Source organism: Parvularcula maris (genome assembly GCF_024505085.1).
Classification (GTDB): domain Bacteria; phylum Pseudomonadota; class Alphaproteobacteria; order Caulobacterales; family Parvularculaceae; genus Parvularcula; species Parvularcula maris.
Genome location: NZ_JANIBC010000003.1, coordinates 54,669 through 146,381 on the forward strand (window position 1 = coordinate 54,669; position 91,713 = coordinate 146,381).

A 91,713-nucleotide genomic window follows, 5' to 3' on the forward strand; every position below is an offset into this window, starting at 1 on the left:
GATCGTCAAGGAGACCTTGATAGGGGACGGTCAGCGCCCGCCGCCTGGCGATCAGCACATAGTCGTGACCGGGGCGCCCTAATGTAGGCAATAGCTCGCCTGCAGCGGCCCTGAGGCGCCGCTTGATGCGGTTTCTGACCACCGCATTTCCCGTCTTCTTGGTAACCGTCAGGCCGATCCTAGCGAAGGATAGGTCGTTGGAGAGGACCTGCATCGTGAAGCAAGAACGCCTGATCTGCTGCCCCTGGCGCGCGCGAAGGAAATCCGCGCGCCGCTTCAGGGTCTTCAGTTCTAGGCCGACAGCTTCTTGCGCCCTTTGGCACGCCGGTTCGCCAGCACACGACGACCACCGACGGTGGCTTTGCGGGCGAAGTAGCCGTGACGGCGCTTACGCTTCAGGTTGGACGGCTGGAATGTGCGTTTCATCGGTGACCACCGGTCTGAGTTCTGACAAGCCGGAGCCACTAACCGCAAAGCCTAGCCCTCGTCAACGCGCCAACGCCTCGTTTTTTTGAAGGGATGAACCACCATGTCTGACGCCACCACGAGCTTCCGCGAGACCCATAGCGAGGGAGACATCGTCTCCAAGGCTCCCAGCAATGCGAACACCACCAACAGCTCCAAGAAGAGGATCAAGGTCGATGCCTGCGTCATCGGCGCGGGCTCCGGCGGGCTGACCGCGGCAGGAGGCCTCGGTGCGCTCGGCCGCAAGGTCGTCCTCGTCGAGGGCGGCAAGATGGGGGGCGACTGCCTCAACTATGGCTGCGTACCCTCCAAGACGCTGATCGCCTCGGCCAAGACCGCGCATACCATGCGCGATGCGGCCCGCTTCGGCATCACGCCGGTCGAACCCGAAGTGCAGTTCCTCGACGTCATCGGCCGCGTGCAGCAGGTTATTGCCGACCTCGCCCACCATGACAGCGAGGAGCGCATGAAGGAGGAGTTCAACGTCGACACCATCCGCGCCTATGCCCGCTTCACAGGGCCGCGTGAGGTGACGGCAGGCGACACGGTGATCGAGGCCAAGCACTTCGTCATCGCGACGGGCTCCTCCGCCTTCGTGCCGCCCATCGAAGGGCTCAAGGAAGCGGGCTACCTCACCAATGAGAGCGTCTTCGAGCAGACCTTCCAGCCGAGGCACCTCATCGTCTTGGGCGGCGGGCCGATCGGCATGGAGATGGCCCAGGCGCACCGGCTCCTCGGCTCGAAGGTCACGGTCATCGAGAAGGGTAAGATCTTCGGCAAGGACGACCCCGAGCTCGTCGCCGTGGTCCGCAAGCGCCTCGACGCGGACGGCATCGACATCCTGGAGGACTTCGAAGCCAAGAAAGTCGCGAAGGACGGCGACACCTTCACCGTCACCATCGTCCATGAGGACGGCACCGAGCGCACCGTCGAGGGCGACCAGCTCCTCGTCGCGGTGGGCCGGCGTCCCAATGTGGAGGGGCTGGACCTCGAGAAAGCGGGCATCGAGTACAGCCCGCGGGGCATCAAGGTCGACGACAGCCTGAAGACCACCAACTCCCGCGTCTTCGCTATCGGCGACGTCACCGGCGGGCTGCAGTTCACCCATGTGGCGGGCTACCAGGGCCGTCTGGCGGTCAAGAACATCCTTCTCAAAGCGCTCGGCGGTAAGAACAAGACGGACCACGTTCCCTGGGTGACCTATACCGAGCCCGAGCTCGCCCATGTCGGCCTGACCGAGAATCAGGTGAAGGAGCGCGGCATCAAGTACTCTGTCGTGCGCGCGCCTTTTCACGACAATGACAGGGCCAATGCCGAGGGCGAGACCGATGGCCTCGTCAAGGTGTTGGTTGGTTCAGACGGTAAAATCTTAGGGGCCGACGTGGTCGGCGCCCATGCAGGAGAGGTGGTGCAGCAGTTCGCCCTGGCCGTGGCCAACGGCCTGAAGATGAGTGCCTTCGACAAGATGATCGCCCCCTATCCGACCCTGGGTGAGATCAGCAAGGCGGCGGCGGATACGTGGAGCTTCGAAAAGCTCTTCACCCCGCTGAACAAGGCAGCCATCAAGGCGCTCGCGCTATTGGATTGATGGATGACAGCGACAGTTTGACCAAGGACGGCTCCTACAAGGAAGCCGTCCGTACGCTCCGCCACGATGCCAGGAACCTTCTCAACGGTATCGCCATCATGGCGGAGCACTTCGAAGGCACCGAGGACAAGAAGGCCGCGCGCTTCGTCTCCTATCTGGAGGACAAGGTGCAGACCATGGTCCGCCTCGGTGAGCGGGCCGAGACCTTCGCCTCGATGAGTGCCGGTGAGCGGCAGAGCGAGAGCCTGCCCTCCATGATCAGCAGCATCCTCGACAATCTCGGCGAGGGAGTGAAGCCGCCTTCGCTCCAGCTCTCCCAGACCCAGATGCTGTGCGAACCGCAGCTCACGGCGCTGGCCCTGCGCGAGGTGATCGACAACGCCGTGAAGACCGGCGCGCCGGTCGCCATATCCTCCAGCGAGGACGGCGGACGGGTCGTGATCGCTGTCAGCGACGAGGGGCCGGGTATTCCCGAGCCTGCACTGCCCCATCTCTTCACCCCTTTCCGGGGGGCCAAACGGGCGGGCGGCACGAGCCTCGGCCTGCCGATCGCACGGCGTGCGATGGAGCTCCAGGGCGGCGGTCTCGACCTCAGGGCAGGTGATGAGGGCGGGACGGAAGTGGTCTGCTCGTTCCCCGCTTGAACCAGACTAGACCGGCGTCACTTCCTTCGGCCAGCGGCGGTGGAGCCAGAGCCACTGCTCGGGCCGAGCCAAGATGAAGTCGCCCAGCACCTCGTTGATCCTTGCGGTCAGCTCCTCCGTGGAGCCTTCGTCCGGCATGATCGGGTTGTGCACGGTCAGAACGAAACGCACGCCAGGGCGGCGGATGAGCTGCAAGGGGACGATCGGCAGACCGAACTTCTTGGCCAGCCGTGCCGCCGCGGGCGGGGTCATCGCGGGGTAGCCGAGGAGGGGCACCTCGATGCCGTCATTGAGCTTCTGATCGACCAGCATCGAGATCGAGTGGCCGTCCTTCAGCGCTCCCATCAGCTCGCGCCCGCCGCGCTTGCCCTTGGGGATCTGAAGGCGGGAGACGCCGACCGCGCGAAGGTCGATGATGTGCTTGTCCACCAGCGCGTTGTTCGGTGCACGGTAGACCACGGCGAACTTTACTCCCTCCCGCTTGATGGTGCAGCCCATGGCCTCCCAGTTGGCGAAGTGACCCGAGACGAAGATCGCCTGCTGACCCTCTTCGGCGAAGCGCTGCATGCCCTCGGCGTTTTCCAGGGTGACCCTGCCTGCGAGCTTCTCGTAGTGGGCGTACTCGGCAGCCGTCCGGCCCGCATTCTCCCAGACGTCGCGCAGGATCGCCGAGCGCTCGGCGGGGGTCATGTCGGGGTAGATCAGTTTCAGGTTCCTCTCACCGCGTTGATGCACCGTGTGCAGAAGAGGGCCGAGATAGCGCATGGTCCTGCCCAGAAAGGCCGAACCCGACTCGATGGAGAAGAGGCGCAGGATCTTCAGGAGACCAATGAAGAAGAAAGCCTCGATCCGCCGCTGAAGGGTGACGGGCTTGTTCTTCCGCGGCTCCGGAAGCTCGATCTCCGCATCCCAGGTCTTCGGGCTCGATACCGTCTCGCTCATAGCTTCTCCTCGATCAGCCTCAGCAGCTCGGCCGGTTCAGCCACGCTGATTGTTCCGCCCACCGGCGTGATGCCTTCGTGGTCCTCCGTGCGAAGCCTCGCAAAATCCTTCTGCGTGGTGACGAGCATGGCGTTCGCTGCCTCGGCTGTCCTTCTCAGGCTGCGCAGGTCGCGCTCAGACAGGAAATGGTGGTCGGGGAAGGCGACGAACTCGGAAAGGTTCACCCCTGCATCGCACAGGCTGCGCTCGAAACGCTCGGGCCGCCCGATCCCGCAGAAGGCTACGACCGGGCCGGAGGGGAGGTCCGCCTCGTCCATCTCGAAGCGGGCGCGGAAAACCGGCTTGCCCTGGGCGAGAGGCTTCACCCTCTCCTCCGTTCGGTCTGAGGTCTCGCCGATCAGGACGATGGCGTCGCAGCGCGCTGCCGCCGCCTCGGGCTTCTCTCTCAAGGGACCGGCGGGGAAGACCTCCTCATTGCCGAACCATGCTTCGCCATCGATCAGGAGCAGCGAGCAGTCCTTGCGCAGGGAAGGGTTCTGAAGCCCGTCATCCATGAGGATGGGATCAGCGCCCGCCTCCGCCGCGAACCTTGCACCGGCAGCGCGGTCCTTGGCTACGACGACCATTGCGTTCCGGGCGAGGAGGAGGGGTTCGTCACCGACATCTTCCGCACGGGCGGTGTCGGCGACCACAAGCGGTCCTTCCTCACGTCCCCCGTAGCCGCGTGTGAGGATGATAGGGGACCGTCCGGTCTTGATGAGTTCCTCGTTCAGCCAGGCCACGAAGGGTGTCTTGCCGACCCCGCCCATGGTGGCGTTGCCGACACAGACGACCGGACAGTCGATCTCGGCAGGCTGGCGCGTCTCGAGCCGCCGCTGGACCTCCCGGTGGTAGGCACTTCCTAAGGGCGAGAGCAGCTTGGCGCGCAGGGACGTGCCGGGCTTCTTCGACCAGAACGAGGGGGCGCTGAGCGGCACTATCCGGCGATCCCGGCCCTTAGGAGGAGAGGTTCCAGGGCCTCGATCAGGGCTTCCAGAACGGTCTTCGCGCTCTTCTCCGACCAGCTCGCCGCCTGTCCGGCCATGGCCTTACGGGTCTTCTCGTCGCCGAGAAGTCGGATCAGGCTGGCGGCGAGGTCGCGCTCGTTGCGCACGAGGCCCGAGCTGCCCGAACGGCGCATGGCCGCGTAGGTGTCGGCGAAGTTGAAGACCTCCGGCCCGTGCAGGATCGCGCAGCCGAGCCTAGCGGGCTCCAGCGGGTTGTGTCCTCCGACGGGGAGCAGGCTGCCGCCGACAAAAGCGATGTCGCTGACGGAGTAGAGTACGCCGAGCTCCCCCAAAGTGTCCGCGATATAGATCTCGGTCTTCTCGGTGAGGGCCTCACCTTTCGAACGGCGCGCGGTTTGAAAGCCCTGCTCCCGGCAGAGAAGCTCGACCTCGTCGCCGCGGACGGGGTGGCGGGGTGCCACGAGAAGAACCGCATCGTCCAGCTCACCCATGATCTGCCGGTGCGCCTGAAGAACCGGAAGCTCCTCCCCCTCGTGCGTGGAAGCGGCCAGCCAGCGCAGCCGCGAGCCCAGCCAGCCCTTCATCTCGCCGATCTCTTCCGAAGGGGCGGGCAGGGGCTCGGCTGCGTGTTTGAGATTGCCCAACGTCCCCACCGGGCGCTGGGCGAGGGTCTCGAACCGCTCGGCGTTCTCCTGGTTCTGGCCGATGATGATCTCGAAGGCGGAGAGCAGCTCCTTGGCGGCGCGCCTCTTCCCTTTCCAGCTCTCGAAGGAGCGCGGCGACATGCGGCCGTTGATCAGGGCCAGCGGGATGTCGCGCCTGCCCGCCTCGTCCAGCATGATCGGCCAGAGCTCGGACTCGATGAACACCCCCGCATCCGGCTTCCAGTGGTCGAGAAAGCTGCGCACGAAGTGGGGCTGGTCGATGGGGATGTACTGATGAATGGCTATGGCAGGCAGACGCTTGCCCATCAGCTCGGCGGAAGTGACCGTACCCGAGGTGACCAGAAAGGTTAGCTCCGGATGGGCCTCGGCCAGGGCATCGACGAGGGGAAGCACGGACAGGCTCTCGCCGACGGATGCACCGTGCAGCCACAGCACCTTGCCCTCGGGACGAGGCCGTGAGGCCACCCCGCGCCGTTCGGAGAGACGCTGGGGGTCTTCCTTACCTGCGCGCAGGCGCCGCTCGAGCACGTAGTTGGCTGCCGGTTTCAGCAGCCGCGTTGCAGCGCGATAGGTCTTCAGCGACCAGGCCTTCGGCTCAGCCATGGGGTCTCCCCTCCAGTGAGCGTCGGCTATGCCCCAAGACGAAAAGAAAAGCACGTGAAGCAGATAGTTTTTTGGTAATGTCACGCGGCGCTGGACCCGAACCTTCCCCCGCGGCAAGGGGCGGCGGATGAAGAAGCCCCCTTCCTACCTCAAGCGGCTCTGGCGCGAGAACCTGGCCCACTACAAGGGCACGCTGGGACTGTCGTTTCTTCTCATGGTCGGCCTGGCGGCAGCCGAGGCCAGCTTCGTTCTGATCACTGAATGGATCTTCGCAGGGCTGGAGCCGGGGCGGGGGAGCCGGTTCGGCGAGGTGGACGCGCGGCGAGTCATGGTGCTCGGGCCGGTTTTGATCATCGCCATCGCCCTTCTTCAGGCGGGTTTCTTTTACGCCCAGGCGCTCACCGCTCAGTCCATCGGCATCAGGGTCATGCGTGACCTGCAGAAGCGGATGTTCTCCTCCATTCTTCGCTTCGACATCGCCCAAGTGCGCGGGCGTCCGGGGGAGGGCGGTGAGCCCCGTATCGGGGGGCTGGTCAGCCGTTTCACCAATGACATGACAGTCCTGCGCGAGGCGCTGCGTCGCGGCCCGAACGGGATCCGGGATATCGTGCGCCTGGTCGGCTACATTGCCGTCCTGGCCTTCCTAGACCCGGTGCTCTTCCTTTGCGTGCTGGCGATCTACCCCCTCATCGGGCTCCCTATCTCTTTCATCGGTCAGGCCATCAGGCGTCTCTCGCGCAGGGTCCAGTCCCAGATCGGCGACCTGACGGGGCTGCTCGGCGAGAGCATCGCAGGCCAGGAAGTCGTCAAGGCCTACGGCCTCGAAGCCGAGGAGGAGAAGCGACTCGGCCAGGCGTTCGAGGAGCGAAAGGCGCTGCTTCTGAAAACCGTTCGCTACGGCTCGGCCAGCGAGCCGGCGGTGACGGTCATCGCGTCCTTCTCCATCGCGGCGATCATCGCCATCGCCGCCTTCCGGATCGACGCGGGACTTCTCACCGGGCCTGAGCTGGTGGCGTTCCTTATCGCCATGGCCCTTCTCTCCCAACCCGCGCGGGGCCTCGGTACGCTGAACGCCATCCTGCAGGAGGGCCTGGCGGCCCTCGAACGGGTGTTCGGCGTGATCGACGACGAGCCTTCGATCAGGTCACCTGAATCTCCAGAGCCCCTGGCAACCGAGAAAGGGAAGGCGCCGTCCATCCGTCTGAAGAACATCACGTTCGCCTACGACCAGGAGGCGCTGCTTCTAAAGGACTTCTCCCTAGAGGTTCCAGCCGGAAGCACCGCGGCGTTGGTCGGACCGTCGGGGGCGGGCAAGTCCACCGTGTTCGGACTGCTGCCCCGCTTCTTCGATCCGGCGGAAGGTCAGGTCCTGATCGGTGACCAGCCGCACGATCGAGTAAGCCTCGAGGACCTACGCGGTGCGATCGGGCTGGTCGGGCAGAACCCGTTCCTCTTCGCCGCCACCATTGCCGACAATATCCGCATGGGACGGCTCGGCGCCAGCGACGAAGAGGTGCGCGCCGCTGCCCGCTCTGCGGCGGCAGCAGGCTTCATCGAGGCGCTGCCCAATGGCTACGACACCCGGCTGGGCGAGGGCGGCGGCGGGCTTTCGGGCGGAGAGCGGCAGCGTATCGCGTTGGCTCGTGCGTTCTTGAAAGACGCACCGATCCTTCTTCTGGACGAAGCCACCTCCGCCCTAGACGCAGAGAGCGAGCGCCTTATCGAGGAGGCGATGGAACGTCTACGGAAGAACAGGACGACCCTGGTCATCGCGCATCGCCTCTCGACCATCAGGGAGGCGGACAAGATCGTGGTGATGGAGCGCGGGCAGATCGTCGAGGAGGGCACCCATACGGAGCTTCTCGCCGCAGGAGGGCTCTACGCCCGGCTGTCCGCCCTTCAAACCCGGTCGGAGCCCGCGATATGAAGCCGCTTCAGGCCGCCCTGCTGCTCGCCATCTGCATCGCCTGGGGCATGCACATGGTCATCATCAAGGCGGTGACCGAGCTCGTCTCGCCCCTGACCTATGTAGCGCTCCGCATGCCGATCCTGGCCCTGCTGCTCGCGCCCTTGCTGCGCTGGTATCCGGGACAGATGCTGCGGATCGCGATCGCCGGAGCGTGCTTTGGCGGGCTCAACTACGCCTTCATGTTCACCGGCATCTCGCTGACCTCCGCCTCGATCGGCTCGGTGGTGGCAGAGAGCTATGTGGTCATCGCGACGATCTTCTCCGTCGTGTTCCTTCGCGAGACGGTGGGTTGGAAAAGGATCACCGGCATCGTCATGGCGCTGATCGGGGTCTTGATCATTGCGACCGCTGAGGGCGACGCCGTAGGCAGTCGCAACCTACCCCTCGGCGCGTTCTTGATCGTCTGCGGCACCACGGCAGAGGCGACGGGGGCGCTCTTCGTCAAGAAGATCGAGGGGGTGAAGCCGCTCTCCCTTCTAGCCTGGATGGCCGTGGTCGGCAGCGCGGTCAGCTTCGTACCCGCCGCCTTGCTGGCCGAGGACCACTTCGCCTTTGTCGGCGGTGGCGCCTTCTGGCCGGTGATGCTCAGCCTCGGCTACTCGGTCCTGGTGGCCAGTGTCTTCGGGCATACGAGCTACTACTGGCTTCTCCAGCGCGTGCCCCTCAGCATCATCGCGCCCGCGGGGCTGCTGATCACCTTCTTCGCTGTTCTCTTCGGCACGCTCCTCCTCGGCGAGGCGTTCACGATGCGGATGGTGCTGGGCGCGGCCCTTGTGGTCCTGGGCGTGATCGTCATCCTCGTCCGCAAGACCGTCGCCGACCGGACGCAAGCTGCCGCCGCAGGCCTGACCGAACAGGAAGGAGCCCTCCCATGACCGAGAAGAAGGTCTGGACTTCGCCCAATCACGGGGACCGGAAAGGGCACGACATCTCGATGATCGTGCTGCACTATACGGGCATGAAGACTGGCGACGAGGCGCTGGAGCGCCTTTGCGACCCGGAAAGCTCCGTCTCAGCCCACTACCTGATCGAGGAGGACGGCCGGACTCACCGCCTGGTCCCTGAGGAGCGCCGCGCCTGGCATGCCGGCGTGGGCTCATGGGGGAAGAGCGAAGACATCAACTCCGTCAGTATCGGGATCGAGCTCGTCAACCCTGGGCACGAATGGGGCTACAAGCCTTTTGCCGAGGCGCAGATCGACGCGCTGGTGACGCTACTCGACAGGCTGAAGCAGGCCTATCAGGTGCCCCGTTCACGGATCGTCGGGCACTCCGATGTGGCCCCCGACCGCAAGGAGGATCCCGGTGAGAAGTTCCCCTGGGCCGTGCTGGCGGCGGAGGGCCTGGCCCTCGCCCCCTGGTCGGGGGTGGTCCCGGACAACGTACCGGAGGCGGAGGAGGCCGAAGCGCTCCTTACGAAGATCGGCTACGGGGTGGAGCAGTTCGGCGTCGTGCCCTGCATCACGGCGTTCCAGCGGCACTTCTGCCCGATGGCGCTCGGGCGGGGCCTCAACCTCGAGACCCGCGCGGCCATCGCCGAGGTGGCGGGCAAGCTCGGCAGCAGTGTCAGCCGATAATCCCCACATGGAAGAGCGCCCAGATGACGATGGCGGCGAAGAGGACGGCGCCGATGCCGAAGACGGGTCGCTTCTGCTTCATGGATGGGCTCTTTCCTTGTTGGCGAAGGGCAGCGGTTCGGCGAGCGCAGAGCGCAGCTTCACCTGCCTGAAGACGAGATAGATCAGCAGGCCGAAGGGGCCTGCCATCAGGGTGAAGAAGAGTGCTGGGACGAGGATGAGCCTGGGCAGACCGAGCGTGCTGCCATCCCTGGCGATCCACGCTCCGACGAAGAGGTCGAAGGCGAGGTAGTGGGTCCAGGCAGCAACGAAGCCGTAGCGGTCCGAGAACAGTGCCTGCACCCCGTCGATGCTGCCGAAGTCCGGGTTCTCCGCCATGCCGCCGGACGCCATGAGGCTGATCAGGACGGCCGCATAGGTCAGCGCGAGGAGGGGAACGGCGACGCCGAACGCCGCGATCTGGCTCCACCGCCAGCCGGGCCGGACGGCCAGCAGCAGCCACACCGGCAAGACGCCAGTGTTGGTGATCTGGAACAGAAGGTCAGCGCTCATGTTACTCTCCAAACGGCAGCACTAGAGGAGGAGAGGCGTCTTGGCGAGCGGCGAGACACGCCTACTGGTCGTGATGGGGCCGTCCGGCGCAGGCAAGAGCACGGTGGGCGTGCTGGCAGCAAGGCGGCTGGGCGTACCCTTCTACGAAGGCGACGCCTACCACTCGGCAGAGAACGTGGAGCTGATCGGCGCAGGCATACCCCTCACCATGAAGGAGCGGCGGCCCTGGATTGCGGCTATCGGTGAGGCCGTGGGGGAGGACGCGCCCGAGCTCGGCGTCCTGGCCTGCTCGGCACTCAACCATGAGATCAGGTCGGTGATGGAAGAGCTGATCCCCGCCGCCCTCACCTTCGCGGTCTTGGACGTTCCCGAGGCGGAGCTTCTCGAGCGGCTGAAGGAGCGCCAAGGCCATTTTGCCGGGCCTGACCTTCTGCGAAGCCAGCTCGACGCCATGGACGACATGGACGGCATCGAGCGCCTAGACGGCATGCTGCCTCCGGAGGAGCTTGGCAGAAAGGCCGCTGAGTTGATGCGTTCGTAGGTCGGAGCGCGAAGCTTTCTGCCGTCGGAGGCTTTGAAAAGGCGGATGGCTGCGCAATCCGCTCTACGGCCGCGCTGCCTTCGACACCGCCAGATCGAGCGCCTGGAGGAACCGTGAGCGGTCCTCTTTCAAGAAGGGCGGCGCCCCCTTGGTGGTCTGATCGCCCGAGCCGCGCAGATCGTTCATGATGGCGCGGGTGGCGATGGCGGTGCCGATCATGTCGTCCGTGAATGGTTTGCCGTTACTGCCTAGTACGGCGGCTCCGGCTTTGAGGCAGCGGTCCGCAAGAAGAATGTCAGAGGTCACGACGACCTTACCGGGTTCGGCCAGCTCGGCGACCTTGTCGTCCGCCTCGTCGAACCCCCCGCCCACGATCATCTGCTGGATATGCGGCTCGCGGGGCAGGCGAAAGCCCTGGTTGGCGACGAAGAGAACCGCCACGCCGTAGCGCTCGGCCACGCGGATGCACTCGTCCTTCACAGGGCATGCATCGGCATCGACGAGGAGGGTGGGGGTCATGGTGTGGAGGTCCACCACCGTCATCCCGGCCGTAGCGAAGCGAAGAGCCGGGACCCATGGACCAATGGGATTGGTCAGTGACGAAGGTTTGGTCCATGGGTCCCGGATAGCCTTCGGCTTCCGGGATAACGACGATCTAGTTATCCAAAAAGCTGCGCAGCTTGCGGCTGCGGCTCGGATGTTTCAGCTTACGGAGGGCCTTGGCCTCGATCTGGCGGATACGCTCGCGGGTGACCGAGAACTGCTGGCCGACTTCCTCCAGCGTATGGTCCGTGTTCATGCCGATGCCGAAGCGCATCCTCAGCACACGCTCCTCGCGCGGCGTCAGCGAAGCGAGGACCCGCGTCGTGGTCTCGCGCAGGTTGGACTGGATCGCCGCGTCGATCGGCAGGATCGCGTTCTTGTCCTCGATGAAGTCGCCGAGATGGCTGTCTTCCTCGTCGCCGATGGGCGTCTCGAGGCTGATCGGCTCCTTGGCGATCTTCATCACCTTGCGGACTTTCTCCAAGGGCATGGAGAGTTTCGCGGCCAGCTCCTCCGGCGTCGGCTCACGGCCGATCTCGTTGAGGATCTGACGGGAGGTACGGACGATCTTGTTGATCGTCTCGATCATATGCACCGGGATGCGGATGGTCCGCGCCTGGTCGGCGATCGAGCGGGTGATCGCCTGGCGGATCCACCAGGTCGCGTAGGTCGAGAACTTGTAGCCCCGGCGGTACTCGAACTTATCGACCGCCTTCATCAGGCCGATATTGCCCTCCTGGATGAGGTCCAGGAACTGCAATCCGCGGTTCGTGTACTTCTTCGCGATGGAGATGACGAGGCGCAGGTTCGCCTCCACCATCTCCTTCTTGGCGATGCGCGCCTCGCGCTCGCCTTTCTGGACGGTCTGCACGATGCGGCGGAAGTCGGAGACGGTGAGGCCGGTCTCTTGGGAGAGCTGGCCGATCTCATCGCGGATATCGGTGATCTTGTCTTCGGCCTTGGTGGTGAAGTTCTGCCACCCGCGACCCTCTAGCGCCGAGACGCGGGGCAGCCATTCGGGGTCAAGCTCGTTGCCGAGGTACTCGCCCAGGAACTCCTGGCGGTTGACGCCGTAGCTGTCGGCCAGGCGCACCAGCTTGCCCTCAAGCGCCATGAGCGCCCGATTGATGGCATAGAGCTGCTCGACCAGGGCCTCGATCCGGTGGTTGTGAAGGCGCACGGAGCGGACGCGCTCGACGATGTCCTTCTGCAGCTTGCGCAGGCGCTTGACCTGGCTCTCGGAGAGGTCCTCCCCCTGAAGCTGCTGCTCGATCTGAATGTCCTGCAGGCGGCGCAGCTTCTTGAAGTCGTCGGCGATGTCCTGGAAGGTCTGCATGACGCCTTCGCGCAGCTCGGCCTCCTTGGCCGACAGCGAGAGGTCGCCCTCGTCGAACTCGTCCTCGTCCTCGCCGGTCTCGGCGGCTCTAGCCTCCTGCTCCTTCTGGACCTGCTCGGCCACTTCTGGCCTGGTCATGTCCGGGCGGCTCTCAGGGCCGCCGGAGAAGGTGGCATCGAGGTCGATGATGTCGCGCAGAAGCACGCGGCCTTCTTCCAGCTCCTCGCGCCAGACCGTGATGGCCTCGAAGGTCAGGGAGCTCTCGCAGAGCGCGCGGATCATCGATTCGCGACCGGCCTCGATCCTTTTGGCGATGGCGATCTCGCCCTCGCGGGAGAGAAGCTCCACTGCGCCCATCTCGCGGAGGTACATGCGCACCGGGTCGTCGGTGCGGTCGGAGCCTTCCTTGGTGTTGGTGGTGACCGTCTGGGCGGTCTTCTTATCGACGACGGCCGAGCCCTTGGCCTTATCGCCGTCCTTGCTCTCTTCTTCCTCGGCTTCCTCGTTCTCGGTGACATTGATGCCCATGTCCGAGAGCTTGGCCATGATGTCTTCGATCTGCTCGGAGGTGTAGTCCTCTTCCGGCAGAACGGCGTTGAGCTGGTCGTAGGTGACGTAGCCCTTCTTCTTGGCCTCCTCGATCAGTTTCTTGACCGCGGCGAGGTTCATGTCGAGGACGGGCTCTTCGCCGGTCTCTTCGCGCTGTTGAGGAGAAGTCTTGCTCATTCGGCCCCTAGATGTTCACGCTTTACGAAGTCGGCGCTTCAGGGAACCATCTAGTCCGCTCAGCCGCCGGAACCACGATCGCGTTTCATTCTGTGCGTCCTGGCATAGGCGCACCAAGTTTAACTAATGTGCTTACGCGTCTTTCATTGGGAGATGAGGTCTCCGCAGCCTGAATGGCTTGCTCGGCGAGATGTTTCTGACGCTGGTTAATCGTGTACGCGTCGTACCATTCATCTTCCACAACCTCTCTCGCAACATCGTGCCTCACGAACTCCGAAGTCTTTACAGTGCGGTCGCGAGACCACCGCTCGTAAATCGTTTGGAGTTCGGAACAACCGCTCAACTGAGAACGAAGACCCTCACTGTCAAGGTCCGGCGACTCGACGAGATGATGAATCACCTGTGACCATAGCCTAGCGAGGGAACCATCCTGGAACTCACAGGACATAGCTTCATCCTCAAACCGGCTGAAAAGGTGTGGGTGATGAATGAGGCTGATAACTAACCTAGCCTCGCGAATGGAACCGGCAGGACCACCACTCCCGCCCTGGCCGAGGCGGGAGCGTAGCTCAGGGGAGAGGCGGGCATGGACGTGGCGGCCACGCAGACGCTCGGTCTTCTGGCGCTGGCGGCGGGCGGCGAACTGCTCGCCGCGGAGGTTGTAGATGCGATCCTTGAAGGCGCGGAAGAGGGCCTGGCGGAAGGTCTCGTCCTTGACCGCGTTGGTCCTGGCCTTGAGCTCGGTCTCGACCGAGGCGAGCTGCTCCGCCGTGCCGGTGCCGTGCCGGGCGAGGGCGAGCTGCCAGATGGTCTCCTCGGCATCGGCCTTCGCCTGCAAAATCTCCTGCATCGACCGTTTTCCGCCCTTGCGCAGTAGGTCGTCGGGGTCCTGGCCTTCGGGGAGGAAGGCGAAGCGCAAGGACTGGCTCGCGGAGAGCTCGGGCAGGGCACGCTCCAGGGCGCGCTCGGCGGCGGCGCGGCCCGCTCTATCGCCATCGAAGCAAAGCACCGGGGCGGGGGTGAGGCGCCAGAGGAGGCGGAGCTGCTCCTCGGTCAGCGCCGTGCCGAGGGGCGCGACGGCGGCAAAACCGGCGCTGTCGAGGGCGAGGGCGTCCATATAGCCCTCGCAGACCAGGATCTGCCCGTCCGCCCCGCGCATCCGCTCACGGGCACGGGTCAAATTGTAGAGCACCCGGCCCTTGTGGAAAACTTCCGTTTCGGGGGAGTTGAGGTACTTGGCCTTGGCCTCACTGGAAAGCGCCCGCCCGCCAAAGGCGATGACCCGCCCCCGGTGGTCGTGGATCGGGAACATCAGCCGGTGGCGGAAACCGTCATAGGTGCTGGCGTCCTGCTCGCGCACCTTCAGGAGGCCTGCGCGGAGCAGCACCTTCTCCTCCACGCCGCGGCCGAGAAAGAAGCGCTTCAGCGCTTCCCAGTCATTGGGCGCGTAGCCGAGGCCGAAGCGCTCAGCGGCCTGCTGGCCCACGCCCCGGCGCCTGAGATAGTCGCGAGCGTCCTGGCCTTCGGGCGCCAAGAGCGCCTTGCGGAAGAAATCCTGTGCGTCCGCGAGGACCTTGCGCAGCACGTCCTGCTCGGAGGCGCGCTTCACCTCCTGCGGGGTCGAGCGGGGCACCTCCATCCCGGCAAGGGAGGCGAGCTCCTCCACGGCTTCCGGGAATGTCTTGTTCTGGAACGCCATCAGGAATTTGATGACATCGCCCGACTGCCCCGAGCTGAAATCGAAGAAGGCCTGCTTGTCGTCGTTCACGTAGAAGCTGGGCGTGCGCTCCTTGTTGAAGGGGCTGAGCCCGCGCCACTCGCGGCCGGCCTTCTTGATCGGCACGTGCCGCCCGATCACGTCCGAAGCGCGGAGACGGGACTTGAGCTCGTCCAGAAAATCAGGCGGATAGCTGGCCATAGGCAGAACATAGGCTCTTCGGCAGGGGGCCGCCATCGTCACTTTCCCACCGGACCTCGCTTCGGAGCAAGGAATACAGAACCGCTCAGCACTTAGCGGCGTTAGGAGATTCTTTACCACCTAAACGGGAGCTCTGGCACGGAACTTGTAGGAAAAGGTGCATCGAGGTGGAGGCAGACCTTGGCGCAGACCCATAGGAAGATACGCAACGTCTACGCGCTGACCCCAGCGAAGGCCAAGGGTATGCGCAACGCCGTCATCGGGGTGACCGTGGCGCTGGCGGGCATCACCAGCGTGCTCGCCACCCAGGGCAGCGGCGGGGCGTCTTTTGCTGCAGCGGAGGCCGGGCTGGTTATGCCGGGCGAGGCGCTCATGCGCGAGCGCCTGCGGCCTGAGGCCGAGAAGCCGGGCTTGCGCGAACGGGCGCAGCGTTTCCGCGAGACCTCCGAAGCCCGCCTACGGGCGCTTTTTTCCGAACGCGAGGAGGGCCTCTTCGACAAGCCCCAGGACGGCAAGGGCGAGGACTACGCCGAGGCGCACGGCGCCAACGGGGGCGAGACCGAGGAAGCGGTGGACACCGAAGCGCTGAAGCAGGCTTTGGCCGACCTCCAGCCCCTCCTCGAGCAGCTCGGGCAGGGCCAGGGCTTTGCCGGCTCGCCCGAGGAAGCTGGCTACAAGGTTGGTGTACCGATGGGGCCCCTGGGCGGCACCGTCGTCGCGGCCGTTCTTCCGACGAGACCAGCAGGCGGAGGCGGAAGCTTCCTGCCCCCTGGCGGCGGCTCTGGGGGAGGGGGCGGCGGTGGCGGCGGATCGCTACCCGGCCCCGGCCCCAACGGCTTCAAATCGCCTCTCCCAGACGTTCCTGCAGACCCCGTCCCCGTCCCAGGCGCAGCGGTGCTGCTGGTATCAGGGCTCGCGGCCTTCGGTTGGAAGAAGCGTCGCGCCGGGTAGGGCGGTTTGCGAAGCCAACCGCCGTGAAGCGTAGCACTTGAACAGGCGGAAAGCGTCGCGTTCCGCCCTAAGGGCAAGCCTTCAGCCCAAACGCTCTTTCACGACCTTGTTGGCCGCTGAGAAGTTCATGCGGCCCTGATAGTTCGCCTTCAGGGCGCCCATGCACTTGCCCATGTCCTTGAGGCCCTCGGCACCGATCTCGGCGATCACCCCGTCCACGGCCGTGGCGATCTCGGCATCGTCCATCTGCTTGGGCAGGTAGCCGAAGATCACCTCGTTCTCGGCGCGCTCCTGCTCGGCCATCTCGATGCGGCCTGCATCTTCGTAGGTCTTGGCGCTGTCCTCGCGCTGCTTGACCATCTTGGTCAGTACCTCGCGCACCTCATCGTCGGACAGGCCGCAGCAGCGGTCCTGGCTGCGCGCCTGGATGTCCTTATCCTGAATGGCGGCCTGCATGAGGCGTAGGGTCGAGAGGCGGATCTTATCCTCCCGGTTCTTCATGGCCGCTTTCAAATCGGCGGCGATCTGTTTGGCCAGTGTGGCTTGGCTCATGGGTTTGTTCCTCGGGGGGAAGGGCCTTGCCGCTTCCTCACTCTAGTAGCCTCTTGCGCTGCACGGCGGCGGGTGTATCACCCGGTCCGTTTGCGCCGACCTTAACGAAGGCCAGCTGACAATCGTGCAGCATAAGGCCGCGGGAGATGATGTGCCGCTGAAGCTTAGTCAAGATGCAACCGACATCCGGGTCACGGGACTCCTCGCGCTCGAGGACGGCACGATCCTGGAGGGCGAGGGTTTCGGCGCCGCTGGCGAGGCGGTGGGGGAAGTCTGCTTCAACACCGCCATGACCGGCTATCAGGAGATTCTCACCGATCCCTCCTACGCCATGCAGATCGTCACCTTCACCTTCCCCCATATCGGCAATGTCGGAGTGAACGACGAGGATGTGGAGAACGCCGCCGATACGGCAGCGATCGCAGCACGCGGCGCTATCGTCCGCTCCAAGGTGACGAGCCCCTCCAACCACCGCTCGCGTCTCGACCTTGAAGCCTGGATGAAGCGGCGGGGCATCATCGGCCTCTCCGGCATCGACACCCGCGCCCTGACCATCCGTATCCGCGAGCACGGCATGCTCCGCGGCGTCATCGCCCACCATGCGGGCGGCCGCTTCGACCGGGACGCACTAGTCGAACAAGCGAAAGCCTGGTCGGGCCTCGAAGGCGCGGACCTTGCCAAGGAGGTCACCACCGACAAGCCCATCCGCATCCCCGGCGAAGGGCCGCACACGGTGCTCATGGATTTCGGCGTCAAGCGCAACATTCTGAGCCGTCTGCAGACGGAAGGCTGCCGCGTCACGGTGGTGCCTGCGACGACCAGCTTCGACGACATCATGGCGCTGTCCCCCGACGGCGTTTTGCTCGGCAACGGCCCAGGCGATCCTGCCGCCACCGCCGAGTACGCCGTGCCGGTGATCAGGGAGCTTCTGGATGCAAAAGTGCCGCTCTTCGGCATCTGCCTCGGCCACCAGCTCATGGCCCTGGCCCTCGGCGCCAAGACCAAGAAGATGGAGCAGGGGCACCACGGCGCCAACCATCCGGTCAAGGATCACGCCACCGGCCGCGTCGAGATCGTCTCCATGAACCACGGCTTCACCGTGGACGAAGCGACCTTGCCAGACCGCGTGGAAGCAACGCACACGTCCCTCTTCGACGGCACCAATGCAGGCCTCAAGGTGACCGACGCGCCTGCCATGGCCGTCCAGCACCACCCAGAGGCTTCGCCTGGCCCCGAAGACAGCTTCCCCATGTTCGAGAAGTTCGTGCGCCTGATGAAGGAAAACGCGCGGGCCGGCTGACCCCCTGCGCGGGGCGGTTGCCTGCCCCTCGCCCCTACGGCACCAATTGGCGGCAACCCCAAGGAGCCGTCCATGCCCCACGTCACCCATCTCGAATGCTCGCTCACCGGCAAGACCTATGAAGCGGGTGTCCCGCATGGTTTGTCGGAGGCCGGGCGGCCGCTGCTGGTGCGTTACGACCTCGATAAAGTCGCCGCCGAGATCAGCAAGGAGAAGCTGGCGGGGCGGACGGAAGGTTTCTGGCGCTACCGCGAGATGCTACCTGTGGAGCTCGAAGAGAACCGGGTCTCGCTTGGCGAGGTGGTGACACCGATCATCCGCTTTCCCCGCAGCGAGACGAAACTTGGTTCGACTGGTCAGCTTCTGGTGAAGGACGAGGGGCGGCTGCCCACCGGCAGCTTCAAGGCGAGGGGGCTGGCGCTGGCGGTCTCCATGGCCAAGGAGTTCGGCATACGGCATATGGCCATGCCAACCAACGGCAATGCGGGCGCGGCGCTCGCCGCCTATGCAGGCGCGGCGGGGATCAGGACCACGGTCTTCTGCCCCGACGACACGCCCCAGGTGAATATGGACGAGATCGCTTTTCAGGGCGGCGAGGTCTACAAGGTGAACGGCCTGATCAACGACTGCGGCAAGATCGTCGGTGAGGGGAAGGACAAGGTCGGCTGGTTCGATGTCAGTACGCTGAAGGAGCCCTACCGCATCGAAGGCAAAAAGACGATGGGGCTGGAGCTTGCCGAGCAGCTCGGCTGGGAGCTGCCGGACGTCATCTTCTACCCTACCGGCGGCGGCACGGGCCTGATCGGCATGTGGAAGGCCTTCGACGAGCTGGAAGAGATGGGATTTATCGGCAGCCGCCGCCCACGGATGATCGCGGTCCAGGCCGAGGGCTGCGCGCCCATCGTCAAGGCCTATGAGGAGGGCGAGGAGCACGCGCCGGTCTGGGAGAACGCCCATACAGCGGCTGCTGGCATCCGCGTGCCCGTGGCGGTAGGCGACTTCCTCATCCTGCGCGCCGTGCGCGCATCGGGCGGCTTCGCCATCGCCGTGCCCGAAGCGGACATCTTCTCCTCCTGGGCTGAGTTCGCGAAGGAGGAGGGCTTTCTTCTGTGCCCTGAGGGGGCGGCGACCTATGCGGCCTATAAACAAGCGCTGTCGGACGGTAGGGTCGGTAAGGGCGACCGGGTGGTGCTCTTCAACTGCGCCACGGGACTGAAATATCCCATGCCGGAGGGAGGGGAGTTCCTGGACCGGACGCAGCCGATTAATTATGGACGGTTTGCTGGGTGATGCTGGCAAAGCGCATACGGTGCGTGTACCGCCTCCCTCTCCCGTTTACGGGAGAGGGACCGAGGGTGAGGGTATTCTAAGCGTAGGTCTCCGTTCCGAGCAGACCCTACGGCTTCGCCGAAGCCCTCACCCGAAATCAGATAGATTTCGACCTCTCCCGTAAACGGGAGAGGTGGCCGCCGCTTCGCCCTACAACCCCACCAGATCCCGCACGTAAGCAGGCACCACTTCGCTGGCCCGGCCGTAGCGTTTGTCCGTGAACAGATAGGCATTGTCCGAAGGTTCCAGGTTCAGCTCGACCCGCGGGATGCCGCGCTCCCTCGCAAAGCCGACCAGCCCCGCCGCCGGGTAGACCGAGCCTGACGTGCCGACGGAGATGAAGAGGTCCGCCTCCATCATCGCCTCCTCCACCTTGTCGAAATGCCGTGGGATCTCCCCGAACCAGACGATGTAGGGGCGCATAGCCCGAGCACCGCAGGAGGGGCAGGGGGTCTTCACCGAAAGGTTCTTCTCCCAATCGAACACCTCCTGGCAGGCCTGGCAGCTCACCTTCGTCAGTGAACCGTGGATCGGCAGGATGTTCTTCGAGCCTGCACGGGCATGGAGGTTGTCGACGTTCTGCGTGACCAAGGTGAAGCTGCCGCCTGCCTTCACCGCTTCACGTTCCAGCTCGGCCAAGGCAACATGCGCCGGGTTTGGATCGACGCCGGGAAGCTGCGCCCGCCGGGCGTTGTAGAAGGCGTGCACCCGTTCAGGGTCCTCAGCGAAGCCTTCCGGGGTGGCGACCTTCATCGGGTTGTTCTTGACCCAGGCGCCGTTTTGATCCCGGAAGGTGTCCACCCCGCTATCGGCAGAGATGCCCGCGCCGGTGAGGACAACGATCCGTAGGGGTCTCATCCCTCGCTCAGCTCTTCTTCGATTACCTCGGGCCGCCAGCGGCGTCCGCGCCAGTCAGGGTCACCGATCTTGTGCGGCACGCGCCAGTCGAGATCGCCGCCGCGCCACATCTCCAGGAACACCTCGCCGTCGCGCTCGCCGAGGTCCCAGGCGTCTTGAATCTCCTGGCTCTCGGTCAGGTCGATCTTGCCGGTGGGGATGGTCTCCGAAGGCATGACGAAGATGCGGCCCTTCTTATGGGGGAGGTGGCTGAAATAGGAGGCGAGGAGGCAAAGCGTGTTGCCGCTCTCCTCGCTCGGCATGGGCGCATCGCTCATCGAGCCGCCGTCGATGACGGGAAAGTCGTCCCAGCAGTCGAACTGGAAGACCGGCGGTATGCGCGCGGCGGAGGTGATGAGTTCGGAGAGCCTGCCCTCGCGAGCCGCCTGAGCCATGTCCACCCGCAGCTCGCGCATGCCCCATTTGCGCGTCCAGGTCTTGTCGGTCGAGTCCTTGATGGCCCGCTCGATCAGATAGGTGAGCATCGACACCGTGGCGGCAAAGGCCTCGGGATAGCGGGCGGGCAGCTCGGTCAGCACCACTTCGGTCGGCGGACCTTCGGCCACCAGTCGCTCGGCCTCGTCGTGGAAGACCTTCTCGACCACGCTGCGATAGGCGGTCTCGTGCGGCATCCACCCTAAATGACTGGTGGGCCAATGAAAATTGCGGCTGTGGCGGAACTGGATCTTGGTGAGGCGGAGTATTTCGGGGCCTAGGCGCGCCGTGAACCCAGCCGCCACCATCGCCCCGCCCGAGACGCAGGCGATGCGCCGGGGCTTAAGGCCGATCTCGTCGCGCACACGGTTGAGAAAGCCCGCCTGCCAGAAGCAGCGCGTGCCGCCGCCCGAGAGAACGAGCTGGTCGAACCGCATGCCCAGGGGCGGCGCTATGGGCATGTGTACCTCGCCGGTCAGCTCGTCTTTCTGCACATCACTTCCATACGCCATGGATGGGTAACAACAAAGATACGGAACCGTCTCACTTCGTCGTTCATCGTCATCCCGGAAAGCCGTAGGCTTATCCGGGATCCAGGGACTGAAAACTGAAGTCAGCACGACCGTTGTGCCTGAGCCGACCTAAGGGCCATGGTCCGTCAATACGCTTCGCGGCTCGACCCCTGCTGCGCTACGGCCGGGATGACGGAGGGAAGAGTCGGCGCCCCGCCGCTACGCAGCCTCCCTCAGCGGCACCACCTTCAGCTTGGTCACTTGATTCCGGCGCTTGCCCAGGATCTCGAAGCGGTAGCCGTGAAAGCTGAACTTCTGGCGGACGTCGGGGATGCAGCGGCCCTCGTGGATGACGAGGCCCGCGATGGTGACCGCCTCCTCGTCGGGCAGGCGCCAGTCCATCATGCGATTGAGGTCGCGGATGGTGACGTCGCCCTGGACGACGACGCCGCCGTCCTCCTGCACCTCGACGCCGGTGACGGCGACGTCGTGCTCGTCCTCGATCTCGCCGACGATCTCCTCGAGAATGTCCTCAAGGGTGACCAGTCCGCGCAGCGATCCGTACTCGTCCACCACCAGGGCGAAGTGCATCTGGGCGGTCTTGAAGGCGTCGAGCTGTTCCTGAAGGGTCGTCGTCTCCGGCACGAAATAGGGCTTCATGGCGATGGCGCGCATGTCGATTTTGCTGGCGTCGTTGCCCTCTTTCCACAGGGAACGGAGCATGTCTTTGGCGTGGAGGATGCCGACCACATTGTCCGGGTCCTCATCGAAGAGGGGGATGCGAGTGTGGTTGCTGGCCAGGACCGCCTCGACGATCTCGAGGCTGGAGAGGTTCGCGTCCAGCATCTCGATGGACTTCCGGTGCAGCATGATGTCTTCGACGGTGATGTCGTCGAGCTCCAGGGCGCCGCGGATGATGTCGCGGGCCTCCTTCTCCATTTGGCCTTCCTCGTGGTGGAGCTCGATGGCGCCCTTGAGCTCTTCCTGCGGGGTGAAGGCATCGTCCATGGCGGTGACGTCGAGGCCGAAGACCCGATGGAGGGTCACACGGACGATTGCCTGCACCACCGAGACGATAGGCGCGAGGACGGCGACCACGTGCTTCATGATCGGGGCGACCAGCATGGCGATCGAGTCGGCGCGGGCGATGGCGGCGGTCTTGGGCATGACCTCGGCGAAGACCAGCACCAGGACGGTCATGACGATGGTGGAGGCTGCCACCGCGATGCCCCCCTCGCCGAACAGCGAGACAAAGAGACCGCTGGCGAGCACCGAGGCGAGGATGTTCACGGCGTTGTTGCCGAGGAGGATGCCGCCGATCAGCCGCTCCCGGTCCTCTGTGAGCCTGGCCACGGAGGCCGCCTTCTTGTCGCCTTTGAGCTCCAGCGAACGCATCCGCGCGCGGGAGGTGGCGGTGAGCGCCGTCTCCGAGCCGGAGAAGAAGGCCGAGAAGGCGAGAAGCAGCAGGATGATGAGGGCCGTGGTGATCATGGGAGGGCTATAGGAGATGGGGCGGGGGTTGTCATGGAGCTGTGTGCTTCAGCGCAACACCTGCCGTCATCCCGGAAGCCGAAGGCTATCCGGGACCCATGGCCTGAAGTTGGTTCCGAATGCAGCGGTTTTAAGGGAAGCGAAGCTCAGTCCATGGGTCCCGGATCTCCGCTTCGCTCCGTCCGGGATGACGGTCGAGCGCACCATTCTTCGAGCTCCGAACTAGGAAGGAGCTAGAGCCCGCTCTTTCTCCAAAAACTCCAGCACCACTCGCTGGTCCTGATCCTTCGCCACAAAAGCCTCCCCCAGCCGTCGCATCAGGATCAGGGTCAGCGTGCCGCCCTCGACCTTCTTGTCCTGCATCATATGGCCAAGCAGCGTCTCGGCGCTGGCGTCGAAGCCGTTCAAGGCCGCTAGCCGCGTCGGCAGGCCCACCGAGGCCAAATGCCGCTCCAGCCGGTCGGCATCCGCCTGCGCCGCCAGCCCCCGCGCTACCGAGAACCGCGCCGCCATCGCCATGCCGAGCGCCACCGCCTCGCCGTGCAGCACGCCGCCGCCATAGCCTGCTTCCGCCTCGACGGCGTGGCCGAAGGTGTGGCCGAGATTGAGAAGCGCCCGACGCCCCGCCTCGCGCTCGTCCTCTGCCACCACTTCGGCCTTCATGCGGCAGGAGGTCTCGATGACGTGCCGCAAAGCTTCTTCTTCGCAGGCGAGGACCGTGCCGCTGTGCCGTTCGAGCCAGGCAAAGAAGCTCTCGTCACCGAGGGCGCCGTACTTCACCACCTCGGCATAGCCCGCCAGAAGCTCCCTGGGCGGAAGGCTAGCAAGAAAGTCCGTGTCGATCACAACGAGCGAGGGCTGGTGGAAGGCGCCGACCAGGTTCTTACCGGCCCTGGTGTTCACGGCGGTCTTTCCGCCGACGGAGCTGTCGACCTGCGAAAGAAGCGTGGTCGGCACCATGACGAGCTTGCAGCCGCGGCGCAGGGTGGCGGCGCAAAAACCCGCTAGATCACCGGTGACCCCGCCGCCCAAGGCTACCACGCTGCCCCCGCGCTCGACCCCTGCGGCCAGAAGCTCCTCGCTGACACGCGCGTACTCGGCAAAGCTCTTCGCGCTTTCGCCGGAGGGGAGGGTGATGATGGGCATCTCGCCGAACACCGCTTCCAGCACGCCGTCATAGAGCCCAAGCACGGTCTCGTCGGCGACGATGGCGCTGGGCTTCTCGGTCAGGGTACGGAGTGCGCCTGCGGCCGCCTGGAACGCGCCCGAGCCGATCAGGATGTCGTAGGCCCTATCGCCGAGACCCACGCGAACCTTGGACATGGCTTCACCCATCAAACGGTCCCCCCCGATTTGCGGAAGTCGATCAGTGCCTTGATGATAGCCTGCACCGTATCCCGGTGGGGGCCGTCATCGCTGTCCACGGTGATGTCTGCTTGGGCGTAGATGGGATCTCGCTCCTTCATCAGCTTGCGTAGGATCTCCTCCGGGTTGCCCTTGCGCAGGATCGGCCTCGTGTCGCGCCGGGAGGTCCGCCGCACATGGGTGGCGAGGTCCGCCTTGAGCCAGATCGAGGTGCTGACCTCCTTCACCAGCTTCCGCGTCTCCTCGTTCATGAAGGCGCCGCCCCCGGTCGCCAGCACCATGGGGCGCTCGTTGAGGAGCCGCTGCATCACCTTGCGCTCTCCGTCGCGAAACTCCTCCTCGCCGTAGATCTCGAAGAGGTCCGCGACCCGCATCTGGGCCGCCTCCTCGATCTCCTCGTCGCCGTCCTTGAACGGCACGCCTAGGCGTTTGGCGAGCCTTCTTCCCGTGGTCGTCTTGCCCGCTCCCATCAGGCCTACCAGCACCAGGGGCCTCGTCAGCTTGAGGTCGGGCCGGGGGAAGGGGAAACGCACGCTGTTCATGGCTTCAGCGTAGAACGATCCCGCCCCGCGCGCCAAGGGCGGCGCACCGCACCGGCCCGGCTTTGTTTCCCGGCGCGCTTCCGCTAGGCGGCGCGGGTGACTTTCTCTTTCGCGCATCTCCTCGGGGTGGCGGCAGGCGGCGCGCTCGGTGCCAGCCTTCGCTACCTGTTCCTCGTCTTCCTGCAGGGCGGGGCGCTGGGCATCTTCGTGCTGAACGTCGCCGGGTCGCTTCTTCTGGGGCTGCTGCTGTCGGCAGTTGGTGAGAAGTCACCTGCGCTTACCGCCTTTGCCGGGACCGGCCTCCTCGGTGCGCTGACGACCTACTCGACCTTTAGCGGCGATCTGGTGCGGCTTTTCGGACAGAGCATGCAGAGCGCCGTGCTTTACGGCGCGGCCAGTCTGGCCCTCGGCGTTGTGGCGTTCCTGCTCGGCACGTGGCTCGGGAGGCTTCTATGAGCGGCCCCCGCTTTGTCGTCGTACGCGCGGATGATGACGGGATGCGCCTCGACCGCTGGTTCAAGACCCACTACCCCCAGCTCACCCACGGCCAGCTCCAGAAGATGCTGCGCAAGGGGCAGGTGCGGGTGGAGGGCGGCAGGGCGCAGGCGAGCCGGCGCCTGGAAAAGGGCGAGAGCGTCCGTGTGCCGCCCATGCCGAGCGCCGATATCGCGCCCAAGCCCGCTGCCTCCAGCGAGAGCCGCGCCGACGCTCGCGAGAAGCTGGCGCACATGACGATCTACGAGGACAAGGAGGTTCTCGTTCTCAACAAGCCCTTCGGCCTGGCCGTACAGGGGGGAGCCAAGACCACGGACCATGTGGATGCGCTTCTAGAGGCCGTCAGCCCCGACGGCGAGCGCATCCGGCTGGTGCACCGCATCGACAAGGACACAGGCGGGCTTCTGGTCACCGCCAAGACCCGCCAGGCGGCGGGCTGGCTCACCGAGGCCTTCCGTCAGCGGACGGTGGAGAAGGAGTACTGGGCGCTGGTCACGGGTGTGCCGGAGCCGCTCTTCGGACGCATCGATGTCAAGCTCGCCAAGTCAGGCCCCGCCGGGCGCGAGAAGATGCGCGCTGAAGAGGGCGGGCAGAAAGCCATCTCCGACTATCAGGTTATCGACGTGGCCGCCCAGAAGGCGAGCTTCGTCGCCCTGCGCCCCGTCACCGGGCGCACCCACCAGCTTCGCGCGCATATGGCGCTGATCGGTACGCCGATCGTCGGCGACGGCAAGTATGGTGGGGCCGAGGCCAAGGTGGAGGGGTTGCCCGGCAAGATGCACCTATTCTGCCGCAAGCTGATCGTGCCGCGTCCGGGGAGGAAGCCTCTCATGCTCGAGGCGCCGCTGCATGGACACATGAAAGACACCTGGCGCCTCTTCGCTTTCGAGGAGCGCGCCGAACCGGAATGGCCGGAGCTATGAGCGACAAGGGACCGAAACGTTTCTACAAGGACGTGACGCTTCTGGAGCGGGAGGGCGGCTTCGCCGTGGCTCTCGACGGCCGTGTTGCCAAGACCGCTGGGCGTGCGGAACTGGTGGCGCCGAAGGCTTTGGCCGAAGCCCTGCGTGAGGAGTGGGACGCCCAGGGCGAGCATCTCGACATGCAGACCATGCCGCTGACCAGGCTCCAGGGCTTCGTGCTGGACGCCGAGGAAGAGGGCAGGGCGGAGTTCGCGGACACCATCGTTCAGTATGCGGGCAGCGACCTTCTCTGCTACCGCGCTGAGGACCGGGACCTGGCGGCGAGGCAGGAGGCGCTGTTCGCGCCTTTCCTGGCACTGGCAGAGGGGGACGGCACGAAGCTGCTGGTTACGAGCGGCATCGTGCCGATCGCCCAGGACGAGACGGCGCTGACGGCCCTGCGGGCGCGGCTTGAGGGGATGGGAACCGCGGAACTCTACCCGAGAAAACTGCTGACCGAGATCACGGGATCAGCCGTGCTCGGGCTCTACGCTGAGCGAGACCCGGAGAACGCCTTCGCCGCCGCCCGTCTCGACGAGGCGTTCCAGGCGGAGAAATGGGGACTGGATAGTGAGGCGGAAGCTCGTGAGAACGCGCTGCGCCGCGACTATGATAGTGTGCTGAGGTTCCTGGAGTTGGGGCGCTGACTAGTCGTCATCCCGGAAAGCGGTAGGCTTATCCGGGACCCATGGCCCGACTGGTCCGATCCCCATTGTGAGCTTACTCTACCAATCCATGGGTCCCGGCTCTTCGCTGCGCTACGGCCGGGATGACGCTCTAACCTTCGTCCACGTAAACCCGCTGGGTCCGTCCGCGTACCGCCGTCAGGAGCTCGTAGCCGATGGTCCCGGCCATCTCGGCGAGCTCGTCCACCGGCAGGTTCGGCCCGAAGATCTCCGCCCAGTCGCCGCGGGCGATCTCCCCCGCATCTGTCACGTCCACGGTGAGAAGATCCATGCTCACGGCCCCCGCATAGGGGCATCGCACGCCGTTCAGCAACGCCTTGCCGCGATGAAGGAGCGAGCGGGGAGGGCCGTCCGCGTAGCCGATGCCCAGCGTGGCCAGCCTCGTGGGCCGCTGGGCCGTGAAGCGATGGCTGTAGCCGACCTTCTCGCCGGGCTTTACTTCAAACACGGACAGAACCGCCGCCTCTAAAGTCGCAGCGCAGTCCATCGGGCCTAGCTGACCGGCTTTAGCGCCGTAGAGGCCGATGCCGGGGCGGATGAAGTCCTCTTCGGGATGGCCGCCCTGCAGGGCACCGCCCGTGGCGGAGTGGCCGAAAGCTGCGTTCGGAAAGACCTCGCGAAGAGCCACCTTCGCATCGGAGAAAGCCGTGCGCTGATCGTCATTGGCTTCGGCCGCAGGCTCGCCCGCATGGCTCATATGGAGGATGACAAGATCGACCTGAGTTTGCGGCGGAAGGCGCGAGACATCGTCAAGCTGTGCACCGATCCGGTTCATGCCGCCCTCCACCTGCATCCCGCAGGGGCCTTTGAAGGCGAGAAGCTCTTCCACGCTGTGATGGACGGGCCGTATCTGATCCGTATACCCATCCGCGCCGGGCAGGGTGTTGAGTACGTAGAAAGGCAGGCCGTCTGCGTATTCCGCGATCCGCTCTGCCTCCTCTTTGTAGGAGATGAAGAAGCCCGAAGCGCCAGCCTCGGCCAGCACCGGCACGATCCTCGCCGAGCCCAAACCGTAGCAGTTCGCCTTGACCACCGGCATGACGGGCACGGAGGGTCTCAAGGCCCGGAGCGCCGCCATGTTGCGGCGGACGGCGCCGAGGTCCACCGTCAGGCGGGGGCGGGGATCAGTACCGGGCAGGGTAGCGCTCCGGGTCCGCATAGTCGCCGAAGCGGGTGAGTTCGGGCTGGAAGCTCAGCTTCACCGTGCCGATGGGGCCGTGGCGCTGCTTGCCGATGATGACCTCGGCGAGGCCCATGACCATGTCCATCTTCTCCTGCCACTCCAGGTGCTCCGCCGTGCCCTCGCGCGGCTCGGTCCGGCCGAGATAGTACTCCTCCCGGTAGACGAACATCACGACATCGGCGTCCTGCTCGATCGAGCCCGATTCCCGAAGGTCCGAGAGCTGGGGCCGCTTGTCCTCGCGCGCCTCGACCTGACGCGACAGCTGCGACAGCGCAACGATCGGCACGCTGAGCTCCTTCGCCAAGGCCTTGAGGCCGGTGGTGATCTCGGTCAGCTCCTGCACCCGGTTCTCGCTGGCCTTCTTCGAGCCTGCAAGGAGTTGCAGGTAGTCGATTACTAGAAGGTCGAGCCCGTGCATCCGCTTGAGGCGCCGGGCGCGGGCGGCCACCTGAGCGATGGTCAGACCGCCCGTATCGTCAATATAAAGAGGAAGCTGCTCTAGCTTCCCGGCAGCGTCGTAGATCTCGACAAAGTCCTGCTCGTTGATGTCGCCTCTACGGATCTTATCGGATGCTACCGAGGAGAACTCGGCGAGGATACGCGAGGCGAGCTGGTCGGAGCTCATCTCCAGGCTGAAGAAGCCGACACGCGCGCCCTCCTTCGCCTTGTAGGTGCCGTCGGGACCCTTCTCCGGGACGAAGGCCTTGGCCGCGTTGACCGCGATGTTCGTGGCGAGCGCCGTCTTCCCCATGGAGGGGCGCCCGGCGAGGATCAGAAGGTCCGAATCGTGAAGCCCGCCGAGCTTGCGGTCGAGGTCCTTCAGGCCCGTGGTGACGCCTGACAGCCCGCCGCCTCGCTGATAGGCGGCCTGGGCGATGTTGATCGCCTCGGTCAGGGCGCTCTCGAAAGTGGTGAAGCCGCCGCCGTAATGGCCGGTCTCGGCAAGGGCGTAGAGCTCCTTCTCCGCCGCCTCGACCTGGGTGCGCGGGTCGTCCTCGATATCGGCGCTGCCCGCGCGCTCGATCATTTGGGAGCCGATGGAGATGAGGCCACGCGAGGTGTGCAGATCGAAGATCAGCCGTCCGTAATCAGCCGCCCCCACCGTGGTCGGCACGGACTGCGCAAGCTGGATGAGGTAGCGCTCACCACCTGCCTCACGGAACGCCTCTTCCTCTTGAAGGTAGGTGTTCAGCATCACCGGCGAGGCCAGCCGCCCGGAGCTGATGAGCTTGTCGCAGGCGCCGTAGATCTGGCCGTGCAGAGGATCGTAGAAGTGCTCGGGCTTGAGGTAGGCGTTGACCTTGTAGAACACCTCGTTGTCGTAGAGCACGGCGCCCAAAAGCGCCTGCTCGGCATCGAGGGAGTAGGGGGCCTTGCGCTCCTGGGAGCCGGGCGCAGCGGGGGTGAGGGGAGAACCGTCGGGCATGGGCTAGGATTCCACTCCTCCTTGGGTTTGGCGAGTCGAATGAATCCCCAATCGAGGTTTCGCTGACATTTGCCGCCGGTGGGTGGGGTATGGAACATAGCAGGAACATGATGCGGAAGCCAGCGGTGAGTGGGTAGCTTACGCAGAAGAATGGGCGTTTGGGTCTCCAGGGACGAACGGAAGGCACAGCATTCGTGGCCCGCTCCCCCTCAGCCTACCGGCAGCTCCCCCTCAGGGAGGGGGAGCGAAATAGGGAGCGAGGTTTGTTTCTGCTTCCCTCCCCCACGAGTGGGGGAGGTGCCCGAAGGGCGGAGGGGGCCAGGGGCATTAGCAAACCACCGAAACCCCAAAAGAAAACCCCGCCGTGGACGGGCGGGGTTTTCTCATTCGGTAGTGGGGCTAGGCCTCAGGGAACGTCGGTGACGTTCTCCGTGGTGCCTTCTTCGGCAGGGGTCTCGCCCTCGGCCGGCTCGCCGCCTTCTTCGGCGGGAGCGCTGTCGTAGCTCGGCTGGCGAGGCGCGTTGCCGTCCTCGTCGAGGCCGGTCACCCGTTCGACGTTCTCTTCCTCGCGGGCGAAGATGTCCTCACCGGCGGCCTGACGCTCGGCCTCTTCCTGGGTCCGAGCAATGTTGACCTCGATCTGCACGGTGACTTCCGGGTGCAGACGGATGCGTACGGGGAAGATGCCGAGGGTCTTGATCGGGCCGTCGAGGAGCACGTTCTGCTTCTGCAGCTTGAGCTTCTTGGTGGAGGCCGTCTCGGCGATGTCGCGCGAGGAGACCGAGCCGAACAGCATGCCCGCATCGGAAGCCGAGCGGATGATGGTGAACTGCTTGTCGGCCACCGAGCGGGAGAGCTGCTCGGCGCGCTCGCGCTCTTCAGCATTGCGCGATTCGATGGCTGCACGCTCGGCCTCGAACTTCTTGCGGTTGTGCTCGTTGGCACGCAGGGCCTTGCCCTTCGGCAGGAGGTGGTTACGGGCGAAGCCGGGCTTCACGGTGACCTCGTCACCAATGCCGCCGAGCTTCTCGATGCGTTCGAGAAGGATAACTTGCGTCATGGATCAGTCCTGCGAAACGTAAGGGAGAAGGGCGAGGAAGCGGGCGCGCTTGATGGCGCGGGCCAGCTCGCGCTGCTTCTTCTGGCTGACGGCGGAGATGCGCGACGGGATGATCTTGCCCTTCTCGGAGACGTAGCGTCCGAGAAGCTTGGGATCCTTGTAGTCGATCTTCGGTGCTTTCTCGCCCGAGAACGGGCAGGTCTTGCGGCGGCGGAAAAACGTCTTGGCCATTAGCGGCGGTCTCCTCTGTCACCACGATCTCCGCGGTCGCCTCTATCGCCCCTGTCGCCGCGGCGGTCGTCACGGTCGCGCGGGCGGTCGTCGCGGTCGCGGCGGCTCATCACCGGCGAGGGCTCGGGATCGAACTCATCGACGCGCAAGGTCATGAAGCGGAGAATGTCCTCCTTGAGCTTCATCTGACGCTCCATCTCGACGATCGCCTCGGACGGCGCCTCGATGTGCATCAGGGAGTAGTGCCCCTTGCGGTTCTTCTTGATCTTGTACTGAAGGTTTCTGAGGCCCCAATATTCGGCCTTCTCGACGCTGCCGCCGTTCTCCTTCACGATGTCCTGGAGTTCCTCCGTCAGGAGGTCCACCTGCGCCGGGCTCACATCCTGGCGCGCGATGTAGATATGCTCGTAAAGAGCCATAGGTGATCTACCCTTGCTGGCAGCGGAGACGGGGCGCGGGAACGCTGAGCCGCCTTCGGCTCGCTCGGCTGCGGGACCATCCCAAATGCCGAGCGACCACTGCTCGAAGCGGCGCCGCTAGCTCAAAAGAGAGCGGGGGGCAAGGTCGGGCGTAGGGCGTACAGCGAAGCTGGCCGCGTTCGGCGCGCCATCGCTAGCATCCGCGGCCAGCTTCGCTGTCCGCCCTGCGGGGTTGGTCCTGGTTTCAACGGCCTGGGCGTAGGGTGGACGCACTGGCAGCCGCTCTACGGACTGCCGAACGCGGTAACCCTGCCACGCTGAGGAGCGAAGGTATAGGGGGTACGCCCTCACCATCGGAGCCGCTATGCGCCTGTCTCTTGTTGCCGTTCTCGCCGGGCTCTCAGCCAGCGCCTCCGCTTTCGAACGCTCCCCGGTCCTGGCCGAGCTCTTCACCTCGCAGAGCTGCTCCTCCTGCCCACCGGCCGAGGCGCTGTTCTCGGAACTGGCTGAGCGGGACGACCTCGTGGTGCTGGAGTGGCATGTGGACTACTGGAACCGGCTGGTTCACGGCGGCGACGGGCGCTGGCAAGACCCGTTCTCGGACCCTGCCTTCACCGAGCGGCAGCGGCGCTACAACCAGAACATTCGCAAGACCCGCAGGGTCTATACGCCTCAAGCCGTGGTGGCTGGTGAGCTTGAGGCCGTCGGCTCTCGCCCCCGCGATGTCGGCGCCCTGATCCGCCGGGCGCCGCGCCCCGAAGGATCGTTGACGGTCGAAGCTACCGGTGAGGGCTTCTCGGTCAGGGCGGAGAGCGAGGAGCCTGCGGAACTGTGGCTCGTCCGCTTCGACCGCCGCCAGTCCACCGACGTCCTGGGCGGTGAGAACAAAGGCCGCACCCTCGCCAGCCGCCATGTCGTCAGGTCCTTCGAGCTTCTGTCCGAGGCCTCGAGCGAGCGCACCGCGACAGCCGAAAAGCCGGGGCGCGGCGAGGGCTGCGCCGTGCTGCTGCAGAAGCCGGGACAGGGCGAGGTGCTCGGCGCGCGCTACTGCCAGAGCCGGTAGAGAACCTCTATCGAGCCTGCCGATAGGCGCTATCTGCTAATTCCGTTGGGCAGAACGCGCCGGTCTGGCTTACGCCTTCCTCCGACGGGCAGCACGAAGGCTCTTCGCCGCTGCCGTATATGGCTCGCCGTCTCGTGGCGGCCCCGCGAAGAGGAAACGAACCCATGAACAGCAGTCTCAAACTGAAGCTTCTCTCCGCCACCTTTCTGACCCTGGGCCTTGCGGCCTGCGGCGGCAGCGACAGCGCTACGAGCGAGCGGGGCGCCGCATCGCAGCCTCGCGGGGCCGAGTACCGCGCCGACAACGAACAGCCCACCGAAGGGGAGGCCTGGGAAGGCACCACCGATGCCGAGCGCCCCGAGGTGAGCCAGGCCGTTCAGGCGGCCAAGGGCAACGATTTCTGGTGGCCCCAGACCCTGGACCTTGCGCCGCTTCGCCAGAACGCCTCGGACTACTCGCCCCTCGGCCCCGACTTCAACTACCGCGAGGCGTTTCTCGAGCTCGACCTTGAAGAGGTGAAGTCCGACATCGAGGCCCTGATGACCGAGAGCCAGGACTGGTGGCCCGCCGATTATGGCCACTACGGACCGTTCTTCATCCGCATGGCGTGGCACTCGGCGGGCACCTACCGCCTGGCCGATGGCCGGGGCGGGGCCGCGGGCGGCCAGCAGCGCTTCGAGCCGCTCAACTCGTGGCCGGACAACACCAATCTCGACAAGGCGCGTCAGCTCCTCTGGCCGATCAAGAAGAAGTACGGCGACGCGCTCTCCTGGGCCGACCTCATGGTGCTGACGGGCAACGTCGCCATGGAATCGATGGGCTTCAAGACCATCGGCTTCGCAGGCGGGCGCGAGGACGACTGGGAGCCCGACCTCGTCTATTGGGGTCCCGAGGGTGAGTTCCTGGGCAGCAAGGAGCGCTTCGCCGGGGGCGAGCTGGAGAAGCCCCTCGGCGCGTCCGTCATGGGTCTGATCTATGTCAACCCCGAAGGGCCGAACGGCAGCGGCGACCCGCTGGAGGCCGCCGAGCGCATCCGCCTCACCTTCGGCCGCATGGCCATGAACGATGAGGAGACCGTGGCGCTGATCGCGGGCGGCCACACCTTCGGCAAGGCCCACGGCGCCCACAAGCCCGATGACTGCCTGTCGCGTGAGCCCGCTGCTCTCGGTACGGAGAACCAGGGCATCGGCTGGAACAACTCCTGCGGTAAGGGGCACTCGGAGGATACGGTGACCTCGGGTCTCGAGGGCGCCTGGACGGCCGACCCCGCCCGCTGGACCCACCAGTACCTCACCTTCCTCTTCGAGTACGATTGGGAGCGCGGCGAGAGCCCTGCTGGCGCCATCCAGTACCACCCCGCAGGCGGCGAAGCCGACAGCCTGGTCCCCGATGCGCATAGGGACGATGTACGTCACGCGCCGATGATGCTGACCACCGACCTCGCCCTCAAGGAGGATCCTGCCTACCGCGAGATCTCCATGCGGTTCCTGGAAGACCCGGCCGAGTTCGAGGACGCCTTCGCCCGCGCGTGGTTCAAGCTGACCCACCGCGACATGGGTCCGCGTTCGAACTATCTCGGCTCCATGGTGCCCGAGGGCGAGTTCATCTGGCAGGACCCGGTGCCCGAGGTCTCGAACCCGATCAGCACCAGCGACGCCTCCCGCCTCAAGCAGGAGATCATGGCGTCGGACCTCACCGTGCCCCAGCTCGTGCGTGCGGCCTGGGCTTCGGCCTCGTCCTTCCGCGAGAGCGACCAGCGCGGCGGCACCAACGGCGCAAGGCTTCGCTTCGCGCCGCAGAACCAGTGGGCCGCCAACAGCCCGCAGGAGATTACCGAGGTGATGGCCGTGCTCTCGGACATCCAGCAGCGCTTCAACGAGGCGGGCGGCAGGCAGGTCTCCATGGCCGACCTCCTCGTGCTTGGCGGTGCGGCGGCCATCGAGAAGGCCGCTCAGGACGCAGGCCAGGACGTCAGCGTCACCTTCCGTCCCGGTAGGGGCGATGCCACCGAGGACATGACCGACGGCGAGAGCTTCGTGCACCTCGAACCCAAGGCCGACGCCTTCCGCAACTACTACAGTAGTGAGGCCCGCCTGACCCCGGCCCAGGCCATGGTCGACAAGGCGGATATGCTGGGCCTGACCATCCCCGAGATGACGGCGCTGATCGGCGGCATGAGGGCGCTGGGTGCGACCCATGGCGGAGGCGAGATGGGTGTGCTGACGGATAACCCCGGCCAGCTCACCAACGACTTCTTCGTCAACCTGATGGATATCGGCACCGTCTGGGAGAAGATCGGCGACTACACCTATGTCGGCCGCGACCGGGCGAGCGGCGAGGAGAAGTGGCAGGCCTCGGAAGTGGACCTCGTCTTCGGCTCCAACGCCGAGCTGCGCGCCGCTGCCGAGCGCTACGCCTATGACGGCGGCGACGAGCGGCTGGCCCACGACTTCGTCCGTGCCTGGACCAAGGTGATGAACCTCGGCCGCCCGCAAGAGCCCTCGCGGGGCTAGGGGGCTCAGCCCCCCAGCCTGCCGGCAGCTCCCCCGCCACTGCCGTGGCCTTCTCCGCCTAGAAAAGGTCCCCCGGACCTTTTCTTTCGCCTATGGCGAACCGGCTACGAAGTGGGGGAGCGAGATGGGGAGCCTACGCTGGTTCTGTTTTCCTCCCCTACGCAGTGGGGGAGGTGCCCGTAGGGCGGGGGGGCCAGCGGCATCGCGCTCTAGCCACCTCAAACCGGGTCCTGATGAACGATCACATCCGCATCGGGGAAGGCGTCCTCGATGCGGCGCTCGACCCGGTCGGCGATGGTGTGGGCCTCGGCCAATGTCATGTCGCCGAGGAGGTCGAGGTGGAGCTGTACGAACCGTCTGCCTCCTGAACGTCTGGTGCGCAGATGGTGCCAGCCCGCCGCCTCCTCCTCGCTGTCGAGGATGGCCGTGATGGCGGCGACGTCGTCGTCGGGCAGCTCCTGGTCCATGACCTGGGGCAGGGCGGCGCCGAGGATGCTCTTCACCGACCAGGCGAGGAAACCGGCGGCAACGAGGCCCGCCAGGGCATCGGCCCACGAGATACCGAAGCGCGACGCCAGGAACACCGCGACCAGCGCCCCGCCATGGGCGATGAGGTCGCCGGTATAGTGCGCCCTGTCCCCCTCGACTACGAGGTTGCCCGAGCGCTTGAGCGCGTAGCTTTGAAAGGCGACAAGGCCCGCTGTTACCACGAGGCCTAGGACGAGCACGGCCATGGCGGCGCCTGCCGCCTGCACCGGTTCGGGGTCCAGGAGGCGCTTCACGCTTTCCACTGCCAGGAACAGGGCGGAGGCGCCGATCAGGACGCTCTGCCCGAGGGCGGAGAGCGCCTCGGCCTTCTGGTGGCCGAAGCGATGGTCGTCATCGGCGGGCATGGCGGCGTAGCGCACCGCCAGAAAGGCGCCGAGGCTGCCCGCCAGATCCAACGCGCTGTCGGTGAGAGAGCCCAGAACCGCCACCGAACCGGAGACTGCGAAGGCGTAGGCCTTCGCCGCCACGAGGAACAGCGCCGCGCCGATGGCCGCGCCGGTGGCGGCCTTCGCCCAGAAGCTGCCTTTCTGTGTGCTGTCGAAAGTCCCGTGCATTCCGCAGCTTATGCCCCGGATCGTGAGAAAACGTCAAAAGGCATGCAAAAAACTTCCCCTGCCTTCTTGTAACTCATCGAAAAGCGATAATATCGAAGATCGATACGGCGTTCAGTCGCATCCAGCCCACGCGGAGCTGATCGTCCGCGGATTTTGAGGAACCGCAGGTCTTCGGGACTGCCCCCGGAGCTTCAAACCGGCCTTGTGCCGGAACGAGGATCCGTACCCGGAAGTCTGCGGAAGAAGGAAGGAAAAGACCATGTTTACGCTCACTGCCATCGCCGCTGCTGCCGCCGCCATGGTTGCGCCCGCTTTCGCTTCGGATGTCACCGTCGAGTTCGACCGAAGCCTTCTTACCACCGCCGCCGGTCAGGCCAAGGTGGTGGAGATGATCGAGGACAAGGCGCTGGAGTTCTGCCGCGACGATGCGCGCGGCACGCGCCGCTTCGCCCACATCGCCTCCTGCGCCAGCGAGCTGAGCGCAGAGATGAAACAGTCCCTCGAAGAGCAGATGGCCGGTGCGCCTAATTTCGGCATCTTCGCGAGCAACGATCAGTAAGCGTACCCGTCCGGAAGAGACGTTTCGGCCAAGCCTCTGTCCCAGCAGGCCGAAGCGAGCCGGACGGGGAAGGGGGCCGGGTGAGATGCCAGAAACTCCCCGGTCCCCGACCCTGAAACCAAACGGCTCAACCCCGCGAACAGGGGAGCCCATGAAAGAGAACCGAAAGGAACAACACCATGTCGAACCAACCGAAAAACGCCTTCGCCGCCCTGTCCATCGTCATCGCCGGACTGATCGGTGTGGGAACTTTCGCAGCCCTTGGCCAACTGATGGTTCTCGTCTGAGGCCGACGCGTGATCGTTCACGCGATACGGAGCGACCGGTTCTACCCCTTCCGCGTCGCTCCGTACACTTCTTCCTACTAGAGGATCGACTGCCCCGTCCCCTGCCAGTCCTTGACGAAGTCGCTGAGACCTTTGTCGGTCAGCGGATGGTTCAGGAGAGCCTTGAAGACCTTGGGGGGAATGGTCGCTACGTCTGCGCCTAGAAGCGCGGCTTCCTTAACATGCAGCGGCCCCCGGATCGAGGCGGCGAGAATCTGGGTCTGGTAGTCCTGGGTGTCGTAGAGCGCCCTGATCTCTCCGATCAGCTCCATGCCCTGCTGACCGAGATCGTCCAGCCTGCCGATGAAGGGGGAGATGTAGGTCGCGCCTGCCTTGGCAGCGAGCCAGGCCTGGGCGGCGGTGAAGCAGAGGGTGACATTGGTGTCGATGCCCTCCTCGGACATGGCCCGGCAGGCCTTCAGACCGTCCCAGGTCAGCGGCAGCTTGACCACCACGTTCGAGGCGATCTCGGACAGGCGCTTACCCTCCTTGATCATCATGTCCGCCTCGGTCGAGGCTACCTCCGCGGAGACAGGACCATCGGTCATCTCGCAGATCTCGGCGATGACCTCCTTGAAGTCCCGCCCCGCCTTGGCGATCAGCGAGGGGTTGGTCGTGCAGCCGTCCACAAGACCCGTTGTAAAGGCCTCGCGCAGCTCGTTGGTATCAGCAGTGTCGATGAAAATGCGCATGGCGCGGCTATAGGACCAAACGCAGGGTCTGTCACTTCGCAGATCGGCCGGTTCTGCTATGCAAACGTCACCAACCGCTACTCCCCCTCCCAATGGCGGAAGAAGTAGACCCGAGAAGTCAGTCCTGGATGAACTCCTCGCGGAAGTCCTCGCTGATGGGGTCCTCCCCGAACCAGATGTCGAGGAAGCCTTTCATCAGGCCGTAGCCCTCGTCGCTGAGGACGTCCTGCTCGCCCTGGACCATCTCCGTGCCGGTTTCGGGATCGTAGGTGACGACGATCTTGTCGCCTTTCTCCAGGGTCCTGTAGCCGTCGGCGAGGAGCTTCCACTGCTCTTCCGAGAGCTCGGGCTTGAGCTCGTGGGACCAGCTTTCGGGTATGTCCGGCAGGGCGCCGTCATAGATGACCTCGACCGCCAGCCGCTTGGGGCGGCTGTCGTCGTAGAGATCGTCCTCGGTCAGCTCCCCGTCCTCCGACCAGACGGCGACGGCGTAGAGGTCCTTCCACATGACCTCGCGTACCTCCCGGTTGACGAGGGTGAGATGGTCTTCTTGGGCAGCCGGCACGGCGGCGGCGAGAAGGGCTGCTGTGGTGAGAAGATGGGTGAACATGGTAGGGCCAATGGCGCGGCGATCGCTTCCGTTCCCCCAAGGAGGGACAAGTAAGGCCGATTTCATCTAGCGGCGCCGGGGCGGTTCTGCTACATATCGTTTATCGAAAAGGCCGGGGCGGGCATGGACACGGAATGGCGGGACCAGGAGGCAGCTTCACGGCTTCTCTACGATGACGAGCGGCCGAGGCTGCGTCGTCCGGTCAACCCGACGGTCCTCAAGCTGCGCCGACCTGCCTTTCTCGTGATGCCGCTCGTCTTTGCGCTGGCCTGTATTGGGCCGAGCTTCGGCGTGGCCTATCTGGCCGCTGATCTGCTGCCGGTTTCCGAGACGGTTCTCGCCTCCGGTCTGTCGGGTTTCATGGCGCTGACCCTACTCCTTACGCTGGCGCTGGCGAGGCGGCAGGAGAAGAGCTTCGCCCTTCTGATCCCCAACGCGCTCAGCGTCAGCCACGCCTTGCTGATCGTTACCGCGGGTGCGCTGTTCGCCGTTCCCTCCCTTCTCGCGGCTGAGCCAGTGGCGGCGGTGCTCTCCTCCCTGCCGGGGCCTGCGCTGGAGGAGCCGCCCCTGCAGCTCGCCAAGGCCTATATCGGCGCGTTTCTGCTCGTCACCGGGGTGAGCATCGGTGCGGTGGTCGTCTTCCGCATCCTCGGCCTCAGGCGCGTTGTTGCAGAAGGCGCGTGAGGCGCTAGACACGGCAAAACTTTGCGTTCGCCGGAGCCTCCCTTGACCGAGAACAAGCCGCTGACCTTTCAAGGTCTGATCCTCACCTTGCAGCAGTACTGGGCGGACCACGGCTGCGTGCTGCTCCAGCCCTACGATCTCGAGATGGGGGCGGGGACCTTCCACCCAGCAACGACCCTGCGCAGCCTGGGCGACAAGCCGTGGAACGCCGCCTATGTGCAGCCCTGCCGCCGCCCGACCGATGGCCGCTACGGCCAGAACCCCAACCGCTTCCAGCACTATTACCAGTTCCAGGTGGTGCTGAAGCCGAGCCCCGAGAACATCCAGGAGCTGTACCTCGGCAGCCTCGACGCCATCGGCATCGACCGGAAGAAGCACGATGTGCGCTTCGTGGAGGACGACTGGGAGAGCCCCACCTTGGGCGCATGGGGCCTCGGCTGGGAGGTCTGGTGCGACGGCATGGAGGTGACGCAGTTCACCTATTTCCAGCAGGTCGGCGGCTTCGACTGCAAGCCCGTGACCGGCGAGATCACCTACGGCCTCGAACGCCTGGCCATGTATGTGCAGGGCGTGGACAACGGTTTCGACCTCGTCTTCGGCGGCGAGAAGCCCGACGGCACGCCCTTCACCTATGCCGATGTCTTCCACCAGCAGGAGGTGGAGTTCTCCGCCTACAACTTCGAACGGGCGAACACGGAGGTTCTCTTCCGCCAGTTCCAGGAAGCCGAGGAGGCATGCAAGGCGCTTTTGTCCGAGGACGCACCAAAGCTCTGCCTGCCCGCCTATGAGCAGTGCATCAAGGCGAGTCATCTCTTCAACCTCCTCGATGCGAGAGGCGTGATCTCGGTGGCGGAGCGGCAGAGCTATATCCTCCGGGTGCGGACGCTGGCCAAGGCCTGCTGCGAGGCTTGGCTCGACAGTCCGCAAGGGGCCTCCGGCACGCCCGGCGTCGCGCCGGAGGCGGCTGCGTGAGCTGGACTTCAGCGCTGGGGCTCGCCTGGACCTTCACATGGCGGTTCGCCGCGGGGCTTGCGGCGGTGTGCCTCCTCTTTCTCGTGGTCTACCGCTTCCTACCGGTGAAGGGCACGACACTGATGGGTGTGCGGAGCTTGCAGGGGCAGGAGGTGAGCGCCGAGTGGGTGCCGCTGTCCGACATCTCGCCACACCTCGTCCGCGCCGTGATCGCTTCGGAGGACAACAAGTTCTGCCGTCATAAAGGCTTCGACCTCGGCGAGTTGAAGGCTGCCTATAAGGAGGCGAGAGCGGGCGGCAGGGTCCGCGGCGCCTCGACCATCAGTCAGCAGACGGCCAAGAACGCCTTCCTCTGGCCAGGTCGCGGCCCGGTGCGCAAGGTGGCCGAGGCGGGCTTCACCCTGCCCATGGAGGTGCTCTACTCCAAGCGGCGGATCATGGAGCTCTACCTCAACGTGGCCGAGTGGGGCGACGGCATCTTCGGCGCCGAGTCCGCTGCGCAGAAGCGCTTTGGCAAGCCTGCGAAGGACCTGACTAGGCGCGAGGCGGCGCTCCTGGCCACCGTGCTCCCCAGCCCCAACAAATGGCGCGTGGACCCGCCGGGGCCGTATGTGCGCAGGCGTTCGGGTACGGTGATGGCGCGCATGCGGACGGTCGAGGCCGAAGGCTTTGATGCTTGCGTGTTCAGGTAGAAATCTAGGGCTTCCGCTCCCCTTTCAGGGAAGCTGTCAGCGTAGCTGACTAAGGGGACGTGCTGCGGAGTAGGTTGTTTCACTTGCAACCCCGCTCCGCCCGCCTTGCAGGCACCTCCCCTAGAGGGGAGGATGTTCGCCCCGCTTGATACCGCGGATAAGAAACCGCCCCGGATGCACCAGCTCGGCTTGCTCCTCGGTCAGCGGCGACACCCCGCCCGTCATCTGCGCTGTGAGATGAGCCGCTAGGATGGGCGCAGTCACAAGCCCCCTCGAACCAAGCCCGCCCAGCACGTATACGCCCTGCCGATAGGGCGCGGGCGGGTAGGTCGTGCGAAGCCCTTTGGCCAATCCGGCATAGGCCTCCAGAGCTCGGCTCCCGTCGTAGAGCGCTCCGGCCATCGGATGACGATCGGGCGTCGTCGCACGGAGGGAAGCTCGCGAAGCGATATGCTTCCCTACCGTCGTGCCGAGAAGCTGCTCGGCTGCCGCTTTGTTCTCTGCACGGTTCAGCTCGCTCGCCTGGACCCTTCCGCCCTGGTGGGCAGCGTAGGTGGCACCGGTAAGAAGGTGGCCCTTCAACGGCGCTACATACTGACCATCTGTATACACGCGCTCCGGTAGAGGCCCTTCGAAAACCTCGATCTGCCCCAAGGAGGGGGCAATGGGCGTCTCCTCCCAAAGCTCGTCCTCGGCGCCGCAGGCGACGACGACCCCGGCTGCCTCGACGACTTGGCCTCTCGTAAGATGCAGCAGCACGCCGTCGCTCGTCTCGCTGATCCGCTCGACCTCGCCGCGCAGAGCTTCCTGGGCAAGCTGCCGGGTCGCCACCGCCGGGCGCAAGACACCTGCCACGGCCACTCCAATACCGTGATCGTCCGGGGCTAGAGCGCCCGGAGGCCAGAGCCCGTTGCCCATCACCGCCTCGGCCCGCTGCCTGTCCATGGCCATCTGGCCGCCGCAGGGGTCGAAAGCTTCGGAAGTATGCTCGCTGTAGAAGCTGGAGGCATAGAGAAACGCGTCGCGGTAGAACCTCGCCGCCGCACTATCCCCCTTGTCGAGGCGCGGCATGACGAGACCGCCTGGGTTGCCGGAGGCACCGCTGGCTATGCCCTCACGGTCGATGAGAACGACCTTCCTCCCCGCCAGGCGAAGCTGGTGGGCGAGGCAGGCTCCGGCGATCCCCGCCCCGATGATGGCGACCGGACCGGGCTGTAGCGCCTCGGGCGGGGTGAACCATGGCTTCTCGACCGAACGGGTCGGTGGCGCTTCCAGCTTGGCACGGAGCATATGTTTCTTACGGCCGAAACCAAGCGCCTTCGCCCAGGTAAAACCGGCGCCTTCCAGCGACTGCCTGACCGCTCCGGCCACGGAGAAGGTGGCTGCCGTGCCTCTTGATTTCGTCAGGCGGGCAACCTCGAGCATCACTTCCGGCGACCACATATCGGGGTTCTTGGAAGGGGCGAAGCCGTCGAGGAACCAGGCCTCGGCTTCGAACCAGGCACTGCGCAGCGACGGCAGGACCCTGCCAAAAGCGATGGTCAGCGTGACCCTCTCACCTAGGCGCAACTGCACCTGGCCTGGATAGGGCTCGGGGTAGAGGTCAGCAAGCCGCTCCGCATAGGGAGCGAGTTCAGGCCAGCGCTCACCGGCGGCCCGCTGCACCTCACGGAACCTGTCACGGGCGAGGGGGAAGCCCTCGCATGTCCAGATATGCAGGCGGCAGCCGGGGTGCTTCTCCGCCTCGGCCATCAGGGCCAGGACGTTCAGTCCGGTGCCGAAACCCAGCTCGCCGACGACGAAGGGCGCCGTTCGCAGCTGCGCCAGACGTTTGGCCAGGTCGTTGCCCACGAGGAAGTGGTGCCTAGTCTCAGCCAGTCCGTCATCGGGAGAGAAGTAGACGTCGCCGAAGCGTTCCGACCGGAGCGTGCCGCCCTCGTCCTGCGTGAGGTCGGCGCGGGGGAGCTCCGTCACGCCTCGCCGGTCAGCTTCTCCAGCACGGCGCTTGACGGATAGCCGTCCGGCGCCATGCCGTTGTCGCGTTGCCATGACCTCAGGGCACGGCGGGTATTCGGACCGACCACGCCGTCCACACCGCCGGTGTCGTACCCCTTGTTAGTCAGCGCCTGCTGCAGCTCCTGGTTCTGGGTCCGGGTAAGGGGCACATCGCCGCGCGGCCACTCATTGACGAGGTTCCGCTCGGAACCGGCGATCCGCTCACTGAGGAGCGCCACGCCCAAAGCATAGGAGGTGGCGTTGTTGTAGCGCTTGATGACGTCGAAGTTCTTGAAGGTCAGGAAGGCCGGACCGTTCGCCCCCGCAGGGATCAGAAGCTTGGCCCCCGTATCAAGGCCGATGGCGTCGGGCAGGGCGACGGACGATCCGCGTACCCCTAACCTGATCCAGTCGGTCACCTTGTAGCGGCGGCCATCGGCGAGGGCGTAGTCGAAGCCCTCGGGCAGGTTCACCTCGACGCCCCAGCGCTCGCCCGTCTTCCAACCCGCACGGTCGAGATAGTTGGCGGTGGAGGCGAAGACATCGCCCGTGTCCTTCCAGAGGTCGCGGCGCCCATCGCCGTCGAAGTCGATGGCGTAGGCGAGATAGGTGGTGGGGATGAACTGGGTCTGGCCCATGGCGCCCGCCCAGGAGCCTTGCAGCTCTCCCCTGGTGGCGTAGCCGTTCTGGATGATCTTCAGGGCACCGATGAGCTCGGTCCGGCCGAAGCGCTGGCGCCGCCCTTCCATGCCCAAGGTGGTCAGAGCCGAGATGATGTCGTTCCGGCCCAAAATGCTGCCGTAGTTGGACTCGAGGCCCCAGATCGCCGCGATGATATAGGGGGACACGCCGTAGGAGGAGGCGATCATCCGAAGCTCGGTCTCTTGCGCGGCGAAGCTCTCGCGCCCCTCGGCGACTCGGCGGTCGGAGGTGGCGCTGTCGAGATAGTCCCAGATGGGGCGCACGAACTCGGGCTGGTTGGCGTCGCGCTCCAGCACTTTGGGTTTGCGCTGCGCGGTCGCCATCTCGCGGTCATAGACGGAAGCGCTCACCCCGGAGGCGATGGCCTCGGCGCGGAAAGCGTTGCGGAAGCGCTCCACCTCTGCGTCCAGGGCAGCGGCGGAGGACAGGCTGTAAACAGCAGCGAGCGGCGCGAGTAACAAAGCTAGAGAACCCTTCCCATTGGCCTCAAGACCAGCAGTATAGTCCGCCGGAGAGGTTGCAATCCAATGACGATTGGGCCGGAATTAACTCAAAGCTTGGTAAACGGCGCGTAACAAAGCCGTGGCGCGGGGGTCGGCCACCAGGTGGTGCGACTGCTGGTTGGGCACATAGGCGAAGCTGAGCCCCCTGGCCGGGTCCGCCAGAACGCAGGAGCCGCCGAAGCCGTAATGGCCGATCGCCGTCGGCGGTGCGCCGAAAATGCGACCATCATAGGTCTCGCGCATGACGCCAGCCGCCCAGGAGAGATGGAAGGGCAGCACCTTGTCAGGCCCGCTGATGCGCTCCTGCCAGGCTTCCTCCCGCACGCTGTCCGACACGGCGAGCTTGTCGCCCATGCGCCCGGCGGCGAAGAGCTGCATGATCTCGGCGAGACCGTGGGCGCAGGCATGCATGTTGGAGGCGGGAATCTCCGCCGCCGCCCATGTCTGGCGGGAGATACCGGAGGGGGCGGACCATGGCAGGAGGAAGGCCGCCTTCGTGATCTCGTCGATCTCGCCGAGGTCGGGCGCGCGCTTCGGTTTGACGAGGGGCGCGGCGCGGGTGGCTTCGCTCAGCCCCATGCCGCAGATGACGTCGCGGGTCAGGCCCTTGAGCTGCTGTCCCACCGTCTGCCCGTTCACCCGGCGAAGGAGCTCGCCCGCGATGAAGCCGTAGGTCTGCGGGCCGTAGCCGCTGGCCGTGCCCGGCTCCCAAAGGGGCGCCATCTCGGCAAGGGCGGCGCAGGTCGCCTCCCAGTCCACCCAGATGGCCGGGTCCTTCTCCTCGGTGAAGGCGGCGAGCCCCGCCTGATGGGAGAGGGCCTGGGCGACGGTGATCTTCTCTTTGCCCTTCGCGGCGAAGTCAGGCCAATAGGTGGCTACCGGCTCGTCATAGGCGAGCTTTCCCTCCGAGACCGCCGCCGCGATCAGCGCCGCGCAGACCGCCTTACCCGAGGAGAAAACGCAAGTAAGGGTCCGGGGCTCGTAGGGGAGGGTCTTCGCCTTGTCCTGATAGCCCCCGGCGATGTCGATGACGGTCTCGCCTTCGATGATGACCGCCACGCTGGCGCCGAGGTCCTCGCCCCTGTCGATGCTGGCCGCCAGGGTCTCCTCCACCCTCGCAAAGCGGTCCTCGGCCTCGCCCCTCAGATCAGCCATGGGTCAGATCGCGCAGGAGAAGAAGGACGCCGTCACCGCGCGGGCGATCTTGGGGTCCTCCACCTGACGCAGGGAGCGCCTGGCCTCCAGCACCGTGTCGGCCTGCTCCAGCCGGGAGACGAAGCGGGCGAACTGGCTGAGCTGTTTGTCGTCGAGGCGGTCGTCGAGCTCACCGGCCATGCAGACGGCGCGGTCGCGGGACAGGCCGAACTTCTCCAGCCGGTCGGCGATGGTCGCCTTGTCGATGGTGGCGCAGGCCGAAAGCGCGAGGGCGGCAAGGCCGAGGGCGAAGGGAAGCGAGTGGGCTTTCACCGAGGGGACTCCATGAAGAAAAGGGCTGCGGCGCCATCAGGCCACATCCCCGGTTCAGGGGCAAGCGCCCCCGGCCTGCAGTGTTACGCGGGGGAGGCGTCCTTGAGGCGGAAGGTCACGGCGAACAGAACCTCGCCGTCGAAGAGGTCCTTGGGCTGCTCCTGGCCCTCGATCATCTGCATCTTCCGCGGCGTGATCGAGCCCTCCATGACATAGCCCTTCTGCGCCATCTTCCCGCGGTGGAACTCGAGGGCGGCGGCGCTGAACTCGCGGGCGAGGATGGTGATGCGCTCGGGTTGGTCGGCCATGGGGGCTCCTTCATTGGGCAGCGGCGTTTGCTTCGCCATCGCAGGTTCCGCCAAGGGGTTCAATCCTTTTGCCACACGGCGCGCAGCGCCTCCGGCGGGGCGAGCCTTCTTGGTTGCGCTACCGCTTCGCTACTTGAGCGCTAGTGGGCGCGGGCACCCGGTGGGGTGCCTTCGTGTGGCACTCTAAGTCGGCTGGGAAAATAGCGGATAGTACGTCCATTTCCTTCACCACGCCGTCATCTTGGCCGACTGGAAGGAGATCCGGGACCCATGGACCAACCGGATCATCAGTTTCAACGGTCCGGTCCATGGGTCCCGGATAAGCCTTTCGGCTTTCCGGGATGACGGAGAGGGTTGAGACTTTCATGCATCATAGGCTCTCCTTCAGGAACAGGGGAGGCACCAGAGGCATCCTTTGCGTTACACTGACACTATGCAGAAGCTTCTCATCATCCTCGGCATCGTGCTGCTCCTTACCGGCCTTCTCTGGCCGTGGCTGTCGCAGCTTCCCTTCGGCCGCCTGCCCGGAGACATCCGCTTCGAGCGAGGCGGCACTAAGGTGTTTCTCCCGATTGCGACATGCGTGGTGCTGAGCGTCGTAGCGAGCATCGTCCTCCGCCTCCTCAGCCGTTGAGAAAGTGCTCCTCCCTCAACCAACCGAGCAGCGCCTGAGCCGACCCATCCGGCGCCTCCCAGCTCACCCAGTGGCCGCTGTCGAGGCTGGCGCGGCTGAGCTTGGGGATACGCTCTTCCATGCCTTCGCTGGCCTCGGGCGGCAGCATCATGTCGCGCTCGGCGGTGACCATGAGGGCGGGGAGGTCGATGATGGGGTCGAAGGCCTGCCGCTCGTGCCAGTGAAGGTCGATGGCTCTGTAGACCATGGTTGGCCCCTCATGGCCTGTTCGTCCGTAGACCTCGGCGTAGTGCGCGATAGCCTCGGGGGGCGCCACCTGGTCGGTCTTCTCGTCCTGCCACTCGGCGAAGCGCTCGGGCAGGGCGAGGGCGGCCGGTAGGAGCTTCGGCCACACCTCGCGCGGCGGGCCTGGGCGGAGGACGAAGCGGAAGAACGCCTCCTCCTTTCCTCCGAACACGGCATTGGGGAGCTTCGGGTCCTGGAACTGCGTGATGTAGAAGTCCTCCCCCATCTTGCGCTGATAGATCGCCAGCGGAGGAACCGGCGCGGGAGCGGGCCAGGGGGTGCAGTAGACGGCCACACCCAAAAGGCGCTCAGGGATGCGCTGGGCCAGTGGCCAGGAGATGGCCCCGCCCCAGTCGTGACCGACGAGAACCGCCTTTTCGATACCGAGCGCATCGAGGAGGTTCGCATAGTCGCGAGTCAGCACCTCCATACGGTAGGCTTCCGGGTCGAGGGGTGCGGAAGTACCGCCGAACCCCTTGATGTCCGGCATGACGAGGCGGCAGCCTGCCTTCGTCAGCGCGGGAACGATCGGAGCCCAGGAGAAGGCGAGCTCCGGCCAGCCGTGCAGCAGGAGGAGGGGCAGCCCGTCCTCGGGTCCTGCTTCGTGCACGGAGAAGGTGACGCCCCCCGCGCGGACCCGTCGCGGCTCGGGAAAGCCCAGCGGCAGGCTCAACGGAAGCAGCTCTTCAGGAAGGCCCTGGCAGCGCCGTGGTGCTCCTCGGCGATGGTCAGCCCTGGAATCTGGTCGAAGGCGTGGATGCCACCTGGATAGATCTCGAGCTCCGCCTCGTTGCCTGCGGCCACCCAGCGCTGGGCCATGAACAGCGTGTCGTCGATGATCGGGTCCGCCGTCCCCACGGAGAAGAGGGCAGGGCAGAGGCCTTCGAGGCGGGCGTAGAGAGGCGAGTACTGAGGATCGGTCTTATCGGCCTTCTCGAACTGCGCCTTGGGCAGGAGCTGCTCAGCGAACCAGTAGACGATCGGTGTGTTGAGGACGAGGTTGCGCTCGCCCCAGTTCTTGAGCGCCGGGGTGCCCGAGAGGTCGAAGACGCCGTAGACGAGGTTGGCGCCGACGAAGCTCTTCTGATGGTTGTCCCTCATCCTCAGTACGGTGACGGCTGCGAGGTGGCCGCCCGCGCTCTCGCCGCCCACAGCGATCTTCTCGGTGCCGAACATCTCACCCGCAGTCTCGAACAGCCAGACCGCCGCCGCCTCACAGTCGTCGGCCGGGGCGGGCCAGGGGTTTTCAGGGGCGAGCCGGTACTCGACGCTGACCACGGCGCAGGAGAGGCGGCGGGCATAGTCTTCGAGGATCTGGTCCTGGAAGTCCGCCCCGCCGATCGTGTGGCCGCCGCCGTGGATGTGAAGGTAGACGCCGACAAGGTCGCCCTCGGGCCTGAAGACCCGCACCGGCACCTCGAGGCCGAGCGCCTTCGCGGTCTCCCAACGGGCGAGCTCGCTGGCGGGCTGCTTGCCGAGGAGGCCCTCGCCCTTCGCTCTAAGCTCGCGCACGAGCACGGGGCCGAGCTCCATGATCGTCGGCTTGTCCTTCAGGAACGCCTCGATCTTGTCGTTCATCGCTTGGGTTTCGGGAGAGATCGCGTCGGGGCGGAAGAGGTCGGGGTCGATGGTGAGCATGGCCCCGCGATAGCTGCTCCGCCGGAGTTCGTCACGGCGGCGCACTGCAGTTCCATTGCCAGATGGTGAGGCGCCCGCGGGGTCTTTTCCGCTTAGACTGAGCGGAAAAAAGGCTGGTGAGGATGCTCGAAGGGTTGGTTCTAGGAGTGATGACGATGGGCTGCACGGTGCTCGAGGACTTTGCGGCCGGCGGCAGCATGGCCCACTGGTATGGCGTCAATGACGGGGTCATGGGCGGCCGGTCCAAAGGCGAGGCCTCGCGGCAGTCCGGCGCGATGGTGTTCGAGGGCACGATCAACACCAATGGCGGCGGGTTCTCTTCGGTGAGGCGGCGGCTGCCCGAAGGAGTGCTCGAGGGCGCCACCCGGATCGAGGCGGACCTGGTCGGCGACGGGCGCTCCTACGAGCTGATCTTCCAGACCAAGGAGGCTTTTAAGGGCAGGCCCGTGACCTACAGAACCGGGCTCACCGTTGGTGAGCATAGCGGACCGGTCACGGCCTCCGCGCCGCTGACGGCCATGAAGAGCACGGTCTTCGGCAGGCAGGTCCCCGCCGCGCCCTTCGACGGCGCGGGCGCGGTGGAGATGGGCATCATGCTGGCCGACGGGCAGGACGGTCCTTTCCGCCTGGAAGTGCGGAAGATCGAGGTCTGCCGGTAGGAAGAGCCGACACCTCTCCTGCCTCAACATGATCGTCTTATTGCCTCTCCTGGCGTCATCCCGGCCGTAGCGAAGCGGGGGTCGAGCCGCAGAGCGGATCGACGGACCCATGGACAGAACGCAGAAAGTTGTTGCAACGGTTCGGTCCATGGGTCCCGGATAAGCCTGGCGGCTTTCCAGGATGACGGCAGAAGTAATCTCAGTCTACGCGATCTTCTGATCGGTGATGAGAAGCGATTTGGCCCCATCCTCCGTGACAAAGCGATTCGGATCGCATTTACCGCGCGCTGGACTCTTGCGCCTACAGCCCCAACCACCCCACTAAGGGGTGATGTCAGCGCAGCCCGCCCCTCTCCCTCAGGACGACCCTCTTGAAACGCTCAAAGCCACTTTCGGCTTCGAGGGTTTCCGCCCAGGCCAGCAGGAGATCGTCGAGGCGCTTCTCGCCGGTGAGGACGTGATGGCGGTCATGCCGACCGGGGCGGGCAAGTCGCTCTGCTTCCAGGTGCCGGCGCTGATGCGGCCGGGCTTCGCCGTGGTGGTCAGCCCGCTGATCGCCCTCATGCAGAACCAGGTGGCGCTCCTCCAAAGCTTCGGCGCGCCCGCGGGCATGATCCATTCAGGCCGCGAGCGTTCGGAGAATGTCGCCGACTGGAAGGCCGCTACGGAGGGGCGGATCAAGCTCCTCTACATGTCGCCTGAGCGCCTCGCCACGCCGCGCATGCAGGCGGCGCTGAAAAAGCTGGACGTTAGCTACTTCGTCATCGACGAGGCGCACTGCATCTCCCAATGGGGGCACGATTTCCGGCCTGAGTATCTGGCCCTGGGCCAGTTGAAAGAGCTCCGCCCCGGCACCCCCGTCGCCGCCTTCACCGCTACCGCCGATGAGGACACGCGCGCCGATATGAAGGAGCGCCTGTTCGGCGGGCAGGTACGCGTCTTCATCTCCGGTTTCGACCGGCCCAACCTGTCCCTGGCCATCGAGGAGAAGTCCAAGCCCGACGACCGCATCGCGGAACTGCTCGAGGACCGAAGGGGCAGCCAAGGCATCATCTACTGCGGCAGCCGCAAGAACACGGAGAACCTGGCCGAGAAGCTGCGCGACAAGGGCCACAACGCCGTCGCCTATCACGCGGGGCTCCCCGACGAAGAGCGGGCGGCTAGGCTCGACCGCTTCCTGTCCGAGCCAGACCTCGTGGTCACAGCGACCATCGCTTTCGGCATGGGCATCGACAAGCCGGACATCCGCTACGTTATCCACCGGGACATGCCGTCCTCGCCCGAGGCCTACTACCAGGAGATCGGCCGGGCAGGGCGCGACGGGAAGCCTGCCGAGGCGATCCTCCTCTACGGCCCCTCCGACCTCATGTTCCGCCGCCGCATGATCGACGACGGCGGCGCCCCTGAGGAGGTGAAGCGCCACGAGAAGCGCAAGCTCGACATCCTGTCCGCCTATTGCGAGGCGCTCACCTGCCGCCGGAACCTGCTGCTCAGCTATTTCGGTGAGGTCCGCACTGAGCCCTGCGGCGCCTGCGACGTCTGCCTCGACCCGCCTAGGACCGAGGACGCGACCGCCGATGCGCGGCTTTTCCTGGAGGCTGCCATCGAGACCGGCGAGGTCTACGGCCAAGCGCACCTCATCGACGTGCTGCGCGGCTCGGAGAGCGAGAAGGTGATCAAGGCCCGCCACGACGACCTGGTGGTCTTCGCGAGGGGGCAGGGGCGCCCTGCCAGAAGCTGGCGCAGCCTGGTCGGTCAGCTCTTCGCCAAGGGCTTCATCGAGATGCGCGGCGAGTACCGCTCCATCGCCCTCACCGATGAAGGGCGGACCTTCCTGAACGGCGGCGGGTCCCTAGAGCTCCGGCGTTCGGAGAAGCGCGAGACCACGAGAGCCCTCAAGCGCCAGCAGATCGAGGTCCCCGACGATTTCGACCAGGAGCTCTTAAGCCGCCTCAAGGCCCTGCGCCTGGAGTTCGCCAAGGCCAAGGGCGCCCCGGCCTTCACCATTTTCTCCGACCGTACGCTCATCGACATGGCGGTCCGCCAGCCCACGACCCAGAACGAGCTTCTCAGCGTCTACGGTGTGGGCCTGCGCAAGGCCGAAGTTTATGGCGAGGCGTTTTTGAAGGTGGTCAGCGGCGGCGACCGCTAAGCAGTTTCGAGATCAGCCATAGCGGCACGACGATGACGGCGCCGGTTGCGATCAGCGTCGCCACCAGCGCTATGCCGCCGATCCCCGTGCCGAAGACATCCACGACGCCCTGCTGCAGCGCGTTCCAGAGGCCACGCCAAAGCTCCACCGGGTTCCAGCCGAAAATGGCCAGGACCACCCCGACGAGGAGGCTGAAGACCACCAGCCTGACGATGGTGCGCGCAGCAGCGCGGGTGTCGGCAGCCGAGGGGCGGGGGATGCGTCGCTCTTCCATAAGAGAGGATATGGGGAGGTTTGGGGTGGGCGTTAAGGGCGGAGGTGGCGGAAGCGTTGCTAAATTAGTGCGTGACGCCGCCCCCCGCAGCCCTTATACGTCCCGTTCTCAGCGCGATTAGCTCAGTTGGTAGAGCGCTTCGTTTACACCGAAGATGTCGGCAGTTCGAGCCTGTCATCGCGCACCATTCTCGTCCGGTTTCGCGCAGCGAAAGAAAAAGGTCCGGGGGACCTTTTTCAGGTCGAGAATGCTGCGGCAGCAGCCGAGCAACATGCACCTCTGTCCCGAGAATGGATTCTCTTTGATCTCACGCGCCGAGGGCGCTCCGATGGGGCGGGCCTGACCGGCCCGGAACCGCGGTCGCGGTCCTTCCCGTTCCGCCGTCGAGTTTCGAAGGGTCTGCAGTGGAGGCCCTCCGCTCTCTTTCTAGCGCTTCCCACGGCTTGACCGTGGGACCCATCTCCCATCCCGTCACGCGGAGGTGAAAGCCGCCGCCTCCGGTTCGGCGCTACATACCCCGTAAAGAGCCACGGAGCGCCCATGCTGATCCCCGGAAAACCCGTCCCCGAACTCGAAGTCGACATGCTCGGCGCCGATAGCTGGCGCCTGGCCAATGCGGCTGCCGAGAACTTCACCCTCCTTCTCTTCTACCGCGGTCTTCACTGCCCCATCTGCCAGCAGCAGCTCGAGGAGCTGAACGGCAAGATCGGCCGCTTCGACGAGCTCGGCGTCAAGGTATTCGCCCTTTCGATGGACGGCGCCGACCGGGCGAACAAGACCTTCGAGGAGTGGGACATCAGGAACGTGCCCCTCGGCTACGGCCTCACCCGCGAGAAGGCGGAGGAGTGGGGGCTCTACATCTCCGAGGGCTTCCAGGAGAACGAGCCAGAGGTCTTCTCCGAGCCCGGAACCTTCCTGGTGCGTCCCAATGGCGAGCTCTATGCCGCCTACTATCAGAACGTTCCCTTCGCGCGGCCCGGTCTCGACGATCTGGCGAACGGCCTCGATTTCATCATCGACAAGAACTACCCCGCACGGGGTACACTGACGGGAGCGTCCTCATGAAGGTGACCACCACGGACGGCGTGCCCGGCCATGAAGCCACCGAGGCGCTAGGCGTCGTCGCGGGCGAGGCGATCCTGGGTGTGAACTACTTCCGCGACCTCTTCGCCGGTGTCCGCGACATCATCGGCGGTCGCTCGGGGGGCTACCAGAAGGCCCTGCGAGAGGCCCGCGCCCACGCCATGGCCGATATGAAGGACGAGGCCAAGCGCCTAGGCGCGGACGCCATCATCGGCGTCGATATCGACTACGAGGCCGTGGATACGCAAAAAGGCAGCATGCTGATGGTGAGCTGCAACGGCACGGCGGTGAAGCTGCGCTAGTTCATCGTCATCCCGGACTTGGTTGAGCCGCAAAGCGGATCGACGGATCCCCATGGACCGGTGGTAAGAGATTGTTCCGAGCGGATCGGCGAGAGCGGCGAGGTCTTGTCCATGGGTCCCGGATAGCCTTCGGCTTCCGGGATGACGATGATAAGTGCCGACGACGCTCCGAACTTGCCTCAACCGCCCAGTCTTCCTAACGCCCATCCAGCAGACCAAGGAGCCTCCCCCCATGCCCCACCTCGCTTTGATCTTTCCCGGCCAGGGCAGCCAGAAAATCGGCATGGGGCAGGACCTCGCCGAGAACTTCGCCGTGGCGAGGCAGGTGTTCGAGGAGGTGGACGAGGCACTGTCGCAAAAGCTCTCCGCACTGATGTGGGAGGGGGAGCAGGCGGAGCTGACCCTCACCGCCAACGCCCAGCCCGCGCTCATGGCCTGCTCGGTGGCGGCTTTCCGGGTGGCTGAGGAGGAGGCGGGGCTGAGCCTCGATCAGGTGGCGGGGCTGGCGGGCCACTCCCTGGGCGAGTACTCCGCCCATGCCTGCGCGGGGAGTTTCGATCTTTCGACGGCCGCCAAGCTCCTGCGCACCCGCGGCGATGCCATGCAGTCCGCCATGCCCGTCGGCGAAGGAGCCATGGCCGCCATCCTCGGGCTCTCCCTGGAGGAGGTCGAGAGCCTCGCCGAAGAGACGGGGGTCGAGGTCGCCAACGATAACTGCCCCGGCCAGGTGGTGATCTCCGGCGATGCGGCCTCCATCAGCGAGGCCTGCGCTAAGGCGAAGGATAAAGGCGCCAAGCGTGCGCTACCCCTCGATGTGTCGGCGGCCTTCCACAGCCGAGGCATGATGCCTGCCCAGGAGAGGATGGCGGAGGCCTTGGCCGAAGCGTCGATCAGCGCACCCGCGCGGCCGGTCGTCGCCAATATTGACGCCTCCCTGGTCACCCAGCCGGACGAGGTCCGCCGCACCCTGACCGAGCAGGTCTCGGGCCGGGTGCGCTGGCAGGACTGCTGCGAGAAACTGTCGAGCGAAGGTGCTCACACCTTCGTGGAGCTAGGCGCCGGGAAGGTGCTCAGCGGCCTGGTGAAGAAGATTCTGCCCGAAGCGCGCACAACCAATGCTGGTGTTGCGAAAGACTTTACCTCTCTATCGGAGATTGTTTCAGGTAACTGAGCAAGTTTGAACAGCACTGACGCCTCCCGGCGTTGTTATGCTCCTCGACTTGTGGTTAGTAACGCAATGCGCCTGGGGGGCGCCCTCCAAGAGGTATCATACCGGCATCTTGGACAACAGGTTTCGGGCCGCAGGAGAGCTGCGGAGGGGATAAAGATGAAAAAGCTTCTTTCTTGCGCTGCGCTGGCTGCCGCGTCGCTGTTCGGTACGGCTTCCGCAGCGACACTGACCTTCCAGGCGGACGAGAACCGCACCGGCAGCGATTCCTTGGTGACGGACATCGTGGTGGAGGACATCTCGGGCGGTGTCCGCATGACCTTCACCATCAATGATGCGAACAACACTGGCGACATCACGGCACTGTTCTTCAATATTGGCGGCGATTTCGCTGGCTTTGGCGATGCAGCGAGCCTCGAGGCGGCAGTGACGCCGAACGTGGCGCCAATCACCGGTTTCGCCGTGAACGCGAACTCGGTATCGGGCACCCAGGGCGGCGGCCGAAACGTCAACGGCAATGGCGAGCAGCCGATCTTCGATGTGCTGCTGGCCATCGGACGCACCGGCGCTAGCGCACCGGGCGGGGTCAACGACGTGTTCACCACCGTCAGCTTTGACATCTCCGGCACCGATCTCGATGCTTCCGATTTCATCGGTCAGCTCTTCGCCGTGCGCGGCCAGAGCGTCGGCGCCATCGCCATGGCTGGCGGCAACGGCTCCGCGAAAATGTTCGGCATTCCGGAGCTGGACGAGATCGACCCGCCGCTCGGTGATGTGGTCGTCCCCGTCCCTGGCGCAGGTCTCCTACTGCTCGGCGGTCTCGGCACCCTCGCTGCCGCTCGCCGCAAGCGCGGCTGAGGCCGCTCCAGTCCTGTGATCTTCCGTGGCAGGCGGACCATGTGCCGCCGCCACGGACCCATGTTCGGCGACCGGGTCAGGGTCGTCTGGTGAGAAGGGCGTAGCCCTTCGCCACCATCTTTCGCGGCCAGTTTGACCACAAATCAAGACTTTCCGGTTCAGATTGCTCCTTGAGCGGGGGGCGTCTGGGGCAATGCGGGCACTGGTCAGAGGGTACGAGGCGTTTCTGAGGATCGGTCCGGAGCTGTCGCCCTGGGACCGCACCCGCGCGCGCGGCGTCTATGTCTATGCCTGGCTCTTCCTCGCCTACCAGCTGGTGAACCTCGGGGGCATGACCTACAGCTACGGCGGCTGGGTCATCGACCATACGGCGAGCGTGGTGGCGGCAGCGCTGTTTCTCGCCGTCAGCGCCTGCCTGCGCTGGACGAAGAACTTCGCGCTGTTCCTCATTGGCTACTGTCTGATCAGCCTGGCGGGGTTCCTTGCCTCCTCCTTCGGCGCGGGCATCTACTCGTCCCTGGTACCGCAGCTCGTCCTCGGCTCGATGATGGCGGCCTTCGTCTTCGGGTGGCAGGCCGCCCTTCTGGTAGGCAGCAGCACCATCGCGGTCCTTTGTCTCCAGCTCGGCTTCTCTTTGAGCGGTGTCGGTGCGGAGGCCGTCTGGACCGAGGCCCGCACCCAGCAGCGCTTCCTCCAGGCCGTCTACGCCGTCGGGATGGGCACGGCGATGAGCGCGCTTCTCAGCTATAGCTGCCAGAAAGCGATGCGCGATCTCGACCGTGCACGCAGGAAGGCAGAGGACCTCGCCCAGGCGAAGTCCGACTTCCTCGCCACGATGAGCCACGAGCTCCGCACGCCCATGAACGGGGTGCTCGGCCTGACCGAGGCGCTTCTGTCCGGGGAGCCGGGTAAGCTCGACGGCGAGCAGCCGCGCCTTCTGGGCCATATCAAGGGCTCAGGCGAGCACCTTCTCTCCCTCCTCAACGACGTCCTCGATTTCTCGAAGATCGAGGCCGGGAAGATGCGGATCGAGCCGCGGGTCTTCGATCTTCACGCTCTTCTGGAGGCGGTGCGGATGACCTATCTCGAACCCGCCTCGGCCAAGGGCCTTCGCCTGGAACTCGTGATCGGACCGGGCCTGCCGAAAAACGTGAGGGGCGATGACCGCCGCGTGAGGCAGGTGCTCAACAACCTGGTCTCGAACGCAGTGAAGTTCACCGAGGCCGGCTCGGTCCGTCTTCTAGCCGAGCGCGGCGACGATGACGAGATCGTCTTCAGGGTGCGCGATACGGGGCCTGGCATCCCCAAAGAGGCTGCCGCCACGATCTTCGAGCCCTTCGAGCAGGGGCAGGGACGAAGGGCCGGCACCGGTCTGGGTCTCTCCATCTGTGTCAATCTGTGCGAGCAGATGGGCGGCTCGATCCTCTTGGAGGCGACGGGCAACGGGGGAAGCTGCTTCCGGGTCGAGCTTCGTCTTCCCGCTGCCGAGGAGGAGGGCGCGGCCCGTATCCTGCCTTCCGGCGACCTCCGCCTTGCGGGTCTCAAAGTGCTGGTGGCGGAGGACAACACCGTCAACTGCCTGGTCCTGGAGCAGTTCCTCAAGCTCTGGGGGATGAAGGGTGTGTTCGCGGAGCACGGCGCTGCGGCGCTGGAGCTTCTGGAGGCCGGGGACTACGATCTGATGCTGGTCGATCGCCAGATGCCGGTCATGGACGGCGTCGCGACGACCAGGGCGGTAAGGGCGCGGGGCGACGCCAAGGCATCCATTCCGATCATCGCTGTCACGGCCGATGTCTTCGAGACGGGCCGGAACGCCATGGCGGAGGCGGGCGCCGACGGCTTTGTCGGCAAGCCGTTGAACCCCGAAGAGCTTCTGCGCGCCATCGGCAAGGTGCTACCGGAAGGCGCAAGCCCCGCCTCAGCCACTGAAGTGACGGGGTGACAGGCGCCGGAGCCGGGCCTAGTCCCATCGCCATGTTCGATCTCAGCTCCAAGACCGCCCTCGTCACCGGCGCCACCGGCGGCATCGGCGAGGCCATCGCCCGCACCCTCCACACCCAGGGCGCCACCGTCGCCATCTCCGGCCGCAACGAGGGCAAGCTCGAAGCCCTCGCCAGCGATCTCGGCGAGCGGGTGCATATCCTGCCCGCCGATCTCTCCGATCTCGAAGCCTGCGGGGCGCTCCCCGGTCGTGCCCAGGACGCCATGGGTGGGCTCGAAATACTGATCGCCAATGCGGGCATCACCCGCGACAACCTCATGATGCGGATGAAGGACGAGGATTTCGACGAGGTCCTCAAGGTGAACCTCACCGCCACCTGGCACCTCGCCAAGGCCTGCCTGCGCGGCATGATGAAGGCGAGGAAGGGCCGGATCATCGGCGTGACCTCGGTGGTCGGCGTCACCGGCAATCCCGGCCAGACCAACTACGCCGCTTCCAAAGCCGGCATGATCGGCATGATGAAGAGCCTCGCCGCCGAGGTCGCCAGCCGCAACATCACCGCCAACTGCATCGCGCCCGGCTTCATCGCCACGCCGATGACCGACGCTCTGACCGACGACCAGAAGGGCAAGATCAACGAGGCGATCCCCGCTGGCCGCATGGGCACGCCGGAGGAGATCGCGGGTGCCGCCGCCTATCTCGCCTCGGACGAAGCCGCCTATGTTACGGGCCAGACCCTGCACGTGAACGGCGGCATGGCGATGATCTGACGGCGTAGGGCAGCTCACCGCAGGTGTGCCGCCGTTCCAAGGGCTGATGTCACTGCGCGGTAGTGGGTCAGTTTGAATATTTGAGGCAAAGAACTGGCACCACCCCCACCTCTTCCTCCGGGAGAGGTCGAAGGCTGCGTAGCAGGCTTCGGGTGAGGGCCTCCATAGAGCGAGCGTCGCCTGCTACTTGCCCTCACTCGACATTATAAATGTCGATCTCTGAAAGGGAGAGATAAGCGAGCAGGCCCCTCAACGAAGAAGACTGCCGTCTTCATTTCCAACTGACCCACTACCTACTGCGCGGCTCGCTTGCGAAGAAAACATATCGGATGTGTAGTCCCCTCCGAGGGGGGACGATCCTATGAAGCGCTTCATCATGGTGATTGTTGGCTTCGCTGCACTGCTCGGTGGGGCACAGGCTGAAGTTGACGAGGAGACCCGCAGCGCTGCCGTCGCCGTCTTCGATGAGATGCGAGAGACGTTCGAGCGCCATGCCGGACAGGCCGATCCGTCACCTCTTTTTGCGCTGTTGCGACCGGATACGGCGATGGTCTCTCCGGGCGGGCCGGTCTGGGACCGCATCTATGCCGATGCGGCGGAGCAGGGTCTTCCTTTTCCCAACGGCTTTTCCATTGACGTCCAGCCCCGCGAAGTCGTCGTCATGAGCGAAGAATGGGCCTATGAGTTCGGCACGTCCGTCGTCACCTACACCCCTCAAGGTGAAGAGCCGATGACGGTGCGGGATACCTATCTTCTGCTTCTGCGCAATGAGGGGGAGGGCTGGAAGCTCTACCGCGAAGTCGCCAGCCTGCGCGCCCCGCCAGGCGGTTGGTAGGGAACTTTTCCGGCGGCTCTCCATTTCCAGCAGTGATGCAAGAACAGCAAGCGCCTGCGCCGGAAAACCCGAATGCCCCGCTCCCCGAAGAGAGCCCCTCCGGCGAGGATGCGCCTCTCGACGAGGCGCTGAAACCCACCGAGATATCGAGCTTCTCGGACTTCACTACCTACCTCTTCGACCGGTTCGAAAGCTACGTCACCGGCGCCATCGCCTTGGCGCCCAAGCTCATTATCGCGGCGATCATCCTGGCCCTGACTTGGCTGGTCGCAAGGGGGGTCCGGTTCGTGGCGGGCTGGATCACCCACCGCACCCATGCCCGGCAGAGCCTGACCGATCTCGCCAAGACCCTGAGCGGGCTTCTGGTCTGGTTCTTCGGCGGTTTCTCGGCCCTCGCCGTGATCTTCCCCTCGATCAATCCCAGCTCGCTCCTGGCGGGCCTCGGGGTCGGCGGCATCGTCATCGGCATCGCCTTCCAGGACATTTTCAAGAACTTCATGGCCGGGGTGTTGATCCTCGCCCGCAAGACCATGTCGATCGGCGACTATATCTCCTCCGGCGACGTGGAGGGGCGGATCGAGCGGATCACCCTGCGCGACACCTATCTCAGGCGCGTCGACCGTGAGCTGGTGCTGGTGCCCAACGCCTATCTCTTCGAGAACCCGGTGCGCGTCTGGACCGATCCCGACCACCGCCGCTACGACGTGGTCGTGGGCGTGGGCTACGGCGAGAACGTCGCCGAGGCGCGGCAGGTCATCGAGAAGGCCGTCTCCACGTTGGAGTTCGGCTCTGCCAACAAGCCTCAGGTCTTCGCCGCCGAGTTCGCGGACAGCTCCATCAACTTCAACGTGCGCTGGTGGGCCGAGCCCGAGCCCCTCGACATGCATCGGAGCCGCGATCAGGTCGTGCAGGCGATCAAGGAGGCCCTCGACGGTGCCGGGATCGAGATTCCCTTCCCCTACCGGACGCTGACCTTCGCGGAGGGCTTGCGAATCGATGGCGGCCCGAAGGACGAAGAGAAACAGCAGGATGCGGAGGCCGCCGAGTAGTTGAATATTGCCGAACTGTTAGAAGGATTTTCTTCAGGAACCGGCAACTTCTCAAGCGTCACAAGCCTTTCCGCCACGCCCTGTATTGGACCATCAACCCCGCTTGCGCCCCGGATGGGGTTCCCTTACAGCGCGAGCACCAACACATACCCCTCGCCATGAGGGCGAGAGGAAGAAGGAGTTCCCCATGTCGGACATCGCCGCACGCGTTCAGAAGATCACCGCTGAGAATCTCGATGTGGACGCGTCGAAAGTCGAGCCGAAAGCCAGCTTCATCGACGACCTCGGCGCGGACAGCCTCGACATCGTCGAGCTCGTCATGGCCTTCGAGGAAGAGTTCGACATCGAGATCCCCGATGACGCCGCCGAGAACATCCAGACCGTCGGCGACGCCATCAAGTTCATCGAAGAGCGCAAGAAGTAAGCGCTCCGATACGCTGCGGCGCAGGGTCTAGGCCGGAACCTGCGCACGCGGCCCCTTCGTTCCCTCCGGTCTTCAGTGGTTAGGAGGCCGCGATGCAAAGACGTGTCGTCGTGACGGGCCTGGGTCTCGTCACCCCGGTCGGCAGCGGAACGAAGGAAGCAGCCTGGCAGGGGCCATGGAAAGCGCTCCTGGAAGGCAAGTCCGGCGCCCGCCGCATTGACGATCTCTTCGACGTCTCCGACCTCGGCTGCCAGATTGGCGCGCCCGTGCCCCGTGACGGCCAGCTGGCCTTCAACCCCGATGACTGGGTCGCGCCCAAAGAGCAGCGCCGGATAGAGGACTTCATCGTCTTCGGCATGGCGGCTGCCGAGATGGCGCTGGCTGATTCGGGCCTGCCCCTCGATAGCGACGAGGCCAAGGAGCGCACCGGCGTCCTGATGGGCTCAGGGATCGGCGGCCTCGACGGCATCGCCCAGACCGCGCTCTCGCTACAGGAGAAGGGGCCGCGCAAGGTCTCGCCCTTCTTCATTCCCTCCTGCCTGATCAACCTCACCTCCGGGCAGATCTCCATCAAGCACCAGCTCAAGGGGCCGAACCACGCGGTGGTCACCGCCTGCGCCACGGGCGTGCATGCTATCGGCGATGCGGCGCGGCTGATCGCCTATGGCGACGCCGACGCCATGGTCGCGGGCGGCACCGAAGGTTCGATCTGCCGCATCGGCTATGCGGGCTTCCTAGCCTGCAAGGCGCTGACCACGGGCTTCAACGACAACCCGACGGCAGCTTCCCGCCCTTACGATAAGGACCGCGACGGCTTCCTGATGGGCGAGGGCGCAGGCGTCGTGATCCTTGAGGAGTACGAGAAGGCCAAGGCCCGCGGCGCCACCATCTACGCCGAGATCACCGGCTACGGTCTGTCGGGCGATGCCTACCACGTGACCGCCCCGGCGGAAGACGGGGATGGCGGCTACCGGGCCATGAAGGCGGCGATCGCGCGGGCAGGGGTGGACCCCTCCGAGATCGGCTATGTCAACGCCCACGGCACCTCGACGCCTTTGGGCGACGAGGCCGAGCTGCGCGCGGTGGAGCGCCTGTTTGGTGATGCGGCGGACGGGCTGGTGATGTCCTCCACCAAGTCCTCGGTCGGACACCTCTTGGGTGCGGCGGGAGCCATCGAGGCGATCTACTCGATCCTCGCCATGCGCGACGGCGTGGCGCCAGCGACCCTCAACCTCGACAACCCGTCCGTGGAGACGAAGATCAACCTCGCACCCAAAACGCCGGTGGAGAAAAGCATCGATTGCGTGCTATCCAACTCCTTCGGCTTTGGGGGCACCAATGCATCGATCGTCATGCGCAAGGTCTAAGACGTTGAGAAGCGGGCAGGACGGCTTCCTCCGCATCATCCTTCTCCTGCTGCTGGCGGTGCTGGCCGCCACGGCGCTGGTCGGCTTCCTGGCCGTCCAGAAGCTTCAGGCGGACGGCCCCCTGGACGAGCCCGCCGTCATCTGGGTCGAGCGCGGCGACAGTCTGCGCCGGGTGGAGGAGAAGCTGGCGATCCTCGGCGCGATCGACGAGCCGGGCATGTTCTACTACTACGGCCGCGCCACGGGCCTCGCCGAGGGCCTGCGCGCCGGCGAGTTCGAAGTGCCTGCCGGCGCTTCGCTTCAAGACATTGCAACGGTCCTGACCGAGGCCGACCCCATCCTGCGCTTCGTCACCATCCCCGAGGGCGTCACCGTGGCCCAGGCCATGCGCCTCATCGAGGCGGCACCCATGCTCAAAGGCGATGTGGGCATTGCTCCGCCCGAGGGGACCATGCTGCCCGAGACCTACGCCTATGAGCGCGGGGAGACGCGGGAGGCCCTGGTCGCTCGCACCACCTCTGCTCACCAAGCGCTGGTAGACGAGCTATGGCCGAACCGGGCTTCTGACCTTCCGGTGAAGACGAAGGAGGAGGCGGTTATTCTCGCCTCCATCGTGGAGAAAGAGACCGCCGTTCCGGAGGAACGCCCCCGCGTGGCGGCCGTCTTCACCAATCGCCTGCGGCGCGGCATGCGGCTCCAGTCCGACCCCACCATCATCTACGGTGTCACCGGCGGCGAGCCGATGGGGCGGGGCATCAGGCGCTCCGAGCTCGCCAACGCCGAAAACCCCTACAACACCTACCGGGTGGGCGGCCTCCCGCCGACGCCCATCGCCAATCCGGGACGGGAGTCGCTGGCGGCGGTGCTGAACCCGGCGGACACCAACGATCTCTACTTCGTCGCCGACGGCACGGGCGGGCACGCTTTCGCCGCGACCCTGCGCGAGCACAACGCCAATGTTGCCCGCTGGCGCGCCATCGAGCGGGCGCGCAAGCAGGGCGGGTAGGGGTGGTCTCGAAAGACCAGCCCGGCCCACTCCAGTCCATGACCGGCTACGGCTCGGCGGAGGGGGAGGCGGCGGGCGCCTCGTTCCGCTGGGAGATGCGCTCGGTCAACGGGCGCGGGCTCGACGCCAAGATGCGCCTGCCCCAGGGCGCCGAAGAGCTCGAGCCGCAGCTTCGCAAGAAGCTCGCGCCCCTCCAGCGCGGCACAGTGAACATCTCGCTCAAGCTGACCCGCGAGGAGAGCGACGCGGCCCTGGTCGTCGACGAGGAGGCCCTGGCCGCCGCGGCCCACGCCATCCAGACCGTGCGCACGGCCATCGAGTGCGACCTGCCGAGGCCAGAAGCGGTGCTCTCGATGCGCGGCGTCCTCGCCCCGCCCACCGCCGAGAAGACCTTTCCGGAAGTGCTGCTGGCCGCGCTCGATGAGAGCTTCGGGCGGGCCGTCGCGGCGCTTCTCAGCTCACGCCAGGCCGAGGGGGCGGAGATTTCCGCTGTCCTCAAGGACCGCCTTACTGCGATGCAGAAGCTCGTCGCCGATGTGCGCGAGGGTACGGCGAACACCCGCGCCGACCTCACCGCAAAGCTTCGCGCCCAGGTGGAGGAGGTGGCCCCCGGCCTCGTCTCCGACGACCGTGTGGCCCAGGAGGTGGTGATGCTGGCCATCAAGGCCGATGTCAGCGAGGAGCTCGATCGTCTCTCCGTGCACCTCTCATCCTTCGCAGAGCAGCTCGAAAAGGGCGGCGCCGTGGGGCGGCGGCTCGAGTTTCTGAGCCAGGAGCTGATGCGCGAGGCTTCGACCCTCACGGTCAAGCTGCCCTCGGCGGAGCTCAAGAACCTCGGGCTCGACTTCAAGGAGCACGTTGACAGCTTGCGCGAGCAAGTCTTGAACCTCGCATGAGCGAAAAAGCACTGATCGAACGGCGCGGGCTCCTGCTCGTGGTCTCGAGCCCTTCGGGCGCTGGCAAGACCACCCTGGCCAAGAGGCTGCTGGGCTCCGATGCAGGGATCGCCATCTCGATCTCGGCAACGACGCGTCCCAAGCGCCCCGGCGAGATCGACGGCAAGGACTACCACTTCATCACCCCGGACGAGTTCGAGCGCCGCGACCGCGCGGGCTTTTTCCTGGAGAGCGCCAAGGTCTTCGGCAACCGCTACGGCACGCCGAAGGAGGAGGTCTTCAACACGCTGGAGACCGGAAAGGACATCCTCTTCGACATCGACTGGCAGGGCAAGCAGCAGCTCGATGAGCGGGCGGGGGGCGACGTGGTCTCGGTCTTCATCCTGCCCCCCTCCCGCGACGCACTGGAGCAGCGCCTGCGCTCCCGCGGCCAGGACGATGACGAGGTGATCCGCCGCCGCATGGAGATGGCCGACAACGAGATCAGCCACTACGCCGAGTACGAATATGTCATCCTCAACGACGACATCGACAAGGCGGATACCCAGCTTCGGTCGATCCTGGCAGCGGAGCGTCTGAAACGGCGACGCCAAACGGGGCTGAGGACCTTTGTGGACAGGGTCATCACCCCGGTCGTCCCGGATTGAGACGGTACGGAAGGTTGGTCTGCTGAGCGTTTTCCTGTAAGCCCGCTGGCAGGTTCTCTTTCGTCGCAGGAAATTTATAAGATGACGGTTCTTCTCTGCCATCATCCCGGAAAGCCGTAGGCTTATCCGGGACCCATGGAGCGACCGCCTCAAGAGTTGCGGCGGCAAGTCCATGGATCCCGGCTCTACGCTTCGCTACGGCCGGGATGACGACTGGCGAGGAAGGCGTATAGGAATTGCTTTCGTTAGACACGGCCGTCAGCAAGGCTGAGCAGCCAGCGACCATTGTATCAGATTCACCTTCCGTTATCGTTCTGAAGACGCGCTGTTAAGTCTCTGCTGCTACCAAGCTCCCATGACGGACCAAGCCATCGATCTCGACCACCTCGACCGCTATGTGGCGGGCGACGTTGCACTTCGCGATGAAGTGCTGACCATCTTCGAGGGGCAGGTCGCACGCTGCCTCAACATGCTGGACCCGGAAGGTCCGCATGAGGAGTGGCGCTCCATCGCACATGCGCTGAAGGGTGCCTCGCGCGGCATCGGCGCCTGGGCGGTCGGCTCCTACTGCGAGGAGGCTGAGCGGATGGCCGGCGCCAGCGACGACGTCGTGGCGGCCAGGCGTTCGCTCAAAGCCTCGATCGAAGCCTCCGTCGCCGAAGCGCTCGATCAGATCCGCGCCCTGCGCAAGGCCTAAGCGCAAAAGTAGGGGCGCTTCACGGCTGCGGCATTGCCGCACCGGCAGCGTCTTCTGCTTTCCTTAACCTTCGATTCCACCATATGGTCTGTGGAACTTCGGAGGGTTACGGTCGATGGCGCTACCTGATCTGGAAAGCCTGCGTGAGCTGGTCAATGTCCGGCTCGACCAGCTTGTCCCGATGGGAGCCCAGGGCGGTCCGGCCGCCGCCGCCCGCTACTCCCTTCTCGCTGGCGGCAAGCGGCTTCGCGCGATCATCACTCTGACAGCAGCCCGTACCCATGGCGGCAAGCTGGAGACGGCGCTCGATGCTGCCTGCGCGATCGAGATGATCCACTGCGCCAGCCTCATCTTCGACGACCTTCCCGCCATGGACGACGCCGCCCTGCGCCGCGGCGTGGCGACGGTGCACGCCAAGTTCGGCCAGGACATTGCTATCCTGGCTGGCATCGGCCTGATGAACGGAGCCTATGAGGTGCTGGCTAAGGCGCAGCACACCACCGAGGCGCAGCGCCTCGATATGCTGCGCATCGTCACCCGCGCGGTGGGCTGGCAAGGTCTCGTCCACGGCCAGGCCCTCGACCTCAACTCCGGCGAGAGCGACGCCCAGATCGACGCCATCCACGAGGGCAAGACCGGGGCGCTCTTCATTGCGGCCGCCGAGTGCGGCGGGGTCGCGGCCCCCTCGGTCAGCGAGAAGGACCGACGTGCCCTGCGCAGCTACGGCCGGGCGCTGGGCTTTGCCTACCAGGCCTTCGACGACGTGCTGGACCAGGTCGTCTGCGACGAGGCGGCAGGCAAGACCACCGGTAAGGACGGCGGCAAGTCGACGGCAGCCTTGGGCGGTGAGGCCTGCATCCAGTCCGGCACGGCACTCGCCAACAAGCACTTCGATCAGGCGGTGAAGGCTGTGGGCAAGACGGCGCCGCTGGCATCGCTGGCCGAGTTCATCAGGCGCTACTTCGCAGCGACTGTGGCGGCTGCCTAGGCTGCAGCCTTCTTCTTTTCGCGTAGCTCTTTCAGACGCACGCGCAAGACCTGAGGGTCGGGCGCGGCGACGAAGCCGAAGCTGACCGCGCCCTCCTTACAGGTGGTGGCGTGGTGGAGTTTGTGGGCCTGGACCAGGCGTTTGAAATAGCCGCGCTTCGGCACCCATTTGAAGGGGTAGCGCTGATGCACCAGGCCGTCATGGACGAAGGTGTAGATCAGTCCGTAGACGGAAATGCCTGTCGCCACGTACCAGATCGGTGGAAACCACAGCCAGCCGATGGTGAAGAGCGCCGTCGTGATGATGCCGAAAACGACCGCGTAAAGATCGTTGCGCTCCAGCATGTTGTCGTGGGGCTCGTGGTGGTCGGCATGCCAGGACCAGCCCCAGCCATGCATGATGTATTTATGCGCCCACCAGGCAAAGGCCTCCATGGCCGCGGCGGTGCCGAGGACAAGGACCAGTTTCTGCCAAAGGGTGAGGGTCATGACATTCGTCTCGCAGGCAGCCTCCACCAGGGCTCGTGGGGGTAGAGGTGGTGCTCGTGGTGGTAGCCGAAATGATAGCAGGTGAGGAGGCTCGGTAGCCACCCATAGCTCGAACTTCTGGCGCGATGGTCATCGGCGAAGGCAGGGGCCTCCCCCTCGTGTCGGTGGGGGCGGTAGGTGCCGAAATAGAAGAGCTGGAGCGCGCTGCCGAGGGCTGGGACGCCGTAGAAGAGCACGATGTTCACCATCGGCGCGCCCAGCACCAGCCAGTAGATGGCGACGACCGCGTTGACGAAGATCAGCGGCCGCAGCCCGAAATGCCGGGTGAAGAACTCGCGGAACCAGGGAACGAAACGGCGCGGCTCGCTGGCTGAGAAGTCGGGGTCGTCGGCGGTGCCAGGGGCGTCGTGGTGGAGGTCGTGGTTCACCTTCAGCCGGTCGTAGTCGAAGCCTGCGTACAGGGTCATTGTCACCCATCCGAAGGCGCGGTTTACCCCTGGATGCTGCGGGGCAAGGCTACCGTGGATGGCGTCGTGGCTGATGATGAAGAGGCCGACGGAGAGCCAGCAGAGGGCCGCCATCAGAAAGGGCGCCAGCAGGACTTGCGGCCAGGTGAGCTCGAAGAAGTGGACGCCGTAGACATGGAGGGCCGCCCAGGCGACGATGATCGCCGAAGCCAGCCCTACGCCGATCCGTGTGCGGCGTTTGTCTTCGGTGCTGCGCATAACTGGGTCGTCAGCGCTGAGCCCCCTCCGCCCTTCGGGCACCTCCCCCATGGGATGGGGGAGGGAAGCAGAAGCGGCCTTACTGCCTATCTCGCTCCCCCACTGGTGAGGGAGCTGCCGGCAGGCTGAGGGGGCCACGCCAGGCATCAAGAGGGCAGCCTCAGCACTGGCCGCTTCCAGAGGTCCGCTCGCGGGGGGAGGGCGCGGAAGAACTGGCTCTTGGCGCCTGCGCCCTGGAGACAGCCGAGGCCTGCGAGGGCGAGCTTGCGGCGGCGGGAGGTGCGGGCTCTCCGGTCCCAGACGTTCGGGCTCTTGGTCCTCACCACACGGCCGATGTCGCGGTAGACCCCTCTCGCAGCAGCTACGGCGAAGCCTGCGCGGATCGGTAGGCGGCGGACGCCCGAGCCTGCGCTCTGGTAGTAGCGGTCAGCCTCGGCGAGGAGGCGCATGGCAACCATCCAGACCCGCTCGCGGTTTGCCTCGTCGAGAACACCGGCCGGGGTGGGCGGAACGCCTTCCTCCTGCAGCCAATCGCCGGGCAGGTAGACCCGCCCGATGGCGGCGTCGTCGATGACGTCGCGGGCGATATTGGTGAGTTGGAAGGCGATGCCGAGGTCGGACGCCCTGTCCAGCGTGTCGTTATCCTCCGGGTCCACCCCCATGACGATGGCCATCATTACGCCGACGACGCCCGCCACGTGGTAGGAGTAGCGCAGCGTGTCCTCTAAGCTGTCGTAGCTGTGCTGACGAACATCCATCTCGAAGCCCGCCAGGAGGTCGAGGGCGTGCTGTTTCGGCATGCCAGTCTCGACAGCGACCTGCTGGAACGCCTCGAACTGCCAGCGGGAGGGGCGCTCGCCTCGATAGACCGTGTCCGTCTCGCGCAGGAGAAAGGCCAAGTCCTCCGCACTCGGAACAGCCTCGGCCCCCGCCGCCACGGTCTCGCCGAAGCCCAGGTTCTGTCCGTCGATCACATCGTCGCAGTAGCGGCACCATGCATAGAGCATATGCGCATGCCGCCGCATCTTCGGGCGGAAGAGGAGCGAGGCCAGAGCGAAAGACTTGGAGCCCTTGGCGATGCTCTGCGCGGACTGTTTGGCGAGGGTGCTGTCCATTAGTACCAACCTACGAGTTTGGCGAAGAAATGACCCCAGCCGAAAGTAAAGACGAATGTCAGCGGTAGCTTCGCAGGCCCCCTATTCGGATTGCTTGACGCGTACAGCGCTGCTGCGGCGGTAGCTACGACTGCGATACAGGCAGCTGTACCGAACCTACCTGTCGCTGTTGTAGCTGGCATGACCACCGCCATGATCAGAAGTAGCACGATCGCGACTGCATCAGTCCACCGCCAAGACTTATCAATCTCGGGACGCCCCTGATCGACCCACATATCGCCGTCTTGGGTCGTGGTCTGATGGGTTGATGAGAGCGATCCCGCCATCCGGCTACTCCGCCGCCATCTTCGCATAGGCGTCAGCCAGCCCGAAATCCTCCGCCATTAGACGGGCGGTGGCCTTGGCCGAGCCGACGACGCCGGGGATGCCTGCGCCGGGGTGGGTGCCTGCGCCGGCGAAGTAGAGGTTATCGATCTCGTCGTCGCGGTTATGCATGCGGAAGAAGGCAGACTGGGTGAGCACCGGCTCCAGGCTGAAGGCGCTGCCGTGGTGGGAGCGGAGGTCCTCCTTAAAGCCCTGCGGCGTAAGGATCATGTCGGTGACGATATGCTCGCGTAGGCCAGGAAGATATTTCTCCTCCAGATACTTGTAGATCCGTTCCTTGTACCGAGGGCCCTCGACTTCCCAGTCGATGGCCGCCTTGCCGAGGTGCGGCACCGGCGAGAGCACGTACCAGCTGTCGTGCCCCTCGGGCGCCATGCCGGGATCGGTGGCGGTGGGGCGGTGGAGGTAGAGGGAGAAATCATCGGGAAGGTTCGGCCCGTTGAAGATCTCGGCGATCAGCTCCTTGTAGCGCGGCCCGAAGCAGATCGTGTGGTGGGCAATGTCTTCGTACTTTTTGTTCGTACCGAAATAGATGACGAAGAGGGACATGGAGAAGCGCTTCTTCTTGAGGCTCTTCTCGACCTTCCGCCCCCGCATCGTCTTGCCCAGAAGCTTGCCGTAGGTATGGACGATATCGGCGTTCGAGGCGACGGCGTCGAACTCCTCGCGGAAGCCGCTCCTGGTGCGGACAGCCGTCAGCTTGCCGTTCTTCTCCTCGACCTCTTCGACCGGATCGCCGATCATGACCCGTCCGCCAAGGTCCTCGAACAGTTTGGCCATGCCCGCCACCAGCGCGCCCGTGCCGCCTCGCGGGAACCAGACGCCCCACTTACGCTCCAGCGCGTGGATCAGGGCGTAGATGGCGGAGGTCTTGTGCGGGTCGCCGCCGACCAGCAGCGAGTGGAAGGAGAAGGCCTGGCGCAGCTTCTCATCCTTGATGAAGTCGCCCACCCGTCCGGCCACGGATCGCTGCGCCTGCAAGGTGGCGAGCTGCGGCGCGCAGCGCATCATCGACCAGAAGTCGAGGAAGGGCACGTGGCCTAGCTTAAGGTAGCCCTCCTTGAAGAGCGCCTCTGAGTACTCGTAAAACTTGCGGTAGCCCTCGAGGTCGCCAGGGCTCTGCTTCATGATCTCGGCTTCGAGCTTTTCCGTGGCCTGAAAGTAGTCGAACTGGGTGCCGTCCTCCCAGGCGAGGCGGTACATCGGCTCGACCGGCAGGAGCTCGACATAGTCCGAGAGCTTGCGGCCCGAGAGGGCGAAGAGCTCCTCCAGGCATGAGGGGTCGGTGATGACCGTCGGCCCGCCGTCGAACTTGAAGCCGTCCTGCTCATAGACATAGGCCCGCCCGCCGAGCTTGTCCCGCGCCTCGATCAGGGTGGTCTGGAAACCCATGGACTGAAGGCGGCAGGCCAGCGCCAGCCCGCCAAAGCCCGCGCCGATGACACAGGCCTTCGGACCGGCCCCGTCGTCATTCGCTGCGGGGAGGTCTTGTTCGTCCATGCGGAGCGCTTCGCTCATGCCTGCCTGTCTTTCTCCAGACGCCGCGGGGGCAGCGCGCTGATCGCCTTGTGTATCGGCACCGGGGGTTTTCCTGCCAGAATGCGCAGCCGGTCGCCAGTTGTGGTCTCTCCAGCATAAAATCGCTCGATCAGCGGCTGAGGCAAGCCGTAGAAACGCTGCAGGACGATGTACCGCAATTCAGGCTTCGCCGCCCGGAACAGCATCCGGTTGAGGAGCCTGGAGTAGCGGTGTTTTCGCCAGCGCTCACGGACCTGCCTCTCGATCACGCGGCGCAGGTTTTCCGGTGAAAAATCCTCCTCGGCGGCGATGAGATCGGCGAGGCGGGCGGCTTCGGGCAGGGAGTAGCCGGTGACGGGGTGGAAGAGGGCGGCCCGCAGGCCGATGGGGGCGGCGTCCTGTAGCTCACCGAGATAGGCGTCGATGTCGCCTTCGAGGACGATGGGAAGCACGCCTTCTTCCTCCCGAATCACGTCGGCGATGCGCCAGCCCTGCCGGACGGCGTAGTCCTCAATGCCCTGGCGCAGGGTCTCGCGGGGCAGGGTCTCGCCGTCGGCGTAGTAGGTGTCCTCGATCAGCGCCGTATCATTCGTGAAGGGCAGCACATAGACGAAGCGGTAGCCGTCGGTTTGCGGCACCGTGGCGTCCATAATGATTGGCTCGGTCAAGCCGTGGGGCTCCTCGAAGCGGACCTCTAGGCCGAGGAATTTTTGGAAGGCGATGGTGATGGTGTCCGAGCGCTGCGCGCCTCGGCCATCGAGCACCGTGCCGCGCAGGGTAGTCTGGTCCGCCAGGGTGAGGGAGGAGGGGGAGAGGGCGACGGCCTCCGTGCCGCGGATGGTCTGGACCTTTGTCTCCGCCATCACTTCGGCCAGCCGGTCCGAGGTTGCGGCTAGGTAGGGGGTGGAAAGGCTTCGTCTTCGCTCGGGGAAGCGGACCTGCTGTTCCTCCCAACGGCTGGTGACAAAGGGGGCGAGCCAGTCGAGCTGCTCCGACGTCACATCGGTGCCGTGGAAGCACCAGGTGTGGTTGCCACCCAGGGTCTCTTCTTTCTCAGCGACGACAATCTTCAGCTCGGGGCGGAGCTGGGCGGTCCTGTAGGCGATTAGGGACGAGGCCAGGCCTCCGCCGGCTAGGATGAGGTCATATACTGCCATTGGGGTGGGCCTAGGGCGTTCGGTGGCTGGACGCCAGCTAGGCATCCGTCATGACATGACCAGAACGCCGTCATGACATGACACGAAAGCGCTGGTGCGCTCGGTTTTGCGCTGTCTAGGGAAGAATCATCGAAGCACGGAGGCGGCAATGAAGAAAACCGAGAAGATCGAGATCAGGCTTTCTCCTGAGGAAAAGGAGCAGCTCGCCAGGCGGGCCGAAACCGAAGGCCGCCCGGTGAGTGAACTGGTGCGTGCCTTGATGACGGCAGAGGGGAGCATGACTAGTGAGCGGTCGGAGAAGGCAGCGGCCATCCACCCCCTTCGCCAGTTCGGCGGAGCGGCGCTGTCCTTCGTCGGCGGCGTAGCAATGACCCTCGCCTTGAGCGCGGCTCACCCCCTCGGTCAGGATATCGAAGGCTGGGATGCGAGCTTCGAGCTTGCCGGTGACGTGCCTGTTCCTGGCGAGGAGGGCAGAACCCGAAGGGCGAGGACTTCGGGCGATTTCAGGCTCCTGGCGAAGGACGGATCGACCGCGAAGCTGGTTCTCAACCGCAGCCGAGGAGGGGTCTACGAGCTTCGCGGCGTTACCATCCGCCAGGATGACGAGCAGGTGAGGCTGGAGTTCTCTCTCTGTGTCCGGCTGCCCACCGAGGACTGCAAGGGCGTAGCGTCACCGACCGTGACAACCTTTCCGCGAGAAGACATCCGCATTATGCTCGACGATGTGGACGGGCGTAGGTTGTTCCTGGGGCTGACGGCTATTGGTACAGAACGCAATTGAAACTGACCGCCTTCCCACGGACAAGCCGTGGGAAGGCGTGGGTAGAGAGCCTCCTAGATAAAGAACCCGACCAGCGAGTAGATCAGGTTGAACGGCTTGTTGAGGTCCGCCTGGGTGTCCTGCTCGGTGGCTGAGAGCACGGCGCCGTTTCCGTCCATCACGCTGTCGATGAAGTCCTCGAGTTCGAGGCCCAGCTCCTGGATGTCGCCGTTCTCGATGTCGATGATCGTCGTGCAGTGGCTGTCATTGACGTCGCGGAAATAGGGGAAGTAGCCGCCATAGTTCGGGTACGAAGCGAGCTGGCTTCTTAGCTTGCCGGTGTCCTGCTGCCACTTCTCGGTAATCAGCGCTTCTCTCTGCGACTGACTGCCAGCGTTCTGGATCTCCGGGTAGAACCGCTCATAGCTGTAGGCGGAGTAGTTCTGGTCGAGCTGGAAGTGGGTGTGCCCCAGCCGGTCGCCGGTGTAGCGGCTGGCGATGGCGTCGTTGACGGAGCCGTAGTTCGAGGTGCTGATCCCTGCGATGTCGCGGGCGAGGTAGCCCATGACGCTGTCCACGCCCCAACGGTCCTTGATCTGAAGATGCAGCGGACGCGAGGGGTTGGCGGCGTTGCTGCCGCCCTGCGCCGTGGGGAAGAGCGGCCCCGAATCGTTGATCATGTAGCCGTAGGACGGCGCCATGTCGCGGCGCATCGGGTGGTAGTTGGTCATGGCGCCCGCGCCGCCCGCCGAGCAGCCGGTCATCAGCATCTGGGTGGGCCTCGGCATGTTGTCCCGCATCCAGGACGTCACCGCACGGACGTTCCTGGCGCCGTTGTGGTGCCAGACCAGGGGCTCGCCTGCGCCGGTCGGGTCCTCATAGACCGTGACCTTGTTGCCCGAATAGACGTCGCCCGTGCAGTACGGAACATAGACGATGTTCCAGTCCTGCGTCTTGACGTCGTTATACGGATGGCTGCGCCAGACCAGCGGCGAGACGAGGCCCGTCGAGGGGTCGCCCGAGGTGATGTAGTCGTCGGGAATGCCGTCGGGGTTGCGTGCGCCTCTAATACCCGCCTGCCCGGTGCAGCTCGCGTAGTCCCAGCACGCCCCGCCGCCCTCGAAGTAGAACATGGTGTTCCTGGTCGAGGCGACGCGGTTGATGAAGAACTTGAACGGCGAGCCGTTGCCGCAGATCGCGCCGGTCGAGGGGTGGAGCTGGATGGTCTGCCAGTTGCCGTAATTGCCCGGCGAGAAGCCGTCATTGAAACCGGACGGGTTCGAGTAGAGCCCGTACTCGCCGACCCGCTCCCAGCTTCTCACCTTGCGGTCCGCCTTAGGCGGGGAGAACAGGTTCCAGAAGGTCTGCCACCCCGAATAGTCGCCGGGTTCGGCAGCGGCAGGCGTGGCGTAGGATAGCACCACAGCTGCCGCAGCGCCGCAGCAAAGCAAGCGTTTCATCACGTTCCTCCAAGCGCCGCCGTGATAGGCGGGGAGGGTAGGCCGCGGCGCTCAGCCCGATGGGTTCCCTTCCCCGGTTTTCTACGCCACGATGTCAGTCGCCAAACAAGCTTCAAGTCAATGAGGCGGGCTGCTTTTCGCTAGAGAAAGAACAGGGGAGAAGTGCTGTGGGTGTTAGAACATATCTTCTACTGGGTTTGTGCGGTGCAGCAATATTCGCAGCAGCTCTACTGCTACGTGGTGGGAGAGAAGACCCGGCCGAGATGTGGGAACGTCAGATCCATATTCCTGCGCCGGATCAGGAGGATTCCCCGGCGGAGAGCAATCCTGCTGGCGAACCTGTTCCTCCTTTCGACCCCAAGATGTCCCTCCGCCAGTTCTCGGAAAACGCCAAACGCATGACCCGCGAGGAGCGGCAGGCCGAGGCGGAACGCCTGCTGGCAGAAGCCGACCGGCTGGCGGCGGAAGGGGGGCTGGTGGGCGACCAGCTCGTCTTCACCAAGACGCTGATCCTGCGCGATGCGTATCAGGACGATCCGAAGCGGCTGGCCGAGGAGGTAGCCAAGGTCAGGGCCGAACGCGAGGCGCAGCTCGCCGCCCGTCCGCCGATCGACCACGGTCCGGACTATGCTCGGTACAAGGAACGCGAGGCTGAAGTGCTGCGAGAGGTGCTGGCTATGGACAGCTACCCCGAGGGTTTGGACAGGGACGGCTACCTAGCCAAGCGGCTCGCCAAGGTGCGGGCGGAGGTTTACGGGGCGGGGGAGTAGCCTCCTCCGCCCTCCGGGCACCTCCCCCATGAGATGGGGGAGGAAAGCAGCAGCACCGCTTGCTCTCTATTTCGCTCCCCCTCCCCGAGGGGGAGCTGCCGGCAGGCTGAGGGGGAGGAGTTACCTAGGCAGGATTGCCTAAAGAGCCTTCTCCAGCTCCGGCATCGCCTGGAAGAGGTCCGCCACGAGGCCGTAATCGGCGACCTGGAAGATCGGCGCCTCCTCGTCCTTGTTGATGGCGACGATGACCTTGCTGTCCTTCATGCCCGCAAGATGCTGGATCGCGCCGGAGATGCCGACGGCGATGTAGAGCTCGGGAGCCACGACTTTACCCGTCTGGCCGACCTGGTAGTCGTTGGGCATGTAGCCCGCGTCCACCGCGGCGCGGCTGGCGCCGATGGCGGCGCCGAGCTTATCGGCGACGGGGTAGATATGCTCCTCGAACGCCTCGTTGGAGCCCAGCGCACGGCCGCCGGAGATGACGATCTTGGCGCCCGCCAGCTCGGGGCGGTCCGACTTGGTCAGCTCCTCGCCAACGAACTCGGAGATGCCGGGGAAGGCCGCCGCGCCGATGGTCTCGACCGAGGCCGAACCTTCCATGGAGACAGCGTCGAAGGCGGTGGGCTGCACCGTGATGACTTTCTTACTGTCCGAGGACTGAACAGTGGCAAAGGCGTTGCCCGCGTAGATCGGGCGGACGAACGTGTCCGCGCTCTCGACGCCGGTGATGGCCGAGATCTGCATCACGTCGAGCTTGGCGGCGACGCGCGGCATGAAGTTGCGGCCGTCCGTACCCGTCGAGCTGACGATGGCGTCGTAGTCACCGGCGAGCCCGGTGATCAGCTCGGCCATGGGCTCGGCCAGGCGCTTTTCGTAGTGGGCATCGTCTGCGTGCAGCACTTTGCGCACGCCTGAGATCTTGCCCGCGGCTTCCGCAACGCCAGAAGCGCCGGAGCCGGCGACGAGCACGTCGATATCGCCGCCGATCTTCTGCGCGGCAGCCACCACCTTGGCGGTGGCATCGTTGAGGGACTGGTTGTCGTGGTCAGCGATCACGAGAATGGCCATGGCTTAAAGGACTCCCGCTTCGTTCTTGAGTTTGTCGACCAGCTCGGCGACGCTTTCGACCTTGATGCCCGCCTCGCGCTTGGGCGGCTCGGTCACTTTAAGCTTCTTGAGGCGCGGGGTGAGGTCCACGCCCATATCCGCAGCGGCCTTCTTGTCGAGCGGCTTCTTCTTCGCCTTCATGATGTTGGGCAGCGAAGCGTAGCGCGGCTCGTTGAGGCGAAGGTCGGTGGTGACCACGGCCGGAAGGTTGAGCGAGACGGTCTGAAGGCCGCCGTCGATCTCGCGGGTGACGTGGAGCTTGTCGCCCTCCTTCTTCACTTCCGATGCGAAGGTGCCCTGCGGCCAGCCAAGAAGGGCGGCGAGCATCTGGCCCGTCTGGTTGCGGTCGTCGTCAATGGCCTGCTTGCCCATGATGACGAGGCCGGGCTGCTCTTCCTCGCAGACCTTTTGCAGGAGCTTGGCCACGGCCAGGCTCTCGACGTCCTCGTCGGCGGTCAGGAGGATACCCCGGTCGGCGCCCATGCCGAGGGCCTGGCGGATCTGCTCCTGCGCCTTGTCAGGGCCGACCGAGACCACGACGATCTCCTCCGCCGTGCCCGCCTCTTTCAGGCGCACGGCCTCCTCGACGGCGATCTCGTCGAAGGGGTTCATGGACATCTTGACGTTGGCAAGATCGACATCGGTCTGGTCGGATTTGACCCGCACCTTCACATTGTAGTCGACCACCCGTTTGACCGGGACGAGAACCTTCATGGGCGTCTCTCCTTAGCTGGCATGTTCGTTCGTTGGGGCGGCTCTACGCCGGGCCGGTGGGGAGTGCAACGCGGTGAAGCGGAACGGCTTTCACAACGGCGCTTACCTCGACCTTCAAGCGGCACACTTCCTGCAAGGGCGCGGCTACGGACCTCGTTAAGGGTTCGGCAACCAGTAAGGAACCCTTGATGAGAAAACTTCTCGCAACCAGTGCCGTCGCCCTTTTGACCAGTGCTTCGGCTCACGCCGCCGTTCTCGATTTCGAGGACTTTGGCACCACCAACGGCGATCTCGCCCCGGTGCTGATGGACTCGTTCGAAACGGATTTCGGCATCCGCTTCAGCTCGACCGACGGCATTCGCGTCGTGCAGGTCGGCGGCAGCCAGGACGGCTTCGCGCCGAACGATACGCCGAACCCGGCCAACGCGTTTGGTGACTTCTTCCTCGGCACCGCGTTCGACGACGCCCAGACCGACCTGACCATCGACTTCATCGGCGGCACCGCGGGCTACAGCTTCGATCTCGGCGACATCGACGACGATGAGAGCTTCACCATCCAGACCTTCGGTGCAGGCGGTGTGCTGCTCGCCACGGACGTCATCAATTCGGGCGATCCGGGCACGGGCAACCAGTCGGTTTTCCGCTTCGGCAACTCCAATCTCGGTGCGCCGATCTTCCAGGTCGTCATCTCCGGCACGAGGGGCAGCAAACGTCTCGGCATCGCCTTCGACAACTTCAATACGGTCAGCGACAACACCGTCCCGGTGCCCGCTGCGCTGCCGCTCTTCGGTGCAGCCCTCGCAGGCTACGGCGCGCTGAAGCGTCGCCGCAAAGCGCAAGGCTAGTCTCCGCTAGCCCCGCCAGGCACCCAGAGGACCTCGCCGCCGCCGTCGCGGCTGGCCTTGCGGGCTGCTACAAAAAGGAAGTCCGACAGGCGGTTGAGGAAGGTGGGCACGGGGTCGGAGACCATGCTGCCCTCCTCGGCCAGCGCCCAGACGGCCCGCTCCGCACGCCTCGCGACAGCGCGGGCCAGGTGCAGGGGCGCGGCGCCTCCTGGTCCCGACGGGAGGACGAAGCTCTCCAACGGGGGCAGGGCGTCGTTGATCTCGTCGATCATGTCTTCGAGGCGAGCGATGCGCTCCGGCGCCAGCCGAAGCTCGCCCTTGATGGTCTTCGGTGTCGCAAGGTCCGCGCCCAGATCGAACAGGTCGTTCTGGATCGCCAGCAGCATGCCGCGTAGCTCATCGGTCTGCACCGCCGACAGCGCCATGCCGATGGCGGCGTTCAGCTCGTCCACCTCGCCGATGGCCACGATACGCGGGTGGGTCTTGGGAAGGCGCTCGCCGGTGACCACGCCGGTATCGCCGCCGTCGCCCGTGCGGGTGTAGATCTTGTTAAGGACGACCACGGCTTAGTTTCCGCGGGTCAGAAGATAGACCAGCAGCATCAGAAGCGCCACGGCGATGGCCTGAGCCGTCACCCTCGCCCGCATCAGCTTGTTCGAGTTCTTGGCCGCGAAATCACCGCCCTTGGCCAGGGAGTAGATGCCCGCGAACAGGAAGCCGAGGGTCACCAGAAGGGCGAGGGGGATCAGTGCGTAGAGTAGGACGCCGGTCATGGGCTCTCCCTGAGGTTAGCTGGGTTCCACCGGCGCCTGTGACAGATCACGCGATGAAAATGAAGAAGATCGCAAACAGCAAGATGGCGGTGAGGGCCGTCGAAATCACGAAGGTGCGCCACTGCATCGCACGGTTGGAGCCCTGACGGGCTTCGGTCTTGGTCAGATGCTCTTCCACGAGAGGGTCCTTTCGTCCCGCTTCCCGCGGGATTGCCTGATCTTGCCTAGAAAACGAGGAGAACGCTTGCTTTGTTCCGTGAGGTCGGGTGAACTTTGACGAGGCGTTTGCGCGCATGGGGGCGGATGAACCGCTCCGGCCGAGGCAGCAGAGAGGGGCGGGGCATGACCTCTGAAGTGGTCCTGATGAACAGGCAGGCGGTGGCCATGGCCGCCGACAGCGCCGTGACGATCACCGGCGGCGGCTATCTCAAGACCTACCAGTCGGTGGACAAGCTCTTCCCGCTGGTCGACGGCCAGCCCATCGGCGTGATGATCTACAACAATGCCGAGCTGATGAGCACGCCCTGGGAGACGGTGATCTCCCTCTACCGCGACCAGGCGAGGGGCAGGGCGCCGCTCGATTCGCTGGAGGCCTACTCCCGCGACTTCATGCACTTCCTGTCCGGCAACACCGAGCTCTTCAGCCAGGAGCACCAGGACACCGAGTTCTTCAAGCATGTCGCCGTGGTGCTCTCGATCGTCGCGGACGATTTCGACTTCCAGCTTCAGCAGCTCCAGCAGTCCCAGGCGGGCCGCGTGCGCGACCACGTCTCGGCCTGCTTCGCCTATGTGGTGGACGAGCTCTACGGCGACCTCACCCGCAACCTCGACGGCAGCGCGCGGGGCCGCCTCGACGTCTTCCCCGAGGGGACGGAAGCGCAGCTCCTGCGGCGCTATGGGGCGGAAGTAGACGAGCTGATCGGCTCGCTCATCGCGGCTCTCAAGAACGAGTTCCCGATGCTCTCCGTCAGCCAGGAGAGCACCGCGCGCCTCCGCGACATCGCTGTCATGTCGGTCACCCAGGACGCCTTCTTCGAGCACTATACGGGCGTGGTGTTCGCGGGCTTCGGACGCTCGGACAAGTTTCCTTCGATGAGGAGCTATCTCTGCTCCACCATCGTCATGGGCACGCTCAAGCACCGCATGGACCGCGCGCAGGACATGACCGCGGATTCAGGTCCTGTCATCGCGCCCTTCGCCCAGGACCGAATGATCCGCACCTTCCTCACCGGCATGGACACCCAGCTGCGCATGTTCCTCTTCGGCGAGACGCTGAAGCTTTCCAGCCACCTGGTCTCCGACGTCATCGGCCGGGCGCCGGGCATGAACGACGAGCAGCGGGCACGGCTGCTGCACGACTACTCGGAGGGCAATCTGGCGGGGGCGCTCAGGTCCTTCTTCGGCGCGGTGGACCAGTTCCAGTACCGCACCCACACCATGCCGATCCTGCGCGCCGTGGGGGTCCTGCCCAAGAAAGAGCTCGGCGAGACCGCCGCCTCCCTCATCAAGCTCAACTCCTTCCAGCAGAAGGTGATGCATTCGGTGGAGACCGTCGGCGGGCCGATCAGCCTCGCCACCATCTCCCGCTCGGAGGGCATGGTGATGGGCAAGGAACGGGCGCAGCTCTAACCGGCGAATAGGGATAAGACAGATGGCAGACCGGCTGAAAGACATCTGGGACGGCTTCGCAAGAAGCACCCACGCGCGCCTCACCACCACCGAGCTGAGCCCGCTTTCGAGGCCCTCCGGCACGGACCGGGCCGAGCAGGAGCTCGAGCTGACCCTGTCCGGCAGAAACGCCAGCCCCGAAGGCCACGAGGCGGTGCGGGCCGCCCTCGACACGCTGCACCGCGACATCGAGAGCAAGGCCAAGCGCAAGCGCCGCCCCCGCCGGGGCGAGGGCGCCAGCTACAGCGCGGGGGACGAGCCGCAGAGCTACGAGCTGCGCAGCGGTCTCGACGAGCAGCTCCTCGCCGACCTCCAGTTCACCGAGGCTCGCGTACGCCGCTCAGGCTCCGACTACCTCACCTTCGCCCGCGCCAAGCAGGACGCCTGGGGCCGGAAGCGCAAGAAGTTCTTGGGGATCTTCTAGCGTACAAGGTAGGGCGGGCGGCGCAGCCGACCGCGTTCGGTGCAAGGCGTATACAGAAGCGCGGTCGGCTCCGCCGCCTGCCCTACAGGCTGGGACACACCGTAGGGTGGACGCGAGCAGCGGCCACCTTGCAGCGCTGAGTCCCTACGAGAGGTGGCCGCCTGTCGGCGTCCACCCTACGAACTTGGTCCTGCTGCCCTTTACGAACTGTCTAACCGCCGCCGGGCACCTTGTTCACCGGCACCTCGCGCAGATCCTCCACAGGAGCCATGGGCGGCGCGATCAATGCCTTCTTTCGAGCCTCCTCCGCCTCCGCCGCGCGCAACACGGCCAGGGCTTCAAGGCGCCGCTCGGCATCCTCGCGGATCGCCCCAGCGAAGAGGTTCTTGCCGTCGGGATACCACGGCCCGCCGAACAGGCTGGGTCGGCGCAGGCCGGACGGCGGCTCGCCATGGAGCAGAAGGCCATCCTCGCAGCGAGCCTCCGGCTCAAAGGAAAGGCCGGGGCTGCCCGCAACGAAGGCTTGGACTTTCTCGCTCAAAGGGGGCGGCGCGCAGAGCTTGGCGGCGCCTTGGGAGGGTACGAACTCGCCCCGCTTGGACACTGCCAGCGTGCGGGTGGTCAGGCGCTCGCGATAGGCCTCGAAACGCTCGTCCACCGGCACGAAAGCCACCACGCAGCGGGGCTCGTCAGGCGCCTCGCAGGCTACCCCCGCAAAACCCGACCGGGTAAGGGGCAGGCCCACGGCGTAGACCCCTGCAACCCGCTTAGAGAGGGCCTCGTCCGAAGCCACCCGGCGCAGAAACAGCCTACCGATCAGCAGCGCCCCGTCATCGTAGCCGGCAAGGATGATCGGGGTCTCGGTACCGACCTCCACGAGGAACTGATCGAAGGCGGCCTCGATATCCTCATAGGCGGTGTGGCGAGAGGCGGTGCCGGGGTGCTTCTGGGTGAAGCGGGAATAGAGGGTCGGCTGGCGGTAGCGGGGCGCGTGGAGCCGGGCGATACCGGCGAACGGAGAGGTATCGGCCGGTACCTGTTTTTCCTGCAAGAACAGCTCCTGCTCGGTATCGCTAACCGGCGCGTTCCACTCCTCGCTGCTGCGGAAGACATTGGCGTGCACGACGAAGGCCGCCGCCTCTGCGCTGCCCTCCCCGCGGAGGAACCAGGCATCGTCCTCCTCGTAATAGGGCGCGGGCGGGGGGGTGTAGGCCTCATAGGTGCGGTCGGGGTTGAGGAAGGTGAGCGTGATCTGCCGCTCGAAGCGCAAGACCAGCCCTGCCGCGAGTGCACAGACCAGCACGAACCCCGCCAAGGCCCAGAGAAAATGGTGCCGCTTTGCCATGGTTTCGCCCGTTCTACTCGTCATCACCTACAAGGTGTAAGCTAGCGCCTGTCACATTGCGCGCTAAGCCCCTACATGCAGCAGCTCAGATCACGGGCAAGAGGCTTGGCGGACGAAGATATGGCGAAGAAGCGGCAGGACAAAGCGAGGCGCAAGGGGCCTGAAGTCGGTGGCCCGGCGCTGAAGAAGCCGGGACCGCTGGCGAGCCTGCGCAACAGCTTCTTCGCCGGGGTGGTGATCGCAGCGCCGCTCCTCATCACCGCGGGGGTGATGTACTGGCTGATCACCGGGCCGCTGGCGAGGGTCGACGGCACGGTTCAGAAGTGGCTGCCCGACGCGCTACTGCCGCCTGACTGGGCGGACTTGTACGTGCCCGGCTTCGGCATTCTGGTGACGATCATCCTGCTCACGCTCTTGGGCGTCTTTGCCAAGAACGTGATCGGGCGGTTCTTCATCAGGCTCGGGGAGAGCGTGGTCGATTCGACGCCCCTGGTCAGGAACCTCTACGGCTTCTTCAAGAACGTCTTCGAGATGGCGCTGCAGCAGTCCGAGCAGTCCTTCAAGGAGGTGGCGCTGATCGAGTATCCGCGCCCCGGCCTCTGGACCCTGTGCTTCGTGGTCACCCGCACCAAGGGCGAGACGGCGCATGAGCTCACCGATATCGGCGCGGACATGACCACGGTCTTCGTACCCACCACGCCGAACCCGACCTCGGGCTTCATGCTCTTCGTGCCGCGCTCGAAGCTGCGCCTTCTGACCATGAGCGTCGAGGACGGCGCCAAGATGATCTTCTCGGCCGGCCTCGTGACGCCGGAGTACCTCACCGAGGGCCAAGAAGCACCGACCGACCAAAGCACCAACAACGGCGCTTTCGGCTTCCTCAAACGCCGTAAGCAGACGGACGACACCGAGCTGCAGGAAGCCTATGAGCGCGAGGTGGAGGCGGAGTAGCTTCCTTGCGCTACAGTGTTTTGGCGAACCCCGTGGTGTGGTTATCCGATCGGGGTTCGCCGATTGACGGTGTTAGATGTCGTCGCAGCTGACGAAGTAGTTTTCGCCGTTACACTCAACGATACAAACGGGGCCGCCGTTATAAACGGGGTTGTCGCAGATATCAGATGAGTTCCCTGCGTTCTGTAAGCAGTCTTGCTCTGACGAAGAGGATGCCAAAACAGAGTGAGGATTAAATAGCAGAAAGATAACCGATACAGTTGTGCTGATCATTACGATCTCCATCTCTACTGATAATTGATACGCAACTTGTTGGAAGTACATTATCAGCCCACCGATCACCATATTGAACAAAATATCAATCGCAGTAAGCAAGGCTCTTCGCAGAGATAGCTCTTCTACTCCCCACAAGCGTACTACCCCGACCGCAGCCGCTTTCCCGCATTGTTCCGCCCGAAGAGGTCAGCCCTGAGTACCTTTCGCTAAACTCGTGAATTGATAGCATTAGAGACATCGGCAAGCGTGTAGAGCACCTGCCGACCTCAGTTCGATATCTACCGCTTGTGGTTGCGCCAGTCGTCGACCCTGGCGACGACCACGTAGAGGGCGGCGATGACCGCGATGACGCCGGCCGCCATGACGACGGCGTCTTGGGTTTCCTCGCGAGACCAGGCGGTGGCGAAGACATCTTGGGTCCTCTCCGCGACCTCGGCCACGGTGCCGGGAAGGCCCTCGGGCGTGCTCTGGGTGTCGTCTTCTCCGCCGGGGTTGTGCTCGCCGGGCGTTTTGCCTGGGACCTGGGGCGCGGTGCCGGTGGGGGTCGGCGCTTCGGCCTGCTGCTCCTTACCGTCCTCATCGCCGACCATGGTGGAGCCGATGGTGGCAGCCCCCGCGCCCGCCGCCGCCGTGGCGCCGCCCATGGTGCGGGAGGAGGCGAGGTTGCCGCGCCTCGGAGAGTTCTCCTCGACCCTCGCGCCGCGCGGCTCGTCCTGGGTGGCGTCCTTGTCCTCGGTCCATCCCTCGAGGAACAGCGCAGCCTCGGCCTCTCTGCGGCGCTTGAGACCGGCCACCACGCGGCCGCCAGCCTTGTTCCACCACTTCATCGCCTCGGCAGCGCCCTCGAAGTCCTTGCTGTTGACGCGCTTGATGAAGGTCGAGTTCTTCATCCCGTTGACGCCGATATTGTAGGTGATCGAGACCAGCGCATCGAACATGTTCTGGCTGACCGAGACCTTCACGGCCTTCTCGACGCCCTGCTCGTACTGCTTGAGGTCCCGTCGCAGAATCTCGGATGCCTCGCTCTCGGAGATCTCCATACCGGGCACCACGTCGGGCGGGCCGGCCATGGAGGTGTGGCCGTAGCCGATGGTCCAGATGCCGACGATGTCCTGATAGGCCTCGAGCTCCAGGCCTTCGAACTCCTTGATGAGGTTCAAGCCCCGGTTCGAGATACGCATGCCTTTGGCCCCGCTAAACGCCCAACTTCTTGCAGGACTTTAACACATTCAGAAGCGGTGGGCAGTATTTTTCCCATTAACGTGACCACAGAAGAAAAAGGCGAATGGGATGGCTCGCCTCCAACGGGAGTGTTGCCGTGGTCAGCGGCGCCCGTTAATGGCGAGCGCAGAAACCCGCATGGCAAGGGCGGGTAGGCCGAGGAGGGCGCCCACGTGTCCGCGACCGACCAGCAAGAGTACCGTCCGAGCGACGACGAGGAGTTCATGAACGACCGCCAGGTCGAGTACTTCCGGCGTAAGCTTCTCGAGTGGAAGGACGACATCCTCAAGCAGAGCAAGATGACCATCGGTCAGATGCAGGACGCGACCCTGCATGCCCCTGACGCGGTGGATCGTGCCTCGTCGGAGACCGACCACGCGCTCGAGCTGCGCACCCGCGACCGCCAGCGCAAGCTCATCAGCAAGATCGATTCGGCCCTCCGCCGGATCGACGAGGGCGAGTACGGCTACTGCTCGGAAACCGGCGAGCCCATCTCGCTGCAGCGTCTGGAGGCGCGTCCGACGGCGACCATGTCGCTCGAGGCGCAGGAGCGTCACGAGCGCCGCGAGAAGGTCCACCGGGACGACTGAGCGGCGGCCCGCGCGCGAAAGCTGCTGTTTTTTCTCCCCGCGGGGCTGTTTTCAGGAGCGGGAGAGATAGCTTACCCTTTCAGGTGAGTTCCCTTCGGCCCAGCCGGAACCGGGACGTTAATCTCTTGGCCCTAGGCAGGGCAGGCTTTGAGGAGGGGACGTGATGGCGTTTCTTAGGTTGGCCCTGGCGGCCATGGTGGCAGCCGGTCTGACGGCGTGCACCACGTTCGAGGAGTTGACCGGCACCGGTTTCGAGCAGGCACCGAGCGAGGGCATCTCCCGTGATGAGCTCCAGTCGGCCGAGTACCCTGAATATGTGATCGGCCCCTACGACCAGCTTCAGATCTTCGTCTGGCGCTCGGAAGAGCTCAGCACGACGGTGGCGGTCCGGCCCGACGGGCGTATCTCCACCCCGCTGATCTCGGACATGATCGCCGCGGGCAAGAGCCCGACCCAGCTTGCCAGCGATATCGAGCAGGAGCTGCGCGAGTATGTGCGCTCGCCCGATGTGACGGTGATCGTGCAGGGCTTCTCCTCTACCTTCGACCAGCAGGTGCGCATCCTCGGCGAGGCGCAGCAGCCGTCTGCCATCCCCTACCAGGCAGGCATGACCACCCTCGATGTGATGATCTCGGTGGGCGGCCTGACCGAGTTCGCGGCGGGCAACCGTGCCAAGCTGATCCGCAACCGCGGCGGCGCCAAGGAGACCTACCGCCTTCGCCTCGGCGACCTCCTCCGCAACGGTGACGTCACCGCCGATGTGCCGCTGCAGCCGGGCGATGTGATCCTGATCCCCGAGAGCCTCTTCTAGGAAGGCCGTCATGTCCCTTCGCCGGACCCTCACCCTCCACGCGGCAGCCTCGGCGCTTCTCATCGCGCCCGCCGCGGCCCAGATCGGGCAGCAGGGCGATCTCGACCGTCAGTCGACGGCCACCGGTCGCCGCGCAGACCCGGCCAGCCGGACCAGCATCAGCAGTTGGAGCCTCGCTCTTGCTGCGAACTACTCGGATAACTTCCAGCGTCTGCCCGACGGCACCTATGAGCGCCGGTTCACGGTCAACGACCAGTTCATCGCCTTCAGGCCCGTGCCCATCACCGGCCCGGATGGCGAGACGGGGCTGAGCCTGGTTCCGATCAGCGACACCGCCGAGCTGAGCCCGCCCTCCAAGGCCTTCACCACGGCGACCTTCTCCGGCTTCTCGGCCCTCTACCGCCCCAATCTGACGGGGATCGTCCAGGGCAGCTTCCGGGTAGGGCACTATTTCGATGGCGACAGCGCGGCGGAGGAGTTCGCTCCGGACATCAATTTTGCGCTCCCCGACGCCCTCGAAGAGGTGTTCGGCGAGCAGCAGTTCGCGCCAACGGTCGGCGCGCCGTCGACCCTCAGACAGACCTTCATCGACCCGAACCTCTCCGGTTTCGGCCGGGTGGATGTGCTCGGTCCCGAGCTCTTCGTCGAGGCCGGCGGCTTCCTCACCGAGCAGTTCGCAGGCGGCGTCGGCAATCTGCAGGCCCAGGTGCCCGGTCAGAACCTCAACGAGGTGCTTCTGGGCGGCGTCTTCGTCAGCCCGGCCTCCCTCATCCGCTTCGACCGGGGGCAGGCGGTGGAGCTGCGCTACCGCTACTCGGCGGTCCGGCCGATCGAGCGCGACGGCGATTTCGACCCGGTGACGGATGGCGGCTTCTTCAACCAGCGAGCGCTCTTCTTCGCCGACAGCGCCGACCATACCGGGCGGGTGGCCTACACCACCGGCCAGCTTTTCGGGGCCACCTCGTTCCAAGTGGCGGGGGAGGTGCGCCAGTTCGAGGAGGAAGCGACCCTCACCATCGGCAAGCGTACCTTCGAAGCCCTCGGCCTGGAGGTCACCGCGACCCGCGCCGTCAGCGCCAAGCTCGCCTTCGATGCCCGCATCGGCTACGACGACGCGGAGATCACACGCGGGGCGAACCTCACGGCCCTCGCGGCCAACCCCGACCGGGGGCCGGTGGATCAGGACGACCTCAGCGCCGTCAGCTACGGTTTCGGCGTCACCTATCTGCCTTCCCAGCGGACCGAGTTCTCCTTCGATATCGGCCGCCGCTTCCAGCAGCTCCAGGCCTCGCTCCGCTTCGCGACCCAGATGACGCCCCATCTGCGCTTCCGCGCGAACCTGAACCGGCGGGTGAGCTCCGGCCTTCAGGACCTTCAGGACGAGCGCTTCAATATAGGCTCGCGGTCGTTCCAGTTCGCCGAGCAGCTTGCCGAGCAGAACGAGCGTTTCTCGGACCGCCAGGTCCGCGCTCTGACCCGCAACGGCTTCGCCGAGCCCGCCAACAACGCAGCGGGCGTCGGCATTCAGAACGTCACCAACGCCAGCGCCGCGTTGACCGGCAATTACGGCCGGACGAACTGGTCGGTGAATGCCGGCGCGTTCTTCCCCGATCAGCTCGATGATGAGGACACGCCCGCCGTCTTCGGCAACCAGTTCGAGCGCTACCAGGCGGGGGTCAGGATCAGCCGCCAGGTGAACCGCCGCCTGAGCCTGTCCGGCTCCGCGAGGGCCACGTTCCTTCGGCCCGACACCGGCGCGGACCAGACCGCCCTCGCGCAGGAGATCGGAGGCTTCATCTTCGACCGCGATGTGGACGAGCAGCTCTACGGCGTCTCCGCCAGCTACACGCTGAACCGCGGCATCGCGGTGCTGTTGTCCTACCAGCATCTGCGCAGGGATGTGGAAGACGCGCCCGAGGTGAGCTCCTTGTTCGGTGGCACGCCTTTTGAATTCGAGGAGAACCAGTTCCGTATCGGAGCGCAGTTCAACTTCTAAGGGAGACACGCCGGATGGTGGAGCGGGGGGAGATCGCGCTGCCCTCCGAGCTTGCCAGGGCGGACGGTTTCTTCTTCTGGAGCGAGGCCGCCAAGGAGGCGCTCGGCGAGGTTGCGGACCTTCTCGAAGAGGGGGTGAGCCCCATCTGCCTCACCGGCCCAAGGGGGGCGGGCAAGGCCAGCCTCCTCCGCCATCTCGCCAGCGCATGGCCAGGCAGCGCGCGAGTAATGAGCGCGGCGGTTATCGACCCCTCCGACCCGGCCCTGAGCATCTTAGCCGCGTTCGGGCACCGTCCGCTACCGGGCACACCGGCCAGGCTGGCCCTCATCGACTTCATCGAGGACGAGAGCGAAGCGGGACGCCCGCCTCTTCTGGTCGTGCCTCGCAGCAAGGGTCTGGACGAGGACCGGCGGCAGGGCCTGACGCTCCTTGCGCGCGCGGCGCTCGAGGGGGGCGCTGGACTGCTGGTCGCTATGGCCGGGAGCAGCGGTGAAGGGAGTGCGGAGGTCCGCCTTCGCGGTCTCACGCCCGAGGAAACCGGCGAGGTGGTCGGTCTTCTCTGGAGCTTTATCGAGGATGCCCCGGCGGTGAACGAGGCCGTTCTGGAGAAAGCCTATGCGCAGAGCGGCGGGCTCATCGGTCATGTCTGCCGCTGGGCGGATGCGAACCTGGCCCGGCCGCCAGCAGCGCAAGGCCGTGCCTACGAGCCCATCGCGCCGCCATCTTCCGAACGCCCCTCTCCCGAGGAGATCGAGCAAGCGCTTCTCGCCATCGGCGGCGCCGAGGAAGGTCCCGAGCCCCAACCCGCGCCGCCTAAGGTTTATCCGCGCCTGGGAACGGGCGAGCCGGTCCTGCCAGCCTCGGGACCCGCCAACGACCGGGGCCGCCCGCTCAGCCCCGCAGTCGCGGACGGCCTCGAAGAGGTGGCGAGGACCATCGCCGAGCTTCAGGGCAGGGTGGAGGTCCTGCGCGACTGGGCAGGCGGTTTGCGCCGCGCTTCGAGCGAGAGAAGGCATGTCCTGGTGCAGAACACGCAAGGTGTTCAGGCGGCTCTCGATGCCCTGTCGGCACCTCTTGCGGACAGCGAGGAAGAGTAGCGCCAATGGTTAATTGTGTGTTAGTCTGAGCGGAACTGATCCTTGATGAGGGGCCTAGTGTCATGATCCGTATCGTCTTTCCGCTCGCCATGGCGGCGGCTGCGTTCTTTGGCATCTGGAGCGGAGGCGTGTCCGGGCAGGAGCTGGCAGGGCCGACGCTCTCCTGCCTAATCGACGTCGCGCTGTCCTCGGGCAGCGGCTGCCTGCCGGACGGCCCGATCGCCGAGAGCCTCGTGACCTACACCATTCTGGGCGGCGTCGCCGCTGCGCTCCTCTCCGTTCTGGGGCTGATCCGGTTCGTGGGACGCCTGACGAGCGTCGCGGTGCTCGCAGCAGGCGCCATAGGCCTAGGCGCATCGGGCATGGCAGCCATAGCCACGTTCGGCGCGGGGACACCGCCGATGGAAGTCTGGGGCGTCTGGGCAACCTTGGCCGGGGCGGTGATGACGGTCCTCGCCGGAATCCTGGGCGTGCGCGGCAGCTCCTACGACTGACGGCTACTGGCTACTCTGCTGGCCAGGAGGCAATGGGCGGCAGGCTCGAGAGGATCGAGCGCACATTGCCGCCCGTCTTGAGGCCGAAGGTCGTGCCGCGGTCGTAGAGGAGGTTGAACTCGGCATAGCGGCCCCGGCGGAACATCTGCTCCTCGCGGTCAGCCTCGCTCCACGCCGTCCCCATCCGCCGCCGGACGAGGGCGGGGTAGACGTCCAGAAAGGCCTTGCCCACGGCCTGGGTGAGGGTGAAGTCCGCCTCCCAGTCGCCGGTGTCGAGCCTGTCGTAGAAGATGCCCCCCGTGCCCCTCGGCTCCTCGCGGTGGGGAAGCCAGAAATACTCCTCGCACCAAACCTTGAAGCGCTCGTGATCACCTGACGGGCTCGCCTCGCAAGCCTGCTTCATGGCCGCGTGGAAGTCCTTCGTGTCCTCATGCTCCTGCGTGCGGTAGCGGTCCATCATCGGGTTGAGATCGCCGCCGCCGCCGAACCAGCCTTCCGTGGTGACCACCATGCGGGTGTTCATATGCGCCGCCGGAACGTGGGGGTTCATGGGATGGGCGATGAGGCTGACGCCGCAGGCCCAGAAGCGGGGGTCTTCGGAGGCGCCTGGGATCTGCGCCCTGAACTCAGGGCTGAACTCGCCGAAAACTTCCGAAAAGTGGATACCCGCCTTCTCGAACAGACGCCCGGTCAGCATGCCCATCCGCCCGCCACCCTGACCCTCGCCCCGCTGCCAGGGCTCCATGCGGAAACGCCCCGGCTCGCCGTCGTAGAGCTCGGGCGAAGCCTCGTCCTCGCACGCCTCGAAGGCAGCGATCAGTTTTTCCTGAAGCTCCCTGAACCAAGCACTGGCGCGGGCCTTGCGGTCGGTCATCTCATCCATCCCCGCCCGCTAGCGAAGCGGAGGGCAGGGGGGAAGAGCGATGAGGTGGTTGGGGCATTCCAGTTTGTTGCCAACTGAAGGAACGAAAGGGGTTCTCGCGGGAATCCGGTTCTGTCAGAATCGCCTTCATGCCTCTCGATTCGACGCCGCTGGACCTGCCTCTCTTGGGAGTGGCTCACTCCGTTTCCGGACGGGTGTGGCGGCAGCGGCCCTATTGTGCCCGCGAGACCGAAACCATGGTGCAGCGGAAGGGGATCGAGTGGGCGCTGGCCCAGGTGCTCAGTGCGCGCGGTATTGGTCCGGCTGATATCGAGGAGCATCTCGCGCCGAGCCTGAAGACATCCATGCCCGATCCTCTCGTCCTGCACGAGATGGAGGCGGCGGCGGGGCGCCTGGCCGATGCCGTCATCGGCAAGGAAACGATCGGCATCTTCGGTGACTACGACGTGGACGGAACGAGCGCCGCAGCCCTGCTCTTTCGTTATCTACGTGCGGTGGATGCCGCGCCCATCGTGCACCTGCCCGACCGCTTCACCGAGGGCTATGGTCCGAGTAAGGAGGGCTTTGCCAGTCTGGCTGAGCGGGGCGCGAAGGTCATCGTGACCGTGGACTGCGGCTCGAACCACCAGGATGTGGTGGGCCACTCCCCCGCTGACGTCATCGTCCTCGACCACCATCTGATGGGGGAGCGGCCCGATGTCTTCGCGCTGGTGAACCCTCAGCAGGAGCGCGACCTGTCGGGCCTCAAGGGCCTATCCGCGGGCGGTGTCGTGTTCATGACGCTGGCGGCGCTCAACAGGACGCTCCGTGAACGCGGTTTCTTCAAGGGTCGTGAGGAGCCGAAGCTGACCCGGATGCTCGATCTCGTCGCCCTCAGCCTGGTTGCCGACGTGATGCCCCTGACCGGCCTCACCCGTGTGCTGGTGGCGCAGGGCCTCAAGGTGATCGGTGATCTCGAACATGGCCGCGGCGGTACGCTGGGAATCAAGGCGCTGGCGCGCAGGGCCGGTTTGACCGGGCAGGCGGTCAGCACGCATCTGGGCTATCAGATCGGCCCACGGATCAACGCGGCGGGCCGCATCGGCCATGCCCAGACGGCCTTCGACCTTCTGGTGACGGACGACCCTGCGCGGGCGGAGATGATCGCCGGGAAGCTGGAAACGTTGAACCAGGAGCGCCGCCGGATCGAGGAGGAGGTGCGAAGAGCCGCCATCTCTCAAGTCGAGGAGAGCGAGCCCGGCGCTGCGATCATCGCCGCCGGTGAGGGTTGGCACCCCGGCGTGGTCGGCATCGTCGCCGGACGCCTCAAGGAGCATTTCAACCGTCCGGCCTTCTGCATCGGCTTCGATGAGCAAGGTCGCGGCACGGGTTCCGGGCGCTCCCTTCCGGGCATCGATCTGGGAGGCGCGGTCTCGCAAGCGGCCAGGGATGGCATCATTGAGGGCGGCGGGGGGCACGCCATGGCGGCTGGCCTCTCCCTCCGTGCGGACCAGGTGGAGGGCTTTCGGGATTTTCTCGAAGACCGCCTGGCAAACGAGGTGAGCGCGGCGACGCAGGAGCACCCGCTGGTCCTCGACAGCGTGCTGGGCCTTTCCGCCATCACCGGCCAGACCTGCCGCGCCATCGCCCCCGCAGGCCCCTTCGGTCAGGGCAACCCCGAGCCGCGCTTCGCGCTCGAAGATGTGGTCATCCGCCAAGCTCGCGTGGTGGGCGAGCGGCACCTCTCCCTCACCATCGAGGACAGGGGCGGCAAGACAGCGAGGGGCATCGCCTTCGGCTGCATCGACACCCCCCTCGGCAACCTTCTGGAGCAGGGCGAGCGGACGAGGGTGCACCTCGCAGGCCGCATCACCCCCGACACCTGGCGAGGCGGCGAGGCGGCGCAGTTCCAGGTGGACGACGCCGCAGAAGCCGGCCGAGACTTTCCGGCTGAAGGCACAATTTAGGGCTTGATCGCCCGCCCACGATTTTCTATGTGGCCGCTTCCGGGCGCAAGCTCATGCGCTCCCTTCGTCTATCGGTTAGGACGCCAGGTTTTCAACCTGGAAAGAGGGGTTCGATTCCCCTAGGGAGTGCCACTTTTTCTCGCAGCTTTGCTGAACGTTACGGTGCTCTAACCGAACCGTTCTGCTGTCCTGCTCGTTCCTCTGGCACGCGGCTTTTGCCGCGCCGCAGATTTTGGAGGTACGATATGAGCGAGTTCGGCAGCCTGAAAGAACTCTATGTGGACCAGCTTCAGGACAACTACTCGGCCAACAAGCAGATGGCGAACATTCTCGGCGAGTTCGAAAGCGCCGTGGAGACGCCCAAGCTGAAGAGCTACCTGAAGACGGCCCAGCAGAAGATCCAGGAGCACCAGTCGACCCTGGAGAACGTCATCAAGAGCCACGATGCCGACCCCGACGGTGAGCACTGCAAGGGTATGCAGGGCCTCGTCCGCGAGGGCCGGGCCCATGGTCTCGAGCCGCAGTTCAAGGACAAGCAGGTCCAGGAAGCCGCGATCATCGCGCAGCTCAACCGCATGAACCATTACGGCCTGGCGGGCTACGGCACGACCAAGGCGATGGCGCAGCAGCTCGGCCTCTCCGAAGACGAGCAGAAGCTGAACGCCGACCTCGACGACATCTATGACGGCGACCGCTTCGTCTCGATGCTGGCCGAGAACCAGATCAACGAGGAAGCCACGCACTAAGCGGAGTTCTCTCGGTACGGATGAAAGCCGCTCCTTCGGGGGCGGTTTTTTGCTGTGGGCGGCAGTGTTTGAATGCGTCGTGACTCCTTCTCGAAGCGCTTCGCCGTAGGGCGGTCAGCGGCATAGCCGTTGGCCGCATTTCGAAGCGCGGCGCATGAAACGCGGCCAGCTTCGCTGACCGCCCTACGAGTTGGGTCTTTCGTTCAACCGTCTCTTTCTGGCGTTCACCACGGCGAAGACCGTGGTGCCCATCTCCTGCGTGTGTGGTCTTGTTCAGCTTCTGGGTGATGGGTCCCACGGTCTTCGCTGCGCTACGCCGTGGGAAACGGGCTGGGGCGGAGGGGGTTGGGCAGCGTCCAACACCTGTAGCTGCCCTTAGGCAGTTATGGCGGGGAAGTGGGGAGCGCGCGGGCGTGGCCACGGCTGGTGGTGTTTGTTCATTCTAGGGTCGGCCGTGGCCTGAAGTGACCAAACCACCGCCCGCGCGCGAGCCTTCTTCTTCTTCTGGCGGCCGATCCGAAGCTCTCGCCATCCGCCTGTCACTTGTGAAGGCGCGAAGACCCGTCCGGCCCAAGAGAAGTGACGTCTCTTCCCCGCAAGGGCCGGATGAGGGAAGCATAGAATAGGATGAGAGGGCGGGGATAAGTCGTAGGGCGGGCGGCGAAGCCGACCGCG

The 91,713-nt window shown here is 65.3% G+C and carries 94 protein-coding genes and 2 tRNA genes (1 of these 96 cut by a window edge); 51 read left to right on the forward strand and 45 right to left on the reverse strand.

Annotation, left to right across the window (positions count from 1 at the left end; genetic code table 11):
• Both rnpA and rpmH read right to left on the reverse strand, forming a co-directional pair.
• Nucleotides 1-289: the 5' portion of a ribonuclease P protein component gene (gene rnpA / locus NOG11_RS05940; RefSeq protein ID WP_370468244.1), read on the reverse strand. It extends 77 nt beyond the left edge of the window; only the first 289 of its 366 coding nucleotides appear in the window; the start codon lies at nt 287-289; its stop codon lies beyond the left edge, outside the window.
• Between the two features lie 2 nt (nt 290-291).
• Nucleotides 292-426 (reverse strand): 50S ribosomal protein L34, encoded by a 135-nt coding sequence (gene rpmH / locus NOG11_RS05945; protein ID WP_256618789.1) that lies wholly within the window; start codon nt 424-426, stop codon nt 292-294.
• Nucleotides 427-529: 103 nt separating this feature from the next.
• On the opposite strand from rpmH, the gene NOG11_RS05950 reads away from it, so the two are divergent.
• Nucleotides 530-2,053 carry a dihydrolipoyl dehydrogenase family protein gene (locus tag NOG11_RS05950; RefSeq protein ID WP_256618790.1) on the forward strand — a complete coding sequence of 508 codons (1,524 nt, stop codon included), beginning with the start codon at nt 530-532 and terminating at the stop codon, nt 2,051-2,053.
• Nucleotides 2,053-2,697 carry a sensor histidine kinase gene (locus NOG11_RS05955; protein WP_256618791.1) on the forward strand — a complete coding sequence of 215 codons (645 nt, stop codon included), beginning with the start codon at nt 2,053-2,055 and terminating at the stop codon, nt 2,695-2,697. The genes NOG11_RS05950 and NOG11_RS05955 overlap by 1 nt, the downstream gene beginning before the upstream one ends.
• 6 nt (nt 2,698-2,703) lie before the next feature.
• Here the strand turns inward: NOG11_RS05955 and NOG11_RS05960 are convergent, their stop codons facing one another.
• The 3 genes from NOG11_RS05960 to NOG11_RS05970 are packed head-to-tail and all read right to left on the reverse strand — an operon-like array spanning nt 2,704 to nt 5,914.
• On the reverse strand, nt 2,704-3,639 hold the full coding sequence (locus NOG11_RS05960; RefSeq protein WP_256618792.1) for a lysophospholipid acyltransferase family protein: 936 nt from the start codon (nt 3,637-3,639) through the stop codon (nt 2,704-2,706).
• Nucleotides 3,636-4,616: a tetraacyldisaccharide 4'-kinase gene (gene lpxK / locus NOG11_RS05965; protein ID WP_256618793.1), complete on the reverse strand. Its 981-nt coding sequence runs from the start codon at nt 4,614-4,616 to the stop codon at nt 3,636-3,638. Before lpxK ends, NOG11_RS05960 begins: the two co-directional genes overlap by 4 nt.
• Nucleotides 4,616-5,914, reverse strand: coding sequence for a 3-deoxy-D-manno-octulosonic acid transferase (locus tag NOG11_RS05970; protein WP_256618794.1), 1,299 nt, complete (start codon nt 5,912-5,914; stop codon nt 4,616-4,618). Before NOG11_RS05970 ends, lpxK begins: the two co-directional genes overlap by 1 nt.
• A gap of 127 nt (nt 5,915-6,041) precedes the next feature.
• Between NOG11_RS05970 and NOG11_RS05975 the strand changes: the two genes are divergently transcribed.
• The 3 genes from NOG11_RS05975 to NOG11_RS05985 are packed head-to-tail and all read left to right on the forward strand — an operon-like array spanning nt 6,042 to nt 9,459.
• Nucleotides 6,042-7,841 (forward strand): ABC transporter ATP-binding protein, encoded by a 1,800-nt coding sequence (locus NOG11_RS05975; protein WP_256618795.1) that lies wholly within the window; start codon nt 6,042-6,044, stop codon nt 7,839-7,841.
• Nucleotides 7,838-8,758 carry a DMT family transporter gene (locus NOG11_RS05980; protein ID WP_256618796.1) on the forward strand — a complete coding sequence of 307 codons (921 nt, stop codon included), beginning with the start codon at nt 7,838-7,840 and terminating at the stop codon, nt 8,756-8,758. The genes NOG11_RS05975 and NOG11_RS05980 overlap by 4 nt, the downstream gene beginning before the upstream one ends.
• Entirely contained in the window at nt 8,755-9,459 is a 705-nt protein-coding gene (locus NOG11_RS05985) for an N-acetylmuramoyl-L-alanine amidase (protein WP_256618797.1), read from the forward strand. Before NOG11_RS05980 ends, NOG11_RS05985 begins: the two co-directional genes overlap by 4 nt.
• Before the next feature lie 78 nt (nt 9,460-9,537).
• Here the strand turns inward: NOG11_RS05985 and NOG11_RS05990 are convergent, their stop codons facing one another.
• A complete protein-coding gene (locus NOG11_RS05990; protein ID WP_256618798.1) occupies nt 9,538-10,011 on the reverse strand; it encodes an ABA4-like family protein in 474 nt (157 codons plus the stop codon).
• A gap of 40 nt (nt 10,012-10,051) precedes the next feature.
• On the opposite strand from NOG11_RS05990, the gene NOG11_RS05995 reads away from it, so the two are divergent.
• Nucleotides 10,052-10,552 (forward strand): gluconokinase, encoded by a 501-nt coding sequence (locus NOG11_RS05995; protein WP_256618799.1) that lies wholly within the window; start codon nt 10,052-10,054, stop codon nt 10,550-10,552.
• 63 nt (nt 10,553-10,615) lie between these two features.
• Here the strand turns inward: NOG11_RS05995 and NOG11_RS06000 are convergent, their stop codons facing one another.
• From NOG11_RS06000 to dnaG, 3 genes are all read right to left on the reverse strand, one after another.
• Nucleotides 10,616-11,071, reverse strand: a complete 456-nt coding sequence (locus NOG11_RS06000) for a YaiI/YqxD family protein (RefSeq protein ID WP_256618800.1) — start codon at nt 11,069-11,071, stop codon at nt 10,616-10,618.
• Between the two features lie 136 nt (nt 11,072-11,207).
• Entirely contained in the window at nt 11,208-13,157 is a 1,950-nt protein-coding gene (gene rpoD / locus NOG11_RS06005) for an RNA polymerase sigma factor RpoD (protein WP_256618801.1), read from the reverse strand.
• An 85-nt stretch (nt 13,158-13,242) separates the two neighbouring features.
• Complete coding sequence (gene dnaG / locus NOG11_RS06010) at nt 13,243-15,075, reverse strand: DNA primase (RefSeq protein ID WP_256618802.1); 1,833 nt, start codon at nt 15,073-15,075, stop codon at nt 13,243-13,245.
• 180 nt (nt 15,076-15,255) lie between these two features.
• Here dnaG and NOG11_RS06015 point away from each other — a divergent pair, with 180 nt between their 5' ends.
• On the forward strand, nt 15,256-16,026 hold the full coding sequence (locus NOG11_RS06015) for a hypothetical protein (RefSeq protein ID WP_256618803.1): 771 nt from the start codon (nt 15,256-15,258) through the stop codon (nt 16,024-16,026).
• 81 nt (nt 16,027-16,107) lie between these two features.
• On the opposite strand, the gene NOG11_RS06020 is transcribed toward NOG11_RS06015, so the two are convergent.
• Nucleotides 16,108-16,578 carry a GatB/YqeY domain-containing protein gene (locus tag NOG11_RS06020; protein ID WP_256618804.1) on the reverse strand — a complete coding sequence of 157 codons (471 nt, stop codon included), beginning with the start codon at nt 16,576-16,578 and terminating at the stop codon, nt 16,108-16,110.
• Nucleotides 16,579-16,735: 157 nt separating this feature from the next.
• On the opposite strand from NOG11_RS06020, the gene carA reads away from it, so the two are divergent.
• Together carA and NOG11_RS06030 are read left to right on the forward strand one after the other, a co-directional pair.
• On the forward strand, nt 16,736-17,878 hold the full coding sequence (gene carA / locus NOG11_RS06025; RefSeq protein ID WP_305888959.1) for a glutamine-hydrolyzing carbamoyl-phosphate synthase small subunit: 1,143 nt from the start codon (nt 16,736-16,738) through the stop codon (nt 17,876-17,878).
• A gap of 72 nt (nt 17,879-17,950) precedes the next feature.
• The gene (locus tag NOG11_RS06030; protein WP_256618806.1) at nt 17,951-19,168 is read left to right on the forward strand and encodes a threonine synthase; all 1,218 of its coding nucleotides are present in this window, start codon (nt 17,951-17,953) and stop codon (nt 19,166-19,168) included.
• Between the two features lie 189 nt (nt 19,169-19,357).
• Here the strand turns inward: NOG11_RS06030 and NOG11_RS06035 are convergent, their stop codons facing one another.
• The 5 genes from NOG11_RS06035 to NOG11_RS06055 form a co-directional block, all read right to left on the reverse strand.
• The gene (locus tag NOG11_RS06035; RefSeq protein ID WP_256618807.1) at nt 19,358-20,065 is read right to left on the reverse strand and encodes an NAD-dependent deacylase; all 708 of its coding nucleotides are present in this window, start codon (nt 20,063-20,065) and stop codon (nt 19,358-19,360) included.
• The gene (locus NOG11_RS06040) at nt 20,062-21,033 is read right to left on the reverse strand and encodes a patatin-like phospholipase family protein (RefSeq protein WP_256618808.1); all 972 of its coding nucleotides are present in this window, start codon (nt 21,031-21,033) and stop codon (nt 20,062-20,064) included. The genes NOG11_RS06035 and NOG11_RS06040 overlap by 4 nt, the downstream gene beginning before the upstream one ends.
• A 237-nt stretch (nt 21,034-21,270) precedes the next feature.
• Nucleotides 21,271-22,542 (reverse strand): HlyC/CorC family transporter, encoded by a 1,272-nt coding sequence (locus NOG11_RS06045; RefSeq protein ID WP_256618809.1) that lies wholly within the window; start codon nt 22,540-22,542, stop codon nt 21,271-21,273.
• A gap of 222 nt (nt 22,543-22,764) precedes the next feature.
• Complete coding sequence (gene aroB / locus NOG11_RS06050) at nt 22,765-23,865, reverse strand: 3-dehydroquinate synthase (RefSeq protein ID WP_256618810.1); 1,101 nt, start codon at nt 23,863-23,865, stop codon at nt 22,765-22,767.
• 11 nt (nt 23,866-23,876) lie between these two features.
• The gene (locus NOG11_RS06055; protein WP_256618811.1) at nt 23,877-24,449 is read right to left on the reverse strand and encodes a shikimate kinase; all 573 of its coding nucleotides are present in this window, start codon (nt 24,447-24,449) and stop codon (nt 23,877-23,879) included.
• A gap of 96 nt (nt 24,450-24,545) precedes the next feature.
• Here NOG11_RS06055 and NOG11_RS06060 point away from each other — a divergent pair, with 96 nt between their 5' ends.
• Genes NOG11_RS06060 through NOG11_RS06070 form a run of 3 tightly spaced genes read left to right on the forward strand, consistent with a single transcriptional unit; the run spans nt 24,546 to nt 26,553 of the window.
• Nucleotides 24,546-24,905, forward strand: a complete 360-nt coding sequence (locus tag NOG11_RS06060; protein ID WP_256618812.1) for a fluoride efflux transporter FluC — start codon at nt 24,546-24,548, stop codon at nt 24,903-24,905.
• Nucleotides 24,902-25,867 (forward strand): RluA family pseudouridine synthase, encoded by a 966-nt coding sequence (locus NOG11_RS06065; RefSeq protein ID WP_256618813.1) that lies wholly within the window; start codon nt 24,902-24,904, stop codon nt 25,865-25,867. The genes NOG11_RS06060 and NOG11_RS06065 overlap by 4 nt, the downstream gene beginning before the upstream one ends.
• On the forward strand, nt 25,864-26,553 hold the full coding sequence (locus tag NOG11_RS06070; protein WP_256618814.1) for an ATP12 family chaperone protein: 690 nt from the start codon (nt 25,864-25,866) through the stop codon (nt 26,551-26,553). Before NOG11_RS06065 ends, NOG11_RS06070 begins: the two co-directional genes overlap by 4 nt.
• A 130-nt stretch (nt 26,554-26,683) precedes the next feature.
• On the opposite strand, the gene alr is transcribed toward NOG11_RS06070, so the two are convergent.
• The 5 genes from alr to rpsF form a co-directional block, all read right to left on the reverse strand.
• Complete coding sequence (gene alr, locus NOG11_RS06075; RefSeq protein ID WP_256618815.1) at nt 26,684-27,751, reverse strand: alanine racemase; 1,068 nt, start codon at nt 27,749-27,751, stop codon at nt 26,684-26,686.
• Complete coding sequence (locus NOG11_RS06080) at nt 27,717-29,201, reverse strand: replicative DNA helicase (RefSeq protein WP_256618816.1); 1,485 nt, start codon at nt 29,199-29,201, stop codon at nt 27,717-27,719. Before NOG11_RS06080 ends, alr begins: the two co-directional genes overlap by 35 nt.
• Before the next feature lie 406 nt (nt 29,202-29,607).
• Complete coding sequence (gene rplI / locus NOG11_RS06085) at nt 29,608-30,261, reverse strand: 50S ribosomal protein L9 (protein WP_256618817.1); 654 nt, start codon at nt 30,259-30,261, stop codon at nt 29,608-29,610.
• Nucleotides 30,262-30,264: 3 nt separating this feature from the next.
• On the reverse strand, nt 30,265-30,492 hold the full coding sequence (rpsR, locus tag NOG11_RS06090) for a 30S ribosomal protein S18 (protein ID WP_256618818.1): 228 nt from the start codon (nt 30,490-30,492) through the stop codon (nt 30,265-30,267).
• A complete protein-coding gene (gene rpsF / locus NOG11_RS06095) occupies nt 30,492-30,911 on the reverse strand; it encodes a 30S ribosomal protein S6 (protein WP_256618819.1) in 420 nt (139 codons plus the stop codon). Before rpsF ends, rpsR begins: the two co-directional genes overlap by 1 nt.
• A gap of 364 nt (nt 30,912-31,275) precedes the next feature.
• On the opposite strand from rpsF, the gene NOG11_RS06100 reads away from it, so the two are divergent.
• Nucleotides 31,276-31,974 (forward strand): DUF1223 domain-containing protein, encoded by a 699-nt coding sequence (locus NOG11_RS06100; RefSeq protein ID WP_256618820.1) that lies wholly within the window; start codon nt 31,276-31,278, stop codon nt 31,972-31,974.
• A gap of 164 nt (nt 31,975-32,138) precedes the next feature.
• Nucleotides 32,139-34,487, forward strand: a complete 2,349-nt coding sequence (gene katG / locus NOG11_RS06105; RefSeq protein ID WP_256618821.1) for a catalase/peroxidase HPI — start codon at nt 32,139-32,141, stop codon at nt 34,485-34,487.
• Nucleotides 34,488-34,705: 218 nt separating this feature from the next.
• On the opposite strand, the gene NOG11_RS06110 is transcribed toward katG, so the two are convergent.
• The gene (locus NOG11_RS06110; protein WP_256618822.1) at nt 34,706-35,590 is read right to left on the reverse strand and encodes a cation diffusion facilitator family transporter; all 885 of its coding nucleotides are present in this window, start codon (nt 35,588-35,590) and stop codon (nt 34,706-34,708) included.
• Nucleotides 35,591-35,849: 259 nt separating this feature from the next.
• Between NOG11_RS06110 and NOG11_RS06115 the strand changes: the two genes are divergently transcribed.
• Entirely contained in the window at nt 35,850-36,149 is a 300-nt protein-coding gene (locus NOG11_RS06115; protein WP_256618823.1) for a UrcA family protein, read from the forward strand.
• Nucleotides 36,150-36,513: 364 nt separating this feature from the next.
• Here the strand turns inward: NOG11_RS06115 and fsa are convergent, their stop codons facing one another.
• Complete coding sequence (gene fsa / locus NOG11_RS06120) at nt 36,514-37,167, reverse strand: fructose-6-phosphate aldolase (RefSeq protein ID WP_256618824.1); 654 nt, start codon at nt 37,165-37,167, stop codon at nt 36,514-36,516.
• A 118-nt stretch (nt 37,168-37,285) separates the two neighbouring features.
• Complete coding sequence (locus NOG11_RS06125; protein ID WP_256618825.1) at nt 37,286-37,777, reverse strand: chalcone isomerase family protein; 492 nt, start codon at nt 37,775-37,777, stop codon at nt 37,286-37,288.
• Nucleotides 37,778-37,900: 123 nt separating this feature from the next.
• On the opposite strand from NOG11_RS06125, the gene NOG11_RS06130 reads away from it, so the two are divergent.
• Genes NOG11_RS06130 through mtgA form a run of 3 tightly spaced genes read left to right on the forward strand, consistent with a single transcriptional unit; the run spans nt 37,901 to nt 40,125 of the window.
• Entirely contained in the window at nt 37,901-38,461 is a 561-nt protein-coding gene (locus NOG11_RS06130) for a hypothetical protein (protein ID WP_256618826.1), read from the forward strand.
• Between the two features lie 42 nt (nt 38,462-38,503).
• On the forward strand, nt 38,504-39,433 hold the full coding sequence (locus tag NOG11_RS06135) for a glycine--tRNA ligase subunit alpha (RefSeq protein ID WP_256618827.1): 930 nt from the start codon (nt 38,504-38,506) through the stop codon (nt 39,431-39,433).
• On the forward strand, nt 39,430-40,125 hold the full coding sequence (gene mtgA, locus NOG11_RS06140; protein ID WP_256618828.1) for a monofunctional biosynthetic peptidoglycan transglycosylase: 696 nt from the start codon (nt 39,430-39,432) through the stop codon (nt 40,123-40,125). Before NOG11_RS06135 ends, mtgA begins: the two co-directional genes overlap by 4 nt.
• 120 nt (nt 40,126-40,245) lie before the next feature.
• Here the strand turns inward: mtgA and mnmC1 are convergent, their stop codons facing one another.
• From mnmC1 to NOG11_RS06165, 5 genes are all read right to left on the reverse strand, one after another.
• Nucleotides 40,246-42,099, reverse strand: a complete 1,854-nt coding sequence (gene mnmC1, locus NOG11_RS06145) for an FAD-dependent 5-carboxymethylaminomethyl-2-thiouridine(34) oxidoreductase MnmC1 (protein ID WP_256618829.1) — start codon at nt 42,097-42,099, stop codon at nt 40,246-40,248.
• The gene (locus NOG11_RS06150; protein WP_256618830.1) at nt 42,096-43,283 is read right to left on the reverse strand and encodes a lytic murein transglycosylase; all 1,188 of its coding nucleotides are present in this window, start codon (nt 43,281-43,283) and stop codon (nt 42,096-42,098) included. The genes mnmC1 and NOG11_RS06150 overlap by 4 nt, the downstream gene beginning before the upstream one ends.
• Before the next feature lie 84 nt (nt 43,284-43,367).
• On the reverse strand, nt 43,368-44,480 hold the full coding sequence (locus tag NOG11_RS06155) for a serine hydrolase domain-containing protein (protein ID WP_256618831.1): 1,113 nt from the start codon (nt 44,478-44,480) through the stop codon (nt 43,368-43,370).
• A 3-nt stretch (nt 44,481-44,483) separates the two neighbouring features.
• Nucleotides 44,484-44,792, reverse strand: a complete 309-nt coding sequence (locus NOG11_RS06160; RefSeq protein WP_256618832.1) for a hypothetical protein — start codon at nt 44,790-44,792, stop codon at nt 44,484-44,486.
• A gap of 83 nt (nt 44,793-44,875) precedes the next feature.
• Entirely contained in the window at nt 44,876-45,100 is a 225-nt protein-coding gene (locus tag NOG11_RS06165; RefSeq protein WP_256618833.1) for a hypothetical protein, read from the reverse strand.
• A gap of 433 nt (nt 45,101-45,533) precedes the next feature.
• Here NOG11_RS06165 and NOG11_RS06170 point away from each other — a divergent pair, with 433 nt between their 5' ends.
• Nucleotides 45,534-45,734: a DUF2905 domain-containing protein gene (locus tag NOG11_RS06170; RefSeq protein ID WP_256618834.1), complete on the forward strand. Its 201-nt coding sequence runs from the start codon at nt 45,534-45,536 to the stop codon at nt 45,732-45,734.
• Here NOG11_RS06170 and NOG11_RS06175 read toward each other — a convergent pair.
• Nucleotides 45,724-46,692 carry an alpha/beta fold hydrolase gene (locus NOG11_RS06175; RefSeq protein ID WP_256618835.1) on the reverse strand — a complete coding sequence of 323 codons (969 nt, stop codon included), beginning with the start codon at nt 46,690-46,692 and terminating at the stop codon, nt 45,724-45,726. The two genes, NOG11_RS06170 and NOG11_RS06175, sit on opposite strands and share 11 nt — an antisense overlap.
• The gene (locus NOG11_RS06180) at nt 46,689-47,657 is read right to left on the reverse strand and encodes an alpha/beta hydrolase (protein ID WP_256618836.1); all 969 of its coding nucleotides are present in this window, start codon (nt 47,655-47,657) and stop codon (nt 46,689-46,691) included. The genes NOG11_RS06175 and NOG11_RS06180 overlap by 4 nt, the downstream gene beginning before the upstream one ends.
• Nucleotides 47,658-47,806: 149 nt before the next feature.
• Here NOG11_RS06180 and NOG11_RS06185 point away from each other — a divergent pair, with 149 nt between their 5' ends.
• Nucleotides 47,807-48,316: a CIA30 family protein gene (locus NOG11_RS06185; RefSeq protein WP_256618837.1), complete on the forward strand. Its 510-nt coding sequence runs from the start codon at nt 47,807-47,809 to the stop codon at nt 48,314-48,316.
• A 331-nt stretch (nt 48,317-48,647) separates the two neighbouring features.
• Entirely contained in the window at nt 48,648-50,468 is a 1,821-nt protein-coding gene (recQ, locus tag NOG11_RS06190; protein WP_256618838.1) for a DNA helicase RecQ, read from the forward strand.
• Here recQ and NOG11_RS06195 read toward each other — a convergent pair.
• Entirely contained in the window at nt 50,449-50,742 is a 294-nt protein-coding gene (locus NOG11_RS06195) for a DUF6460 domain-containing protein (protein ID WP_256618839.1), read from the reverse strand. The genes recQ and NOG11_RS06195 overlap by 20 nt on opposite strands.
• A 111-nt stretch (nt 50,743-50,853) precedes the next feature.
• Here NOG11_RS06195 and NOG11_RS06200 point away from each other — a divergent pair.
• The 16 genes from NOG11_RS06200 (at nt 50,854) to NOG11_RS06275 (ending at nt 64,774) form a co-directional block, all read left to right on the forward strand.
• Nucleotides 50,854-50,929 (forward strand) — tRNA-Val (locus NOG11_RS06200).
• A gap of 353 nt (nt 50,930-51,282) precedes the next feature.
• Complete coding sequence (locus tag NOG11_RS06205) at nt 51,283-51,807, forward strand: peroxiredoxin-like family protein (RefSeq protein ID WP_256618840.1); 525 nt, start codon at nt 51,283-51,285, stop codon at nt 51,805-51,807.
• Complete coding sequence (locus NOG11_RS06210; protein ID WP_256618841.1) at nt 51,804-52,127, forward strand: YbjQ family protein; 324 nt, start codon at nt 51,804-51,806, stop codon at nt 52,125-52,127. The genes NOG11_RS06205 and NOG11_RS06210 overlap by 4 nt, the downstream gene beginning before the upstream one ends.
• Before the next feature lie 232 nt (nt 52,128-52,359).
• Nucleotides 52,360-53,298: an ACP S-malonyltransferase gene (gene fabD / locus NOG11_RS06215; RefSeq protein WP_256618842.1), complete on the forward strand. Its 939-nt coding sequence runs from the start codon at nt 52,360-52,362 to the stop codon at nt 53,296-53,298.
• Between the two features lie 156 nt (nt 53,299-53,454).
• Nucleotides 53,455-54,153 (forward strand): hypothetical protein, encoded by a 699-nt coding sequence (locus NOG11_RS06220; protein WP_256618843.1) that lies wholly within the window; start codon nt 53,455-53,457, stop codon nt 54,151-54,153.
• A 193-nt stretch (nt 54,154-54,346) separates the two neighbouring features.
• A complete protein-coding gene (locus tag NOG11_RS06225) occupies nt 54,347-56,095 on the forward strand; it encodes an ATP-binding protein (protein WP_256618844.1) in 1,749 nt (582 codons plus the stop codon).
• 32 nt (nt 56,096-56,127) lie between these two features.
• On the forward strand, nt 56,128-56,865 hold the full coding sequence (gene fabG / locus NOG11_RS06230; RefSeq protein WP_256618845.1) for a 3-oxoacyl-[acyl-carrier-protein] reductase: 738 nt from the start codon (nt 56,128-56,130) through the stop codon (nt 56,863-56,865).
• Between the two features lie 361 nt (nt 56,866-57,226).
• Nucleotides 57,227-57,700, forward strand: a complete 474-nt coding sequence (locus tag NOG11_RS06235) for a nuclear transport factor 2 family protein (protein WP_256618846.1) — start codon at nt 57,227-57,229, stop codon at nt 57,698-57,700.
• Nucleotides 57,701-57,735: 35 nt separating this feature from the next.
• Nucleotides 57,736-58,749, forward strand: coding sequence for a mechanosensitive ion channel family protein (locus NOG11_RS06240; protein ID WP_256618847.1), 1,014 nt, complete (start codon nt 57,736-57,738; stop codon nt 58,747-58,749).
• A 187-nt stretch (nt 58,750-58,936) separates the two neighbouring features.
• On the forward strand, nt 58,937-59,173 hold the full coding sequence (locus tag NOG11_RS06245; protein WP_256618848.1) for an acyl carrier protein: 237 nt from the start codon (nt 58,937-58,939) through the stop codon (nt 59,171-59,173).
• 92 nt (nt 59,174-59,265) lie between these two features.
• Nucleotides 59,266-60,540, forward strand: a complete 1,275-nt coding sequence (gene fabF / locus NOG11_RS06250; RefSeq protein ID WP_256618849.1) for a beta-ketoacyl-ACP synthase II — start codon at nt 59,266-59,268, stop codon at nt 60,538-60,540.
• 4 nt (nt 60,541-60,544) lie between these two features.
• On the forward strand, nt 60,545-61,546 hold the full coding sequence (gene mltG, locus NOG11_RS06255; RefSeq protein WP_256618850.1) for an endolytic transglycosylase MltG: 1,002 nt from the start codon (nt 60,545-60,547) through the stop codon (nt 61,544-61,546).
• A 2-nt stretch (nt 61,547-61,548) separates the two neighbouring features.
• Nucleotides 61,549-62,442: a YicC/YloC family endoribonuclease gene (locus NOG11_RS06260; RefSeq protein ID WP_256618851.1), complete on the forward strand. Its 894-nt coding sequence runs from the start codon at nt 61,549-61,551 to the stop codon at nt 62,440-62,442.
• Entirely contained in the window at nt 62,439-63,089 is a 651-nt protein-coding gene (gene gmk / locus NOG11_RS06265) for a guanylate kinase (protein WP_256618852.1), read from the forward strand. Before NOG11_RS06260 ends, gmk begins: the two co-directional genes overlap by 4 nt.
• Before the next feature lie 355 nt (nt 63,090-63,444).
• The gene (locus NOG11_RS06270) at nt 63,445-63,786 is read left to right on the forward strand and encodes an Hpt domain-containing protein (RefSeq protein ID WP_256618853.1); all 342 of its coding nucleotides are present in this window, start codon (nt 63,445-63,447) and stop codon (nt 63,784-63,786) included.
• A gap of 115 nt (nt 63,787-63,901) precedes the next feature.
• Nucleotides 63,902-64,774 carry a polyprenyl synthetase family protein gene (locus NOG11_RS06275; RefSeq protein ID WP_256618854.1) on the forward strand — a complete coding sequence of 291 codons (873 nt, stop codon included), beginning with the start codon at nt 63,902-63,904 and terminating at the stop codon, nt 64,772-64,774.
• On the opposite strand, the gene NOG11_RS06280 is transcribed toward NOG11_RS06275, so the two are convergent.
• The 5 genes from NOG11_RS06280 to crtY all read right to left on the reverse strand — a co-directional run bounded on the left by NOG11_RS06280 (nt 64,771) and on the right by crtY (nt 70,161).
• Nucleotides 64,771-65,262 carry a sterol desaturase family protein gene (locus NOG11_RS06280; protein ID WP_256618855.1) on the reverse strand — a complete coding sequence of 164 codons (492 nt, stop codon included), beginning with the start codon at nt 65,260-65,262 and terminating at the stop codon, nt 64,771-64,773. The genes NOG11_RS06275 and NOG11_RS06280 overlap by 4 nt on opposite strands.
• Nucleotides 65,259-65,987: a fatty acid desaturase gene (locus tag NOG11_RS06285; protein WP_256618856.1), complete on the reverse strand. Its 729-nt coding sequence runs from the start codon at nt 65,985-65,987 to the stop codon at nt 65,259-65,261. Before NOG11_RS06285 ends, NOG11_RS06280 begins: the two co-directional genes overlap by 4 nt.
• Before the next feature lie 146 nt (nt 65,988-66,133).
• Entirely contained in the window at nt 66,134-67,102 is a 969-nt protein-coding gene (locus tag NOG11_RS06290) for a phytoene/squalene synthase family protein (RefSeq protein ID WP_256618857.1), read from the reverse strand.
• A gap of 330 nt (nt 67,103-67,432) precedes the next feature.
• Nucleotides 67,433-68,986 carry a phytoene desaturase gene (locus NOG11_RS06295; protein ID WP_370468245.1) on the reverse strand — a complete coding sequence of 518 codons (1,554 nt, stop codon included), beginning with the start codon at nt 68,984-68,986 and terminating at the stop codon, nt 67,433-67,435.
• Nucleotides 68,987-69,000: 14 nt separating this feature from the next.
• Nucleotides 69,001-70,161, reverse strand: coding sequence for a lycopene beta-cyclase CrtY (gene crtY, locus NOG11_RS06300; protein WP_256618859.1), 1,161 nt, complete (start codon nt 70,159-70,161; stop codon nt 69,001-69,003).
• A 148-nt stretch (nt 70,162-70,309) separates the two neighbouring features.
• Between crtY and NOG11_RS06305 the strand changes: the two genes are divergently transcribed.
• Nucleotides 70,310-70,942 carry a plasmid mobilization protein gene (locus NOG11_RS06305; RefSeq protein WP_256618860.1) on the forward strand — a complete coding sequence of 211 codons (633 nt, stop codon included), beginning with the start codon at nt 70,310-70,312 and terminating at the stop codon, nt 70,940-70,942.
• 53 nt (nt 70,943-70,995) lie between these two features.
• Here the strand turns inward: NOG11_RS06305 and NOG11_RS06310 are convergent, their stop codons facing one another.
• Nucleotides 70,996-72,381: a pectin acetylesterase-family hydrolase gene (locus NOG11_RS06310; RefSeq protein WP_256618861.1), complete on the reverse strand. Its 1,386-nt coding sequence runs from the start codon at nt 72,379-72,381 to the stop codon at nt 70,996-70,998.
• Nucleotides 72,382-72,743: 362 nt separating this feature from the next.
• Between NOG11_RS06310 and NOG11_RS06315 the strand changes: the two genes are divergently transcribed.
• Complete coding sequence (locus tag NOG11_RS06315) at nt 72,744-73,151, forward strand: hypothetical protein (RefSeq protein ID WP_256618862.1); 408 nt, start codon at nt 72,744-72,746, stop codon at nt 73,149-73,151.
• A gap of 138 nt (nt 73,152-73,289) precedes the next feature.
• On the opposite strand, the gene NOG11_RS06320 is transcribed toward NOG11_RS06315, so the two are convergent.
• Complete coding sequence (locus NOG11_RS06320; RefSeq protein WP_256618863.1) at nt 73,290-74,219, reverse strand: electron transfer flavoprotein subunit alpha/FixB family protein; 930 nt, start codon at nt 74,217-74,219, stop codon at nt 73,290-73,292.
• A gap of 3 nt (nt 74,220-74,222) precedes the next feature.
• The gene (locus NOG11_RS06325; protein WP_256618864.1) at nt 74,223-74,972 is read right to left on the reverse strand and encodes an electron transfer flavoprotein subunit beta/FixA family protein; all 750 of its coding nucleotides are present in this window, start codon (nt 74,970-74,972) and stop codon (nt 74,223-74,225) included.
• Nucleotides 74,973-75,160: 188 nt separating this feature from the next.
• Here NOG11_RS06325 and NOG11_RS06330 point away from each other — a divergent pair, with 188 nt between their 5' ends.
• Nucleotides 75,161-75,817, forward strand: coding sequence for a VPLPA-CTERM sorting domain-containing protein (locus NOG11_RS06330; protein ID WP_256618865.1), 657 nt, complete (start codon nt 75,161-75,163; stop codon nt 75,815-75,817).
• On the opposite strand, the gene NOG11_RS06335 is transcribed toward NOG11_RS06330, so the two are convergent.
• The 3 genes from NOG11_RS06335 to NOG11_RS06345 are packed head-to-tail and all read right to left on the reverse strand — an operon-like array spanning nt 75,814 to nt 76,768.
• Nucleotides 75,814-76,380 (reverse strand): cob(I)yrinic acid a,c-diamide adenosyltransferase, encoded by a 567-nt coding sequence (locus NOG11_RS06335; protein ID WP_256618866.1) that lies wholly within the window; start codon nt 76,378-76,380, stop codon nt 75,814-75,816. The genes NOG11_RS06330 and NOG11_RS06335 overlap by 4 nt on opposite strands.
• A gap of 3 nt (nt 76,381-76,383) precedes the next feature.
• Complete coding sequence (locus tag NOG11_RS06340; RefSeq protein WP_256618867.1) at nt 76,384-76,590, reverse strand: twin transmembrane helix small protein; 207 nt, start codon at nt 76,588-76,590, stop codon at nt 76,384-76,386.
• A gap of 46 nt (nt 76,591-76,636) precedes the next feature.
• On the reverse strand, nt 76,637-76,768 hold the full coding sequence (locus NOG11_RS06345; RefSeq protein ID WP_256618868.1) for a hypothetical protein: 132 nt from the start codon (nt 76,766-76,768) through the stop codon (nt 76,637-76,639).
• A gap of 164 nt (nt 76,769-76,932) precedes the next feature.
• Here NOG11_RS06345 and NOG11_RS06350 point away from each other — a divergent pair, with 164 nt between their 5' ends.
• Together NOG11_RS06350 and NOG11_RS06355 are read left to right on the forward strand one after the other, a co-directional pair.
• Nucleotides 76,933-78,219 (forward strand): hypothetical protein, encoded by a 1,287-nt coding sequence (locus NOG11_RS06350; RefSeq protein ID WP_256618869.1) that lies wholly within the window; start codon nt 76,933-76,935, stop codon nt 78,217-78,219.
• 22 nt (nt 78,220-78,241) lie between these two features.
• Nucleotides 78,242-78,682 (forward strand): hypothetical protein, encoded by a 441-nt coding sequence (locus NOG11_RS06355; RefSeq protein ID WP_256618870.1) that lies wholly within the window; start codon nt 78,242-78,244, stop codon nt 78,680-78,682.
• Between the two features lie 211 nt (nt 78,683-78,893).
• On the opposite strand, the gene NOG11_RS06360 is transcribed toward NOG11_RS06355, so the two are convergent.
• The gene (locus NOG11_RS06360) at nt 78,894-80,027 is read right to left on the reverse strand and encodes a DUF3089 domain-containing protein (RefSeq protein WP_256618871.1); all 1,134 of its coding nucleotides are present in this window, start codon (nt 80,025-80,027) and stop codon (nt 78,894-78,896) included.
• Nucleotides 80,028-80,147: 120 nt separating this feature from the next.
• Between NOG11_RS06360 and NOG11_RS06365 the strand changes: the two genes are divergently transcribed.
• Nucleotides 80,148-80,978, forward strand: a complete 831-nt coding sequence (locus NOG11_RS06365; RefSeq protein ID WP_256618872.1) for a DUF502 domain-containing protein — start codon at nt 80,148-80,150, stop codon at nt 80,976-80,978.
• Nucleotides 80,979-81,532: 554 nt separating this feature from the next.
• Here the strand turns inward: NOG11_RS06365 and NOG11_RS06370 are convergent.
• Nucleotides 81,533-82,435 carry a lysozyme gene (locus NOG11_RS06370; protein WP_256618873.1) on the reverse strand — a complete coding sequence of 301 codons (903 nt, stop codon included), beginning with the start codon at nt 82,433-82,435 and terminating at the stop codon, nt 81,533-81,535.
• 264 nt (nt 82,436-82,699) lie between these two features.
• Here NOG11_RS06370 and dksA point away from each other — a divergent pair, with 264 nt between their 5' ends.
• The 5 genes from dksA (at nt 82,700) to NOG11_RS06395 (ending at nt 87,463) form a co-directional block, all read left to right on the forward strand.
• A complete protein-coding gene (gene dksA, locus NOG11_RS06375; RefSeq protein ID WP_256619007.1) occupies nt 82,700-83,065 on the forward strand; it encodes an RNA polymerase-binding protein DksA in 366 nt (121 codons plus the stop codon).
• A 163-nt stretch (nt 83,066-83,228) separates the two neighbouring features.
• Nucleotides 83,229-83,876 carry an XrtA/PEP-CTERM system exopolysaccharide export protein gene (locus NOG11_RS06380; protein WP_256618874.1) on the forward strand — a complete coding sequence of 216 codons (648 nt, stop codon included), beginning with the start codon at nt 83,229-83,231 and terminating at the stop codon, nt 83,874-83,876.
• 10 nt (nt 83,877-83,886) lie between these two features.
• Nucleotides 83,887-85,872: a hypothetical protein gene (locus tag NOG11_RS06385; RefSeq protein WP_256618875.1), complete on the forward strand. Its 1,986-nt coding sequence runs from the start codon at nt 83,887-83,889 to the stop codon at nt 85,870-85,872.
• A gap of 14 nt (nt 85,873-85,886) precedes the next feature.
• Entirely contained in the window at nt 85,887-86,969 is a 1,083-nt protein-coding gene (locus NOG11_RS06390) for a hypothetical protein (RefSeq protein WP_256618876.1), read from the forward strand.
• A gap of 62 nt (nt 86,970-87,031) precedes the next feature.
• Nucleotides 87,032-87,463 (forward strand): hypothetical protein, encoded by a 432-nt coding sequence (locus NOG11_RS06395; protein WP_256618877.1) that lies wholly within the window; start codon nt 87,032-87,034, stop codon nt 87,461-87,463.
• 10 nt (nt 87,464-87,473) lie between these two features.
• Here the strand turns inward: NOG11_RS06395 and hemF are convergent, their stop codons facing one another.
• Nucleotides 87,474-88,346, reverse strand: a complete 873-nt coding sequence (gene hemF, locus NOG11_RS06400) for an oxygen-dependent coproporphyrinogen oxidase (RefSeq protein ID WP_256618878.1) — start codon at nt 88,344-88,346, stop codon at nt 87,474-87,476.
• A gap of 128 nt (nt 88,347-88,474) precedes the next feature.
• Here hemF and recJ point away from each other — a divergent pair, with 128 nt between their 5' ends.
• The 3 genes from recJ (at nt 88,475) to NOG11_RS06415 (ending at nt 91,038) form a co-directional block, all read left to right on the forward strand.
• A complete protein-coding gene (gene recJ / locus NOG11_RS06405) occupies nt 88,475-90,292 on the forward strand; it encodes a single-stranded-DNA-specific exonuclease RecJ (RefSeq protein WP_256618879.1) in 1,818 nt (605 codons plus the stop codon).
• A gap of 57 nt (nt 90,293-90,349) precedes the next feature.
• A tRNA-Glu gene (locus NOG11_RS06410) sits at nt 90,350-90,424 on the forward strand.
• 113 nt (nt 90,425-90,537) lie between these two features.
• The gene (locus NOG11_RS06415; RefSeq protein ID WP_256618880.1) at nt 90,538-91,038 is read left to right on the forward strand and encodes a YciE/YciF ferroxidase family protein; all 501 of its coding nucleotides are present in this window, start codon (nt 90,538-90,540) and stop codon (nt 91,036-91,038) included.
• Nucleotides 91,039-91,713: the final 675 nt, after the last annotated feature.

What these genes read in the sequence shown, in the direction of transcription:
- rpmH (WP_256618789.1), bottom strand. Translation starts at nt 426, where the DNA reads ATGAAACGCACATTCCAGCCGTCCAACCTGAAGCGTAAGCGCCGTCAC.
- NOG11_RS05950 (WP_256618790.1), top strand. Translation starts at nt 530, where the DNA reads ATGTCTGACGCCACCACGAGCTTCCGCGAGACCCATAGCGAGGGAGAC.
- NOG11_RS05955 (WP_256618791.1), top strand. Translation starts at nt 2,053, where the DNA reads ATGGATGACAGCGACAGTTTGACCAAGGACGGCTCCTACAAGGAAGCC.
- NOG11_RS05960 (WP_256618792.1), bottom strand. Translation starts at nt 3,639, where the DNA reads ATGAGCGAGACGGTATCGAGCCCGAAGACCTGGGATGCGGAGATCGAG.
- NOG11_RS05970 (WP_256618794.1), bottom strand. Translation starts at nt 5,914, where the DNA reads ATGGCTGAGCCGAAGGCCTGGTCGCTGAAGACCTATCGCGCTGCAACG.
- NOG11_RS05975 (WP_256618795.1), top strand. Translation starts at nt 6,042, where the DNA reads ATGAAGAAGCCCCCTTCCTACCTCAAGCGGCTCTGGCGCGAGAACCTG.
- NOG11_RS05980 (WP_256618796.1), top strand. Translation starts at nt 7,838, where the DNA reads ATGAAGCCGCTTCAGGCCGCCCTGCTGCTCGCCATCTGCATCGCCTGG.
- NOG11_RS05985 (WP_256618797.1), top strand. Translation starts at nt 8,755, where the DNA reads ATGACCGAGAAGAAGGTCTGGACTTCGCCCAATCACGGGGACCGGAAA.
- NOG11_RS05990 (WP_256618798.1), bottom strand. Translation starts at nt 10,011, where the DNA reads ATGAGCGCTGACCTTCTGTTCCAGATCACCAACACTGGCGTCTTGCCG.
- NOG11_RS06000 (WP_256618800.1), bottom strand. Translation starts at nt 11,071, where the DNA reads ATGACCCCCACCCTCCTCGTCGATGCCGATGCATGCCCTGTGAAGGAC.
- rpoD (WP_256618801.1), bottom strand. Translation starts at nt 13,157, where the DNA reads ATGAGCAAGACTTCTCCTCAACAGCGCGAAGAGACCGGCGAAGAGCCC.
- dnaG (WP_256618802.1), bottom strand. Translation starts at nt 15,075, where the DNA reads ATGGCCAGCTATCCGCCTGATTTTCTGGACGAGCTCAAGTCCCGTCTC.
- NOG11_RS06020 (WP_256618804.1), bottom strand. Translation starts at nt 16,578, where the DNA reads ATGAGCCAAGCCACACTGGCCAAACAGATCGCCGCCGATTTGAAAGCG.
- NOG11_RS06030 (WP_256618806.1), top strand. Translation starts at nt 17,951, where the DNA reads ATGCCCCACGTCACCCATCTCGAATGCTCGCTCACCGGCAAGACCTAT.
- NOG11_RS06035 (WP_256618807.1), bottom strand. Translation starts at nt 20,065, where the DNA reads ATGAGACCCCTACGGATCGTTGTCCTCACCGGCGCGGGCATCTCTGCC.
- NOG11_RS06045 (WP_256618809.1), bottom strand. Translation starts at nt 22,542, where the DNA reads ATGATCACCACGGCCCTCATCATCCTGCTGCTTCTCGCCTTCTCGGCC.
- aroB (WP_256618810.1), bottom strand. Translation starts at nt 23,865, where the DNA reads ATGTCCAAGGTTCGCGTGGGTCTCGGCGATAGGGCCTACGACATCCTG.
- NOG11_RS06055 (WP_256618811.1), bottom strand. Translation starts at nt 24,449, where the DNA reads ATGAACAGCGTGCGTTTCCCCTTCCCCCGGCCCGACCTCAAGCTGACG.
- NOG11_RS06065 (WP_256618813.1), top strand. Translation starts at nt 24,902, where the DNA reads ATGAGCGGCCCCCGCTTTGTCGTCGTACGCGCGGATGATGACGGGATG.
- NOG11_RS06070 (WP_256618814.1), top strand. Translation starts at nt 25,864, where the DNA reads ATGAGCGACAAGGGACCGAAACGTTTCTACAAGGACGTGACGCTTCTG.
- alr (WP_256618815.1), bottom strand. Translation starts at nt 27,751, where the DNA reads ATGCGGACCCGGAGCGCTACCCTGCCCGGTACTGATCCCCGCCCCCGC.
- NOG11_RS06080 (WP_256618816.1), bottom strand. Translation starts at nt 29,201, where the DNA reads ATGCCCGACGGTTCTCCCCTCACCCCCGCTGCGCCCGGCTCCCAGGAG.
- rplI (WP_256618817.1), bottom strand. Translation starts at nt 30,261, where the DNA reads ATGACGCAAGTTATCCTTCTCGAACGCATCGAGAAGCTCGGCGGCATT.
- rpsR (WP_256618818.1), bottom strand. Translation starts at nt 30,492, where the DNA reads ATGGCCAAGACGTTTTTCCGCCGCCGCAAGACCTGCCCGTTCTCGGGC.
- rpsF (WP_256618819.1), bottom strand. Translation starts at nt 30,911, where the DNA reads ATGGCTCTTTACGAGCATATCTACATCGCGCGCCAGGATGTGAGCCCG.
- NOG11_RS06100 (WP_256618820.1), top strand. Translation starts at nt 31,276, where the DNA reads ATGCGCCTGTCTCTTGTTGCCGTTCTCGCCGGGCTCTCAGCCAGCGCC.
- katG (WP_256618821.1), top strand. Translation starts at nt 32,139, where the DNA reads ATGAACAGCAGTCTCAAACTGAAGCTTCTCTCCGCCACCTTTCTGACC.
- NOG11_RS06110 (WP_256618822.1), bottom strand. Translation starts at nt 35,590, where the DNA reads ATGCACGGGACTTTCGACAGCACACAGAAAGGCAGCTTCTGGGCGAAG.
- NOG11_RS06115 (WP_256618823.1), top strand. Translation starts at nt 35,850, where the DNA reads ATGTTTACGCTCACTGCCATCGCCGCTGCTGCCGCCGCCATGGTTGCG.
- fsa (WP_256618824.1), bottom strand. Translation starts at nt 37,167, where the DNA reads ATGCGCATTTTCATCGACACTGCTGATACCAACGAGCTGCGCGAGGCC.
- NOG11_RS06125 (WP_256618825.1), bottom strand. Translation starts at nt 37,777, where the DNA reads ATGTTCACCCATCTTCTCACCACAGCAGCCCTTCTCGCCGCCGCCGTG.
- NOG11_RS06130 (WP_256618826.1), top strand. Translation starts at nt 37,901, where the DNA reads ATGGACACGGAATGGCGGGACCAGGAGGCAGCTTCACGGCTTCTCTAC.
- NOG11_RS06155 (WP_256618831.1), bottom strand. Translation starts at nt 44,480, where the DNA reads ATGGCTGATCTGAGGGGCGAGGCCGAGGACCGCTTTGCGAGGGTGGAG.
- NOG11_RS06165 (WP_256618833.1), bottom strand. Translation starts at nt 45,100, where the DNA reads ATGGCCGACCAACCCGAGCGCATCACCATCCTCGCCCGCGAGTTCAGC.
- NOG11_RS06170 (WP_256618834.1), top strand. Translation starts at nt 45,534, where the DNA reads ATGCAGAAGCTTCTCATCATCCTCGGCATCGTGCTGCTCCTTACCGGC.
- NOG11_RS06180 (WP_256618836.1), bottom strand. Translation starts at nt 47,657, where the DNA reads ATGCTCACCATCGACCCCGACCTCTTCCGCCCCGACGCGATCTCTCCC.
- NOG11_RS06185 (WP_256618837.1), top strand. Translation starts at nt 47,807, where the DNA reads ATGACGATGGGCTGCACGGTGCTCGAGGACTTTGCGGCCGGCGGCAGC.
- recQ (WP_256618838.1), top strand. Translation starts at nt 48,648, where the DNA reads ATGTCAGCGCAGCCCGCCCCTCTCCCTCAGGACGACCCTCTTGAAACG.
- NOG11_RS06195 (WP_256618839.1), bottom strand. Translation starts at nt 50,742, where the DNA reads ATGGAAGAGCGACGCATCCCCCGCCCCTCGGCTGCCGACACCCGCGCT.
- NOG11_RS06205 (WP_256618840.1), top strand. Translation starts at nt 51,283, where the DNA reads ATGCTGATCCCCGGAAAACCCGTCCCCGAACTCGAAGTCGACATGCTC.
- NOG11_RS06210 (WP_256618841.1), top strand. Translation starts at nt 51,804, where the DNA reads ATGAAGGTGACCACCACGGACGGCGTGCCCGGCCATGAAGCCACCGAG.
- fabD (WP_256618842.1), top strand. Translation starts at nt 52,360, where the DNA reads ATGCCCCACCTCGCTTTGATCTTTCCCGGCCAGGGCAGCCAGAAAATC.
- NOG11_RS06220 (WP_256618843.1), top strand. Translation starts at nt 53,455, where the DNA reads ATGAAAAAGCTTCTTTCTTGCGCTGCGCTGGCTGCCGCGTCGCTGTTC.
- NOG11_RS06225 (WP_256618844.1), top strand. Translation starts at nt 54,347, where the DNA reads ATGCGGGCACTGGTCAGAGGGTACGAGGCGTTTCTGAGGATCGGTCCG.
- fabG (WP_256618845.1), top strand. Translation starts at nt 56,128, where the DNA reads ATGTTCGATCTCAGCTCCAAGACCGCCCTCGTCACCGGCGCCACCGGC.
- NOG11_RS06235 (WP_256618846.1), top strand. Translation starts at nt 57,227, where the DNA reads ATGAAGCGCTTCATCATGGTGATTGTTGGCTTCGCTGCACTGCTCGGT.
- NOG11_RS06240 (WP_256618847.1), top strand. Translation starts at nt 57,736, where the DNA reads ATGCAAGAACAGCAAGCGCCTGCGCCGGAAAACCCGAATGCCCCGCTC.
- NOG11_RS06245 (WP_256618848.1), top strand. Translation starts at nt 58,937, where the DNA reads ATGTCGGACATCGCCGCACGCGTTCAGAAGATCACCGCTGAGAATCTC.
- fabF (WP_256618849.1), top strand. Translation starts at nt 59,266, where the DNA reads ATGCAAAGACGTGTCGTCGTGACGGGCCTGGGTCTCGTCACCCCGGTC.
- gmk (WP_256618852.1), top strand. Translation starts at nt 62,439, where the DNA reads ATGAGCGAAAAAGCACTGATCGAACGGCGCGGGCTCCTGCTCGTGGTC.
- NOG11_RS06270 (WP_256618853.1), top strand. Translation starts at nt 63,445, where the DNA reads ATGACGGACCAAGCCATCGATCTCGACCACCTCGACCGCTATGTGGCG.
- NOG11_RS06275 (WP_256618854.1), top strand. Translation starts at nt 63,902, where the DNA reads ATGGCGCTACCTGATCTGGAAAGCCTGCGTGAGCTGGTCAATGTCCGG.
- NOG11_RS06280 (WP_256618855.1), bottom strand. Translation starts at nt 65,262, where the DNA reads ATGACCCTCACCCTTTGGCAGAAACTGGTCCTTGTCCTCGGCACCGCC.
- NOG11_RS06285 (WP_256618856.1), bottom strand. Translation starts at nt 65,987, where the DNA reads ATGCGCAGCACCGAAGACAAACGCCGCACACGGATCGGCGTAGGGCTG.
- NOG11_RS06290 (WP_256618857.1), bottom strand. Translation starts at nt 67,102, where the DNA reads ATGGACAGCACCCTCGCCAAACAGTCCGCGCAGAGCATCGCCAAGGGC.
- NOG11_RS06295 (WP_370468245.1), bottom strand. Translation starts at nt 68,986, where the DNA reads ATGGACGAACAAGACCTCCCCGCAGCGAATGACGACGGGGCCGGTCCG.
- crtY (WP_256618859.1), bottom strand. Translation starts at nt 70,161, where the DNA reads ATGGCAGTATATGACCTCATCCTAGCCGGCGGAGGCCTGGCCTCGTCC.
- NOG11_RS06305 (WP_256618860.1), top strand. Translation starts at nt 70,310, where the DNA reads ATGAAGAAAACCGAGAAGATCGAGATCAGGCTTTCTCCTGAGGAAAAG.
- NOG11_RS06310 (WP_256618861.1), bottom strand. Translation starts at nt 72,381, where the DNA reads ATGAAACGCTTGCTTTGCTGCGGCGCTGCGGCAGCTGTGGTGCTATCC.
- NOG11_RS06315 (WP_256618862.1), top strand. Translation starts at nt 72,744, where the DNA reads ATGTCCCTCCGCCAGTTCTCGGAAAACGCCAAACGCATGACCCGCGAG.
- NOG11_RS06320 (WP_256618863.1), bottom strand. Translation starts at nt 74,219, where the DNA reads ATGGCCATTCTCGTGATCGCTGACCACGACAACCAGTCCCTCAACGAT.
- NOG11_RS06325 (WP_256618864.1), bottom strand. Translation starts at nt 74,972, where the DNA reads ATGAAGGTTCTCGTCCCGGTCAAACGGGTGGTCGACTACAATGTGAAG.
- NOG11_RS06330 (WP_256618865.1), top strand. Translation starts at nt 75,161, where the DNA reads ATGAGAAAACTTCTCGCAACCAGTGCCGTCGCCCTTTTGACCAGTGCT.
- NOG11_RS06340 (WP_256618867.1), bottom strand. Translation starts at nt 76,590, where the DNA reads ATGACCGGCGTCCTACTCTACGCACTGATCCCCCTCGCCCTTCTGGTG.
- NOG11_RS06350 (WP_256618869.1), top strand. Translation starts at nt 76,933, where the DNA reads ATGACCTCTGAAGTGGTCCTGATGAACAGGCAGGCGGTGGCCATGGCC.
- NOG11_RS06355 (WP_256618870.1), top strand. Translation starts at nt 78,242, where the DNA reads ATGGCAGACCGGCTGAAAGACATCTGGGACGGCTTCGCAAGAAGCACC.
- NOG11_RS06360 (WP_256618871.1), bottom strand. Translation starts at nt 80,027, where the DNA reads ATGGCAAAGCGGCACCATTTTCTCTGGGCCTTGGCGGGGTTCGTGCTG.
- NOG11_RS06365 (WP_256618872.1), top strand. Translation starts at nt 80,148, where the DNA reads ATGGCGAAGAAGCGGCAGGACAAAGCGAGGCGCAAGGGGCCTGAAGTC.
- NOG11_RS06370 (WP_256618873.1), bottom strand. Translation starts at nt 82,435, where the DNA reads ATGCGTATCTCGAACCGGGGCTTGAACCTCATCAAGGAGTTCGAAGGC.
- dksA (WP_256619007.1), top strand. Translation starts at nt 82,700, where the DNA reads ATGAACGACCGCCAGGTCGAGTACTTCCGGCGTAAGCTTCTCGAGTGG.
- NOG11_RS06380 (WP_256618874.1), top strand. Translation starts at nt 83,229, where the DNA reads ATGGCGTTTCTTAGGTTGGCCCTGGCGGCCATGGTGGCAGCCGGTCTG.
- NOG11_RS06385 (WP_256618875.1), top strand. Translation starts at nt 83,887, where the DNA reads ATGTCCCTTCGCCGGACCCTCACCCTCCACGCGGCAGCCTCGGCGCTT.
- NOG11_RS06390 (WP_256618876.1), top strand. Translation starts at nt 85,887, where the DNA reads ATGGTGGAGCGGGGGGAGATCGCGCTGCCCTCCGAGCTTGCCAGGGCG.
- NOG11_RS06395 (WP_256618877.1), top strand. Translation starts at nt 87,032, where the DNA reads ATGATCCGTATCGTCTTTCCGCTCGCCATGGCGGCGGCTGCGTTCTTT.
- hemF (WP_256618878.1), bottom strand. Translation starts at nt 88,346, where the DNA reads ATGGATGAGATGACCGACCGCAAGGCCCGCGCCAGTGCTTGGTTCAGG.
- recJ (WP_256618879.1), top strand. Translation starts at nt 88,475, where the DNA reads ATGCCTCTCGATTCGACGCCGCTGGACCTGCCTCTCTTGGGAGTGGCT.
- NOG11_RS06415 (WP_256618880.1), top strand. Translation starts at nt 90,538, where the DNA reads ATGAGCGAGTTCGGCAGCCTGAAAGAACTCTATGTGGACCAGCTTCAG.